At 53.5% G+C, this 115343-nt stretch carries 94 protein-coding genes, 7 tRNA genes, 3 rRNA genes and 1 pseudogene (2 of these 105 only partly in view); 86 read left to right on the top strand and 19 right to left on the bottom strand.

Features of this window, described 5'->3' with window-relative positions; translation table 11 throughout:
- From NYE24_RS12670 to NYE24_RS12455, 44 genes are all read left to right on the top strand, one after another.
- Positions 1-526, top strand: the end of a protein-coding gene (locus NYE24_RS12670; protein WP_036699001.1) for a valine--tRNA ligase. 2111 nt of this gene lie to the left of the window's left edge; 526 of the gene's 2637 nt are visible here — the last part of the coding sequence; its start codon lies off the left edge, out of view; the stop codon is at positions 524-526.
- A gap of 5 nt (positions 527-531) precedes the next feature.
- Positions 532-1908, top strand: a complete 1377-nt coding sequence (locus tag NYE24_RS12665) for a folylpolyglutamate synthase/dihydrofolate synthase family protein (protein ID WP_342478793.1) — start codon at positions 532-534, stop codon at positions 1906-1908.
- A 7-nt stretch (positions 1909-1915) separates the two neighbouring features.
- Positions 1916-3292 (top strand): UDP-N-acetylmuramate--L-alanine ligase, encoded by a 1377-nt coding sequence (gene murC, locus NYE24_RS12660; RefSeq protein WP_036698954.1) that lies wholly within the window; start codon positions 1916-1918, stop codon positions 3290-3292.
- 259 nt (positions 3293-3551) lie between these two features.
- Positions 3552-4751, top strand: coding sequence for a GGDEF domain-containing protein (locus tag NYE24_RS12655; protein WP_342478791.1), 1200 nt, complete (start codon positions 3552-3554; stop codon positions 4749-4751).
- A gap of 17 nt (positions 4752-4768) precedes the next feature.
- Positions 4769-5965: a GGDEF domain-containing protein gene (locus tag NYE24_RS12650; protein WP_036698961.1), complete on the top strand. Its 1197-nt coding sequence runs from the start codon at positions 4769-4771 to the stop codon at positions 5963-5965.
- Between the two features lie 182 nt (positions 5966-6147).
- Positions 6148-7329 carry a glycosyltransferase family 4 protein gene (locus tag NYE24_RS12645; RefSeq protein WP_342478790.1) on the top strand — a complete coding sequence of 394 codons (1182 nt, stop codon included), beginning with the start codon at positions 6148-6150 and terminating at the stop codon, positions 7327-7329.
- A 174-nt stretch (positions 7330-7503) separates the two neighbouring features.
- Complete coding sequence (locus NYE24_RS12640) at positions 7504-8691, top strand: glycosyltransferase (protein ID WP_342478789.1); 1188 nt, start codon at positions 7504-7506, stop codon at positions 8689-8691.
- A gap of 76 nt (positions 8692-8767) precedes the next feature.
- Positions 8768-10123: an SPOR domain-containing protein gene (locus tag NYE24_RS12635; protein WP_342478788.1), complete on the top strand. Its 1356-nt coding sequence runs from the start codon at positions 8768-8770 to the stop codon at positions 10121-10123.
- A 227-nt stretch (positions 10124-10350) separates the two neighbouring features.
- Positions 10351-10596: a DUF4321 domain-containing protein gene (locus NYE24_RS12630; protein WP_036698966.1), complete on the top strand. Its 246-nt coding sequence runs from the start codon at positions 10351-10353 to the stop codon at positions 10594-10596.
- A gap of 37 nt (positions 10597-10633) precedes the next feature.
- Positions 10634-11236: a Maf family protein gene (locus NYE24_RS12625; protein WP_341167254.1), complete on the top strand. Its 603-nt coding sequence runs from the start codon at positions 10634-10636 to the stop codon at positions 11234-11236.
- Between the two features lie 26 nt (positions 11237-11262).
- Positions 11263-11952 (top strand): DNA repair protein RadC, encoded by a 690-nt coding sequence (gene radC, locus NYE24_RS12620; RefSeq protein ID WP_342478787.1) that lies wholly within the window; start codon positions 11263-11265, stop codon positions 11950-11952.
- A 39-nt stretch (positions 11953-11991) separates the two neighbouring features.
- Positions 11992-13026, top strand: coding sequence for a rod shape-determining protein (locus tag NYE24_RS12615; protein ID WP_342478786.1), 1035 nt, complete (start codon positions 11992-11994; stop codon positions 13024-13026).
- Positions 13027-13093: 67 nt separating this feature from the next.
- Positions 13094-13963 carry a rod shape-determining protein MreC gene (gene mreC / locus NYE24_RS12610; RefSeq protein ID WP_342478785.1) on the top strand — a complete coding sequence of 290 codons (870 nt, stop codon included), beginning with the start codon at positions 13094-13096 and terminating at the stop codon, positions 13961-13963.
- Positions 13963-14493: a rod shape-determining protein MreD gene (gene mreD / locus NYE24_RS12605; RefSeq protein ID WP_083678233.1), complete on the top strand. Its 531-nt coding sequence runs from the start codon at positions 13963-13965 to the stop codon at positions 14491-14493. Before mreC ends, mreD begins: the two co-directional genes overlap by 1 nt.
- 81 nt (positions 14494-14574) lie before the next feature.
- Positions 14575-15234 carry a septum site-determining protein MinC gene (gene minC / locus NYE24_RS12600; RefSeq protein ID WP_342478784.1) on the top strand — a complete coding sequence of 220 codons (660 nt, stop codon included), beginning with the start codon at positions 14575-14577 and terminating at the stop codon, positions 15232-15234.
- 5 nt (positions 15235-15239) lie between these two features.
- The gene (minD, locus tag NYE24_RS12595) at positions 15240-16034 is read left to right on the top strand and encodes a septum site-determining protein MinD (protein WP_036698975.1); all 795 of its coding nucleotides are present in this window, start codon (positions 15240-15242) and stop codon (positions 16032-16034) included.
- Positions 16035-16200: 166 nt separating this feature from the next.
- Positions 16201-17067, top strand: a complete 867-nt coding sequence (locus tag NYE24_RS12590; RefSeq protein ID WP_342478783.1) for a M23 family metallopeptidase — start codon at positions 16201-16203, stop codon at positions 17065-17067.
- Positions 17060-17902 carry a M50 family metallopeptidase gene (locus NYE24_RS12585; protein ID WP_342478782.1) on the top strand — a complete coding sequence of 281 codons (843 nt, stop codon included), beginning with the start codon at positions 17060-17062 and terminating at the stop codon, positions 17900-17902. Before NYE24_RS12590 ends, NYE24_RS12585 begins: the two co-directional genes overlap by 8 nt.
- A gap of 33 nt (positions 17903-17935) precedes the next feature.
- Positions 17936-19177, top strand: a complete 1242-nt coding sequence (locus NYE24_RS12580; RefSeq protein ID WP_342478781.1) for an Rne/Rng family ribonuclease — start codon at positions 17936-17938, stop codon at positions 19175-19177.
- A gap of 205 nt (positions 19178-19382) precedes the next feature.
- Entirely contained in the window at positions 19383-19694 is a 312-nt protein-coding gene (gene rplU / locus NYE24_RS12575; protein WP_036698983.1) for a 50S ribosomal protein L21, read from the top strand.
- 12 nt (positions 19695-19706) lie between these two features.
- On the top strand, positions 19707-20042 hold the full coding sequence (locus tag NYE24_RS12570; protein WP_036698984.1) for a ribosomal-processing cysteine protease Prp: 336 nt from the start codon (positions 19707-19709) through the stop codon (positions 20040-20042).
- A gap of 17 nt (positions 20043-20059) precedes the next feature.
- Entirely contained in the window at positions 20060-20371 is a 312-nt protein-coding gene (gene rpmA, locus NYE24_RS12565) for a 50S ribosomal protein L27 (protein WP_020429282.1), read from the top strand.
- A gap of 239 nt (positions 20372-20610) precedes the next feature.
- The gene (locus tag NYE24_RS12560; protein ID WP_036698985.1) at positions 20611-21351 is read left to right on the top strand and encodes a Spo0B domain-containing protein; all 741 of its coding nucleotides are present in this window, start codon (positions 20611-20613) and stop codon (positions 21349-21351) included.
- 15 nt (positions 21352-21366) lie between these two features.
- The gene (gene obgE / locus NYE24_RS12555; protein WP_036698986.1) at positions 21367-22674 is read left to right on the top strand and encodes a GTPase ObgE; all 1308 of its coding nucleotides are present in this window, start codon (positions 21367-21369) and stop codon (positions 22672-22674) included.
- Positions 22675-22899: 225 nt separating this feature from the next.
- The gene (locus NYE24_RS12550) at positions 22900-24075 is read left to right on the top strand and encodes an SPFH domain-containing protein (protein WP_036698987.1); all 1176 of its coding nucleotides are present in this window, start codon (positions 22900-22902) and stop codon (positions 24073-24075) included.
- A 5-nt stretch (positions 24076-24080) separates the two neighbouring features.
- Positions 24081-24821 (top strand): hypothetical protein, encoded by a 741-nt coding sequence (locus NYE24_RS12545; RefSeq protein WP_342478780.1) that lies wholly within the window; start codon positions 24081-24083, stop codon positions 24819-24821.
- Between the two features lie 15 nt (positions 24822-24836).
- Complete coding sequence (locus tag NYE24_RS12540) at positions 24837-25592, top strand: hypothetical protein (protein ID WP_342478779.1); 756 nt, start codon at positions 24837-24839, stop codon at positions 25590-25592.
- A gap of 274 nt (positions 25593-25866) precedes the next feature.
- Positions 25867-26304, top strand: a complete 438-nt coding sequence (locus tag NYE24_RS12535; RefSeq protein ID WP_036698990.1) for an ACT domain-containing protein — start codon at positions 25867-25869, stop codon at positions 26302-26304.
- Between the two features lie 8 nt (positions 26305-26312).
- Positions 26313-27599, top strand: a complete 1287-nt coding sequence (locus tag NYE24_RS12530; protein ID WP_342478778.1) for a homoserine dehydrogenase — start codon at positions 26313-26315, stop codon at positions 27597-27599.
- A 64-nt stretch (positions 27600-27663) separates the two neighbouring features.
- The gene (thrB, locus tag NYE24_RS12525; RefSeq protein WP_342478777.1) at positions 27664-28644 is read left to right on the top strand and encodes a homoserine kinase; all 981 of its coding nucleotides are present in this window, start codon (positions 27664-27666) and stop codon (positions 28642-28644) included.
- Positions 28641-29528, top strand: a complete 888-nt coding sequence (gene pheA / locus NYE24_RS12520; protein WP_036698994.1) for a prephenate dehydratase — start codon at positions 28641-28643, stop codon at positions 29526-29528. Before thrB ends, pheA begins: the two co-directional genes overlap by 4 nt.
- A 4-nt stretch (positions 29529-29532) precedes the next feature.
- A complete protein-coding gene (gene ilvE, locus NYE24_RS12515) occupies positions 29533-30414 on the top strand; it encodes a branched-chain-amino-acid transaminase (RefSeq protein ID WP_036698996.1) in 882 nt (293 codons plus the stop codon).
- Positions 30415-30628: 214 nt separating this feature from the next.
- Complete coding sequence (locus NYE24_RS12510; protein WP_341026491.1) at positions 30629-32173, top strand: LysM peptidoglycan-binding domain-containing protein; 1545 nt, start codon at positions 30629-30631, stop codon at positions 32171-32173.
- A gap of 462 nt (positions 32174-32635) precedes the next feature.
- Positions 32636-34196, top strand: a 16S ribosomal RNA gene (locus NYE24_RS12505).
- A 268-nt stretch (positions 34197-34464) separates the two neighbouring features.
- Positions 34465-37391 (top strand): 23S ribosomal RNA (locus NYE24_RS12500).
- Between the two features lie 126 nt (positions 37392-37517).
- Positions 37518-37634: ribosomal RNA gene (gene rrf, locus NYE24_RS12495) — 5S ribosomal RNA — on the top strand.
- The 16S, 23S and 5S rRNA genes sit together here, the layout of an rRNA operon.
- A gap of 14 nt (positions 37635-37648) precedes the next feature.
- The gene (locus NYE24_RS12490) at positions 37649-38134 is read left to right on the top strand and encodes an AAA family ATPase (protein WP_342478776.1); all 486 of its coding nucleotides are present in this window, start codon (positions 37649-37651) and stop codon (positions 38132-38134) included.
- A 189-nt stretch (positions 38135-38323) separates the two neighbouring features.
- Positions 38324-38398, top strand: a tRNA-Glu gene (locus NYE24_RS12485).
- A 73-nt stretch (positions 38399-38471) separates the two neighbouring features.
- Positions 38472-38547: transfer RNA gene (locus NYE24_RS12480), tRNA-Val, on the top strand.
- A gap of 39 nt (positions 38548-38586) precedes the next feature.
- A tRNA-Met gene (locus NYE24_RS12475) sits at positions 38587-38660 on the top strand.
- A 5-nt stretch (positions 38661-38665) separates the two neighbouring features.
- A tRNA-Asp gene (locus tag NYE24_RS12470) sits at positions 38666-38743 on the top strand.
- Positions 38744-38775: 32 nt separating this feature from the next.
- Positions 38776-38850: transfer RNA gene (locus tag NYE24_RS12465), tRNA-Gly, on the top strand.
- 6 nt (positions 38851-38856) lie between these two features.
- A tRNA-Arg gene (locus NYE24_RS12460) sits at positions 38857-38933 on the top strand.
- Between the two features lie 65 nt (positions 38934-38998).
- Positions 38999-39077 (top strand) — tRNA-Leu (locus tag NYE24_RS12455).
- Positions 39078-39150: 73 nt separating this feature from the next.
- Here the strand turns inward: NYE24_RS12455 and NYE24_RS12450 are convergent.
- Positions 39151-40098: an NAD(P)-dependent oxidoreductase gene (locus NYE24_RS12450; protein ID WP_342478775.1), complete on the bottom strand. Its 948-nt coding sequence runs from the start codon at positions 40096-40098 to the stop codon at positions 39151-39153.
- A gap of 141 nt (positions 40099-40239) precedes the next feature.
- On the opposite strand from NYE24_RS12450, the gene NYE24_RS12445 reads away from it, so the two are divergent.
- A complete protein-coding gene (locus tag NYE24_RS12445; RefSeq protein ID WP_256708188.1) occupies positions 40240-40605 on the top strand; it encodes a LysR family transcriptional regulator in 366 nt (121 codons plus the stop codon).
- Positions 40606-40902: 297 nt separating this feature from the next.
- Here NYE24_RS12445 and NYE24_RS12440 read toward each other — a convergent pair.
- Both NYE24_RS12440 and NYE24_RS12435 read right to left on the bottom strand, forming a co-directional pair.
- Positions 40903-41076, bottom strand: a pseudogene (locus tag NYE24_RS12440) (VOC family protein); the annotation flags it as partial.
- A gap of 75 nt (positions 41077-41151) precedes the next feature.
- Positions 41152-43143 carry a beta-galactosidase trimerization domain-containing protein gene (locus NYE24_RS12435; RefSeq protein ID WP_342478774.1) on the bottom strand — a complete coding sequence of 664 codons (1992 nt, stop codon included), beginning with the start codon at positions 43141-43143 and terminating at the stop codon, positions 41152-41154.
- Positions 43144-43274: 131 nt separating this feature from the next.
- Between NYE24_RS12435 and NYE24_RS12430 the strand changes: the two genes are divergently transcribed.
- A complete protein-coding gene (locus tag NYE24_RS12430) occupies positions 43275-44186 on the top strand; it encodes an AraC family transcriptional regulator (protein WP_036690588.1) in 912 nt (303 codons plus the stop codon).
- An 18-nt stretch (positions 44187-44204) separates the two neighbouring features.
- On the opposite strand, the gene NYE24_RS12425 is transcribed toward NYE24_RS12430, so the two are convergent.
- Positions 44205-45071: an AraC family transcriptional regulator gene (locus tag NYE24_RS12425; protein WP_076162248.1), complete on the bottom strand. Its 867-nt coding sequence runs from the start codon at positions 45069-45071 to the stop codon at positions 44205-44207.
- Between the two features lie 134 nt (positions 45072-45205).
- On the opposite strand from NYE24_RS12425, the gene NYE24_RS12420 reads away from it, so the two are divergent.
- From NYE24_RS12420 to NYE24_RS12395, 6 genes are all read left to right on the top strand, one after another.
- The gene (locus tag NYE24_RS12420) at positions 45206-45952 is read left to right on the top strand and encodes an SGNH/GDSL hydrolase family protein (protein WP_076162246.1); all 747 of its coding nucleotides are present in this window, start codon (positions 45206-45208) and stop codon (positions 45950-45952) included.
- A 33-nt stretch (positions 45953-45985) separates the two neighbouring features.
- Positions 45986-48295, top strand: coding sequence for a helix-turn-helix domain-containing protein (locus tag NYE24_RS12415; protein WP_342478773.1), 2310 nt, complete (start codon positions 45986-45988; stop codon positions 48293-48295).
- 249 nt (positions 48296-48544) lie between these two features.
- A complete protein-coding gene (locus NYE24_RS12410) occupies positions 48545-49531 on the top strand; it encodes an ABC transporter permease subunit (protein ID WP_342478772.1) in 987 nt (328 codons plus the stop codon).
- Positions 49532-49546: 15 nt separating this feature from the next.
- On the top strand, positions 49547-50431 hold the full coding sequence (locus NYE24_RS12405; protein WP_036690583.1) for a carbohydrate ABC transporter permease: 885 nt from the start codon (positions 49547-49549) through the stop codon (positions 50429-50431).
- Between the two features lie 38 nt (positions 50432-50469).
- Positions 50470-52020: an ABC transporter substrate-binding protein gene (locus NYE24_RS12400; RefSeq protein WP_342478771.1), complete on the top strand. Its 1551-nt coding sequence runs from the start codon at positions 50470-50472 to the stop codon at positions 52018-52020.
- A 135-nt stretch (positions 52021-52155) separates the two neighbouring features.
- Positions 52156-55926, top strand: coding sequence for an Ig-like domain-containing protein (locus tag NYE24_RS12395; RefSeq protein ID WP_342478770.1), 3771 nt, complete (start codon positions 52156-52158; stop codon positions 55924-55926).
- 104 nt (positions 55927-56030) lie between these two features.
- Here NYE24_RS12395 and NYE24_RS12390 read toward each other — a convergent pair whose 3' ends face one another.
- The 4 genes from NYE24_RS12390 to NYE24_RS12375 form a co-directional block, all read right to left on the bottom strand.
- Positions 56031-57914, bottom strand: coding sequence for an ABC transporter permease (locus NYE24_RS12390; RefSeq protein ID WP_342478769.1), 1884 nt, complete (start codon positions 57912-57914; stop codon positions 56031-56033).
- Positions 57886-58653 carry an ABC transporter ATP-binding protein gene (locus NYE24_RS12385; RefSeq protein WP_342478768.1) on the bottom strand — a complete coding sequence of 256 codons (768 nt, stop codon included), beginning with the start codon at positions 58651-58653 and terminating at the stop codon, positions 57886-57888. Before NYE24_RS12385 ends, NYE24_RS12390 begins: the two co-directional genes overlap by 29 nt.
- A 99-nt stretch (positions 58654-58752) precedes the next feature.
- Positions 58753-59751 (bottom strand): sensor histidine kinase, encoded by a 999-nt coding sequence (locus NYE24_RS12380; protein ID WP_342478767.1) that lies wholly within the window; start codon positions 59749-59751, stop codon positions 58753-58755.
- The gene (locus NYE24_RS12375) at positions 59748-60452 is read right to left on the bottom strand and encodes a response regulator transcription factor (protein ID WP_036690574.1); all 705 of its coding nucleotides are present in this window, start codon (positions 60450-60452) and stop codon (positions 59748-59750) included. The genes NYE24_RS12380 and NYE24_RS12375 overlap by 4 nt, the downstream gene beginning before the upstream one ends.
- 291 nt (positions 60453-60743) lie before the next feature.
- On the opposite strand from NYE24_RS12375, the gene NYE24_RS12370 reads away from it, so the two are divergent.
- Complete coding sequence (locus tag NYE24_RS12370; RefSeq protein WP_342478766.1) at positions 60744-61340, top strand: methyltransferase domain-containing protein; 597 nt, start codon at positions 60744-60746, stop codon at positions 61338-61340.
- A gap of 86 nt (positions 61341-61426) precedes the next feature.
- Here NYE24_RS12370 and NYE24_RS12365 read toward each other — a convergent pair whose 3' ends face one another.
- From NYE24_RS12365 to NYE24_RS12355, 3 genes are all read right to left on the bottom strand, one after another.
- Positions 61427-62392 carry an MBL fold metallo-hydrolase gene (locus tag NYE24_RS12365; RefSeq protein WP_341026481.1) on the bottom strand — a complete coding sequence of 322 codons (966 nt, stop codon included), beginning with the start codon at positions 62390-62392 and terminating at the stop codon, positions 61427-61429.
- A 113-nt stretch (positions 62393-62505) separates the two neighbouring features.
- Positions 62506-63660 carry a glycoside hydrolase family 88 protein gene (locus NYE24_RS12360; protein WP_342479233.1) on the bottom strand — a complete coding sequence of 385 codons (1155 nt, stop codon included), beginning with the start codon at positions 63658-63660 and terminating at the stop codon, positions 62506-62508.
- Positions 63661-63767: 107 nt separating this feature from the next.
- A complete protein-coding gene (locus NYE24_RS12355; protein WP_341184318.1) occupies positions 63768-64226 on the bottom strand; it encodes a hypothetical protein in 459 nt (152 codons plus the stop codon).
- Positions 64227-64337: 111 nt separating this feature from the next.
- On the opposite strand from NYE24_RS12355, the gene NYE24_RS12350 reads away from it, so the two are divergent.
- The 3 genes from NYE24_RS12350 (at position 64338) to NYE24_RS12340 (ending at position 66931) form a co-directional block, all read left to right on the top strand.
- On the top strand, positions 64338-65273 hold the full coding sequence (locus NYE24_RS12350) for a LytTR family transcriptional regulator DNA-binding domain-containing protein (RefSeq protein ID WP_342478765.1): 936 nt from the start codon (positions 64338-64340) through the stop codon (positions 65271-65273).
- 105 nt (positions 65274-65378) lie between these two features.
- Positions 65379-66224, top strand: a complete 846-nt coding sequence (locus NYE24_RS12345) for an ABC transporter ATP-binding protein (protein ID WP_342478764.1) — start codon at positions 65379-65381, stop codon at positions 66222-66224.
- The gene (locus tag NYE24_RS12340) at positions 66221-66931 is read left to right on the top strand and encodes an ABC transporter permease (RefSeq protein WP_076162230.1); all 711 of its coding nucleotides are present in this window, start codon (positions 66221-66223) and stop codon (positions 66929-66931) included. Before NYE24_RS12345 ends, NYE24_RS12340 begins: the two co-directional genes overlap by 4 nt.
- 238 nt (positions 66932-67169) lie before the next feature.
- On the opposite strand, the gene fabV is transcribed toward NYE24_RS12340, so the two are convergent.
- Positions 67170-68360 carry an enoyl-ACP reductase FabV gene (gene fabV / locus NYE24_RS12335; RefSeq protein ID WP_036690562.1) on the bottom strand — a complete coding sequence of 397 codons (1191 nt, stop codon included), beginning with the start codon at positions 68358-68360 and terminating at the stop codon, positions 67170-67172.
- 193 nt (positions 68361-68553) lie between these two features.
- On the opposite strand from fabV, the gene NYE24_RS12330 reads away from it, so the two are divergent.
- The 9 genes from NYE24_RS12330 (at position 68554) to yajC (ending at position 78182) form a co-directional block, all read left to right on the top strand.
- Positions 68554-69798, top strand: coding sequence for a serpin family protein (locus NYE24_RS12330; protein ID WP_342478763.1), 1245 nt, complete (start codon positions 68554-68556; stop codon positions 69796-69798).
- Between the two features lie 88 nt (positions 69799-69886).
- Positions 69887-70633 (top strand): BofC C-terminal domain-containing protein, encoded by a 747-nt coding sequence (locus NYE24_RS12325; RefSeq protein ID WP_036690561.1) that lies wholly within the window; start codon positions 69887-69889, stop codon positions 70631-70633.
- Between the two features lie 630 nt (positions 70634-71263).
- The gene (ruvC, locus tag NYE24_RS12320) at positions 71264-71767 is read left to right on the top strand and encodes a crossover junction endodeoxyribonuclease RuvC (protein WP_036690559.1); all 504 of its coding nucleotides are present in this window, start codon (positions 71264-71266) and stop codon (positions 71765-71767) included.
- Entirely contained in the window at positions 71764-72387 is a 624-nt protein-coding gene (gene ruvA, locus NYE24_RS12315) for a Holliday junction branch migration protein RuvA (RefSeq protein ID WP_036690557.1), read from the top strand. The genes ruvC and ruvA overlap by 4 nt, the downstream gene beginning before the upstream one ends.
- Before the next feature lie 26 nt (positions 72388-72413).
- Complete coding sequence (gene ruvB, locus NYE24_RS12310; protein ID WP_036690556.1) at positions 72414-73421, top strand: Holliday junction branch migration DNA helicase RuvB; 1008 nt, start codon at positions 72414-72416, stop codon at positions 73419-73421.
- A 94-nt stretch (positions 73422-73515) separates the two neighbouring features.
- Complete coding sequence (locus NYE24_RS12305) at positions 73516-75618, top strand: SpoIID/LytB domain-containing protein (protein ID WP_342478762.1); 2103 nt, start codon at positions 73516-73518, stop codon at positions 75616-75618.
- 17 nt (positions 75619-75635) lie between these two features.
- A complete protein-coding gene (gene queA / locus NYE24_RS12300; RefSeq protein ID WP_036690554.1) occupies positions 75636-76664 on the top strand; it encodes a tRNA preQ1(34) S-adenosylmethionine ribosyltransferase-isomerase QueA in 1029 nt (342 codons plus the stop codon).
- Between the two features lie 21 nt (positions 76665-76685).
- Entirely contained in the window at positions 76686-77822 is a 1137-nt protein-coding gene (gene tgt / locus NYE24_RS12295) for a tRNA guanosine(34) transglycosylase Tgt (RefSeq protein WP_036690552.1), read from the top strand.
- Between the two features lie 45 nt (positions 77823-77867).
- A complete protein-coding gene (yajC, locus tag NYE24_RS12290) occupies positions 77868-78182 on the top strand; it encodes a preprotein translocase subunit YajC (RefSeq protein ID WP_036690550.1) in 315 nt (104 codons plus the stop codon).
- Positions 78183-78371: 189 nt separating this feature from the next.
- On the opposite strand, the gene NYE24_RS12285 is transcribed toward yajC, so the two are convergent.
- Together NYE24_RS12285 and NYE24_RS12280 are read right to left on the bottom strand one after the other, a co-directional pair.
- Positions 78372-79211 (bottom strand): phosphatase PAP2 family protein, encoded by an 840-nt coding sequence (locus NYE24_RS12285; RefSeq protein ID WP_235218327.1) that lies wholly within the window; start codon positions 79209-79211, stop codon positions 78372-78374.
- Positions 79212-79310: 99 nt separating this feature from the next.
- The gene (locus NYE24_RS12280; RefSeq protein ID WP_036690548.1) at positions 79311-79703 is read right to left on the bottom strand and encodes a TIGR04086 family membrane protein; all 393 of its coding nucleotides are present in this window, start codon (positions 79701-79703) and stop codon (positions 79311-79313) included.
- A 200-nt stretch (positions 79704-79903) separates the two neighbouring features.
- Between NYE24_RS12280 and NYE24_RS12275 the strand changes: the two genes are divergently transcribed.
- On the top strand, positions 79904-80713 hold the full coding sequence (locus NYE24_RS12275; RefSeq protein WP_036690546.1) for a DUF421 domain-containing protein: 810 nt from the start codon (positions 79904-79906) through the stop codon (positions 80711-80713).
- Here NYE24_RS12275 and spoVB read toward each other — a convergent pair.
- Positions 80710-82311, bottom strand: coding sequence for a stage V sporulation protein B (gene spoVB, locus NYE24_RS12270; RefSeq protein ID WP_342478761.1), 1602 nt, complete (start codon positions 82309-82311; stop codon positions 80710-80712). The genes NYE24_RS12275 and spoVB overlap by 4 nt on opposite strands.
- Before the next feature lie 214 nt (positions 82312-82525).
- On the opposite strand from spoVB, the gene NYE24_RS12265 reads away from it, so the two are divergent.
- The 6 genes from NYE24_RS12265 (at position 82526) to NYE24_RS12240 (ending at position 89269) form a co-directional block, all read left to right on the top strand.
- On the top strand, positions 82526-82777 hold the full coding sequence (locus tag NYE24_RS12265) for a post-transcriptional regulator (RefSeq protein WP_036690543.1): 252 nt from the start codon (positions 82526-82528) through the stop codon (positions 82775-82777).
- Positions 82778-83010: 233 nt separating this feature from the next.
- Positions 83011-84264 (top strand): protein translocase subunit SecD, encoded by a 1254-nt coding sequence (gene secD / locus NYE24_RS12260; RefSeq protein WP_036690541.1) that lies wholly within the window; start codon positions 83011-83013, stop codon positions 84262-84264.
- Positions 84254-85150, top strand: coding sequence for a protein translocase subunit SecF (gene secF, locus NYE24_RS12255; protein ID WP_036690539.1), 897 nt, complete (start codon positions 84254-84256; stop codon positions 85148-85150). The genes secD and secF overlap by 11 nt, the downstream gene beginning before the upstream one ends.
- A 121-nt stretch (positions 85151-85271) precedes the next feature.
- The gene (locus NYE24_RS12250; protein ID WP_036690538.1) at positions 85272-86237 is read left to right on the top strand and encodes a cation diffusion facilitator family transporter; all 966 of its coding nucleotides are present in this window, start codon (positions 85272-85274) and stop codon (positions 86235-86237) included.
- Positions 86238-86266: 29 nt separating this feature from the next.
- The gene (recJ, locus tag NYE24_RS12245; RefSeq protein ID WP_342478760.1) at positions 86267-88669 is read left to right on the top strand and encodes a single-stranded-DNA-specific exonuclease RecJ; all 2403 of its coding nucleotides are present in this window, start codon (positions 86267-86269) and stop codon (positions 88667-88669) included.
- An 81-nt stretch (positions 88670-88750) separates the two neighbouring features.
- Positions 88751-89269, top strand: a complete 519-nt coding sequence (locus NYE24_RS12240; RefSeq protein ID WP_342478759.1) for an adenine phosphoribosyltransferase — start codon at positions 88751-88753, stop codon at positions 89267-89269.
- Between the two features lie 216 nt (positions 89270-89485).
- Here NYE24_RS12240 and uraA read toward each other — a convergent pair whose 3' ends face one another.
- The gene (gene uraA / locus NYE24_RS12235; RefSeq protein ID WP_342478758.1) at positions 89486-90796 is read right to left on the bottom strand and encodes a uracil permease; all 1311 of its coding nucleotides are present in this window, start codon (positions 90794-90796) and stop codon (positions 89486-89488) included.
- Between the two features lie 313 nt (positions 90797-91109).
- On the opposite strand from uraA, the gene NYE24_RS12230 reads away from it, so the two are divergent.
- The 5 genes from NYE24_RS12230 (at position 91110) to NYE24_RS12210 (ending at position 95369) form a co-directional block, all read left to right on the top strand.
- A complete protein-coding gene (locus NYE24_RS12230; protein WP_036690535.1) occupies positions 91110-93290 on the top strand; it encodes a bifunctional (p)ppGpp synthetase/guanosine-3',5'-bis(diphosphate) 3'-pyrophosphohydrolase in 2181 nt (726 codons plus the stop codon).
- A gap of 30 nt (positions 93291-93320) precedes the next feature.
- Positions 93321-93764 (top strand): D-aminoacyl-tRNA deacylase, encoded by a 444-nt coding sequence (dtd, locus tag NYE24_RS12225; protein WP_036690534.1) that lies wholly within the window; start codon positions 93321-93323, stop codon positions 93762-93764.
- Positions 93765-93927: 163 nt separating this feature from the next.
- Positions 93928-94083, top strand: coding sequence for a hypothetical protein (locus NYE24_RS12220; RefSeq protein WP_156949513.1), 156 nt, complete (start codon positions 93928-93930; stop codon positions 94081-94083).
- A gap of 258 nt (positions 94084-94341) precedes the next feature.
- The gene (locus NYE24_RS12215; protein WP_342478757.1) at positions 94342-94848 is read left to right on the top strand and encodes a type 1 glutamine amidotransferase domain-containing protein; all 507 of its coding nucleotides are present in this window, start codon (positions 94342-94344) and stop codon (positions 94846-94848) included.
- A 59-nt stretch (positions 94849-94907) separates the two neighbouring features.
- The gene (locus NYE24_RS12210; RefSeq protein ID WP_036690532.1) at positions 94908-95369 is read left to right on the top strand and encodes a hypothetical protein; all 462 of its coding nucleotides are present in this window, start codon (positions 94908-94910) and stop codon (positions 95367-95369) included.
- 454 nt (positions 95370-95823) lie between these two features.
- Here the strand turns inward: NYE24_RS12210 and NYE24_RS12205 are convergent, their stop codons facing one another.
- Both NYE24_RS12205 and NYE24_RS12200 read right to left on the bottom strand, forming a co-directional pair.
- The gene (locus NYE24_RS12205; RefSeq protein ID WP_342479201.1) at positions 95824-96684 is read right to left on the bottom strand and encodes an IS3 family transposase; all 861 of its coding nucleotides are present in this window, start codon (positions 96682-96684) and stop codon (positions 95824-95826) included.
- Between the two features lie 11 nt (positions 96685-96695).
- Positions 96696-97013 (bottom strand): transposase, encoded by a 318-nt coding sequence (locus NYE24_RS12200; protein ID WP_342477004.1) that lies wholly within the window; start codon positions 97011-97013, stop codon positions 96696-96698.
- Between the two features lie 674 nt (positions 97014-97687).
- On the opposite strand from NYE24_RS12200, the gene hisS reads away from it, so the two are divergent.
- The 5 genes from hisS to NYE24_RS12175 all read left to right on the top strand — a co-directional run bounded on the left by hisS (position 97688) and on the right by NYE24_RS12175 (position 105524).
- Positions 97688-98947, top strand: a complete 1260-nt coding sequence (gene hisS / locus NYE24_RS12195) for a histidine--tRNA ligase (RefSeq protein WP_036690531.1) — start codon at positions 97688-97690, stop codon at positions 98945-98947.
- 50 nt (positions 98948-98997) lie between these two features.
- Positions 98998-100776 (top strand): aspartate--tRNA ligase, encoded by a 1779-nt coding sequence (gene aspS, locus NYE24_RS12190; RefSeq protein WP_036690530.1) that lies wholly within the window; start codon positions 98998-99000, stop codon positions 100774-100776.
- A gap of 76 nt (positions 100777-100852) precedes the next feature.
- A complete protein-coding gene (locus NYE24_RS12185; RefSeq protein ID WP_036690529.1) occupies positions 100853-101611 on the top strand; it encodes a tRNA threonylcarbamoyladenosine dehydratase in 759 nt (252 codons plus the stop codon).
- 192 nt (positions 101612-101803) lie between these two features.
- The gene (locus NYE24_RS12180; RefSeq protein WP_036690528.1) at positions 101804-103105 is read left to right on the top strand and encodes an NCS2 family permease; all 1302 of its coding nucleotides are present in this window, start codon (positions 101804-101806) and stop codon (positions 103103-103105) included.
- A gap of 205 nt (positions 103106-103310) precedes the next feature.
- A complete protein-coding gene (locus NYE24_RS12175; protein WP_342478756.1) occupies positions 103311-105524 on the top strand; it encodes a UvrD-helicase domain-containing protein in 2214 nt (737 codons plus the stop codon).
- 199 nt (positions 105525-105723) lie between these two features.
- On the opposite strand, the gene NYE24_RS12170 is transcribed toward NYE24_RS12175, so the two are convergent.
- On the bottom strand, positions 105724-107739 hold the full coding sequence (locus NYE24_RS12170; RefSeq protein WP_342478755.1) for a methyl-accepting chemotaxis protein: 2016 nt from the start codon (positions 107737-107739) through the stop codon (positions 105724-105726).
- Between the two features lie 613 nt (positions 107740-108352).
- Between NYE24_RS12170 and NYE24_RS12165 the strand changes: the two genes are divergently transcribed.
- The 4 genes from NYE24_RS12165 to NYE24_RS12150 form a co-directional block, all read left to right on the top strand.
- Positions 108353-108643 (top strand): CD3324 family protein, encoded by a 291-nt coding sequence (locus NYE24_RS12165; protein WP_036690524.1) that lies wholly within the window; start codon positions 108353-108355, stop codon positions 108641-108643.
- Positions 108644-108860: 217 nt separating this feature from the next.
- On the top strand, positions 108861-110165 hold the full coding sequence (locus NYE24_RS12160) for a replication-associated recombination protein A (RefSeq protein WP_036690523.1): 1305 nt from the start codon (positions 108861-108863) through the stop codon (positions 110163-110165).
- A gap of 784 nt (positions 110166-110949) precedes the next feature.
- Complete coding sequence (locus tag NYE24_RS12155; RefSeq protein WP_036690521.1) at positions 110950-113685, top strand: glycoside hydrolase family 9 protein; 2736 nt, start codon at positions 110950-110952, stop codon at positions 113683-113685.
- Positions 113686-113715: 30 nt separating this feature from the next.
- Positions 113716-115343 carry the 5' portion of a glycoside hydrolase family 48 protein gene (locus NYE24_RS12150; RefSeq protein WP_342479232.1) on the top strand. It continues 1285 nt past the right edge of the window, so only the first 1628 of its 2913 coding nucleotides appear in the window; its start codon is at positions 113716-113718; its stop codon lies beyond the right edge, outside the window.

The raw sequence follows: 115343 nt of genomic DNA, 5'->3' as shown, positions 1-115343 counted from the left end.
CACCTTGGCAGAATGGCCGAAGTACGATGCGGCGCTTGAGAATCCGCAGGCGGTATCAGAGATGAACCTGCTGATGGATATCATCCGGGCTGTTCGCGGTATCCGTGCGGAAGTGAATGCGCCAATGAGCAAGAAGGTTGAGCTGATCATCAAGGCCGGCAGCCAGGACACCCTGGACATTATTTCCCGCAATGACAATTACATCGGGCGCTTCTGCAACACCTCTTCGTTCGAAGCAGGTCTTGCGCCGCAGACGCCGGATAAAATGATGTCCGCCGTGGTTACCGGAGCGGAGCTGCTTCTGCCGCTGTCCGGTCTGATCGATATCGATCAGGAGATTATCCGTCTCGAAAAAGAAGTTCAGACCTTGAACAGCGAAGTGGAGCGTGTGGAGAAGAAGCTCAGTAATCAGGGTTTTGTGGCCAAAGCTCCGGCGAAAGTTATCGAAGAGGAACGGGCGAAGCAGGCGGATTATTCCGACAGACGCGAGAAAGTGCTGGCCCGTATTGCAGAGCTGAGAGGATAACAGACATGGAAGAGATCACCTGGAGCGGCGCTGCCGCTCCCTTAAATTCTTATACAGAAGCGGTAGACTGGATCAACAGCCTGATTCCTTTTGGAATCCGGCCGGGTCTGGAGCGGATAGAGCTTCTAATGGAGAAGCTGGGAAATCCGCACCGGAAGCTTAAGTTCATTCATGTGGCCGGGACGAACGGCAAGGGCTCAACCTGCGCCTTTTTGACCTCGGCCCTTATTCAGAGCGGATATTCGGTGGGGACCTTTACCTCTCCTTATATCACGAAGTTCACGAACCGGTTCCAGTACAACGGGACGGATATTCCTGAGGAGACGCTGCTTGCGCTTGCCAATCAGCTGCGTCCGCTGGCCCGGGAGATTGCGGGCACTGAGCTGGGCTCACCGACCATGTTCGAGGTGGCGACGGCGCTCGCGATTCTCTATTACGGCGAAGTCTGTTATCCCGATGTAGTCGTATGGGAGACGGGGCTTGGGGGAAGGCTGGATGTAACGAATATCGTCACTCCGGTTGTGTCGGTCATTACTAATGTGGGACATGACCATACCGATGTGCTGGGAGATACGCTTACGCTAATTGCCGGCGAGAAGGCCGGGATTATTAAGCCGGGCGTTCCTGTAGTCAGCTGTGTGAGCCAGCCCGAAGCTGTAGCTGTATTGAAGGCCAAGGCGGCGGCTACCCGTTCGACACTCTATTTAGCGGGAGAAGATTTCAGCTATAGCGGAGTTGAACTGAGAGACGGCTGCCAGCACTTCACCTTCAACGGGCCGTTCCGGGGGCTTGAGCTGGACATTGCCATGAAAGGCGAACACCAGCTGCAGAATGCAGCCGGAGCAATGATGGTCCTTGAGGTGCTGAGGCAGTATATGGCCTTCATGCTGGAGGACGAGGATGTGCTGGAGGGCTTCCGCGGCACATTCTGGGCCGGAAGACTGGAGGAAGTGAGCACCTCGCCCAGAATTATTCTGGACGGCGCGCACAATCCGGAAGGGGCTGAGAGCCTCGCGAAGAGCCTTCCGCAGTTCCAGCCTTACGGTAAATTAAATTTGCTCATGGGGATGCTGGCAAATAAGCATCACGAGTCGTATCTCAAGCATATACTGCCTATAGTGGATACGCTCATCCTGACCGAACCGGATTTCCGTAAGAAAATGGACGCGGAAGATCTGCAGGCGATCGCAGAAAATCTGCGGAGTAAATATGCCAAGGAAAACTTGGAAATCATAGTAGAACGTAATTGGGGCCAAGCGCTGCAGAAGCTGCAGACGATCACAGCGGACGATGACCTCGCAGTTGTGTCCGGAACGCTGTATTTGATTTCTGATGTGCGCAGTACGCTTTTACGGCAACCCGATTCTGAAAAAGGCTGGTGACGAACTGTTGGATACTACTGAACGTGTGCATTTTATAGGGATCGGCGGCTATGGTATGAGCGCGATTGCCCGGGTGATGCTGGAGATGGGATATACAGTTACAGGCTCTGACGTAGCTGCCCAGGAGTTAACGGAGAAATTGATAGCAAAAGGTGCCAAGGTCTTCATCGGGCATACGGCGGAGCAGGTAAAAGGTGCGGATCTGGTCGTCTATTCCACGGCACTTGCCGCGGATAATGTGGAATGGGTGGAAGCAGAGCGTCTGAAAATACCGGTTCTGCACCGCTCGCAGATGCTGGCCCGGCTGCTGAATGAACGCAAGGGCGTTGCGGTGGCCGGAGCGCACGGCAAGACTACCACCTCATCCATGATTGCTCTGGTTATGGAAGACTGCGGCGTGGACCCTACCTACATTATCGGCGGGGAGATTATGAATGTCGGCACGAATGCCAAAGCGGGACAAGGGGAATTCGTCGTGGCAGAGGCCGATGAGAGTGACGGCTCGTTCCTGCAATACCATCCTTGGCTGGGAATCGTTACGAACATTGAAGCCGACCATCTGGAGAACTACGGCGGCGACTTCGGCAAGCTGAAGGATGCTTATGTTCAGTTCATGAATCAGCTGCGCGAGGACGGGACAGCTATCGTATGTGCGGATGATGAGAATCTGAAATCCCTGCTGCCTAAGGTAAAAGGTAAAGTGATCAGCTACGGGATCGAATCAGAGACGGCTGATTATACAGCGACTGATATTGTCCTCGGTGACCGTCAGGTATCTTATACCATGAATCATGGAACTGAGGTATTAGGCCGTATTGAGCTCTCTATTCCGGGACAATACAATCTGTATAACTCTATGGCGGCAGTGATTTCTTGTCTGAAATCAGGCATTGCCTTTGAAGCCATTGCGGCTGCGATTGTGAAGTTCCACGGCGCCAAAAGACGCTTCCAGGTGCTGGGCGAGGTTGACGAGATTCTCGTCATTGATGATTACGCACATCATCCAACAGAGATTCAGGCTACGATCAGCGCCGCCAAGGCAACCGGCAAACGCATTATCGCCGTGTTCCAGCCGCAGCGCTACACACGTACCTTCTTCCTGCTGGATGCGTTCAGCCGCGCGTTCAGCGAAGCGGATGAAGTGATTATTACCGATATCTACTCCCCTGCGGGAGAGAAGCAGATAGAGGGAGTCACCTCCGCTAAGCTGGTAGAGCTGATTGTGCAGAACAGCAACGCCGGTGCACGGCATCTGCCGACTAAGGAAGATGTGCTGGCAGACCTGCAGAACCGTATTGCTCCCGGTGATCTGGTCATCACCATGGGTGCAGGCGATATCTGGAAGGTCGCTTATGCGCTGGCAGACAGCCTGAAGAACCGGTAATATTTCGCGAAACATCAAACGTTAAAGTAGCAGCGATTTTCCCGTTATGGGAGAATTGCTGCTTTTTGTTTAAATAGATAAGAACTTATGTGACATTATCCTTATGGTTGGTTGTTTCGTATCCCGCTTAAACAGCGGAGCGTCCACCCGAGTGCCCACGTTGATCCTGCTCAAAGTTAACAATGATATTGCCGATATAAGCTGTGAATGTTATCGTTCGGATAGAGCAGGTATATCCGCATAGTTCGGTGGTGTGTTGATGGGCTTTCAGCTTGATATTAAGTCGCTGTTATACTTGTTCATTCTGGGAAATTTATTTTCCGGCCTGATGATTACGTTTTACCGCTACCACTTCCCCAAAGACATTGCCTCCAGTCTATTCATTGCCTCCAAGTGGATTCAGGTGATCTTCTGGAGCTCCATTCTGCTGTGGGACTATATTCCCCATAGAATCGCTGTACCTCTGAGCAATGCGCTCATTCTGGCCGGCGGAGGGCTGGAGATTGCTGCGCTGATGATGATGATGGGCATGCTGGACGGCCGGGCGAAGCTCTATTATCTGGTAATCACGGCAGGGAGCATACTCAGCTTCGTTGTCGTTGCCCTGTTCTTCAACCATCCCAATATACGGGTCGCAACAACCTCGCTATGGGTCATGCTGTTTGTGCTCTACCCAGGCTGCCGCTTGACAGCGAGCCCGGAGCGTTCTCCGCTCCAGAAGATACTCGCCGCCGTATATTATGCGATTGCAGCGGTGATGCTCCTCAGGTCATTTGTTGCGCTGGCGGTGGAACCGGATATGGGCCCGCTGACGGCTAATCCGGCGCAGTATTTATATTATCTCGGGATGTTCCTGATGCTGATTGGAGGGCTTGCCGCCTTTATCCTCCTCTCCAATGAGCATTCCTACCAGAAACTGAAGCGTATCGCTACCTACGACAGCCTGACGGGGATTCTGGGCCGCAGGGCTTTCCTGTTGGAAGCCGAACTGAAGCTGGCGCTTGCCGCCAAGAAGAGTGAATATTGTACCTTACTGCTGCTGGATCTGGATCATTTCAAAAAAGTGAATGATACCTACGGGCATGACACAGGCGATACTGTACTGCAGGATTTCGCGCTCACTGCCGAGAGTACGCTTGCGGGCGGCGACTTGTTCGGACGGGTAGGCGGAGAGGAATTCGCCATTCTGCTGTACGGGCAGGACGCGCAGAGCAGCAGCCATCAGGCGGAAGCGCTGCGGGAGACACTTAAGGAGGCTTCTGTACACAGTCTGCCCAGCGGATATACGGTCAGTATCGGTATAATATCAGTGCTGCCCGAACAGCATACCAGCTTGAACACACTCTACAAGCTTTGTGATCTGGCACTCTATCAGGCGAAGCAAGAAGGCCGGGACCGTGTGGTCAGGGTCCGGGTAGACGAACCTTCGAATACATATCATACATATACATATCGCTAAACAAAGGGGTGGGCATAATGGCAGCCGGCTTGGATTTGAAGACATTGCTGGCTTGTCTTTTTTTCGGCAATCTATTTACGGTTCTGCTTATTCTGGCATACCGGCCCAGTTATCCGAAAGAGAAGACAACCCCGCTGTTCCTGACAGCCAAAATTCTGCAGCTCGCTATTCTGCAGCTGCTGTTATTAGAGGAAATTCAAGATTTTCCATTCGTGCTTCCAAGTATTATTCTCTTGAGCGTGGCTGCAGGAACTGCGGAGATTCTGGCCCTGCTGAAGAAGCTGGAAGCCGATTCCGAACAAATGAAGCAAAGGTATTACGCGCTGGCCGGAATATCGGCGATAGGTTTGCTGCTGCTTTACCTGCTGCATCCGGATGTTCCCCGGCTGATCGCAGCATCTGCGCTAACGGGTGCCATTCTGCTGCTCTATCCGGCTTATCTGTTATCCTGGAAGGTGAGAAAGACCCCGCTGCAGGAAATTACGGGTATGCTGTACGGCGTGGCTATCCTTTCTCTACTCAGTAAGGCCAGCGGCCTGTTCTATCTTTCGCCGGCCGGCTCGATTGCAGCGGCATGGCTGCAGAGCTTTTTCTATGCCGGGATCTATCTGTTGATGTTCCTTGGAACTGCGGGCTTCATGCTGCTCTCCCGGGAACAGTCCTATGCGGAGCTGGAGCGTGTGGCGACGTATGATGAACTGACGGGCGTCTTGAACCGCAGGGCGTTCGTGCTGCGTGCCCAGCCTCTGATTGCTGCCGCCGCGAAGGAGGTGGTGCCCTTCTCGTTCATGCTGCTGGATGTGGACCACTTCAAGCAGGTTAATGACACCTATGGCCATGATACGGGGGACCGGGTGCTGCAGGATTTCGCCCGCAGAATTGAGCGCGAGCTCGGCAGCGGGGACCTCTTCGGAAGATTCGGGGGCGAGGAATTCGCGGTGCTGCTGCACAGGTCGGATGAGGAAGACGGTGAGAGAATAGCAGAGCGGCTGCGCTGCTCGGTGCTTGGTGCGACTGTCGAAGGCATGCCGCTCTCCTATACAGTCAGCATCGGTCTGATTACGATTCTCTCCGGGGAACGCGTGCCGCTTAGCACCCTATACAAACTGAGCGATACCGCCCTATATGAGGCGAAGCAGCGGGGAAGGAACTGTGTAGTCAGGAATTACAGCTATCCGGGCAAGGTGCCGGAAGCCGGTATTTTGACAAAGTAGAAATGGCAGTTAGCTAGCAAGCCGAATGTCAGCGATTCTCCGTTTACCGGGGGACCGCTTTTTTTAGCTATATATGATCCTTCTATTTTTGCTGAAACGGTACAACCTGAATTTGGGTAATAGATCCTAGATGTCCCGGGCCGTCCAGGGCAATTGATCAATGGAAAGTAGGAGAACAAGCCATGAAGGAGCCGTTGCTATTCATTTCCGCAGAGAATCCATATCCGCAGGATAGCGGGGGCAAGCTGAGAACAGGCAATATTCTGAAGCTTCTGCTCGCCAAATATGAGGTGGAGCTTATCACCTATGCCAACCCCAGGAAGACAGGGACGCCGGAGGAACTTCCGTCACTTACGGTACATGAAGTAGAGCGTACGGTCAGCTACCGCAGTGCGCTTCTCCGTTCCCTGTATACCTGGCGGAATTGTTCTTATATGAGCCATGTCGATGTGGACATGAAGGCTAAGATTATAGAGCTCTGCAGCCGGAAGTCCTATGGTCATGTATTTATTTCGCACAGCCTGCTGGGCTGCTGCATCGATATTGTACAGCGCTGCCTGCCTGACACTGTGATCATTACCGATGCGCATAATTTCGAGAGCGGATTGTCTGCACAGCTGGCAGGCGGGAAAAAGGGGATCGCCAAAGTCTATTATTCCCTTAATGCTGTATGGACGCGCCAGGATGAGCTTAAGCTGATGGATAAGACTAATCTGCTGCTGACCACTTCGGAAGAGGATGCTCTGGCCTTCAAGGCACTGGCCCCCAGCCAGTCGCAGAAAGTCCATGTCATTCCCAATTTCATACGCATGGAGGATTACCCGGCCAAGACGCAGTTGTCCAAGGAAAGGTGGATTATTCTTCCGGGTAATATGAACTACTTCCCCAATATTAACGCAGCCCTCTACTTCTACCGTGAGGTATATCCTCTGGTTAAGGCAAGGGTACCGGACATCAAGTGGTATATTGTCGGACGGGATGTGCATCCTGAGGTAGCGGCGCTGGCCTTGAAGGATTCCTCTATCGTCATCACCGGGTATGTGTACAGTGTGGCAGATTATATACGCAAGGCGCAGGTGGTCATAGCTCCGCTCCTGGAAGGCAGTGGGACACGGCTGAAAATTCTGGAGGCCTGGGCGCTGAGGACCCCTGTCGTATCCAGTTCCAAAGGGGCAGAAGGGCTGCTCTATGAGCATTCACAGAATATTATGATTGCCGATGACCCGGTTTCCTTTGCCGATAGTGTGACACTGCTGCTTCAGGATCATGAAAGAGGAGTAGTGCTCGCGGACCGTGCATACGAGACTCTGCTGGAAAATTATGAGGCGGAAAGTGTCAAGGATAAGCTGCTTCGTCTGGTCTGAAGGGATATGGAAGGTAAAAAAATATTTTTCCCCATAAATCGACAACCTTCTCAGGAGGACTGCGTTACTATAGATCTACATCGAAAGTTTCACATTTCTGGGCTGGATGTCATCCGGCCTTTTTTGTTTCGTACACATTCATACACATTTACATAGAACCAAGGAGCTATAGCCATGAGAGAGAGAATGTTGTTCCTTTCCGCCCGGAGTCACACGCCGGAAGACCGGGAGGGAGACATCAGAACAAAAAATTTCCTTGATATGCTGCTGGAGCGGTTTGACATTGATCTGCTGGAGTATTGCCACCACCGCCGCGAGACGCAGATTTTGCGCAGTCCTGCCCTGACCGTGCATCAGGTGAAGCGGCCTGCGTCCACCCGCAGAAGCCTGCTGTTTCCGCTGAACAGGCTCCGCAAGGATGCCTCGGTGATCGGCAATGACAAGTCGCTGCGGGCAGTAATTACCGAGATGTGCAGCCAGCACGACTACAGCCATGTGTTTGTCTCGTATGCGATGCTCGGCAATGGGCTGGATCTGGTCGCCTCACTGCTTCCCGGGGCCGTTATCGTCACAGACGCTCGCCGTGCCGGTGGCATACGGGTGCAGAGCCGGGCGGCTGGCAAGCGGGGAATCAGCACAGGCTACCGCAAACTGAATGATGCGCTGATCCGCCGGGAAGAGCGCCGGTTAATGAACAAGACCAGCCTGCTGCTGGCTGCTTCAGAAGAAGAGGCACTGTCCTTTAAGGCGGTATCCTTTGCTGATGCAGGCAAGGTGCATGTAGTTCCGCCGTACATTGATCTGAGCGAGCCTCCTTATGCGGCTGCCGGAGATACTGTCAAGGATAACTCCATCGTTCTGCACTGGGACATGCATTCCACTGACGGTAAGAATGCAGCACTGCTGTTCTTCAAGAAGGTATATCCGCTGATTCAGGCGGCAGTGCCGGATATCCGCTGCTGCATTATCAGTAGTGAGGTGCATGCAGAGGTCGCAGCTGTCGTCCAGAAGGACTCTTCTATTCTAATCATCAGCGAAGCTATACAGACAGCTGATTATATCCGCATGGCCAGAGCTGTAGTTACCTCATGCTGCGAGGACTGCGGGAGTCAGAGCAGCATTCTGGAGGCCTGGGCCCTCCGTACTCCGGTGGTCAGCAGCCTGAAGGGCTCGGAGGAGCTGATCTGCGAGCCGGGGCGGAATATTCTGCTGGCAGGAACAACGGCTGGCACTGCCGACCATCTGATCAGGCTGCTGACGACGCCGGAGCTTGGCACCATTATTGCGGATCAGGCCCACCGGACGCTCAGCAGGCATTATGCCGCAGACGGAGTGAAGGCGAAGCTGCTTAGTCTGGTGTAAATATATTAAAATAGCATATCTCTCTCGCATCTTTCATATCTTTCAGTATAGAACTGAAGATCGCGAGGTGAGGGTATTGAATAACGGAAGAATGACTTTCCGCTTCGACGGGGACCAGGGCAGGCAGCGGACAGAGAAGGCAGAGCTCCGGGTGGTGAACGAAACCGGTGTTGTTCTTGAGGATAAGGAGACTTACAAGGTACAGCCCGGGGGTGTTAAGGCATCCTCCTATACCAAGGCCGATGAATATATTGTGGATCTGGAGAAGGTGGAGTTGTCCCGGCCAGTAGAGGCAGCTTACATGAAGCCCCCAGGCTCTGGCCGCCGGAAAATGAAAGCTCCTGAGGATAACTATGATTTGGGGCTGTATTCTGTTGTCCGTCCTGCTTCTGCAAGGAATCTATGGGAACAGAGTGAAGATTCGGAGGAGCATTCCTTCTATGGAGGGGCAGATGAAGAAGGACTGCATTCAGCAGATGACTACTACCCGCTGCATGACGATAACCGTGAATCTGCTACAGACAGTTATGATCAATCCGGCGCTCAAGGGGATAGCTACGGCGGCTCTTATCATACCCGCCGTCCCTCGTATTGGTGGAAGTTCGCACTGTCCATAGCTGGAGCACTGGGAACGGGAATTCTGCTCGGATACGCAGCCCTGTCGTTCATCATAGGAGGGACGGGAGAGAACGGTAAACCTGCCGGCAATGCGGCGGTTAAGACGGGAATCACTCAGGGGCAGAAGGCGGCAAACGGCGGTACCCCGGCAGACATAACGGGTGTGCCTGCTGAGCAGTTGGGAGAAGCGGTGATCGCACAAATTCCGGTTCAGGTTGCCCCGCAGACCTATTATCTACTGCAATATGGTGTCTTCAGTACACCGGCAGGAGCAGAACAGGCCCGTCAAGAGCTGCTGACCGCAGGCCTTGCCGCAAGTCTTGACCCGGCAGACGGCAACCGTGTGTACGCCGGATTGTCTCCTGACCGTGAGCAGGCCAAGCTGCTCAGCAATGGCCTCAAGGGTCAAGGAATCGAGCTGTACGTGAGAGAAGTGGCACTGCCAGCTGTGAACCAGGTCCGCTATACCGGAACGGCGGCGGCGGTGGACAGTTATTTCACACTCAGCAGCCAGCTGTTAAGTGAGCTGAGCAGCTTATCTGCTTCCCTGCTTGGCGGGGGGGACAGCGGGAACGCTGGCGGAGAGGTAAGTGATCTCCATATGCAGTGGACCCAGGCGGTCAAGGCGCTGGAGCCGGGCCTGACCCCGGAAGGGCAGAGAATCGCTGACGGGCTGGAGAAATCCATGAGCCAGGGAATAGCCGCCCTGAACGAATACAGCAAGAATAAGGCGGAGGGGCTGCTCTGGGAGGTGCAGGAGGCCATGATGAGCTTCCTGACCGGCCAGAAAAGCCTGTTGTCTGCTATGAGCTGACAGCTGAGGCGTAAAGCGCCGCTGACTATAGACTTAATAAATGCTCCCCCGTACCAGGCGTATGCCCGGCGGGGGATTGCTGTATTTCCAGAGGTAATCCTGTGGTGTGATAAAATCCGCAGGCTGCTTACGTGGTAAACATTCCCTGGATGGATTTTGAGTTTGTATTGCACTCCGTTTCACCGTATAATAATTAGGGTGTCAAAAAATGGCGAGGGAAGACTTGAATGAAGAAGAAAAATGTAGGAACACTGCTGTTATTTCTTATTCTGGGCTGGCTGGCCGGAGCCTGGATTGCCAAGCTGCTGGAACCTGTACAAGCTCTGTCTTTTCTTACAGCTTCGACTGTTCTCAAGTGGTCGCCGCAAGCCGATTTAGACATCATAACCTATGACATCACAATCCATTTGAAACTGTGCCTGCTCAGTCTTGCCGGGATCATTACAGCCGTATGGCTGTACCGCAGGCTGTAGCCTTAGCTGGCAGCATCAGGAAGGGACGTTAATTACAGTGGAGCATGACAATTCGCGGCATATTATTCTGGCCTCAGGTTCGCCGCGGCGGCGTGAGCTGTTAGCCTCGCTTGGCCTGCCCTTTGAGGTGCTGTCCAGCGATGCTGATGAGAGTACGCCGCCTGAATGGAGCCCTGAAGCTATTGTACGGAATCTGGCTCTGCGTAAGGCAGAAGCTGTGATTCCTGTTGCCGGAGACCGGGATGCTGTTATTATTGGCAGTGACACGATTGTTGTGCTTGACGACATGGTGCTCGGCAAGCCGGCGGACGAGCAGGACAGCGCCAGAATGCTGGGCATGCTGCAAGGCCGGACGCATCAGGTATACACCGGGGTGGCCTGCATCGGTTCCGCAGAGGGACGTACCCTGGTAGATCATAGGGTAACCTCTGTAACTATGAGAGCAATGAGCGAAGAGGAAATCTCCGCCTACATAGCGACCGGGGAGCCTGCCGACAAAGCCGGCTCTTACGCGATACAAGGACTGGGCGCCACCCTGGTGGAAGAAATTGAAGGCTGTTATTTTAACGTGGTCGGTCTGCCGCTGTCACTGCTGAGCGGTATGTTGTCCGGGTTTGGCATTTCGGTGCTGAACCGGTAAGGGTAGCCGAAGAAAGAAGGTTAGGGATGGAGTCGCAATCATTTATGCTACGTGACCTCCCCCATGAAGAACGACCACGAGAGCGCATGATGCATTATGGGGCGGAATCATTAAGTCAAGCGGAGCTTCTGGCTATTCTGCTGCGCACAGGTGCGCACCGTGAATCAGCCCTTCTTATCGCCCAGCGGCTCTTGAGCCATGCAGGCGGTCTCCGCGGACTGGCGGATCTGAGCATTGACGAATTGACAACAATCAACGGCATCGGCCCTGCCAAGGCCGTGCAACTCAAAGCAGGCATAGAGCTGGGAAGACGCATGGCGAATTCCCGGCTTACCGAACCGGTCATTATCCGCAGTCCCCAGGACGCGGCGGAGATTCTGACCGAACAGCTGCGTTATTTGCAGAAGGAGCATTTTATCTGCCTGTTCCTGAATACGAAGAATCATGTTATTGCGCAGGAAACATTGTCCATGGGTAGCCTTAATGCCTCCATTGTGCATCCCCGCGAGGTGTTCCGGGCAGCCATGAAATGCAGCAGCGCAGCAATTATATGCGCACATAATCATCCGAGCGGTGATCCTACGCCGAGCCCTGAAGACATCTCCCTGACCACAAGGCTTATGCAAGCAGGCGAGATTGTCGGCATCGATGTGCTGGATCACCTGGTGATCGGAGACAGCAGCTACGTAAGTTTGAAAGAGAAAGGCTACATGTAATACAATTGTCTAGATTCACATGGAAAAGGAGCATACAAGATGTTAGGTGGTTTTACGAAAGATTTAGGAATTGACTTGGGGACAGCGAATACGCTTGTCTACGTGCGCGGTAAAGGAATCGTTGTCAGAGAGCCTTCCGTGGTTGCCATTAATACCGATACTAAGACGATAGAAGCAGTAGGGGAATCCGCCAAAAAGATGATCGGACGCACACCGGGCAACATTCGTGCTATCCGTCCGATGAAGGATGGGGTCATTGCCGATTTCGATACTACGGCAACCATGATTAAATATTTCATCCGCCAGGCCCAGAAGCAGCGCTCGATGTTCCAGCGCCATCCGAATGTCATGGTCTGTGTACCCTCCGGGATTACGGCCGTTGAACAGCGCGCCGTTGAAGATGCCACCAAGCAGGCCGGAGCACGTGAAGCCTATATTATTGAAGAGCCTTTTGCTGCTGCCATCGGGGCAGACCTTCCGGTATGGGAGCCCACAGGAAGTATGGTTGTGGATATCGGCGGCGGGACTACCGAGGTAGCTGTTATCTCGCTCGGGGGTATTGTTACAAGCCGTTCTGTACGTGTGGCAGGGGATGATGCGGATGAGGCGATTATCCAGTACATCAAGCGCCAGTATAACCTAATGATTGGAGAACGCACTTCTGAGCAAATGAAGATGGATGTGGGTTCTGCCCTGCCGCTTGAGAAGGCCGAGACGATGGAGATCCGCGGACGCGATCTGGTAACCGGTCTGCCGAAGACGCTGACCATTACCTCCGATGAAATCTGCGAAGCTCTGTCCGATACTGTGAATGCGATTGTTGAAGCCGTGAAGGTTACGCTGGAGAAATGTCCGCCGGAGCTGGCCGCTGATATTATGGACCGCGGCATTGTGCTTACGGGCGGCGGTGCGCTTCTGCGCAACCTGGACAAGCTGCTGGCGCGCGAGACCGGAATGCCGGTGATTGTGGCCGAGAATCCGCTGGACTGTGTTGCGATCGGCACAGGCAAGGCGCTGGAGAATATCCACTTGTTCAAGAGCCGCAGCAGTTCGGGCCTCCGCTCCAAACGCTAGGAACATGCGGACTGTGAACGTCAACCCCTGAGGTTGGAGAAATACGGTTATTAGAGGGTGCTCGAGATTGTTCAAGCTGTTTAACAATAAACGACTATTTATATTGCTGATTACGCTGGTTACGTTTATCGTTCTGATGGGCTTCAGCCTGGGGCAGAGAAAGACCCTGTCCTGGCCGGAGAACTTCCTCAGAGATACGACCGGATTCGTGCAGAAATTGTTCTACAAGCCCGCTGGATACGTAGCGGGCTTCTTCCAAGATATCGGGACTCTGAATGAGCTGGCCGAAGAGAACAAGCAGCTTAAGATTCTCGCTGCACAGTACGCCCGGGATAAGGCGCAGTTAAATTTTATTAAAGCTGAGAATGAGGGCTACAAAAAGGATCTTAAATTTACGGAAGCCCAAAAAAACATGTATAAATATGAATATCTAATCGCCAATGTTGTCAGTGTAACGACAGAATCAGGCAATAATACCCTTGTCATTGATCTTGGGGAGAAGGATGGCATACGGCTGAATATGTCTGTAACTTCTGTCGAGGGCCTTGTAGGAGTCATAAGTAATGTAAGTAAATTCACCTCTACTGTGAAGCTGATGACAATGATGGATAGCAAAGACCCCAACTCACAGCCTCCTATATCGGCAACCGCTGTTAACAAGGAAGGCAAGACCTTTGGGATGATTGAGAGCTACGACCAGCAGACCGGAAGGCTGATGATGAACAAAATCCCCGTAGGCGATCCGATTGCCGAGGGTGATATGATTATTTCGTCTGGCGGCGGGGGGATGTATCCCCGTGGAATGACAATCGGCAAGGTGGAAGAAGTCAAGGAAGGACAATACGGGTTCACCTCTACAGCGATTATCAAGCCGGCGGCAGGATTCCAGGACTGGAAGGAACTCTTCGTTGTCTATACGGAGGAGCGTGTAGAATAGTGAGGATGCGCAGACCTGTCCTGGTACTTTTGTTATTCATTTTATTTATTCTGGAAGGCACAGTGCTTCCCTGGCTGATTCCTGACGGCTGGCAGATGCGGATTATTCCTAATCTCGTCTTCATCGTCATTCTGTTTGTAACGGTATACCATCACCGGCATACTGCACTTATTCTGGGCTTGTCGTTCGGTATGCTGCATGATGTGGTCTTCTATGGCCGCATACTGGGTGCTCATTCCTTCGCTATGGGTTTATCTGCGTACCTGATCGGGCTGATATTCCAGATTCCCCGCGCTCCGCTGCCGCTCATGATGACAGTGGTGCTGCTGGGCAGTCTGCTGGAGGACAGTATTCTTTTTGCCATTTATAATGTGTTTAATCTAAGCCAGGAGCCATATAATTGGGCGCTCTTGCATTATATGCTGCCTACCATGCTCATTCATTTTGCTGCAGGCCTGCTTGTCTACATTCCGCTCCGGCGACAGCTGGAGCTGCTGAAGAAAGAGACGCTTGATGAGGAAGCTGCCTAAGTGACAGCGGTATTTTCTTATCGCCCAAAGAAGGAGTTTGCCCGGCCCGGCACGAATGAATGAGGATAGGGGGACAGGCATATGACAGTTAAATCCAAGCACGTAAGGATTAAGGGCATCAAGGATGGCCTGGTATTCCTGCTAGACGACAAATGTCCCTTTGAAGATCTCTTAAGCGAGCTTCGCTACAAGCTGGAGCACAGCCATCAAAATATTCTGACCGGACCGATTGTGCATGTGGATATTAAGCTGGGCAACCGTGCTGTTACTGAAGAAGATAAAGAGGCGGTACTGGAGATCCTCAAGAGTCAGGGAAATCTGTTAATCCGTTCGGTTGAAGCTATTGAAGATCCTGAAGAGAAGGATACGGAAGCCTTGTTCATGATGAGCGGAATGCTCCGCTCGGGCCAGGTACTGCATCATGATGGCAATCTGCTGTTCCTCGGTGATGTGAATCCGGGAGGCACGATTACCTGTTCAGGAGATATCTATATTCTTGGAGCACTCAAAGGAATGGCACACGCCGGAATCAACGGTAACCAGGAGGCCATTATTGCCGCTTCTCTCCTAGCGCCTACCCAGCTCCGGATTGCTGAGATTATTAGCAGACCGCCGGATGAATGGGGAACCCGGGAGAGCAGTATGGAATTTGCCTATTTATCAGGCGGTGCTATGCAAATCGACAAAATTCATAATATAGTGAAGTTACGTCAGGATTTAAATGTGTTTAAAGGGGTGTAGCCTCCATGGGAGAAGCGATTGTCGTAACCTCGGGTAAAGGCGGAGTTGGCAAGACAACTACAACAGCCAACATTGGGACCGCACTTGCCCTGCAGGGCAAAAAAGTATGTCTGGTGGACACGGACATTGGACTGCGGAATCTGGATGTTGTCATGGGGCTGGAGAACCGGATTATCTATGATCTGGTCGATGTGGCAGAGGGCCGCTGCCGGCTGAATCAGGCGCTGGTCAAGGACAAGCGCTTCAATGAGCTGTACATGCTGCCCGCTGCCCAGACCAAGGACAAGACTGCAGTTACACCGGAGCAGGTGAAGGATATCATTCTGGAGCTCAAGAAAGAGTACGAATATATTCTGATCGATTGTCCGGCCGGCATTGAGCACGGCTTCCGCAATGCGATTGCCGGTGCCGACAAAGCAATTGTCGTCACCACTCCGGAGCATGCTGCGGTGCGGGATGCGGACCGGATTATCGGTCTTTTGGAGCAGTCATCGGTGGAATCTCCGAAGCTGGTGGTCAACCGGATTCGTCAGACCTTGATCAAGTCAGGGGACATGCTTGATATTGAAGACATTCTGCAGGTGCTTAATATCGATCTGATCGGGATTGTACCCGATGATGAACAGGTCATCCGGGCGGCGAACAACGGCGAGCCCACCGTGATGAACCCGGACTCCTTAGCTGCGATAGCCTACCGTAATATTGCCCGGCGTATTCTTGGCGATGCGGTGCCGCTGATGCAGCTTGATCAGAAGACGGGCGCCTTCAAGAAGTTTAAGAAATTTTTTGGAATGGGCTGAATCCCGGCCACGCACTTATACATGACAATCTTCTGTTAAGAGCCCGCTGCTGAGAAATCACCGGCGGGCTTATTTTTGTTGTGCAGTAACTTGGACAGGGCTTGTTCTAAAGCGGCTTCCGCCACTCATAAAATGGAAGTAAAACAAGCCCGCCGGAGGGATCAATATGAAATACCCGAGAGAGTCCAAGAACCGCCGCAAGAAACGTATACAAAACCTGCTGGAGGAGAAGCCGGCAGCCGGGGCAGCACCAGCATCAGAGCGGTTCCGTCTGCCAGGCAGTCCTCCCTCATTCAGAGAATGGGGGGCTGGCGACAGGAATGAACTTGACTCTTCCTCTGAGCCTGACCCTGAGACGATGTGGAAACAGCAGCGTAATCACTGGGAAGATGGAGATGGCAGGGGACCGGGGCAGGGATTCCGTGCTGGTCTGCTGCGGCGGACGGTGGCCAGTCTGTTGGTCTTCGGCGCTGTATGGGGCATTTTTGCCGTGCAGAAGCCGTGGGCAGTGAAGGCGCAGTACTTTATTACAGACATCCTCAGCAATGATATGGATTTTGCAGCGGCACAGGTGTGGTACGAGGAACATTTCAATGGAGCCCCGTCCTTCATTCCCATTTTCGGAGATGAACAGGTACCGGCGGAGAAGGTGACAGCCGCTCATGAGCTTAGCGCTCCGCTTACAGGAAGCATTGTACGTCCCTTTGCTACTACGCTTAATGGCATTGAAATTATACCGGCAGACGATTCAAGTGCCAGCATCACGGTGAAAAGTGTAGATACGGGCCGTATCCTGGCCGTTTCGAAGGAAGCCCGGGGAGGCATCCGTATTACGGTCCGCCACACCGGGGAGATCACGGCAGAATACGGTCATTTGAGCGGGACACGGCTCGCGGTGGATGACTGGGTACAGAGCGGAGACGAAATAGGCTGGATTCAGGGGATGGAGGATGCCCGGGTCCCGTTGCTATTTTTTGCAGTTATGAAAGACAAGACTTATATTGATCCGGCCGAAGTGGTATCGTTTGATTAGGGTCTGCGGCATTGAATTGTCACTGCATCCGCTCTTCGTGCTGATTCTCATGGTATCCGTGCTTACCGGACAGTTTCTGGAGCTGCTCACCTTGTTCCTGATCGTATTCATTCATGAGCTTGGACATGTATGTGCGGCGCTATTGGCCGGCATTACCGTCAGATCGGTGGAGCTGCTGCCCTTCGGCGGCGTTGCGGTTATAGAGGATCATGGGCGGCTTACGGCTGTCCATGAGATCGGGATTGCCCTGGCCGGTCCGCTGCAGAACGGAATTATGATTCTGATGGCGCTGGCGTTTAAGCAGGTGGAGTATGGAAATATCGCCTATCTGGATTATTTTATCGGAGCCAATGCAATGATCGCTCTGTTCAATCTGCTCCCGGTGCTTCCGCTGGACGGCGGCAAAATCCTTCAGGCAGCCCTGAGTCTGCTGCTTCCGTATTATTACACGCTGCTGTGGACCGGCAGAGTCAGCATTGCGGCCAGCCTGCTTGTGATAGGTTTCGCTCTGCTTCCGCTTGGGAACGGGGATGGTCTCCGGCTTAACCTCCTCATGATCGGAGCGTTTCTGCTCTATTCTAATTGGACGGACCAGCGCAATTTGCCGTATCGGTTTGTCGGGTTTTTGATGAACCGTGAGCGGATTTATGAGCGGTATCTAGTGGCGGAGAACATTGCCCGCCCAATAGTTGCCTCGCTCGCGAAACCTTTGGATGAGATATTGCGTCTATTTAAACGTAACCATTATCATTATATCTATGTGATGAACAACGATAGGGATATCGTAGCCGTTGTGCCGGAGCAGCGACTGATTGCTTCGTATTTCGGAAAGTAACAAGCGAGATTGATTCAAACCAGAGGTGAAGCCATGAAACAAATGATCGTTCACTGTACACAGCATATTACCCGAATGGCACTTCTGGAGAACGGGAGGCTGGTGGAATATGCGGCTGAACGCGATCAGCAGCAGGGTCTGGTCGGGAGTTATTATAAAGGCCGGGTAATGAATGTGCTGCCTGGTATGCAGGCGGCCTTTGTAGATATCGGACAGAAAAAGAATGCGTTCCTATATGTAGACGATGTATTGCATCCCCATCTGGACAAGCAGCCGGCCGTCAAGCCTTCGATTGAGACGCTGCTGCAGCCCGGTCAGGAGATTGTTGTTCAGGTGAGAAAAGAACCGCGGGGCGGCAAGGGCGCGCGGGTAACCACGCATTATACGCTGCCCGGACGCTGGATGGTGTACATGCCCTTTGCCGAATATGTCGGGGTCTCTAAGAAAATATGCCGGGAATCCGAGCGCAGCCGGCTTAAAGGCATAGGCGAGCGGCTGCGCCATGGTGAGGAAGGACTCATTATGCGCACCGTCTCCGAGGATGAGCCGGTGGAGGCCGTGGAGGGAGATCTGGCTTTTCTGCGGGCGCAGTGGGAAGTGATTACCCGGCGTTCCAAGGAAGTGGAGGCACCGGCTCTGCTGCACTGTGATCTGAGCATCGTCCAGCGGTTCATCCGGGATGCCTTCAATCCGCAGCGTGATGAGCTGTTGATTGATTCGGCTAAGGCGGTTAAGGAAGCGGAAGCTTTCCTGACGGATATGGCTCCTGAAGGGTACAAGCCTGTGGGATTCTACAGGGGACAGGAGCCCATTTTCTCTGCTTACGGGGTGACGGATCAGTTGCACAAGAGCTTCAGCCGTAAAATCATCCTCGAAGGCGGCGCTACGCTGATCTGGGACGAGACAGAAGCCTTGACTGTGATTGACGTTAACACAGCACAGTACACTGGCGGGACCAACCTTGAAGATACTGTAACACGGACTAACTTGCTGGCTGCGGAGGAGATCGGGCGGCTTGTCCGGCTCCGGGATACGGGCGGTATTATCATTGTTGATTTCATTGATATGGAGCGGGAAGAGCACCGCAGGCAGGTGACGGACAAGCTGGAGAGCATTATCAGCCGGGACCGGACCAAGACGCATATTCTCGGCTGGACCCATCTCGGTCTGCTGGAGATGACCCGTAAGAAGGCCAGACATGATTCCGCCGGATTTGCCCCGGTAATCTGCCAGTGCTGCGGCGGTACAGGCAAGGTTGGGACTTGGCTGGAGTAGGGAAGTGAAGATCGGAGCCAAAGCTCTATTTTTGTGAGGGGATATTGACTTGGGCTGATATGTATGATAATATCTTCAAGTATGTGTTTGGTTGTTCCATTCCTGCACATGCTGTAACCGCTCCGATCGGGTAGATGAAGCGTAATTCCTCCGGGGATTGCCACCTTGACTAGGCGAGTCTGAGACATGAGGAGGTGCAAGTACAATGTATGCAATTATCGAAACTGGCGGTAAACAATACAAAGTCCAAGAGGGCGATGTTTTGTTCATTGAGAAGCTGGAAGCTGAAGACGGCGCAAGCGTAACGTTTGACCGTGTCTTGGCTGTTTCTAACGAAGGTGGTTTGACTGCAGGAACTCCGCTGGTAAGCGGCGCGTCTGTAACAGCCAAAGTCGAGAAGCATGGTAAGGGACATAAGGTTGTAGTTTACAAATACAAACCTAAGAAGAACTACCACAAGAAACAAGGCCATCGTCAACCGTACACCAAAGTAACTATCGAGAAGATTCAAGCGTAAGAAGGTGCGTTAATGATTAACGTGCGGATTACACGGGCTTCTGCTCAGGGTGTCATTGTCGGTTTTGCCGTCAAGGGGCATGCGGAATACGCAAGGAATGGCAGGGATATCGTCTGCGCGGGTGTTTCGACGGTTACCGTTGGAACTGTGAATGCGATTGAGAGCCTGACCGGAGTGGTTCTGGATACTTCGATGAAGGATGGATTCTTAAGCGGAACTCTAGTTCCCGTGAATGATCCCGAAGTTTCCGCCAAGGTACAGCTCTTGCTGGAATCCATGGTGCTGATGCTCAAGGATATTGCTAAATCCTACAGGAAATATATTCAGATACAGGAAGTCATCATTTGAAGAAGGAGGTTGACAACATGTTGAAATTGGATCTTCAATTATTCGCATCGAAAAAAGGTGTTGGTTCCACAAAGAACGGACGTGATTCCCACTCTAAGCGTCTTGGCGTGAAACGGGCTGACGGTCAAGCAGTAACCGGCGGCAACATCTTGGTTCGTCAGCGCGGAACCAAAATCCACCCGGGCACGAACGTGGGCATCGGTAAAGATGACACACTGTTCGCACTTGTGGACGGCGTAGTGAAGTTCGAACGTTGGGGACGCGACCGCAAAAAAGTGAGCGTGTATCCGGTGGATGTCGCTCCGGTAGCAGCGGCACTGGAAGCGTAAGCTTACGGAACCTATGAAGATGAGAAGCCTCCGGCATCAGTGCCGGGGGCTTTTTTTGAAATTGTTTCAGGGTCCACGCAAAGTACCTGAGTAAGCATCGAAGCTTAAGCCTCACTTTGTGGGGGATTCTGGTGATTGCGGAGAAAGCCTGTGTTATACTGGGAAATGGTGAATATGAAGCAAGATAAGCAGTGCTTACATTGGAATCAATTTTGCGAACCAAGGGACGGGGAGAAAGAATGAAATCCTGGAAAAGTAAGGTCTGGGCAGTCATGTTATCCGCAGTGTTTCCTTTAGGTCTCGTGTATTGGCAAACCTCCCTTTTCACATGCCTGCTGCTCGGAGTCTGGGTAGCCGGAGTGCTTGCATTCAGCTTTGTTTACAACCGGCGTCAATATGAAGAGGAACTGCGTATACAGGAGAACACTCTGCAGCAGGCGGCAAACCGGACACTGAATCATCATCGTCATGACTGGATGAATGATCTGCAGGTGCTTTACGGATATATCCAGCTGGGCAAGCCTGATAAATCCGTACAATGTGTGGAAAGAATAAAGGAGCGTATTGCGCTCGACAGCCGTATAGCCAAGTTAGGAGTGCCTTCCTTGGTATTCTATCTGCAATCCTTCCGTACGTTCAGAAGCAGTCTGGAGCTGGACATACAGGTGGAGGAAGGGCTCCAGCTGGAGGACAAGCTGAGTCCTGAGGTAGGGGTTGAGCTGACTTCAGTAATTATGCAGACGGTCAGGGCGTACCAGTACAGCGGAATAACACAGCATGGAGACACGCGGAAGCTTGAGCTCAGCTTTTCACAGGAGGGAAGGGACATTCTGATCTCTTTCAAAGGTGAGGGAGAGCAAGATAATCCCGAACTGCTTCAGGGGCAAATTTATAATATAGTACAAGGAAAAATCATGAAGGCGGAGCAGGTTCAGCCTGCTAAGGGTTATATGGAACTGCGGTTACCGCTGGAGATGTAAGGAAGGTGAACATTTATGTTCGTAGATAAGGCTAAGATTTATGTAAAAGGCGGCGACGGCGGGGATGGTCTCGTAGCGTTTCGCCGTGAGAAGTATGTACCGGATGGCGGTCCAGCCGGTGGTGATGGAGGCCGTGGGGGAGATGTAATCTTCCGTGTAGACGAAGGCCTGCGTACCCTGATGGATTTCCGTTATCAGCGGCACTTCAAGGCCGATAAGGGAATCAAGGGCCGCAACAGGAGTCAGCATGGGGCGAACGCCGAGCATATGATCGTGCGGATTCCACCTGGAACGGTGTTGATTGATGATGATACCCAGGAGATCCTTGCCGACTTAACCCGTCATGGACAACAGGTTGTAGTGGCCCGCGGCGGCCGGGGCGGCCGGGGGAATACCCGGTTTGCGACGGCGAACAATACCGCGCCGGAGCTGGCTGAGAATGGGGAAGAGGGTCAGGAGCGTTACATCGTCATGGAGCTGAAGGTCATGGCCGACGTAGGCCTTGTAGGCTTCCCAAGCGTGGGGAAATCTACACTGCTGTCGGTCGTATCTGCTGCCCAGCCGAAGATCGGAGCGTACCACTTTACCACCATTACCCCGAATCTGGGTGTAGTGGATGTTGGAGACGGCCGCAGCTTTGTAATGGCGGATCTGCCTGGACTGATTGAAGGCGCGAGTGAAGGGGTGGGCCTGGGACATGAATTCCTGCGCCACGTTGAACGCACGCGTATCATCATTCATGTCGTGGATATGTCCGGCTCGGAAGGCCGTGATCCTTTTGAAGACTGGGTACTGATCAACGATGAGCTGAAGCAGTACAATGCGGCGCTGATTGACCGTCCGCAGATCGTGGCGGCGAACAAGATGGATATGCCTGAATCCGAGGAGAACCTGGCTTCCTTCCGTGAGCGTGTCGCGGAGCTTCGTCCGGACCTTGAGATTATGCCGATCTCTTCACTGACCCGTCAGGGCGTTCAGGAGCTGCTCTACCGTGCTACAGATATTCTTGACAGTATTCCAGTGGCTCCGGTGGTTGAAGAAGTCGCTGGCAAAGAGCGCAAGGTGTATAAGCTGGAAGCGGAAGAGGATAACTCATTCACGATTACCCGTGACAACGAGGCGTTTGTAGTCAACAGTCCGCGGATTGAGCGGATGATTAAGAGAATGCAGCTAAGCACACATGATGCCATTCTTAGGCTGGCCCGTACTTTGCGTCACATGGGTGTGGACGCCGAGCTGCGCAGACGCGGCGCTGTCGAAGGCACAATCGTGCGCATTGCTGATTTTGAATTCGAATTTGTCGAGAACAGCAGCTACTATTAATAGAGAAGCAAGTATACCGGCTGTATCTTCCGAGAGGGGGATGCGGCCTTTTTTAATGGGAGTCAGGTGGGCTTCACAGAGGGTTTAGCCATTTATACTAATAAAGTTTTCTTTATATATCTGGATTAATTTACTACAATCATTATATAAGAGATGTTAAGTTGAATCCAAAGGATGTAATCTGCGTATATCATACATACCTGTCAGGAAAGAGGGAATGGACAGATGGCAATTATTGAAGTAGTCAAATATGACGGACCTCCGGGTGTCTTCGCCTGGAAGTATCCGAATCAGGAGCTGGGGACCTGGACACAGCTGATTGTGAATGAATCCCAGGAAGCTATTCTGTTCAAGGGTGGAGAGGCGCTGGATTCCTTCACAGCCGGACGCCATACTTTAAGCACAGCGAATATTCCGATTCTGTCGAATGTGGTGAACCTGCCGTTCGGCGGCAGGTCTCCGTTCACCGCAGAGATATGGTTTGTGAACAAGCTGAACTCCATGAATGTTAAGTGGGGGACCAGTGCACCGCTTCAGCTGCAGGACCCCAAGTACAAGATCATGGTAGCGGTCCGTGCCTTCGGGCAGTTTGGCGTGCGGATCGAAGATCCCCGCAAATTCCTGCTGAAGCTGGTAGGGACGCTGCCAGTCTTTGATCAGGATACAATGATCAATTATTTCCGCGGCCTGTTGATGTCCAATATTAATGAACTTATTTCTTCTTATCTGGTGCACAAAAAAATCAGCATCCTGGAGATCAACGCCTACGTGGTTGAAATCTCCAAGCATATTCAGGGGCGTTTGTCCTCCTCGTTCCTGGATAACGGTATTGAGCTTAATAATTTTTATATTGACTCGATCAATATTCCCGATGATGATCCGGCAACCCGGCGTCTCAAGGAAGCCTTGGCCAAAAAAGCGGAGATGGACATTATCGGCTTCACCTACCAGCAGGAACGGAGCTTCGATGCTATGGAGGAGGCGGCAGGCAATCCGGGCAATGCAGGCGTGGGCATGATGAATGCGGGACTGGGGCTCGGTATGGGCTTTGGGCTGGCCGGACCTGCGGCTGAGATAGCCACCCGGATGACCAGGAGCATGTCCCTGGACGGCAGTACGGGCAGCCAGCCGGCACCTGCTGCTTCTAAATCCTGCTCGGGCTGCGGAACCCTTAATCCGGCAGACGCACGCTTCTGTACCGGCTGCGGCCGCAGTCTGCAGCCCCCGCCGGAGGCGGAGAATAAGGTATGCCATAGCTGCGGCAAGGCAGTCATCCCTGGTGCCAAATTCTGTCCGCATTGCGGAGAAGGCCTGATCCTGAAGTGCGCAGGCTGTGGGCATGAGCTGAAGTCTGGACAGAAATTCTGTCCAGAGTGCGGTACCAGAGCGGCTAACGGGTGAACGGAATGCAGAGGTCATATACAGGTCTTATCACTGGCATTTATGTTGCTATTCTGGCAGTTACTGCGGGTACCTTCTTCACATTTGGATTCATGGAATCGCTGCTGCGCTTCGTAGTGACACTGCTCGCTATATGTATGGCAGAGACTGTGGTTTACGTATATTGCATGCTATGGCTGCGCCGTGCTCCTGAAGCGGGCCGGACTTCACCGGTATTCATCAGCGGAGCTGTAATTATAGCCTTCTATCTGGCTGCGGTACTTGCTTCGGCTATTCTGCTGGACTGGATTCTGGAGCTGAGTCCGCTCTGGTATGCGGGAGAGCAGTTGCTTATCCTCATTATAGCTGCCCTCGTACTTGCAGCTACAGCCGGGTATGGCTGGAATGCGGCCTTCGGGGAGCGTATTGCTGCGGACGCTTCGCGCAGCCTGCGTAGTCACATGCAGGAGCTGCATGAGATCAGAGGGATTGCCGGCAGCTGGAAGCATCCTGAGGCAGGCAGGCTGGTGGAGCTGATTGAGGCTCTGGAGGAGAAATTCCGCTATAGTGACCCGGTATCAAGACCGGGATTGTATGCAACGGAAGACATCATTAGGCAGCAGATCTCTCTGCTGCATGACCATGTAGCTTTGCTGCTTGTCCTGAAGGAGCTGCCAGCCAGCTGGGACACGGAGACAGAGGAATTAACCGAGAGTATTGCCGGCACGCTCCAGCGGCGTAACCTGGAGCTGGCGGGGCTTAAATAGGAGGAGTAGACAGCAATGGGGATAGGGAATCAGCCGGGCGGACTACTGCCGGGCCGGGAAGGGCAGCCCTCTGATAGTCTGCCTAAGTATGAGCGGACCACTTTTGATGTTGTAACTATCGGCGCCGGGTATTTGTTTATGCCGCTCGGACTTGTGCTTGCGCTGATACGCATAATCACGACCCATTACAAAAATTACCGTAAGGCTGTTAATTATAGTCTTTTATTCCATGCATTTGTAGGAGGGTTCCTGCAAATGATGGGAATTGTCGTAATTTCCATCTTCAGTGATGACGCGATGGACACCACCACATTGATATCAGGTTTGATCTTCGTAGGTTTGGTGCTGCTCCTTCCCGCCTCTGCATTCGCTAGAAGCGCAGCCAAAGCCAGATTCCGCTTCTCGCAGCTCGCTAATCAGTATGTACATCTGATCAGGGTGGAGAGAGTCCGCTATACCGGGAATCTGGCGGACCGCACCGGGCAAAGTGAAGGGGATGTGAACAGAGACCTTCTCTATCTACAGAAGTACGGGGTCCTGGACTCCGGGCTTCTCTTCCATGAGGGAGCGGATGCAGCGCCCCAGGCCCAGGCGGGACAGGCAGCCGCATCGCCTTTCACGCCGCCTGCAGGGCAGCCGTCCTATCAGCAGCCTAGAGCGCAGCAGCTTCCGAAATCGGTACGCTGTCCCGGCTGCGGGGCACAGAATACAGTAGCTCCCGGCCAGTCCACTAGCTGTGATTACTGCGGGACGACCATTGCTTACGGCTGAACGAGCGCGGCAAATATAACATTTTTTTGATTTCTGCAAGTGAAGGCTGTTCCTCCTAGATTGTAGGGGGGACAGCCTTTTCCGAAATATAAGCATTTATATGTTTCACGCTATAAATGATCTTTCTATTTCTCGCTGAACCGGTACCGTCCTTTTAAAAGGACGGCGAAGCCGTTTCCACTTGCTTGTTTGCAGAAAGTTATTGCAATAAAAGCCTTCAATCCCGTATAATGTCCACTATGTACATACAAAAGTCTTTGGGGTGAGGACGTTCGTGAAAGAACGCTATTATTTGGTCCGGGAGGACATATTGCCCGATGCGGTGCTGAAGACCATGCAGGTCAAACAGCTGCTGGAAGCAGGAGATGCCAAAACCGTACACGAGGGCGTGGAACAGGTTGGGCTTAGCCGCAGTGCTTTTTATAAATACAAAGATGGGATACACTTAATTCATCAGCTGGAGCGCGAGCGCATTGTGACGATCTCGATTGATCTGGAGCACGAGTCGGGCATGCTGTCCAAGGTGCTCGGTTCTGTGGCTGTTCACGGGGCGAATGTGCTGACAATCCATCAGAGTATCCCGCTGCAAGGGCGGGCTAACGTGGTGATCTCTGTCGAGATCTCCCATCTGAATGAAGAGCTGGGCGACTTGCTGGACAGTCTCAAGGCAATTCCCGGTGTGAAGCGTGCGTTAATTATTGGTCAGGGGTGAGAATACGAATGAAGCCGGTTAGAGTAGGTCTGCTGGGTCTGGGTACTGTGGGTACGGGCGTTGTCCGTATTGTGGAAGGAAATCAGGAGGATTTGAGCAGCCAGGTGGGCTCGCCGATCCTTATTGAACGTATTGCCGTGAAGAATACAGAGAAGCCGCGTGATATCGAAGTGGATCCGTCCAAGATTACCGATGATCCATGGGCCGTTATCCGTGACCCGGAGATTGATGTGATTGTTGAGGTCATGGGCGGGATCGCAGGCACGAAGGAGTACATTCTGGAGGCACTGGAGCGCGGCAAGCATATCGTAACAGCCAATAAGGACCTGATGGCCCTGCACGGCTCGGAGATTCTGGCGAAGGCGCAGGAGAAGCAATGCGATGTGTTCTATGAGGCAAGTGTGGCGGGAGGTATTCCGATTATCCGCACCCTGATTGAAGGTTTTTCCTCGGATAAGATCATGAAGATTATGGGGATCGTGAACGGGACAACCAACTACATTCTCAGCAAAATGAGCCAGGAAGGTGCGTCTTACCTCGACGTACTGCAGGAAGCGCAGGAGCTGGGGTATGCCGAGTCTGATCCGACCTCCGATGTGGAGGGGCTGGATGCGGCCCGCAAGATGGCCATTCTGGGCACGCTGGGCTTCCGGACCAATGTGGAGCTGAGCGATGTCAGTGTAAGCGGAATTTCCGGCGTCAGCAAGGAGGATATAGCTTTTGCCAAACGGCTGGGGTACGAGATGAAGTTGCTCGGAATCGCTGAACGCCAAGATGAAGCATTCAGCATTAGCGTTCAGCCGACGATGATCCGTACGAACCACCCGATTGCCTCCGTGAACGGCGTGTTTAATGCGGTATATGTATATGGTGAAGCTGTAGGGGAGACGATGTTCTACGGTGCGGGGGCAGGGGCGATGCCTACGGCAACCTCGATTGTGGCGGATCTGGTGGCGGTTATCAAGAATCTGAAGCTGGGTGTTAACGGGCTTAAGCAGATTGTGCCGTACAAGCAGAAGAAGCTGAAGAGCGACGAGGATATCTATTACAAAAACTTCTTGCTGCTCCATGTCGATGACAAGGCCGGTGTGCTGGCGAAGATTACTCAAGTGTTTGCCGAATATGATGTCAGTCTGGATTCCGTAGTGCAGCAGGCCAATACTAATAATCCGGATGCAGAAATCATTATTGTAACGCACAATGCCAGCAAGGCGAGTATGAATAAAGTAATGCGGCATTTAGAGCAATTGAACGTCATTCACCGCATCAAAAGCCATTACCGTGTAGAAGGTTAAATATCGCAGGCGTCCATGGAACATTGGGCTTGCGCGCAAATATAATGAAGGAGATTTACCCGCCATGAGTATTTACGGAAGGTCTAGAGTGAAGGTCCCTGCCAGTACCGCCAATCTCGGTCCGGGCTTCGATACGCTGGGCATGGCTCTGTCGCTGTATGCCTGGATTGAAATGGAGGAAGCGGCTGAAACGGTGTTTCATCTGTATGGAGATGAGATGGCTGGTCTTCCCCGGGACAAAAGCAATCTGCTCTACAAGGTTGCGCAAATGGTCTTTGCAGAGGCCGGGGTTCAGGTTCCGGAGTTGTCCATCTCCATGTATTCGGCAGTCCCGCTGACCCGCGGGCTTGGCAGCAGTGCTTCGGCCATTATTGGCGCGCTGGCTGCGGCGAATGCTATGATAGGTTCACCGCTGAGTCAGGCGAAGCTGTTCGATATGGCTACAGCGATCGAGAAGCATCCCGATAATGTTGGAGCCTCGCTCTTCGGGGGAATTATTACGGCCGTGTGGGATGGCGAGCATGCCGATTATATCCGGATCGAGCCTCCTCGGGAGCTTGAAGTGCTTGTGGTCATCCCTGAATTCGAGCTGGAGACTGTCAAGGCAAGAGGCGTGCTGCCGGCGGAGGTTACAATGAGCGATGCTGTCCACAACATCAGCCGTACCTCACTGCTCACCGCAGCGTTAGCCGCAGGACGGCTGGACCTGATGGGTACAGCGATGCAAGACCGGCTCCATCAGCCCTACCGTGCACCGCTGGTACCGGGGATGGAGAAGCTGCTGGCTGAAGCTCCGGGCCACGGCGCGCTGGGGATTGCGCTTAGCGGTGCAGGCCCGACTCTGTTATGTATGGTGGACCGCAGCGAGCAGCGGAAGCAGGAGCTGGAGCTGTTTTTGACTGAGACCATGCAGGAGAACGGAATCTCTGCCCGTACCGTATGGCTGTCCCCATGCACCACAGGTGTCACGGCAGAGCTGCTTGAAAGAAACGGGATGCAAAACGAATCATTTTTGGATATGATAAAAGGAGAATTACAGTCATGAAATCGATAGCGTTATTGCCTCAGGGCTCCGTCTCGCATGAAGCGCTGCTGCATTTATTTGGCGGTAACCCTGTTCATCTGGAGCATCATAAGCTCATCTCCGATGTCTTTCTGTCCACGGCCGGCGGAGTCACTGATTACAGTGTCATTCCGATTGAGAACACGATAGAAGGCTCGGTCAGCCTGCATATCGACTGGCTCATTAATGAAGTGAACCTGCCAATGCAGGCGGAGTGGATTTTTCCGTCGATACAGAATCTGATCAGCTGTCCGCAGGAATTCACGAAGGAGAACGGGGACAAGGATTATACGAAGATTGTCAAAATCTTGTCCCATCCGGTGGCTATGGCGCAATGCACGCAGTTCATCCGTAAGGCTATGCCCTGGGCTGAGCTGGAGTCTGTGGGAAGCACCTCTGAAGCGGTGGAGATTGTAAAAGGCAATCCCGGCAAAGGCTGGGCTGCTATCGGTACGGCGCTCGGAGCTGCTACACACGGGCTGGAGGTTGTGGAACGCCAGATTACAGATCATAATAACAATTACACGCGGTTTGTCCTGGTGGGCCCGCAGCAACTGGAGCTTCCACAGAAGAGCAGTGGAGACAAGACGAGTATTCTTGTTACGCTGCCCGAGGATTTCCCTGGTGCACTGCATCAGGTGTTGGCTGCTTTTGCCTGGCGTAAGCTGAACTTGTCCCGTATTGAATCACGGCCGACGAAGAAGAAGCTGGGTACTTATTATTTCTATATTGATGTGCTGGAACCGATAGAATCGGTACTCCTCCCGGGTGCGATTGAAGAGATCAAAGCCTTGGGCTGTCAGGTACGGATTCTGGGGTCCTATCCCACATACACCTATGAGGAAGAGAAAGCGGAGGTGCAGTAAGTTCATGGCTGAGCAATGGATCTATCTGGATGGACAACATGTAACGAAGGACAAGGCAATGGTGTCCGTATTCGATCACGGTTTTTTATATGGAGACGGAATCTTTGAAGGTATCCGTATTTATAACGGTAACATCTTCAAGTGCAAGGAGCATCTGGACAGGCTGTATGATTCGGCGAAGTCGATTATGCTGGACATTCCGCTGGCCTATGATGAGATGCTGGAGGCTATGGCCGAGACGATCCGCCTGAACGAAATGCGGGACGGGTACATCCGGCTGATCGTATCACGCGGTCCCGGCAACCTGGGTCTTGATCCGCGCCGTTGTCCCAAAGCAAGTGTAATCATCATTGTTGAGCAGTTAGCCATCTACCCGGAGGAGGCTTATATGAACGGACTTCGTGCCGTTTCGGTCTCCCAGCGCCGCAATCTCCCGGATGCCCTGAATCCGAAGATCAAATCGTTGAACTATTTGAACAATATTCTGGTGAAGATTCAGTCGAATCTGGCGGAAGCCGATGAAGCGATCATGATGAACGCCCAGGGTTATGTAACCGAAGGCTCCGGCGATAATATCTTCATTATCAAAAGAGGGGTAGTCTATACACCGCCTTGTTACCTGGGTGCCCTGGAGGGAATCACCCGTCTGGCGATCATTGAGCTGTGTGAGAAGCTGGGATTGCCGCTTAAGGAAGAGCCGTTCACCATGCATGATGTCTATATTGCCGATGAAGTTTTCTTCACCGGAACAGCGGCTGAAGTTATTGCTGCCCGTGAGATCGACGGCAGAGTCATTGGTTCCGGTCAGGCCGGACCGATTACCCTGCAATTGCTGGAAGAATTCCGCAATGTGGTTGATAAAGACGGCTATAAGGTTTGGGAATAGTACATTAGTTTCGTAGGAGCGAACAGAGAAAAATCCTTTCATGCCAAGCATGGAAGGATTTTTTTTGCATATAGGGATGTCATTCGCCCATGGGCTGCATAAGATGTAGTAACGAAGGAGGCGGCTGTACCGCAACTACCGAATCTGGAGGGCTATCATCCCTGAACCGGGGTGCAGTGCCGATCAATAGATACTTTTAGGAGGTAAATGCTGCGTGAAAATACACATTGTTAAGCAAGGTGATTCGCTGTTTGCGTTATCACAGAAGTATGGAGTGCCGCTGCAAAAAATAATCGAGGCCAATCCGCAAATCACCAATCCAGATGTGCTTGCGGTTGGAGACAAGGTTAAGATCCCGGCTGCGCCCGTAGCTCTGCCTGTTCCGGACAACAACGATATCTACTATAAGCATACAGTCAAGCAAGGCGATACTTTATGGAAGCTCTCCAAAGCTTGGGGAGTTACACTCAAGGATATGATTGATGCCAACCCGCAGCTTAAGAACCCTAATGCACTGATGACGGGTGAAGTCGTGAAAATCCCTAAGAAAGTCAGTACTTCTCCGATCCAGGCCCAATCCATCGATCCGGTAAAAGCTAATACGACCCCGATTCAGGCTCAGTCAACCGCTCCGGCAGTGGTCGATAAAACGGCGATTGGCGGTAAAACCTACACCGGTGTTATCGAAAAGCCGGCTCCTGCGCCAGCTCCTGCACCTGCTGCAGAAGCAGTCCCTATCCCGTTGGCGGTTCCTGCACCTAACCCTGCACCTAATAAAATGCCGGAAGTCAAGCCGGTTCAGGAAGTCGTCCATGAGAAACAAAGTTTGTATGTGCAAATCTCTGTTCCCGCGCAGGAAGAGAAAACCAAAGAAGTGCATCATAATAAGACAGAGGTCCAGCCTGCCGCCTGGGATGAGGGTAAAACCTCGCCATGGGGAAAGACCGATGGCTATCCCGGCCTCAGCGAGAATCCGTATTTCATGAATTATGCACCCGTGTATCCGATATATGAGCCAATGGCCAATATGGATATGAACAATATGAACAACATGAATAACATGAATAACGCTCCGAGTTATGCTCAGCCCGCAGCGTTTATGCCGGATTGCCCGCCGTTCTATGCTCAACCGGTTAATCCTTGTCCGCCTGGACAATATCCCGAAGCATGGTATCCTAATGCAGCACCGGATTATAACAATGTGAATATGTCTGCAGTCAGCCCTTTCAGTGACAATGCTGCGTTTGCTCCGCAGTACCAGAGTGAACAGGTCAATCTTCCATGGCCATCCTGCGGATGCGGCGCAATGTCGATTCAGCCCTATCCTTATGAGCAGCCGATGTATAACGGGTATCCGGTGTATGGCATGCCGCAGATGGGGATGGTTTCTCCTTATGCCGGAGGAATGAATGCCATGCCTAACGCAGTGTCACCGATGTATGAACCGCCTATGGTATCTAACATTCCACCATATCCTGCTTATCCGGGCATGGAGAACTTCGCTCACAACCGCGTACCTGAGATTCAGATTCCTGAGCCTGTAGTAGAGGAAGCGGAGGAGTTACCGGATAAGGGGCGCACTGAAGTCACAGCAGCAAAGGATACAAAACCAGGGAAGTCGAAACCGGCAGCGGCAAAAGCGAAAACCTCCAGCCAGGGTTCTGCCGCCAAGGATAAAGCCCACGCCAAGCCGCGTTCGAACTCTAGCGGACGTTCTAGTACAGCTAAAAAGAATCAGACTCCTTGGATTCCGAATTAAGAGAAGAGTCCCTAAGAGAGAGTGGCACATGCAGGTCCTGCTAGATGAGGGCCGGCATGTGCTTTTCGGGCAATGTTATGCAGGTACAGAGGCTTGTATAGGATATCTATGAAAGGCCATAGTACTATCTCAAAAATGGTATAAAATTAAGGGTTGTTAGCAGGTACATATCATGATATATTATATATCCAGTCGCAAGGCGGGTGCCTTGCAAGAAGATTGGACATGTTGCTCTCATGAATACACATTTCGCTTCATCGAAAATAAGTGTTGCATTCAGAAGAAGGATATGTTATATTATAAAAGTTGCTGGTGACGCGGTAAGCGGCGCTGACAACGAGCTTGATCTTTGAAAACTGAACAACGAGTGAGTATCTGGAGATCGCTTCGGTGAGATCCAAATTAGAGAATGTAAATTCTCGTCAGATGTTTCAAAATGAGCAATCGCTCTTTCTAAATACCAATTTGGAGAGTTTGATCCTGGCTCAGGACGAACGCTGGCGGCGTGCCTAATACATGCAAGTCGAGCGGAGTCTGAAAGGAAGCTTGCTTCCTTTCAGACTTAGCGGCGGACGGGTGAGTAACACGTAGGCAACCTGCCCTCAAGCCTGGGATAACTACCGGAAACGGTAGCTAATACCGGATAATTTCTTTTTTCTCCTGAGGAGAGAATGAAAGGCGGAGCAATCTGCTGCTTGGGGATGGGCCTGCGGCGCATTAGCTAGTTGGTGGGGTAATGGCCCACCAAGGCGACGATGCGTAGCCGACCTGAGAGGGTGAACGGCCACACTGGGACTGAGACACGGCCCAGACTCCTACGGGAGGCAGCAGTAGGGAATCTTCCGCAATGGGCGCAAGCCTGACGGAGCAACGCCGCGTGAGTGATGAAGGTTTTCGGATCGTAAAGCTCTGTTGCCAGGGAAGAACGTCCGGTAGAGTAACTGCTACCGGAGTGACGGTACCTGAGAAGAAAGCCCCGGCTAACTACGTGCCAGCAGCCGCGGTAATACGTAGGGGGCAAGCGTTGTCCGGAATTATTGGGCGTAAAGCGCGCGCAGGCGGTTATTTAAGTCTGGTGTTTAAACCTTGGGCTCAACCTGAGGTCGCACTGGAAACTGGGTGACTTGAGTACAGAAGAGGAAAGTGGAATTCCACGTGTAGCGGTGAAATGCGTAGATATGTGGAGGAACACCAGTGGCGAAGGCGACTTTCTGGGCTGTAACTGACGCTGAGGCGCGAAAGCGTGGGGAGCAAACAGGATTAGATACCCTGGTAGTCCACGCCGTAAACGATGAGTGCTAGGTGTTAGGGGTTTCGATACCCTTGGTGCCGAAGTTAACACAGTAAGCACTCCGCCTGGGGAGTACGGTCGCAAGACTGAAACTCAAAGGAATTGACGGGGACCCGCACAAGCAGTGGAGTATGTGGTTTAATTCGAAGCAACGCGAAGAACCTTACCAGGTCTTGACATCCAACTAACGAAGCAGAGATGCATCAGGTGCCCTTCGGGGAAAGTTGAGACAGGTGGTGCATGGTTGTCGTCAGCTCGTGTCGTGAGATGTTGGGTTAAGTCCCGCAACGAGCGCAACCCTTGACTTTAGTTGCCAGCAGGTTAAGCTGGGCACTCTAGAGTGACTGCCGGTGACAAACCGGAGGAAGGTGGGGATGACGTCAAATCATCATGCCCCTTATGACCTGGGCTACACACGTACTACAATGGCCGGTACAACGGGAAGCGAAGCCGCGAGGTGGAGCCAATCCCAGCAAAGCCGGTCTCAGTTCGGATTGCAGGCTGCAACTCGCCTGCATGAAGTCGGAATTGCTAGTAATCGCGGATCAGCATGCCGCGGTGAATACGTTCCCGGGTCTTGTACACACCGCCCGTCACACCACGAGAGTTTACAACACCCGAAGTCGGTGGGGTAACCCGCAAGGGAGCCAGCCGCCGAAGGTGGGGTAGATGATTGGGGTGAAGTCGTAACAAGGTAGCCGTATCGGAAGGTGCGGCTGGATCACCTCCTTTCTATGGAGAATCGTCTTCTGCAATGAAGACATTCAAATCGGAAGCTTGCTTCCAAAAAAGAACCCTTGGGTTCGAATACTCACTCGTTGGTCAGTTTTGAGAGTTTAAGCTCTCATCTTTACCTTGATCCTTGAAAACTGGATACCGAAACGAATTTGCGTTTTAGAACATCTTTTAGCTGAAACTTGTGTAAGCAAGTTGAAATAGTTATTAGTTGCTACAAAGTGAAGGTTTTTGATTGTGCAAACAAGCAAAACACCGGAACGTTGGTTAAGCTACTAAGAGCACACGGAGGATGCCTAGGCGCCAGGAGCCGACGAAGGACGTGGCGAACAACGAAACTGCCTCGGGGAGCTGTAAGCAAGCTTTGATCCGGGGGTGTCCGAATGGGGAAACCCAGCTGTGGTAATTCGCAGTTACTCATTTCTGAATACATAGGAAATGCAGAGGCAGACCAGGGGAACTGAAACATCTAAGTACCCTGAGGAAGAGAAAACAATAGTGATTCCGTCAGTAGCGGCGAGCGAACGCGGAACAGCCTAAACCAAGAGGCTTGCCTCTTGGGGTTGTGGGACGTCTCACATGGAGTTACAAAGGAATATGGTAGGCGAAGAGGTCTGGAAAGGCCCGCGATAGAGGTAAAAGCCCTGTAGCCTAAACTGTGTTCTCTCCGAGACGGATCCCGAGTAGTGCGGGGCACGTGAAACCCCGTATGAATCCAGCAGGACCATCTGCTAAGGCTAAATACTACCTGGCGACCGATAGTGAAACAGTACCGTGAGGGAAAGGTGAAAAGCACCCCGGAAGGGGAGTGAAATAGAACCTGAAACCGTGTGCTTACAAAAAGTCAGAGCCCTTTCTATGGGTGATGGCGTGCCTTTTGTAGAATGAACCGGCGAGTTACGTTTAACATGCAAGGTTAAGGTGAGAAGCCGGAGCCGCAGCGAAAGCGAGTCTGAATAGGGCGACTGAGTATGTGGACGTAGACCCGAAACCGTGTGATCTACCCCTGTCCAGGGTGAAGGTGCGGTAACACGCACTGGAGGCCCGAACCCACGCATGTTGAAAAATGCGGGGATGAGGTGGGGGTAGCGGAGAAATTCCAATCGAACTCGGAGATAGCTGGTTCTCCCCGAAATAGCTTTAGGGCTAGCCTCGGTGAATGGAGTGGTGGAGGTAGAGCACTGATTGGGTGCGGGGCCCGCAAGGGTTACCAAGCTCAGTCAAACTCCGAATGCCATTAACTTCTTGCCGGGAGTCAGACAGTGAGTGCTAAGATCCATTGTCAAAAGGGAAACAGCCCAGACCATCAGCTAAGGTCCCCAAGTGTGTGTTAAGTGGGAAAGGATGTGGAGTTGCACAGACAACCAGGATGTTGGCTTAGAAGCAGCCACCATTGAAAGAGTGCGTAATAGCTCACTGGTCGAGTGACTCTGCGCCGAAAATGTAACGGGGCTAAACACACCACCGAAGCTATGGCTAGATGCTTTGCATCTGGGGTAGGGGAGCGTTGTATGTGGGTTGAAGGTGTACCGTAAGGAGCGCTGGACAGCATACAAGTGAGAATGCCGGTATGAGTAACGAAAAGATCAGTGAGAATCTGATCCGCCGAAAGCCCAAGGTTTCCTGAGGAAGGCTCGTCCGCTCAGGGTAAGTCGGGACCTAAGGCGAGGCCGAAAGGCGTAGTCGAAGGACAACAGTTTGAAATTACTGTACCACCGTAATCCGCTATGAGCGATGGGGTGACGCAGGAGGGTAGTGACGCGGACTGATGGATGTCCGTCTAAGCAGTGAGGCTGGTGTGTAGGCAAATCCGCACACTATTAAGGCCAGGCTGTGATGGGGAGCGAAAATTATAGTAGCGAAGGTCATGATCTCACACTGCCAAGAAAAGCCTCTAGTCAGGAGAAGGTGCCCGTACCGCAAACCGACACAGGTAGGCGAGAAGAGAATTCTAAGGCGCGCGGAAGAACTCTCGTTAAGGAACTCGGCAAAATGACCTCGTAACTTCGGGAGAAGAGGTGCCTCGGTAGGGTGAATAGCCCGAGGGGGCCGCAGTGAAAAGGCCCAAGCGACTGTTTAGCAAAAACACAGGTCTGTGCGAAGCCGTAAGGCGAAGTATACGGGCTGACGCCTGCCCGGTGCTGGAAGGTTAAGGGGAGTGGTTAGGAGCAATCCGAAGCTGTGAACCGAAGCCCCAGTAAACGGCGGCCGTAACTATAACGGTCCTAAGGTAGCGAAATTCCTTGTCAGGTAAATTCTGACCCGCACGAATGGCGTAACGACTTGGGCGCTGTCTCAACGAGAGATCCGGTGAAATTTTAATACCTGTGAAGATGCAGGTTACCCGCGACAAGACGGAAAGACCCCATGGAGCTTTACTGCAGCTTGATATTGAATTTGGGTACGATCTGTACAGGATAGGTGGGAGCCGTTGAGGCAGGAGCGCAAGCTTCTGCGGAGGCGCCGTTGGGATACCACCCTGATCGTATCTAGGTTCTAACCTAGTACCGTAACCCGGTACGGGGACCGTGTCAGGCGGGCAGTTTGACTGGGGCGGTCGCCTCCTAAAGAGTAACGGAGGCGTTCAAAGGTTCCCTCAGAATGGTTGGAAATCATTCGCAGAGTGCAAAGGCATAAGGGAGCTTGACTGCGAGACCTACAAGTCGAGCAGGGACGAAAGTCGGACTTAGTGATCCGGTGGTACCGCATGGAAGGGCCATCGCTCAACGGATAAAAGCTACCCTGGGGATAACAGGCTTATCTCCCCCAAGAGTCCACATCGACGGGGAGGTTTGGCACCTCGATGTCGGCTCATCGCATCCTGGGGCTGAAGTAGGTCCCAAGGGTTGGGCTGTTCGCCCATTAAAGCGGTACGCGAGCTGGGTTCAGAACGTCGTGAGACAGTTCGGTCCCTATCTGTCGTGGGCGCAGGAAATTTGAGAGGAGCTGTCCTTAGTACGAGAGGACCGGGATGGACGTACCGCTGGTGCATCAGTTGTTCCGCCAGGAGCATGGCTGAGTAGCTACGTACGGACGGGATAAGCGCTGAAAGCATCTAAGCGTGAAGCCCCCCTCAAGATGAGATTTCCCAGTATGTAAGACCCCTTGAAGACGACGAGGTAGATAGGTTGGAGGTGGAAGTGCAGCAATGCATGGAGCTGACCAATACTAATCGGTCGAGGGCTTATCCAAATTTCTAACACGCAGATTTGTTTCGGATTCAGTTTTCAGGAATCAATTCCTGAACGCAACGAAATTCATTCACACATTCGTGATGAACCGAATTTCTAGCGGCAGCGTCTGTTTCACAGACGCATGTTTGGTGGCGATAGCGGAGGGGTTCCACACGTACCCATCCCGAACACGACCGTTAAGCCCTCCAGCGCCGATGGTACTTGGACCGAAGGGTCCTGGGAGAGTAGGACGTTGCCAAGCACTCAAGACCACTGTTGATTATCAATGGTGGTTTTTTGTTTGTGTTTGTGTTTACCATTAAAGTCTATGATGGAGGTGCCAGCTTGATTATCTGGCTTAATGGTGCCTTTGGATCAGGGAAAACACATACAGCAAATGAACTCCAACGCAGAATTCCACATTCGTATGTATTTGATCCGGAAAATGCCCGTTTTTATATCAGGGACAATATTCCTGCCGAGATGTCAGAAGCTGATTTTCAGCACCATACGCTCTGGCGTGACTTTACCTATTCGATGCTGACATACCTGGATTCAGGCTATAGCGGAACCATTATTGTACCTATGACACTAGTGAAAGAAGAGTATTTCATAGAGATTGTGGGCAGGCTGAGAAGTGAGGGACGGGATGTCCGTCATTTTAACTTGACTGCTTCCTCTGAGACCTTACACAGGAGATTGGAGAGCCGTGGTGAAGGGCCAGGATTCCTGGGCCGCTTTACAGATGGAGACATGTCTTAGGGGCTCAAGAGTAAACTCTTCGCAAACGACGTAGATACTGAACATAAATCAGTTTCCGAGGTTGCAGAGATTATTATGGCCTTGGTGGAGAATCCAGTAAGTAATGAATAGAGCAATAATATTTCTATTGTATTATACTATTTTATTTGATATAATACTTTTTGTTGTCGAAAGATTGTTTGCTTATCTGGCTCGTTGGTCAAGGGGTTAAGACACCTCCCTTTCACGGAGGTAACATGGGTTCGAATCCCATACGAGTCACCACATTCATCTTTGAAAAATTAATGGTTGTATATCTCATGTAAATGTGTTATGATCATTAAGTTGCTTCTTCGATGGAGGCTTAGCTCAGCTGGGAGAGCATCTGCCTTACAAGCAGAGGGTCGGGGGTTCGAACCCCTCAGCCTCCACCATGCAGAGTTTGTAAGCCAGAAAAGAATATCTATTACTGACGCGGGGTGGAGCAGCCCGGTAGCTCGTCGGGCTCATAACCCGAAGGCCGCAGGTTCAAATCCTGCCCCCGCAATATTTGGAACCGTGGTGTAGTTGGCCTAACATGCCTGCCTGTCACGCAGGAGATCGCGGGTTCGAATCCCGTCGGTTCCGCCATTTTTATTGAAGCAGTTGAATACATACCGTGTGCGGACGTGGCTCAGCGGTAGAGCATCGCCTTGCCAAGGCGAGGGTCGCGGGTTCGATTCCCGTCGTCCGCTCCATATTTTGCGCCCTTAGCTCAGCTGGATAGAGCGTTTGACTACGAATCAAAAGGCCGGGAGTTCGAATCTCTCAGGGCGCGCCATTATTATTTTATTGAATGTCTTCATCTGAAATTTAATTATCCATTGTGGATATATATGATATTAAGCCGGCGTGGCGGAATGGCAGACGCGCTCGACTCAAAATCGAGTGGGAAACCGTGGAGGTTCGAGTCCTCTCGCCGGTATTAAAAAAGGTTTATGACATTGTATTTCGTACAATGTCATAAACCTTTTTTTGTATTTTTATTGCACCGAAACTTATAATAACTGATTGAGCCTGCTTTCAGGCTCTTTCCCGTTTTGTACACGGTTTATATTATCTATAAAGAAATCGTATCTTTTTTTGTGGAATTTCCGGCCGTCAGGCATTCCTGCGGTATGGGGAGTAAGGACCACATTGCCCAGAGTGCGGAGCTCACTATCTAAGGGAAGCGGTTCGGATTCATACACATCCAGGCAGGCGCCGGAAATCCCCCCTTTTTTTAATGCGTCAATCAAGTCTGTCTGATTAACAATCCCGCCGCGGGCCGTGTTGAGGAACAGAGCGCTACTCTTCATTTTTTGAAATGCCGTTTGGTTGATCAGGTGCTTGGTCTGCTCAGTCAAGGGTACATGTACACTGACGATGTCCGATGTGCTTAGAAGAGTATCGAGATCCGTCATTGTCACCAAATCGTCAGCCTGTACTACGGTCTTTCTCGCATAAGCCAGCACCTTCATATCAAAAGCGCTGCAAAACGCAGCGACTTTCTTTCCGATAGCACCCAGACCGATAATCCCAATGGTTTTGCTCTCTAGTTCACTCCCTGTGTACTCCAACTGATGTTCATCCATCCTGTTTTTCATGAAATGATCAAGAAACGGTATGTTTTTATAATAAGCCAGCATTAGTGCCATTACGTGCTCGGCCACGGCCTGTGCATTCACTCCTGCCGCATTAGCCACCCAAATGCCGAGCTCTGTACAGGCAGGGATATCGACATTATCATAGCCTGCACCTGTCTGTACCAATTTTAATTTTTTGGCACTGGCGAGCAGGCTAGGGTCCACTTGGATATGTTCAGGAATGAGGACCTGGCAATCTTCAATATGATGCAGCATATCTTGTCCGGGCGGGACAATGACAACGTTCCAGTCTTGCGGAAAATACCCGGTAATCTTTAATTGTGCAGTTTCGTTAAAATGACCAACGATGAGAATCTTCATGGCTAAACCACCTTTTCATAACGTGGGTTATTTGACCCCTTGTCTGTGTTAATGATAATTTTAGACATAAAGAATAATGTTGTAAAACGCAAATGTTTTGTGAACTATATTAATATTTTCTATATATTGAGGAGGTATTCGATGTATTTTCCTGGGATAGAGGCATTTTTAGCTATCGTAAGGACCGGGAGTATAAGTAAAGCGGCAGACATGCTGCACCTGTCACAAGCAACGGTAAGCTACCGGCTAAAGACTTTAGAGCAGGGGATGGGCGGCCTATTGGTGGAGCGAAGAAAAGGGGCAGCCAAAATCAGCCTGACCCCAAAAGGGGAGAACTTTTTTAGTATTGCGGAAAGATGGGAGGCGCTCTGGAGGGAAACTCAAATTTTAAAGGCGAATGGTTCGCAGTTAAGTCTGGCCATAAGCGCTGCCGAAAGTATAAGCCACTTCGTCTTGCCTCCGGTATATAGAATGCTTAATCAGCACACTCCGTCCATCCGATTGTAAATTCGTACGCCCCGCTGTGTCCGTCCCGTGTACATCTGGACTCAGCGGGACTCATCACTACTTTTTTGACGAATGCCAGACAATGGACGATTGTGCCTGCTTCGATTGGCGTCCATATGATGGGGATGGGAGAATTTGTTCTTCAGAAGCTGGCGCTGTCAGTGCCCCCCAGAGTAGGCTATAAGGTCACTCATAAGTTTCCAAACCAGGCGTTACACGAGCCCCTTCAGATTCTTGATAACTATCTGCGAGATACATTTGGAGTCCAATGACCTGACCTGCTGTGTTATACAATCCCATTTTGTGATAATCTCTCCAGAAGTTGTCCGTATTCAGAAAAAGAAATACCCGGCCGCCTGCCTGATTGCCGATAAAGGGCTCCTGTTCAGGCTTCGACGCCCGGGCCAGCAGAAGGGTAGCGCCTGCTGATCCGGGAGGGGAGACTACGACCCATCTTTTCTCCTGCTCGGGTGATAGAGATCTTCAACTAATGTGATTTCTAGGCAATGGTACAGCTCTTATTATTTTACTATAAATGGACCTAATCTACACCAGCTCAACCACTACCATCTGGTGATTCTCCAGATAAGGAAGGGTATAGGTAATCTCGCTATCCTGGCTGAACGTGAACGGCAGCTCTGTCATGGCCGGGGCCAGGTAGACCCGGTGGACGGGTCCGGGAGACGGGAGCCGCAGGCTGACGGTAATATCATGGAGCGGTACGAGGTCCTCAATGACTTCAATCCGGCCCTTCAGGGAAGGGGCAGCATAGAGCAGATGATTCACATAACGCTGTTCTGCCTGCTGATACTGCAGGGTCGTTATGCCGCGGGCCGGCAGATTCGTACGCAGTGACGGCTGAGGCAGCAGCCGCGACAGGGCATGCAGCACCAGCTCCTTCAGAATAAGAGAGCCCGCTTCGGCGTACTCGCTGAATACTTTCCAGGCAATATAGATTCCGCCCCTGCTCTGGGCCATCCCCGGACCATTGTTCTCCATGGCGCCAGGTGTGTGCTGGTGGGAACAGAAGGTGAAGACGTCACGGTTAAAATAAGGGTTCTCCAGATGTCCGAGCGCCTCTCCTTGTCCTTCCTGCAATTCGATTAGCTGGCCTTCGCCGTACATGACAAAAGAAGCAGGCAATAGCGCACCTGGAGTGAAATAGGGCTTGAAATACGCGGGCTGGTACGGGTTCTCTCCAAGCCAGGTGATTCCCAGGTCCAGGGCAAATGCATCCCCGGCCAGGTTCAATCCCGAGCAACCGGTAACCAGCAACTTGCCGCCGCCAGCTGTGAAGCTCACTATGGCATCGGCCAGCTCAGGCCATACAGATACCTCATCCGGGAGAATCAGCACCTTGTAGGCGCTAAAATCGCTGAATGTATCTACGATATCATACAGGTAATGCCCTTCGGTCAGCATCCGCACCGCTCCGGCGTCTGCCAGATTCCGTTCTCCTCTGCGTGCTTGCCCGCCGGGACAGGCCTCCCGTGCCGCTTCCAGCGATAAGACGGCAATGTCGGCCACAGCAGTGACCCCGCTGCACCATTCCTCCTTCGCCTCGACCTCGCTGTAGGCAGCGCCGATCAGGGTGTAAGTCGCTTCATCCATCAGGCCGGAGGGATGGAGCTGGTCACCGATGGAGCATCTGGCACCGTGGGCCAGGCTAAGCGCAGTCTCGAACCGCAGCGCGTTCGGATGCTTATAGCCGCCGAACTCCCCCCAGGAGGTATGGAATTTGCCGGTCATGCCGAGGAATTCCATGCCCAGCGTCTGGGCATAGCGTGCGGACAACGGGAAATGATCATAACCCCAGCCTCCGGTGGGCAGGGACTCCAGCTCCAGATGGCTGTTGACCTGCACGAGGTCACGGCGTCCCCGCTGCTGATGGCCGTTGTTATGATAGACAGGAAGGCCGGGCTTCACGGCATCCAGGGTCTCCCGAACACGGCGGGCATAATTCAGATAAGTCTGCTCACCGAGGGCGATGACGGCAGCTTCATCGCGGGGATCCTGGCCCGCAGCCCGCAGAGCGGTGACGCAATATTGGCAGCGGCATTTACGGCAACCAACGATATCCAGGAAGATGCCGTCGGCATCGTAGCGGGAAGCCGCCTCATGAATCTGGGCCAGCAGGATGTCCAGATAAGGCGTGTTCATACAGAATTCGTGGTAACCCGGTGTCATGAAATCCTTCACCCACCGGGTCCGGTCCTCGGCGTCGCGGATTAGCCATTCCGGGTGGCGGCGGGCCAGCTTCTCGTCCAGGCCGGCTGATAAATACACCGGTGTACGGACTCCGATCTCATGGGCAGCCTCAATCATTTCACCCAGCAAGTCGAAGGTGAGCTCGGGGTGCATCTCATTGGCTTCACTAGGATGATAGGCCCAGCCGTGATGGCATTTGGAGAACACGGTGACAGAGTCTACATGACCTGTACGCAGCATGGACTGGAACTGGGCTCTCGAGAAGTCCCGGCCAATGCCGGGAATGGCTTCAGAGGTATGGAAATCAAGATGAACCTGACGAAAACGCATGGATACTCAACCCCTTATGGAATGGAATGAAAAGAAGATTCCCAGTCACTGTACCTCTTTAATGCGGGATCTGCCAGTGTTAATATAGACTTGGAATAGCACAAAACCGACTTTGGAGGGGAGGAGGCATCATGCTATGCCTGGAGTTTCCAATTCCGCCGCTGCCGCAGTTTGTCACGGTGGGGCATGCCGTCTGGTCACCTGGCGACCGGCATTTCGCCCGCACCTTCGGTGTATATGATCTGCTGCTGGTCAAGCAGGGAACACTCTATATGATGGAAGCGGGCAAGGAATATGCGGTAGGGCCGGGGATGGTGCTGCTGCTTGAGGCTGGATTGAATCATGACGGATATCGTGCCTGTGAAGAGGATACGGAGATCTACTGGGTGCATTTCATTCATGCACCTGAACCGGCATATATCCGGCGCGGGGATATCCCTTGGTCTACACTACTGGCAAAGGGAACGGTGGAGGATGAGGAGCCTTCGGTGCAGCAGCGGCTGTATCTGCCGAAGTTCGCAGCCGTTGATCTGGAGGGGCTGGAGCCGATCCTGCAGGAGATGAACGAGCTTCATAACCGGCTTAGTGCAGAGAATGCCATGCGGCTTCATCTGCTGCTGGCCGGGCTGCTGGCGGCGCTTCAGGCGGAATGTGAGCGTACAGCTCAGCCGCCGGAGCCGGCGGTCCGGCTGGCCCGGGCGGCCGCAGCCTATCTGGCGGTGCATTGGCGGGAGCCGTTCCATCTGGCGGGGCTTGCAGAGGAGCTGCATTTCCAGGCTGATTATATTACCAGATGCATGAAGCAGCATATCGGCACCACGCCGCTGCAGTATGTGCTGCACCTGCGTCTGGAAGAAGCGAAGAAGCTGCTGGGCGGTACGGTACTGGGCATCTCGGAAGTTGCTGAACGGGTAGGCATTCAGGACCCCAATTATATGACCCGACTGTTCAGCTCCAGATTCGGAGTGACCCCCGGAGCCTACCGGCAGCGGCTGCGCCAGCGGGATGAGGCTGCTGCCGTTACCGGTCCGGGGGAGGGCTGAGCACCGCCCGGGCAGCGGTCAGGAGCCCAGCATCCGCTCGCGGTATTGGCTGGGACTACAGTTAAATACCTTGCGGAACTGGCGGGAGTAATAATTCTGGTCATGGAAGCCGCTGTCCAACGCCACCTGCGAGATGCTCAGGCCCGGGCTGCGCAGCAGGGTGCAGGAATAATCCAGCCGCTTACGGATGACATAATCCATAGGAGTGGTCTGGTAGTTACGGGTGAAGACCCGCAGGAACTGGCGGGTGGACATATAGGCGCGGTCCGCCATTGATTGCAGCGTGATCGGCTGCAGGAAGTGTTCTTCGATATAGGTAACGGTCTCCCCGATCCGCAGCGCCTTGTTATCCTCATGACTGCTGCTGTTCTGGTAATAGCGGGAGAGCATTCCTACCAAGGCTGTGAAGTAGGTACGGATCATCAGCCGGTAGCCCTCGGGCCGCCGGTCATGCTCCTCAAGAATCTGATCCAGCAGCCGGGTAGCTTCCCGGAGCTGCCCCGCTTCCAGAGAGAGCATCCCCTTGAAATACATCTCCTTCCGGTAGAACGGCTCAATATAGAATAAGGCCTGGAAGCCGGGGAGGAGCCTAAGCTCGGACTGCTGGAGCAGCTGCTCCGGCTGGAACATTACGTTCACGTATTCAATTCCGTCAACATTCTTGTAGCCATGGGAAACGTTGCTGTGGATTAGAAACACCTGTCCGGCCTTGACCGGCACCTCTCTCCCTTCAATGATGTGTATGGCGTGTCCTGACAGAATAACGACAAGCTCCGAGAAATCATGGCTGTGGACGTAGTAATCATGGGTCAGCGGGCATTTCTGGATTCTGAAGGTAAAACCCGGCTCAAGGCCGATATCCCGCGCTAGGATTTTGGTAGTCATGGCCATATTATGCTAAAGAAGGTCGGGATCGTCAAGGCGCAAAGACGCGGGCGGCGCTACCATTAGGATGGCGGGTGTACCGGCCTGGCTGTGGCCGGGCAGGGAACCCTGGGCCAAGGTCAGGAGGGCAAAAAATGCGAAATATACTTAAGGATAGAATCACACGGAATAACAGAACCCCCCGGATACTGTTCCTCGGGGACAGCATTACAGCTGACGGACAATATATCCGGTTGATCCGGGAATGGCTGAACATGCACCGGCCGGAGTGGACCGCCGAGCTGATTCCATCCGGCGTACCCAGCGAGACGGTCTCGGGTCTGAGCGAGGCGGCGCATCCCTATCCGCGCCCTTGCGTGCATGAGCGGCTGGCCAGAGAGCTGGCGGAGGCTGCTCCTGATATGGTTATAGCCTGCTATGGCATGAATGACGGAATCTATCATCCCTTCTCGGAAGAGCGGTTCGCTGCTTATCAGGCGGGTATGCTGGCACTCAGCACCCGGGTCGGTGAAGCTGGAGCCGGGATCGTTCTCATGACACCTCCGCCGTTCGATGCCCTGTCCATGACGGGGGAGCTACAGCCCGCAGACGCGGCGGACTTCAGTTATCTGGCGCCATACAAGGACTACGATCAGGTGCTGGAGCATTATGCGGACTGGTTGCTATCCGGGGGTTGCCCTGCGGACAAAGTGATCGATCTGCGTACGCCGCTGCTGGAGCTGATCCGGCATGAGCGCTCGCAGAACACCGCTTACAGATATGGAGACGGTATCCATCCGGACACCCCGGGGCACCGGGTGATCGCACGGACGCTGCTCCGGGAATTGTCCGGCGGGGAGCCGGAACTGCAGATTGACAAGTATTTTGGCGCGGGATTATAGTAAGGACACCTTAAGAGCCGGGAGAGGGATCACATGAACGTACTGCAGACGATCCGTTCGCGTAAATACTTGCAGCGGATCCTACTCAGCTTTATGCTTGTTGTTGCCATTCTGGCTGTAGCTTCGCTGCTGATGAACTCGGGTGCCCGCAGCAAGGTGCTCAGCCTCCAGAATGAAGCGGACCGCAAGCTGCTGACCCAGATCAATTACAATATCGAGAACATGAACGGGATTGTAAAAGATCTGGCGGTCTCCCTGTACAATGACGAGGAGATGCTGGCGCTGAAGTCCGGCGCTGATTACAGGCAGAGCATCCTCAAGATTGAGCGGCTGAATCATACGGTCGCAGCCTCCCCGTATCTGCATGCGGCCGTCTTTTATAATGGGGCCCAGCACCGGTTCTTCTCGTCGCTGAACCATGAGATTAACAATAGTCTTCTGTACAGCTCCTTGCAGAACTATATGGATTCCCGGGCAGATCTGCCGAAGCTCCAGCTTATTCCGCTCGACCTGGACGGCAAGGGCGGGGGGATTGATGTCTTTGCCTTCTTCCTGTATGACGGGGATACCTTGGGTTCAATCAATGACAATGTGCTGATCCTCACGGTAAAGCCGGGATGGATGCTCGATAATATGAAAGCGCTTAACCAAGTGGCGGAACGGCAGAATGATGTGTTATTCGTGACCGATACCGACGGTGAGGTGCTGATCGCAACCGGCGGGCAGGTTCCTGAAGGGCTTAACCTGAAGGGAGAGCTGCTGCCGCGGATCAGCGCTTCGGGCAGGCCGCTGGATTCCTTCAACTACAGTCATGACGGCAGGAAATATAAAGTGACTTATCTGAGCAAAGCCCTGAACAACTGGCAGATTATCAGCATGCAGGATTACGATGTGGTGCTGGGCAGCGTCCGGCAGATGAAATGGACGGAGATCGCGGTCACGCTGTCCGTCGTTCTGCTGGCCGTGCTGTTATCTGTGTTCTTCGCGGTGCGGCTGTATAAACCGGTAGGCCAGCTGCTGACTCTGGTTCCAGGGGATGTGCGGGCCGCGCCGCAGGCCAAGGATGAGCTGTCGCTCATTGCAGCCAATCTTACGGAGATGATCAGTAAGCTGAAGGGGCTGGAGCTGGAGCGGGCCTCGCAGTCCAATATTGCCAAGCTCTATCAGCTCCGCAGCCTGATCGCTTCAAGCCACAGTCTGGATGAGCAGTCCTTCCTGCAGCTTAGGGAGCAGCACGGCATCGATATTGCCTATCCGTCCCCTCTCCGGCTGGCGCTCGTGCAGATCGACAACCTGCAGGGGCTGGCGGCAGAGCCGGGGCTGCCGATGGAATCGCTGCTTTACTTCGCCATCTCCAACATCGGACAGGAATTATTGCGCCTTCAGGGCTCCTGTGAAGCTGCAGATATGAAGAGCGGGCATCTGGTCTTCATTGCCGGGAGTGCGGACGGGGAGCTGGCGAAGCTCGAGGAACGGTTCAGGGAGCTCCAGCAGACGATCGGCAACTATTATCATATTACTTTTACAGTCACGCTAAGCGAGGTCTTCACGGATTACCGCAGCATCACGGCGCATTATAATCTGGCGCAGCGCCACGCCAATTACCGGATGATCTACGGCAAAGGTGCTGTGCTTGAGCCGGAGATGCTCCGGGCGAATGAAGAGAATGAAGCGCTGCGCATTCCGCAGGAGCTGGAGCGGCAGCTGACGGAGGGACTGAAGGGCGGAGATCTGGCAGAGACCGAGCAGACGATCCGCAAGTGGAGGGCGCTGCTTGGCGGCTTCAGCTACGAGAATATGTATTCAGCGGTGCTTCATCTGGCCGTGACTCTGAGCCAGACGCTTGCCGAGATGAACAGCCGGAGTGTCAATCCGGTCTCGCTTAACCTGCAGGCGATCAACCGCCGGATTCTGGAGAAGGAGACGCTGGATGAGATGGAGACGGTCCTGCTGGAGGTGGTGCGGGAAGTTGCCGAGCAGCGCAGGAGCGGGCGCGAGGACAAGAACCGGCTGCTCGCGGACACGGTAAAGGAGATTATTGACAAGCATTACGCCGATCCTGACCTGAATGTGCAGCGGATTGCCGATATGCTCAAGATGAATCCGGTCTATCTGGGCCAGGTGTTCAAGGCGCAGGAAGGCACGAGCGTGGTGGGTCAGATCAACGCCGCCCGGCTGGCCAGTGCCAAGAAGTACCTGGAGCAAGAGGATTTCACCGTAACAGAGATTATGGAGAAGGTCGGGTTCGGGAACGAGAGTTATTTTTACCGCCTGTTCAAGCGCTGCTATGGCACCACGCCGAAGGAGTACCGCCTGAAATCAGCCATTGACCGCAGCAGATGATTCCACTTTCCCAATATGTAAGGCAGGGTCCGCTACATGAGCACTGTTCATTTGGCGGGCTTTTTGCTGTGCCGTGCAGAAGTCTGCCCCCTCTAGACAGGAATCTGGTAACAATACAGCCCGGCTTTACAGCATTCTTGCAATTGTACAGTAACGCAGCGGCCTGATTCTGCGCTATGTTAGTCGTGCAAAGCCTGGGACACAGGCAAACAGCTGCAGCTAAGGAAGGAAAGGAAGGGGCTCAAGGTTATGTTGAATAAGGTTCCGCTGGCGGAACAGCAGGCAAGTTCAGGAGCGCCGCCGGCCACGCGCAGACAATCCTGGCTCCGAAGGGAGCTGGCCCATTTCAAAAGCAACCGGGAGCTGTTCCTGCTCTCGCTGCCGGGACTGCTGTACAAATTGATTTTCGCGTATATTCCGATGATTGGTCTGATTATCGCCTTCAAGAATTACCGGTATGATCTCGGGATCTTCGGCAGTAAATGGGTCGGGCTGGATAACTTCCGTTATTTGTTCACTACGGACACGGCGTGGCGGATTACAAGGAATACGGTCCTGTATAACACCGCTTATATTCTGATAGGCACCTCAGCGGCGCTGCTGCTGGCTATTCTGATGAATGAGATTAAGGCCAAGTGGAGCAAGTTCTATCAGACGGCCTTGTTTCTGCCCCATTTCCTGTCATGGGTGCTTGTGGGTTATGTGGCTTATGCCTTCTTGAACCATTCGGACGGCTTCATCAACCGCACGCTGGAATCCTTCGGGCTAAATCCGGTGAGCTGGTACCAGAATCCCGGACCCTGGCCGGTCATTCTGATTCTGGTTCAATTGTGGAAAGTGGTGGGGTTCAACACGCTGATTTATTTTGCCGGCATTATTGGCATTAACAGTGAATATTACGAGGCGGCGCGGATCGACGGGGCAACCAAGCGGCAAATGGCCTTCAAAATCACGATCCCGCTGATGGCCCCAATCATCATTATTATGCTGATTCTGTCGATCGGCAACATGTTCCGTGGGGATTTCGGCCTGCATTATTTCATCCCGAATAACTCCGGTTTTCTCTATGGCTCTACGGATATCATTGATACTTATGTGTACCGTGCGCTGCGTGAGGTCGGCAATGTGAGTATGTCTGCGGCTACCGGGTTCTATCAGTCGGTTGTCGGTCTGGTGCTGGTGCTGACAGCTAACGGAATTGTGCGCAAGGCCGATCCCGATAATTCCCTGTGGTAAGGAGGTGCCCGAAGCGTGGGCAAAAAATTTGAATTCTCGAAGCTGTTCATTAATCTGCTGTTTATCGTGCTGTCGCTGGTGGTGATTCTGCCATTCCTGCTGGTCATCGTTGTATCGCTGACGGATGAGAAGTCATTGACCGAGAACGGGTACCAGTTCATTCCTTCATCCTTCAGTCTGGATGCCTACCGCTATCTGCTGGACGCTCCCGATATCCTGCTCCGGGCTTATGGCGTTACGTTCACGGTGACGATCATCGGCGCGCTGGCTGGACTGCTGCTGACCGCGATGACCGCCTACGTGATTTCAAGGCAGGATTACCGGTATAACCGGGCGACGACGTTCTATGTTTTTTTCACTATGCTGTTCAGTGGGGGTCTCGTTCCCTCCTACATTCTCATTACTCAGTACCTGCATCTGAAGGATAGCCTGCTGGCGCTGATTCTGCCGATTCTGCTGTCGCCGTTCAACATTATGGTCATGAAGGGCTTCATGTCCAAGATTCCGCTGGAGATCATTGAATCGGCCAAAATCGACGGGGCGCGGGAGTTCCGCATTTTCTTCCGGATTATTCTGCCGCTCTCGACGCCTGCCCTGGCTACGCTAGGTCTGCTGATATCCTTCACCTACTGGAACGAATGGTTCAACGCGATGCTGTACATTGACGATCCGAACAAGGTACCGCTGCAGCTGCTGCTGGTGCGGACACTCAACAGTATTGAGTTTCTCACGACGAACTCGGAATTTACCGGACAGCTTGGCATTGACCTGAGCAGCTTCCCAAACAGCTCCGCGCGGATGGCTATTGCCGTACTGGCCGGCGGACCGATGCTGGTCATCTTCCCGTTTTTTCAGCGGTTTTTCGTCAAAGGGCTTACGGTTGGCTCCCTAAAGGGTTAACATACAATTACATGTACTAAGTACAGGAGGTCACTCACATGAAAAAAGGGCTGGTTGGCGTATTGGCATCTGTAATGCTGGCTGCATCTGTGCTGTCAGGCTGCGGGGGCAACAATAATGGCGGCAATGGCAATGCTGCTACGGGTACGGAAGGAAGCGGAACGGGGGCTGCGCAGAGCGCGGCACCGGAATCCGGGAAGGACGGCGAGCTGAAGCCGGTCGAACTGACCTGGTATTATCCGCTGTCGCAGCTGCAGGCAGACCAGGATAAGGTGCAGGAGGCAGTGAACAAGATTACGAAGGCGAAGATCAACGCCACCGTGAAGCTGATGCCTGTAGCAATCGGGGACTATGTGCAGAAGATGAACACCGTGCTTGCGGCAGGCGAGAAGTTCGACATTCTCTGGACCGGTTATATGCTGAAGCCGGAGGAGCTGGTGCGCAAGGGAGCGATTCAGCCGATGGATAAGCTGCTTGACGAGTATGCGCCGGAGCTGAAGAAGGATGTGCCGCAGGTGATGTGGGATGGCCTCTCGGTGGACGGGGAGATCTACGGTATTCCGAACCAGCAGATCAACGGCTCCCGGTATGGCTTCATCATCCAGAAGCGCTTCGCTGACAAGTACAAACTTGATACCGCTTCCATCAAAAAAATAGCGGACATCGAGCCATTCCTGGCCCAGATTAAGCAGAACGAGAAGGATATCATTCCGTTTGGCGTATTCGGCACTTCCTTCATCAATCCGCAGTCGCATGATGACAAGTACTGGGTAGTTCCGGGTCTGGATGACCATTTCTATATTAAGACAGATGATCCCTCGTATACGCTCCAGCGGTACCCGGAAGAAGAACTGGACAATTTCCGGCTGGCCAGCAAGTGGTATAAGGATGGCTATATTTACAAGGATGCCGCTACCGAAAAAGCGAATGATTACCTCGCCAAAGGCCAGATTGCCGTCGATTTCAACGTGACGCTGAAGCCGGGCGTCGAGGCTGAGGTGAAGGCCAAAAACGGCGGCAATGACGTCATCACCGTTCCGCTCAGCGACTGGTTCTCCAACGGTTATTCGGCTACAACCAACCAATCGATCAGCCGTACGGCCCCTAATCCGGAGCGCGCGATGATGTTCCTGAATCTGGTGAATACCGACAAGGAGCTGTACAATCTGCTCTGTAACGGGATTGCCGGTGAGCATTATGATAAGGCAGACGGGGAGTACATTAAGGCCAAAGCGGATTCCCGCTACCTGCCGAATATGGACTGGGTGTTTGGTAGCGTATTCAACTCCTACCTGAAGGAAGGACAGCCGGAGAATGTGTGGGAAGAGACCAAGAAGATCAATTCCGGTTCCGAGGTAAATCCGGTCGGTGCCTTCAAGTTCAATTCCGAGCCGGTGAATACCGAAATCGCCAACCTGAATGCGGTGTGGGGGGAATATAAGCGGGGACTGGTGACCGGTACGCTTGATTTTGAAGAAACCTGGCCTGCGCTCTATGGCAAGCTGAAGGAAGCCGGCGAAGAGAAATACGTGGCGGAAGTCACCAAACAATTCGAACAATTCCTTAAGGATAAAGGTCTGAAGAAGTAAGGGTAAGGTGTAAAGACACAGAATAGATCTGCACGGCTGAGGAAAACCGGAGAAACCTGCTGCTCATGGGGGGCTTCGCCAAACTGAAGTTGGCGCAAGCCCCTACATCCTACGTTGAAAGGAAGAGGAGCCTTGGTGAAAAAAAGTTTGCTTGCTGCCCTTGCAGCCAGTCTGCTGCTGATGCCGTCTCTGCCGTTTGAAGCCCCTGCCTATGCGGAGGGGGGAACGTCCGGGACGGTTTTTTATGTGGCTACGAATGGAAGCGATTCCAACTCTGGGACGCTGAATGCCCCATTCCAGAGTCTTGAGAAGGCGCGCGATACGATCCGTACGCTGAAGGCGGAGGAGGGATTGCCGGAGGGCGGGGTTACCGTGTATCTGCGGGAAGGAAGGTATGAGCGGACCAGCAGCTTCGAGCTGCGCCAGCAGGATTCCGGCGAAGCGGATAAGCCCATCACGTACACGGCATATCCGGGGGAAGAGGTCACGCTGTCCGGTTCCCGCCAATTGGCTAAGTCGGCCTTCGTGCCAGTCACTGACCCGTCTATCCTAGGCCGTATCATCAGCCCGGAGGCGCGAACGAAGGTGCTGGCCGCCGATCTGGGAGGGCTCGGCATTACCGATTACGGCCAGCTCAGCCGCCACGGCTATTATCTGGCCAATGATCTGAGCGAGGTGCCGCCGATGGAGCTGTACGTGGCCGGGCAGGGCATGACACTGGCCCGCTGGCCGAATGAAGGCACGGTCCAGATGGATGAGATTCTGGATCCTGGCCCGACCCGGAAGGACCCGAGCGGAGAGGTGCATACACGCGGAGGCACCTTCACTTATACTTACGACCGTCCCCAATACTGGACGCAGGCCGACGACATCTGGCTGGACGGGATCTTCGGCTACAGCTGGGAATGGTCATATAACAAGATTGCTTCCATCGACACCGCGGCCCGGAGCATTACCCTCCGCTACGGCGAAATGAGCGGTATCTTCAAGAACTGGTACCCGGATTTCCACTTTGCGCAGAATCTGCTGGAGGAGATTGACATGCCCGGCGAATATTATATTGACCGCCAGGCCGGGAAGCTGTATTTTCTGCCCAATGCCGGATTTGCCGCTTCAGCGGACCCGGACATTGAAGTTACGATGCTAAAGACGCCGATGATCAACGCGCTGAACGCCTCGTACATCGACTTCTCAGAGCTGGTGCTGGAGAACGGCCGCGATTCCGCAGCGGTGTTCATGGGCGGCAAGCAAATGCGTATTCTGAACAGCGAGATCCGCAATTTCACCAACAGCGGGGTGCTGGTCAATACCCAGAGCCGGTTCTATTACAATAACTTCGAAGGGGCACCGGGAACGGATCACGCCGTTGTCAGCACGCATATTCATCATATCGGCGGCACCGCCGTCACGCTGACTGGAGGCAACAAAACCACGCTTGCGCCGGGAAACAACAGGGTGGAGAATTCGCATATTCACGATTTTGCCTACTATCACAAAGCCTATAATCCCGGGGTATTGCTATCTGGTGTGGGCAACCGCATGTCGCACAATGAGCTGCATGACGCGCCGCATCCCGGCGTGCTGATCTTCGGCAATGATCATAACGTGGAATATAACGAGATCTATGATGTGTGCACGACCTTCTCGGATCTTGGAGCGATCTACATGAACGCGGGGGAACAGCCCCATGAGCGGGGAACGGTAATCCGCCGTAATTACTTCCATAACATCGGGGAGAGCAAAGCGGGTGTAGAGGGCGTATACCCGGACAATTTCACGATGGGTCTGACTATTGACGAGAATATCTTTTACAAGATGGGTAATTCCGCTATTAAAAATAACGGCGGCGCCCATATCCTGACCCGTAACAATATCTTCATTGACAGCAAAATTCCTTATGACTATGCGGATATGTTCCTCGGCGATGAGCCGGATGATCAGGTGCCGCTGAATTACATGCCGAAGTGGCAGGCCTTGTTCGCGGCGAACAATAATTTCACCGGAACCCCTTATCTGGCCAAATATCCCGAGCTGGCGGATTTCTTCACGGAGAACCGTTATTATCCTGACACCAATACGTTTCAGGGCAATGTTATCTACAACCCGTCGGTTCCGCGCAGTGTAACGACCAATGTGTACGGGGCTTATGACAAGTTCGGCCTGGTTCAGTATGCGAATAACTGGGTCACTGCCGGCGATCCGGGCTTCACCGACCTGGCGGGCGGCGATCTGTCACTGCGGCCGGATGCGGATGTATATGATATGATTCCCGGCTTCCCGGACATTCCGTTCGGCGAGATCGGCGTTACCGGTAAAGCAGGCACGACAGCCGGTGCCGACAGCTATCCCGTGCAAGGGGTAAGTGTCTATGACAGCGAGATTACCGTAGACCGCTGGAAAACGGTGAAGCTGCGGACGGCGGTTCTCCCCTGGAATGCGGATAATCCGGCCTTGACTTTCACTTCGGCTGATCCGGCTATCGCGGCAGTGGACGGGGCAGGAACCGTAACCGGCCGGACGGTTGGGACCACGGTGATCACGGTAGCTTCAGTGGAGAATCCGTTGCTGAGTGCGACGGTTACGGTTCATGTGGAGGCCGGCGATGGCGTGATGGACTTCACGGATTTCGAGTCCGGCGCGAACGGCTGGCTGCAGGATGCGAACCGCAGCATTGAGAAGATTGGCACGAACCGCTGGTATAAGATTCTGAACGGAGCCTCCGCCCTTAGCCCCAAATCCTTCTCAGACTATGAGCTGAGCTTCAAGGTGAAGACCCCGGCGGTGATGGGCGATAACGCGACTCTGTATATCTTCGACCGCCAGTCCGGAAGCGGCTCTACCCGGATCGGCTATAAGACCCGCGCGGACGGAAGCTCCGCCTGGCTGCTGTACAATTCTGCCTGGACGGTGCTAAAGGAAGTGAAGCTGCCGGGGCATGACCTGCAGCCGGATACGGAATATGCGGTCCGCATGCTGGTGAAGGGCGGCGATATCAGCGTCTATCTGGACGGAGCGTTCCGCCTGAAGGGCAATGACCCGGGGCATAATGCGGAAGGGAAGGTTGGCTTCTATGTCAGCAATGTCAGCCAGATGCACTTCGATGACATTCAGTTCAGGGAGCTGACGACAACGCTAGCCGGGATTATTCCGGCAGAGAATAACGTGCGTCTGGCCGCAGGGGAGCAGCAGCAGCTGCAAGTCTCCTTCGATCCTGCGGATACGCCGGATACTGGGGTGACCTGGCAGTCTGCTAACCCGGCTGTAGCAACAGTGAACAGTACGGGCGTTGTGAGCGCCGTATATGAAGGACAGACCGTTATCTCGGCGGTCTCAACAGTCAATCCGCTGATTACAGCAGATATCACTGTCACTGTCTCGAATATTATGCATGAGACAGACTTCGAGAACGGAGGCAACGGCTGGCCGGTCGACCCGAATCGCAGCATTGCCGCTGATTCGGACGGCAACCGCAGATATAAGCTACTGAACGGAGCCACCGGATTGCTGGACCGCAGCTTCACTTCCTATCAGCTTGAGTTCAAGCTGAAGACGCCATCTGTGATGCCGGATAACGGTATCCTGTATATCTTCGACCGCCAGGACAGCAGCGGCTCGACCCGGATCGGGTACCGGACCCGGGCAGACGGATCTTCCTCCTGGATTCTGTATGATACAGCGTGGCAGAAGCTGACCGAGAGAGTGCTTCCGGCACATGACCTGCTGCCGGATACGGAATATGCGGTCAAGGTAACGGCGAAGAACGGGGATATCGCTGTATCCGTTAACGGCGCGCCAAGGCTCTCCGGCACCGATCCGGGCCACCGGCCATCCGGGAAGGTAGGCTTCTACACCAGCGGCTTCGCTTATCTGCTGTTCGACGACATCACGTTCTCGGTGATGCCATAAGGGGAATGGGTGCTCTCCTGCGGACCGGTGCGATTAGAGATAAATCATGGATACGGCAAGAAGCCGCTCCCTTACGGGGCGGCTTCTTTGCCTTGCGCGGCCGTCTATCCGGCCAGCGCCGACCGGATCTGCCTCGTGTAGAACAGGCGGACAATGAAGAAGTAGATCACCTGAATGAAGAAGAACAGGCCCAGCACAAGCAGGGACTCCCTGAATATGGAGTATTGGAACATATGTGACAGTGCGGTAAGGGCAACGGCTCCATGCACAAGCGCGACAACGATCGGGGCGAAGAAGAGCAGGCTGATCTGGCGGTTCAATATCCGGCCCAGCTCTTTGTCACTCAGCCCCAGCTTGGAGATGGCCTTGAACTTCTGCTTATCCTCATCCAGATCGCTGTACAGCCGGAAATAGAGAAAGCTGCCGGCAGAGACAAAAAATACGATTCCGACAAAAAAACCGATGAACATCACGGGGCCAAAGCTGTCATTGGTCTTGGAGGTTAAATACTCGAGCGCATAAAAAATATACCGCTCATCATAGGGAAGCTCATTCGTCAGCTTTGCGCCTGCCTTCTCTGCTCCCGGCTGTCCAATCGCACCGTGCCATGCATAATAACGGCTCACTTTGAGCGGCTGTCCAAGCTTGCGGGTCCACTCATCGGGGACAACGTAATAACCGCTGACTCCCCGTACGGCCCAAGATACGACAGCCTGATCCGCCTCGATGACGATTCCTGGCTGCAGCTCGACCGGCTGATTGAGCATCTCTTCCCCCTCGCGGGACAGGCCGAAATCTACAACGGCTGCTTTCCCTGCGGTAAGCCGGATGGGATTTAGCCCCAGCAGCCCGGCTACGCTGTTGTATTCGGATTGCTTCACCAGAACCAGTGTCTGGACGCTATCTGCAGCCTTATAATAGTTAAGCTTCAGACTCATTTTTTCGGCAGCAATCCCGGCTTTGCCCAGGCTTTGGTCAATTAGCTGTATATGGGACTGTGCCTTGCTGTCCCCGTCCAGGGACTGATAGGTGAACAGATAAGGGTTCTTCTGCGTAAGCGCTCCGTTTATCATCGACTGGAATCCGTACAGGGCTCCTATCGCGCTGAAGGATACGGTAGAGATGATGGCGACCAGGAAAAAGGAACGTGCGTTGTCCTTCATCCGGTAGGAAAGATCAGAGAGCAGCAGCATATTGGTTCTGCGCCAGAATAGCTGCTCACGCGCCTTCAGCTTACGGATCAGGTACACACTGAGCTGTGTGAATAGCAGATAGGTACCGATCGACACCATAATGACCACCGGCGCGAGCAACAACACCACACTCAGACCACTCGCCCGAAGGGACAGGAAGTAGCTGATTCCCAGCAGCGTTACCACCAGCAAAGACAGCAGAAGCGAGGCCTTCGGCTCCGGCTTGGGCTGACGGTTTGAATGGATGAGCGTGATCAGCTTGCCGCTGCGCAGCACCGTAGAGATGAACAGGGAGATCAGGACGAATAGTAGCAGGAAGGAGATCAGTGTCAGCACCATCGCCTTGAACGGGAAATAGAATTGCAGTGGCTCATTAAGCGCAAGCACATTCTCCCCGGCAAGCAGAATTCCTTTGGCAAAGATAAGGCCTAGTCCAATGCCGCTGACCGTCGCGCCTGACCCGACGATCATATTCTCCAGAAAGATCATCCGCCGCAGCTGCCGGACCGTCATGCCATGCATCATCATCAGCCCGAACTCCCGCTTGCGCGATTGCAGGAAGGCGCTCATGGAGTAGAGCACGAAGAAGAAGGAGAACACATAGATCACCCATTTGGAGACCGAAAGAGCAAGAGCCGCACTGGATTGAATATGTTCCCCGCTCAGTACCGGATGATAGGCGAAGATGGAGAAGGTGAAGAAGACCATTACCGTAAACATACTGCTGAGAAAATAGGCGGTGTACAGGCGTTTGTTCCGGGAGACGTTACGGAATGCGAACTGGCGGAACGTCATGGCTATACCCCCCTAACAGCGAAAGTGTATCAATAATTTTCTGGAAAAAGCTCTGGCGGTTATCCCCCTGGTGGATCTCTGTATAGAACCTGCCGTCCTTAATGAATACCACGCGGTGACAATAGCTGGCGGCTACAGCGTCATGAGTAACAAGCATCATCGTTGTGGACTGCTGCCGGTTGAGCGTTTCCAGCAGATCCATCACATCTTTGGCTGCCTTGGAATCGAGATTTCCGGTAGGCTCATCGGCCAGCAGCAGCTTCGGAGCATGAATCATGGCTCTGGCGATCGCAGTCCGCTGAGCCTGTCCGCCGGAGATCTCATAGGTGCGTTTATTCATAATGGAGCCAATCCCCAGCTTCTCGGCAATGTCCCGGGCCTTTTGCTTCATTTCACTAACCCGGGTCCCATCCAGGGTCAGCGGCAGCACTATATTCTCTTCGACAGTCAGGGTATTCAGCAGATTGAAATCCTGAAAGACAAAGCCCAGCTCGCGGCGGCGGAAGACTGCCAGCTCATTTTTGTCCAGCTTGCCCGTGTCCTTATGATTGATCCTAATGCTTCCGGTAGTCGGAACGTCCACGGTGGCAATTATATTCAGGAGCGTTGTTTTTCCGCTGCCGGAGGGTCCCATAATCCCCACGAATTCTCCGGCTGCGATGGTTAAGTCAATGTCGGTCAAGGCCCGGTAGGCCACGTTTCCTTCATAGATTTTACTGACCTTTTGAACCTCCAGCATAAGGCTGTACTCCCCCTCACTTGTTCTGTAACCAATATACCGGAGACGGCAGCGTCTCAACTATCGATTTAGATGTCACTTTTATTACACGTCTGTAAGCTAAGTATCCGCCGTCAAAATAATCCGCACCACCGTTCCTTCACCAGCCGCCGATTCCAGCTCAAGCCGGTGCCCGAGACGGTCGGCGGACTCCTTCGTCAGATACAGTCCCATTCCTGTAGACTCCCGCAGCCCGCGCCCGTTGCTGCCGGTGAAGAAGGGGTCGAATACCCGTTTGAGATCAGACGCCTCAATACCAATGCCCCGGTCCTTAACCTCAATAACTGCCTCCGGTCCTCTTATATAGCAGGATATAGTGATTTTCCGGCCGGTCTCCGTATTAGCCGCCGCTGAATATTTGATGGCATTGTTCATAATTTGCGACAGCATGAAGAACAGCCATTTCTCATCGGTCTGGGCGGTAAGGCCGTGAGTTGGGGCTTGGACCTCGGGAAAGATATGGCTGCGGATGAACAGGCGTCTGTGATCATGGACCACCTCGTTCACCAGCTTCGGCAGGACGACAGGCCTGATGTGGAAATCCTTCTCAAAAGCCCGCAGCCTGGCCATATACAGAACGGTATGCAGTCCGCTGCGCATACGCTCCAGCTCCTCGCGGATGCTGGCAAACTCCGGCTCGTCCATATTCTGCACGGTCAGCTCGATGACTGACAAAGGCGTCTTCATCTGATGGACCCATTGGTCGATGAAAGTCAGATGCTGCTCCTGCTGCTGCTTCACCGCCGTCAGCTGCTGCTGATAGTAGCCGTATTGGGCATGCAGCAGCTGCTCCAGCGCTGTGGATACAGGGTGGTTCTCCAGCTTCTGAAAGGATTCGTCCAGCGTCTCCAGAGGTCTGCTGAGGCGAAGATAATAACGGCGCCTGCTGATATATTGGTAGATGAGATAGCAACTGAGGAAGAAGAAGCCAATAAAGACCGCATAGAGCGCGGTCGGCAGATCGCGGTAGCCGTCCAGCCAGTAAATGGACAGCATAGCACCGAATTGCACGATCTGCACAGCCAATAACAACATATGCTCACGGAACAACAGCTTCATGGCTGGGCCCCTGACCAGCTGTTGTTCAGCCGGTATCCCGAACCCCTGACGGTAAGCACAGCATCCTCCATCCCCAGCTCCTGGAATTTCTTGCGGACCCGTGCGATATTCACGTTCAGCGTGTTCTCATCCACAAAAGCCTGCGGGTCCCATAGCTTCTCCAGCAGCGCTTCCCGGCTGGCAACCCTCGGGTAACGCTCCATCAGACTCTCAATGAGATCCGATTCCTTGCGGGTAAGAGGCACGACCGCCTGCCCGTACTGCAATTCAAGCCTTTCAGGATACAGAATCAGCCCTTCCTTCTCCAGCATCAGTTCCTCGCGCTTAGCCGCATATTCCCCGTAAGCGCGGCGGAGATGGCTGTGGATTTTGGCCAGTACAATCCCTGAGTGAAAGGGCTTCGTAATATAATCATCCCCGCCGTTCTCCAGCGCCATAATCTGGTCCATCTCCCCATCCCGCGCCGAAATGAACAGCACAGGACAAGTAGAGATCTTTCGGATCTGCCGGCACCAGTAATACCCGTCATAGCTGGGCAAATTCACATCCAGCAGCACCAGATCCGGCCTTACCTGTTCAAATTCTTGTAGCACCTGACGAAAGTCTTTGACCCTGCCCCCCTCATAACCATACTTCTCAATCGCTGACAGCAGCAGGTCTGCAATCTTCGGATCATCTTCCACGATCAGAATTTTGGACATCTCTAAGGCTCTCCTTATCTTGTTCAGTTAAGTACATATATAACACGGGTGAGGGTGTAAGGGAAGTTAGCGGGGAGGATGGTTGGAAGTCATAAAGAGTGGAAGTGCTATAACATTAGGCTCACTACCCGCAGCAGCAACTTTTATTTTAACCATTCTGTGCCTGGAGACAGACATAGAGGAACGTATACCATTTAGGTACCGGGAGTTAATGAGAGTATAACGGCCCGAGAGCTTTTTATGAAAGGAAACCATATGCTAAATCACCTGTTTTCACTTGCTAGACAACCTGTGCTTTGGCAACGAAGCGTTGAACCCTTTTGGAATGACGGGCATATCTCGAAGCAAATGCTGGAAGCTCATCTGAATCCGGACTGGGAAGCGGCGAGCCGCAGGCATAGCGATATTGACTGTTCAGTGAAGTGGCTTAGCCGTCTGATCCCGCCGGGAAGCCGTATTCTTGACCTTGGTTGTGGACCGGGGCTCTATACCAAGCGTCTCTTTGAACAGGGGTATAACGTAACGGGACTTGATTTCTCAAGACGTTCAATCGCCTATGTGTTCACGCAGAAGACGAATTGGAGTAAGCAGGCCAGTACCTCGTGGACGGTGCATCCAGACGGAGGTTTTTGGAATGCTGAACCGCATGTATGTCTCGAAGCGTCTTATTTCTTCGAGGGGCATACCGTGGAGGCCCGTCAGACCCTCATACTTGCCGATCATGAGCTACATCATTATTTGATCTGGAACACGGTGTTTACACAGGAGACTCTTGCGGATGAAGTGTTGCCTTGGGGATTCCAACCGGACAGTGTTTACGATGATAGTTGCGGCAGTCCGTATACGGGGGGAGCAGACACGCTATGTTTTGTACTTAGGAAAGGATAATATGCATAGGAAAAGCAAGAAAAGAAGGGATATGCTCTTCTTTTCTTGCCTCGTCTAGTTACACGATATACGCCGAATGCTCTCTGTTACTCCCCTGATGCAGTAATCAGTTCATAGAGCTTATTCAAATTTGTCCTGAAATAGGTTGTGAAGTACCAAGCCCGGTATTTTTCAGGGATTTCGATCTCTTCAATACTCTGCTGATTCTGAACGGCTTCGGTCACGATGGCGATCATTCTGCTTATGTATCCCTTCACCGCATGAAGCTGTTGCAGGGAGCAGACCTCACCATGCCCTGGTACAATCGTCTCCACGTCCAGCGATTCAACCTGCTCCAGAATATACAGCCATTCCTGAGGATTGGCATTGGCTAGAACAGGGTGGTGGTTCGAGAGTACGAGGTCCCCGATAATGACAATTTTATCTTCCGGTAGGTACACAATAGCATCGCTCTGCGTGTGTCCTCCGCCATATGTAATGAGCTGCGCGCTGCGGTTGCTGCCATGAATGGTCATATGCCGGTCAAAAGTCACGCTCGGTACTGTATGAACCAGCTGCGGCAGCATGTTCACGAACTCACGGTCCGTTGCATTCTCCCAAGCCATTTCTTGCTTCAGCTTGCTATCTGTCTCCTGCTCGCCTTGCAATTCCGCTTCCCGGATCGCCTCTAGCATCTTCTCTCTGTTGTTCTGGTACTTGGCTACCCGGTCTCTGGCGAATGTATTCATCGTCTCACGGGTGCCTGATGTTGCAATCAGCTGAGCGTCAGGCACAAACACCTGATTGCCAGTAGTATGATCGCTGTGCCAGTGTGTGTTGATTACATAGGATACAGGGTTCCCTGTGAGATGCTCAGCAGCAGCCTTCAAATCCTGTGCTGCTTCCAGCGTCGCGAATGTGTCCACCACCAAAGTGAGTCCCCCCAGGTCAATAATGGCCGCGTTTGCGAGTGAGCCTGTGCCTGGAACCGCAACCGCTGCAACGGTGCTGTCTGCAATATATTGCAGCCGGAAATGCCTGGAGCCTTCAAATGATTCAATCCTGTTCAGCATAGTAATCTCTCCCTTCCAACATGGGAATATACTATACGCTACAAGAGTCCGCTAGACAATATTTTTTTCCATAAAGTAGGATGTGTAATGCTCCACCAAGCTGGGATCAAAGGTCAGATCGTTGTATTTTGTGTAGTCTCCCGCTCATACCAATACCCCGGAATTCCCCGCGCAAGACGCAGCAGCGCCTCCAGGAAGAAGTAATCGCCCCAGATCATGAAGTCATCCGGGGAGGCGTTGCCTCTGACGGAGTAGGAGCCGTGCCGCAGGAATCCCTCTTCTGATGGGTGGCCTGCGGTGAAGTAGTGATTGATCAGCGAGTCCATGGACTTGTTCACGGCGTCACAGAAGTAGTCCCGGTCGGGATCATTCTCCGGCAGATGCTCCAGCAGCTCTAAGAGACCGCATACGGTGATGGCAGAAGCGGAGCTGTCGCGCGGGGTGCCTTCCTGCTGCGGGGCATCGAAATCCCAATAGGCTACATGGTCGGCGGGGAGATGCTCCACGAAGTAGCGGGCCATTCTTTTGGAGGCTTCGAGGTAATGAGGCTCCTGGAAGCTGCGGTAGGCGAGAGCGAAGCCGTAGACACCCCAGGCCTGTCCCCTCGTCCAGGTGGAGCCGTCCTGATACCCTTGTGCCGTACCTCCACGAAGGGCATCCCCCGTCTGCTGGTCGAAATAAAAGGTATGGTAAGAAGAGTCATCGCCCCTCACCAGGAAGCGGCGGCTTGTCTCGGCGTGGATACGGGAAGCCCTGGCATAGACCGGGTCGCCAGTCTGTTCACTGGCCCAGCAGAGGAGCGGCAGATTCATCAGGCAGTCGATGATGATCCGTCCCCCGTTGTCTTTGTCGCCTTCGGGCCCCCAAGCCTGAAAGAGCTGCGGACAAGGACGCCAGCGCTTCATCAGCTGGTCCGCTGCCTGCAGGGCGAGCAGACGCGAGGCTTCATCCTTGTCTGCAATCCAGCGGGCCTTGGCCGAAAGAGAGTACAGGAAGCCGATATCGTGATGATCCAGTGCCTGCCCGTCCAGCATGCGCTGGTGGAAGGAATCGGTCGCCTGGATGGCGGCGGCATGAATCTCCGGGTCCCGGCTGTATTCATAGCTTAGCCATAAAATCCCAGGCCAGAAGCCCTCTGTCCAGTTGGTGTGGCCGGTCAGATGATATTTGCCGTCCCCCATACTTACAATCGGAAATCTCTCCCCAAATCGCTTCACATTAAGCCGCGTAGTCGTAAGTGTCTGCTCAATCGCCTGCTCCCAGTTCATACCCGCCATAACCTCCATAATATCGCTATAGTGTGCTTAACCCTATTATAAGCCGATCAAGCTGTAGGTTTGTTGCGCAAAACTATAGTTATATTGCGGATCTGCTATCAACGGAGCTGCCCGTAGACGCTCCAGCTGTTGACTAAATGACCGGCGGCGAATAGACAGGCCGGAACAATGAACAACCAGGACTGGAGCCAAACGCCAAGCAGCAGGAAATAGAGGGCCGGGAAGACGGCCATAGGAACGGGGATGCCCAGCCAGGGCTTGAACAGCGCCGTAAAAGCTCTCCCGCTCCGGAAATAGCGCACCCAGCCGCCGTAGTAAACCAGCAGGCAGAGTGCCATCAGTACAGCGGATACTCCCAGGGTCTGAGCAGAAATCAATCGGCCGAAAAGAATGGGTAGCATGAAGCAGGTAATCTGCCCTGCCCGCTCCAGGAGCGTGAAGACCAGCGGGGCGGAGTTCAAGGAGTCAGGAACACTCCGGGGCGGGAAGAATAGGAATATAAGATTCGGCAGTAATACGAGTAAAGAGATGATAAAACCCAGAGCATGTAGTCCCATCGCAGAAATCCGCCTTCCTCTGTGCAATGATAGTGGCCATACCTGACAAATACATAGCATATCTCTATAATTGCATTATATATCCTAGAGAGCCTGGAGCGGGAGGAAGACATGCAATTTCAACCTATATATGAAGACGGAGAATTAATGATGCCGAAGCTCGAGCTTGATTTGTCTGCGAATCCTTCGGTTGGTATTATCACAGATTTGAGACGCAAGCAATTGTTAATGAAGCAACTGTCCCGGGATTCCGGCAATTATTTGTCGTGGGCCGGGCAGAACGAGTATCTGCGGTTGACGGTAGAGGAGCTAATCTCGTTTCTGATCCGGATGTCGGGACGCGAAGAGCGTGCGGCTGTGTTAACTGATTATTTTGCGCTGAAGGAGGAACGTAAGGTCAGATTGATGCAGCTCAGCTCTTCGAAAAGGGTGTATGTGACCCTGCTGCGGGCTTTTTTCGCCCATCAGTCCACGCTCGTATTGGAGGAGCCATATTTCTATCTGGAGGAGCAGGACCGCCGCCAGCTGAAGCGGATACTGGATGATCTGTCGCAGCAGAAAAGGATACTCATTCTGACCTCGAATCTGGAGGATGCGCTGATCTCCTGTGATGTCATCTACCGGCTGAGCGGGTCCGGGCTTCATCAGCTGGATATCCGCGATTCGGAAGAGGACAGGCAGGAGGCGCAGAAGCAGGATGAGGCCAACATCACCTTACAGAAGGTCTCGACCAAACGGGAGGATAAGGTGATTTTATTTGATCCGCCCGAGATTGATTTTATTGAAAGTGTAGAGGGCTCTATCCTGGTGCATGTCGGCGGTGAGCATTATGACTGTGCCCTGACCTTGACCCAGCTCGAAGCGCGGTTGCTGAATTTCGGCTTCTTCCGCTGCCACCGGTCCTACATCGTCAATTTGCAAAAGGTACGTGAGATCATTACCTGGACGAAGAACAGCTACAGTCTGCGGCTGAACACCGGCAAGGAGGCCGTGGTTCCGTTATCCCGCTCCAAATTGCAGGAACTTAAGGCGCTGCTTAAGCTGTAAAAGGTACCGTTCAGGCCGGAATGGGTACAATTCACCCGGTTTTGGTGGCTGAAAGGCTGGAATCCGGATAACGTTAAGCCATCAACAACTAAAGGATGTGGCGAGATGGCGGTTATTCAGGTAGAGCAGGTCCGCAAGACCTTCGGGGCTAGAGATGCGCTGACAGAGGTGTCCTTCAGTATTCCGAAGGGGGAGATTTTCGGGTTCCTCGGTCCGAGCGGTGCAGGCAAAACCACCTTAATTAAGATTCTGACTGCACAGCTGAAGCCGACTGACGGAGCGGCCAAAGTCTTCGATCAGCCGGCAGAGGCGATGCAGCAGTCGGTCCAGAAGATGCGTTTTGGCATTCTGACCGATAACAGCGGCCTGTACGAGCGGTTGTCCATAGAGGAGAATCTGGAGCTGTACCGGAAGCTGTACGATCTTCCCCGCTCTGCGGTGGATCAGGTGCTGCAGTTCGTTAATTTGAGCAGTGAGCGCAAGAAGAAAACAAACACGCTGTCCAAAGGGATGCGTCAGCGGGTGATGCTGGCCTGCGCCATTATCCATGAGCCGGAGCTGTTGTTCCTGGATGAGCCGACCTCGGCCCTGGACCCTGTGAATTCAGCGCATATCTATAAAGGCTTACGTTATCTGAATGAGAAGGGTACGACTATCTTCATCACCACGCATGATATGGCGGAGGCGGAGCTGCTCTGTAACCGTGTGGCGATTCTCTATCAGGGACGTATCCAGACCATCGGCTCTCCGCGGGAACTGAAGCGTCAGCACCGCGAGAATGTAATCCGGGTGGAGCTGACCAGCGGAGAGGCTCATGAGCTTCCGGTGGACGGGGACACGGCGGACCGGATCGCGGATTGGATGAAGCGGGGACTTATTGAACGGGTAGAGACGAAGGAACCGAGCCTGGGTGATATTTTTATCAAAATGACGGGAAGTGAGCTGCTATGAACATCTCCTATAAGCGGGCCAGCGCGATCTTTGTGAAGGATTACAAGGAATTCTCGCGCAATTATGCGCTGTCCATTATGCTGCTGTTTCCGATTCTGTTTGCGCTGCTGTTTAAAAGCGCAGGGACATCCTTGCCGGGAGCCGCCGGATTCCTGTTCAACAGTTCGTTTGTCCTGCTGACCTGCTTCGCTCAAGCCTGCCTGATTGCGGAAGAGAAGGAACGCAACACGCTGCGGTCCCTTATGATGACTCCGGCTACTACAATGGATGTGCTGATGGGCAAAAGCAGTCTGGTCTTTGTCATGTCAGCGGTGGTACTTACCGTTTCTACACTATTGTATGGCTATGAACCAGTAAATATAGGAGCATTTGTAGCCGCGATTGTTCTTTCCATTGTTCTCTACACGGCAGCCGGGACGATCTGTGGTCTCTATTCCAAAACCTTACTTGATGCTTCCTTATCCATCATCCCGGTAGCCTTCATCTTCATGGGCGCACCGTGGGGGGCTGTATTGGCGAAGAATTATCCAGTATTAGGATTGCTGGACTACATGCCAAGCAGCCAATTAATACATTTGCTGAACCTGAGCCCTGCCGGTTATTCTGCGGCAGAGGTGTGGCCGCCTCTTCTGATCATTGCGGCGTGGACAGCCGTGCTGACGATTGTGTCTGTGGTGCTGTACCAGAAGCGGCTCCGGGACGAATAAGCTGGTGGGACTGTGCGGATTGTGGCGCAGGCCGCGCCAAAGGCTGGATAGAACGCAAAGGAAGCCGCTCCGGGGAGGAGCGGCTTCTTGGTGTATAGGAATTGTGCTTGCACGCAGGCGTATGGCCCAAATGTATGCGGAAAACAGCATACATTGTGCTCGGGTGCTGGCGAATAGGTAATCTTATTCACCCGCAGGGTGATTTTCTTGCGCTTGCTGTACAGCAAGCATCAGGCTTTTACACCATATTAGGAATCTCTACGGCAGGGTCTGTATCAGCTTCATAGTCTACGCCTTCGGTACGGAAGCCGAACAGATGGAAGAAGTCGTCCTGATAGCCTGCCAGATCCGCCAGCTCAGGCACATTATCGGTCTCCAGCTCATTCCAGCGTCTCATGACCTCGATCTGCACATCTTCGCGCATCTCCCAGTCGTCAATGCGGATCAGGTGGCTGCCGTCCGCAGCGGCTTCGCCGCCGTTATACAGATGGTCTGCGAACAGACGGTACATCTGCTGGATGCAGTTCTCGTGCAGCTCCTTCTCCTTCATGACTCTGTACAGGGCGGAGATATACAGCGGCACTACCGGGATCGCCGAGCTGGATTGGGTCACCAGTGCCTTATTCACAGATACGAAGGCCCGGCCCCCTGTGGCGGAGAGCTGATCGTTCAAGGCAATGGCGGTCTGCTCCAGATGGTTCTTCGCCTGGCCGATAGTTCCGTCCTTGTAGATAGGATGCGTAATCTTGGGTCCGATATAAGAGTACGCTACGGTAGTTGCTCCGTCAGCAAGCACACCGGCCTCCTGCATCTGGCTGATCCACATGCCCCAGTCTTCTCCGCCCATCACGGCTATGGTCTGGCGGACTTCATCCTCTGTAGCCGGTTCAATGGTAACGGTGGAGACTTCTCCGGTGTGGAAGTTCATCGTCTTGTTCGAGTAAGCTTCGCCTACCGGCTTAATAACCGAAGAGAACACCTCTCCGGTTACCGGATGGGTGCGGCGCGGGGAGGCCACGCTGTAGACGACCAGGTCAACGGTGCCGAATTCGGCCTTGATTAGTTCGATCGTTGTGGTCTTGACGGCGTCCGAGAAGGCATCGCCGACGATGCTGAAGGATTTCAGCCCCTGCTTGGCCGCTTCACGTTCAAAGGCAGCAGAATTGTACCAGCCTGCGGAGGCGGTGCGGGTGCCTTCAGCAGCCTTGTCGAAGAAGACGCCGATGGTGTTCGCGCCCGCGCCAAAGGCAGCGGCAATTCGCGAAGCCAGTCCATAGCCTGTGGAAGCGCCGATGACCAGCACGTTCACCGGGCCGGTAAGCTTCTTTTGGGACCGTACATAATCGATCTGTTCCTGTATTTGTCCGGCACATCCCTCCGGGTGAGCTGTTGTGCAGATAAAGCCGCGTGTTTTTGGCTGAATAATCATCAAGGATATCCCCTTTGTTTTAGTTTTTAACTTTTTTCGTTAATATAGAGTATAGCAAATGATGGCATAGAAAGATAAGCCTTCAATATAATGAATAGCAATTTTGTAGGCCTGCCGCTAAGAATTCGCAACTTTTCCCAATCTGCAGCGTCAGTGGGTAGAGAGGCTACGGAGAATTTAGGGAGGGTCTGTAATGGGCAAAAGATTATCCGCACTTATACTGGCCGTGCTGCTCTTGGGCGGCTGCAGTGGAGGGGGTTCGGGCATGAATTACGCGGAGAGACAGGCTGCTGCAGCAGGGCTCGATTCGGGTCTGGCTGACAGCAGCAACCGGCTGGGCGTGAAGCTGTTCGGCCAGTTATGGAAGCAGGGGAGCGGGAACCTGACGATATCCCCGTACAGTGTCGCTACCGCTCTGGCCCTGGCTTATAACGGCAGTGCCGGAGAGACGGCAGAGGAACTCGGGAAGCTGCTGGGCTATGCGCCGGACGAACGGCAGAAGCTGAATACTGGCCATCAGTCATTAATGAAGCTCTTGAATCATGTAGGACCGGGCGTGGAGCTGAAGATCGCAAATTCGGTCTGGGGGATGAAGGGCCTGCCGCTGCGCAGGGAATATCTCAAGACCGGTGAGAACTTCTATGATGCGCAGATTAAGACTACGGACCTGGCGGCAGAGGAGTCTGTGAAGGAGATTAACGGTTGGGTGGCAGACCATACGGAGGACAAGATTCAGGAGATGCTCACGGAGCCGCCCGGACCGCTGGCTGTGGCTGTCCTTGTCAATGCGCTGTATTTCAAAGGCAACTGGACAGATGTGTTCGAGGAACAGGCTACGAAGCAGGCCGACTTTTATCCACTGGACGGACCGGCAGCGCAGGTAATGATGATGAAGCGGAGCGGTATGTTCGAGTATGCAGCTCATGAGGATTGGCAGGCGGTGAAGCTTCCCTACGGAGAGGGACAGCTGGAGATGGTAGTGGTCCTTCCGGGTGAGCAATCCTCTCTCTCGGAGCTTGTGGGTCAACTGGAGCAGGGAACTCTGCCGCTCGATGAGGATTTTTCCAGTACTCTGGGGACGCTGCTGCTGCCGAGATTCACGGCCAGCTATGGGACAGAGCTCTCCAAAGTGCTGCAGGCGCTGGGCGTGAAGCTTGCCTTTGATCCGAACCGGGGCGATTTCTCCCTTATGGCGGATCTGGACAGCCCGATTTTTGTGGAACAGGTCATCCACAAAACCTATATCGATGTGAACGAGCGGGGAACGGAGGCAGCGGCTTCCACTGTAATTGGTATGCTTGTCGGAGCAGCAGCGCCCCCTGCAGATAAGCCCTTTGAAATGAATGTCAACCGGCCGTTCCTGTTCATGATCCGGGACACGCAGAGCGGAGCTGTGCTGTTCCTTGGGGCGATTGAGAATCCGCAGTGCACGGATTGAATTCAGGCTGGGATGAATTTCAAGCATTTACGCATAAATGATCCCTTCACAGGTCACAATAGGAAAAAACCAGAATGAAGGGATTAACGTGAATGCTTTTCGCCTGAAAAAACAACTGTGGCGGCGGTGGAGACGCTGGAAAAAAGCTCCCTGGGTAGGTGCGGCATGCCTCGTACTGACGTTGCTCGCCTGGCGCGGCATGCAGGTTCCGGAAGAGATCAGCACGCTGCTTAAATCTTCGTCATTCCTGAGCGGCAGCGCAGGGCAGAATCTGGAACCCGGAAGCAGCTTACCGGCTGTAGCCGCCCTATATAACCATACAGATGATGATGCCGAAGAGGATGCCGCCGTGTTGAACAGTCAAGAGCTGCTGAAGGCTGTGGGCAAGGAAGCCATCAGCAGAACAGTGCATCTCAAGACGCTCTATGTAGCCGGTGAAGAGGTACAGACCCTGCCGGGCAAGCAGACCCCGGCCCAGCTTAACGAGCTGATTGTCCGGCATGCGGGCTGGAGCGGCTGGATTAGCCGGGAAGGGGACCTGTGGCTGGAGCAGCGGGTCAATGACCTGTCGCCGCTGACCAAAAAAGAAGCCTACTTCGGGGTGGACGAGCAAGGCAACCTGACCTTGTTCCAAGGACCGCCCGAGGCGGAGCGGGTCATGAAGACCTTTTTCCAGATGGACATGGGCTCGATCAAATCCTCTCTGCCCAAGGGCATCTGGGAGCAGCTTCATCAGGGCATCCGGGTGCAGGATCTGGAGGAGTACAACAGCGTACTCTCCACATTCAGCGACTATGCGCGGGATTCCTCTGAACAGGTGATGCATGCGGAGTGAGGGAGACTATAGTATTAGCAGCAGTAGCATGAAGACTCGCGGCGCACAAGTGGCCTGCGGGTCTTTTTGTGCGGGGAATGAAAGGGCTAAATCCCATTGGTGATGCAGAAAGTAGGCGGGATGAGTAAATGAAGGGGATAAATCCCATAGAGGTAGCGCCAAGTGCGGCTAAAGGAGCGTAGTGAAGAGCACAAGTGCACCTGAATCCCGGGAATGTTGGCTAAATGAGCAAATGAGGAGCACAAGTGCACCTGAATCCCGGGAATGTTGGCTAAATGAGCAAATGAGGAGCATTAGTGCACCTGAATCCCAGGAATGTTGGCTAAATGAGCAAATGAGGAGCATTAGTGCACCTGAATCCCGGGAATGTTGGCTAAATGAGCAAATGAGGAGCATTAGTGCACCTCTATCTCCTGAGCCCTGACATGTAGACAAACAATAGCGTTTCAAATCCCCGGGGACAAATTTTTTGTCTCCCGGGGAATTTTTTTTGCTATAATGGGTGGAAGGAATACATATGTTCGCTTTAGGGCCGGAGGGATGGATGCAGTGGGCCTGCATCCGCAGGGTTATTCTGCCTTGGCGTCTATCCGAAAGTATCCGCCCGGGCATAGAGGAGAGAGAAGGATCTTGCGCATTTTGGGGATTGATCCGGGGCTGGCGATTGTCGGCTTTGGCTTCGTAGATAAGGTTGGCAACAAATTAACACCGGTCCAATACGGCTGTATCCAGACCGAGGCACATACCCCGGAAGAAGAGCGTCTGCTGCATGTCTATGAAGGCATGGTGCAACTGATTGATAAATATAAACCGGATGCGGTAGCGGTAGAGAAGCTGTTCTTCAGCCGCAATGTGACCACGGCCTTACCGGTGGCGCAGGCACGCGGGGTGCTGATTCTGGCAGCCGTACAGCGCGGGCTTCCGGTGGCAGAATACACCCCAATGATGGTGAAGCAGGCTGTAGTCGGTTACGGCAAGGCGGAGAAGAAGCAGGTGCAGGAGATGGTCAAGCTGCTCTTGAAGCTGACGGCTGTACCGAAGCCCGATGATGTGGCGGATGCGCTGGCGGTGGCGGTATGCCATGCCCATTCCGTGAGTCTTAATTCCAAATTAAATGAGGTATTGCGAAAATGATAGATTTTCTTAGAGGGCCGGTTGCGCATCTGGAGCCGGAATATGTTGTGCTGGATGTTCAGGGCGTGGGGTACCGGGTATTCTGCCCGAACCCGTATGCTTTTGCCAAGACTGAGGGTCCGGTGACTGTGTTCATTCATTATCAGACCCGCGAGGATGCTACGCTTCTGTTCGGATTCCCGTCGCGCGAGGAGCAGCGGCTGTTCCGCAAGCTTATTGAGGTATCGGGCATCGGCCCGCGTGTCGCGCTGGGCATTCTGACTGGCGGAACGCCGGATCAGCTGATCGCGGCTATCTATCAGGAGAATATCACCTTCCTGACGAAGCTGCCGGGAATCGGCAAGAAGACGGCGCAACGGATGATTCTGGACCTGAAGGACAAGCTGGACGGCTTCGGCGGGGCAGCCTTACAGACGGGATTGTTCGCAGTAGCGGCTGAAGCGCAGAACAAGGCGGAGGCGCTCCCGTGGGAAGAAGCCAGAGATGCCCTGAAGGCGCTTGGTTACACCGATGCCGAGCTGGACCGGGTGCACTTGAAGATGAAGCAGGAAGGCACGGATACCGGACCGGTGGATGTGCTGATGAAGAAGGCGCTGGGGCTGCTGTATATCGCCAAATAGGTCCCAGAAGAACGGAGTGAGAAAGAATGGATGACCGGATTATATCGGCTAATCTGATGATGGACGAGCAGGCGGTGGAATTAAGTCTGCGCCCCCGTTATCTGGGTGAATATATCGGCCAGAACCAGGTGAAAGAGAACCTGAAAATATATATAGAAGCGGCCAAGATGCGCAGTGAAGCGCTGGATCATGTGCTGCTGTACGGGCCTCCGGGTCTCGGCAAAACGACGCTGGCCAATATTATTGCCAACGAACTTGGAGTCAATCTGCGGACCACCTCCGGCCCGGCAATTGAACGGCCCGGCGATCTGGCGGCGCTGCTGACGAACCTTCAGGAAGGCGATGTGCTGTTCATTGACGAGATTCACCGTCTGCACCGGACGGTGGAGGAGGTCATGTATCCGGCGATGGAGGATTTCGCGCTGGATATTATGATTGGCAAGGGGCCGAGCGCACGGTCGGTCCGGCTGGACCTGCCGCCCTTCACGCTAATTGGGGCAACGACACGCGCAGGACTGCTGTCTGCTCCGCTGCGTGACCGCTTCGGAGTGGTCAGCCGGCTAGAGTATTACACCATCGATGAACTGAGCTTCATTGTGGCCCGCAACGCCGAACTGCTGGGCATTGAGATTCTGGGCGATGCAGCGGAAGAGATTGCCCTGCGGGCCCGGGGGACGCCGCGGATTGCCAACCGTCTACTGAAGCGGGTACGCGATTACGCCCAGGTCCGGGGCGACGGAATCATCACCCCGGAGATTGCTGCCGAATCGCTGAAGATGCTCCAGGTGGACCCCCGGGGACTGGACAGTATCGACCATAAGATGCTGCAATCCATGATCAGCTCCTTCCGGGGCGGGCCTGTTGGGCTGGATACCATCGCCGCTACGATAGGCGAAGAGAGCCAGACCATTGAGGATGTATACGAGCCCTATCTGCTGCAGATAGGTTTCTTGCAGCGCACGCCGCGCGGTCGCATTGTTACGCCTGCGGCATATCATCATCTCGGCCTTCCGCTTCCACCGCAGCCTAACTGATTGCTGAGAATCCTGCCTATACCGCAACATCTTGCGTATGATCTAGGTACAAACTAAAGTTGATTTATCACTAATACTTTATAGGAGGCCTACAATGAAACTTGCGAAGTGGACAACAACAGGAATCGGGCTGCTGGGCCGGGGGGCAATGGCTGCATTGCTTGCAGCAGGCAGTCTGCTCATTCCGGCAGATCACGCCCGCGCCGATTCCGGCGGGCCCATCCGGGTTGCACTGTATGCCGACATTGGCAGCAAATATAAATCTACCGTACCGCTGGTAACCCTGCAGTCTGAGCAGAGCTTCAGCCTGCTTCCGGCAGCCGGCGGCAGCCCGTTATTGTCGGTTCCGGCCCAGAACAAGGTCCGTGTCAGTCTGGACGGGTTCCGGGTGAAGGTGCTGGAGACGCCAAGCTGGCAGACCGCTGCGGATGCGGCGAAGAAGCTTCAGTCTTCTTCCAATAAGCCGCAGATCTTCATGATTGCGAGAGGCGGCGCCAAGGTATATCAGCTATATACCGGAGGCTATGCCAGTGAGAGTGCAGCCAATAACGGGCTGAACGCCGTCCTCAAAGCCGGTCTGGCGATTCCTGAGGGGCAGACCCCTGCGGTGGCCGGAACCAAGCATCTGACTGCGGGCTCCTACGCTACACTCGAGGAAGCCCAGGCGGTAGTCAGCAGCCTGACCACTGCCGGCTTAGATGCTTGGCCGGTATTCATATCCGGTGATGGCGGCAGTGCGCGTACCGAGGTATGGGCAGGCGAGGCGTCAAGTGACAGCGAGCTTGCGGCGGTCTCTGCTTCGGCAGCTGCGCTGCTTCCTCAGCTTGCTCTGACGCCTGTGGCTCCGGGTGCACCCGGAGTAATGATCCGCATGGACGCAGGGCTCGATTTCAACAGCGAAATCCAGGCCTTTCATTATCTGTTATCCGGAAGTGACACGAAGTTCATCTTGTCCGGCAATGAGAAGGGAATCATGCTTACGGAAAGGTCCAAGCGGATCTACCGCGGCGATATGGAGCTTGGCAATCTGAATGGTTCATTGTCTGTCATTAACGTGGTTCCGCTGGAGCAATATCTGTATGCCGTAGTGGGAGGAGAGGTATCCTCCGGCTGGCCGGAAGAAGCGCTGAAGGCCCAGGCTGTAGCGGCACGCAGTTACGCGCTGTCCCAAGGGAACCGCTTCGATGTTGCCAATGTGGTGGATACAACGCTCAGCCAGGTCTATAACGGAATCGGTGCAGAAGCACCCACAATCATCAAGGCGGTCGATGCAACGGCAGGGGAAGTGCTGCAGAGCGGCGGCAAGGTCGTAGAGGCAGTTTTCTCCTCGAACAGCGGCGGCGTTACGGCTGACCCTTCAGAAGTATGGAACAGTGGCGGCAACTATGCCAGTGTGCCCAGCGCAGAGGATATAGCTGCGGTGGGTTCGGCCAAGAAGTGGTATTATGTACTGCTGGACAGCGGCGTCTCCGGCTATGCCCGGGAAGATAACATCAAATTAACAGGCGATAAGACAGCCGCAGGGCTCCCCATTGCCACAGCCACAACCAAGGATGTGAATATCCGGCCGCTGCCTGTTGTTGACAGCAGTGCTGCTCCAGCAGGCAAGCTGAATCCGGGCCAGAACGCCGTAGTGCTTAATCAGGTCTATGAATCCGGCAGCTACAGCTGGATCAAGGGTCCGTATTCTTCAGCTGAGCTGCTGAAGAGCCTGACCGGCAAGACCAGCGGTACTTTGCCCTCTTCCATAACCACTCTGGAGGTTACCCGGCGCGGGCCATCGGGAAGAGCGGTAGAGGTCAAGGCGAACGGCCAGATCCTGCAGGTGAAGTACCCGGATCTGTTCCGTTCCTCCTTCGGCGGATTGCCCAGCACCTTGTTTGATATTGTACCTGCCGGAAGTTATACTGTATTAGGCGCTGACGGCTCTACAGCTGCTATCGGCAGCGCAAGCTCTGCCGGAGTGCTGTCTGCCTCGGGCCAAGTAACGTCCAGCGGCAGCGGAACGGTTGTGATGGGCGCGGATCAGACCTCCAGAGTCGTGACCGGCAGTCCGGGCTTCTATTTCATCGGCTGGGGTTACGGGCACGGACTCGGCATGTCCCAATGGGGCGTGAAGGGAATGGCCGACAAAGGGTATGATTATAAGCAAATATTGCAACACTATTTCAATAACGTTACTATAATTAAGAATTAAGGAATGAAGATCCTATTATGAATGTTGAACTTTATGATTTCAATCTGCCGGAGGAGCTGATTGCCCAGACTCCGCTTGCCGACCGCAGTTCATCCAGACTGCTGCTGGTAGACAAGGAGAACGGCCAACTGGACCACGGTCATTTCACGGATATACTGGGGCAGTTCCGCCCGGGCGATACGCTTGTACTTAATGATACACGGGTTATTCCCGCCAGACTGTTCGGAGTCAAGGAAGATACCGGAGCCAAGGCGGAGGTCCTGCTGCTTAAGAATATGGAAGGGGACCGCTGGGAGGCGCTGGTGAAGCCCGGCAAGAAGCTGAAGACTGGAGCGGTCATCGTCTTCAGCGAAGAGCTTCGTGCCGTGATTGAAGATGAGGCGGATATGGGCGGGCGGACACTCCGCTTCATCTATGAGGGGATTTTTCAGGAGATTCTGGACAGGCTCGGCTCCATGCCGCTCCCTCCTTATATCAAGGAAACCCTGGATGACCGTGAGCGGTATCAGACCGTGTATGCCCGGCATGAAGGATCGGCGGCAGCGCCGACAGCCGGACTACATTTCACCACAGAGCTGCTGGAGCAGATTGCAGCTATCGGTGTGAATATCGTCTATGTCACACTTCATGTCGGTCTCGGAACCTTCCGTCCGATGTCTGTCGAGACCGTGGAAGAGCATGTCATGCATGCTGAATATTTCGAGCTGTCCCAGGCAGCGGCGGATGCACTCAATGAAGCCAGAGCAAGAGGCGGAAGAATAATAGCTGTAGGCACAACCTCCTGCCGGACTCTGGAGACCGTAGGCAGACAATGCCAGGGCGGGCCGATTGAGGCATGCAGCGGCTGGACGGATATTTTTATCTATCCGGGTTATGAATTCACTGTCGTCAATGCACTGATCACCAATTTCCATCTGCCCAAGTCAACCTTGGTTATGCTGGTAAGCGCTTTGGCTGGACGGGAACTGATTCTCGCTGCGTATGAAGAAGCGATTAAGCAGCAGTACCGGTTCTTTAGCTTTGGCGATGCAATGTTCATTTATTAAGCAAGAGGAAGGGTTAAACCAATGGCAGCAATTACTTACGAACACATTAAGACCTGTAAACAATCCGGGGCACGGCTCGGAAGAGTCCACACCCCGCACGGAATTATTGAGACACCGACCTTCATGCCGGTAGGCACCCAGGCTACTGTCAAGACGATGAGTCCTGAAGAGCTTAAGCAGATGGAAGCACAGATCATTCTGAGCAACACGTACCATCTGTTCCTTCGTCCGGGTCATGAGATTATCGGCGAAGCGGGCGGCCTGCATAAGTTCATGAACTGGGACCGCCCGATCTTGACCGACAGCGGCGGCTTCCAGGTATTCTCCCTGAGCGACATGCGTAAGATCACGGAAGAAGGGGTTCATTTCCGCTCCCATCTGAACGGGGATAAGAAGTTTCTGTCTCCCGAAGTGGCTATGGAGATTCAGAATGCGCTCGGTTCAGATATTATGATGGCCTTCGATGAATGCCCGCCTTACCCGGCAGAATATGAGTATGTGAAAAAATCGCTCGAACGCACCACCCGCTGGGCCGAGCGTTGCCTCAAAAGCCATGCCCGTCCGAATGACCAGGGACTGTTCGCCATCGTACAGGGGGGCATGCATGAGGATCTCCGCCGCCAGAGCGCGGCTGATTTGACTTCCATGGATTTCCCGGGGTATGCTATTGGGGGACTCAGCGTCGGAGAGTCCAAGCAGCTTATGTATGAAGTGCTGGATTACACGGTTCCGCTGCTGCCACAAGGGAAACCACGCTATTTGATGGGCGTAGGTTCACCGGATGCGCTGCTGGAAGGGTCAATCCGCGGAATAGACATGTTCGACTGTGTTCTGCCTACCCGTATTGCCCGTAATGGAACAACGATGACCAGTCAGGGAAGACTCGTCGTGCGCAACGCGCAGTATGCCCGTGATTTTGGGCCGCTTGATCCGGAGTGTACCTGCTACACCTGCCGGAATTATTCCCGCGCTTATCTGCGTCATCTGATTAAGGCCGACGAAACCTTCGGCTTGCGGCTGACAACGTACCATAACTTACACTTCCTGCTGGAATTGATGCGTAAAGTGCGTGAAGCCATCATGGAAGATCGGCTGCTTGATTTTCGCGATGAGTTTTTTGCACAATACGGATTATATGATAATCTAAAAGGCTTCTAGAGAGTACGGAGTGTTCATGTTTATTCTTGAAAGGGGGGAAATGATATGTCACAGTTTTATATGGCAGCAGGTTCAGGCGGCGGAGGCAGTATTCTGGGTCTTGTAGGTCCTTTTGTACTGATGTTTGTCGTGTTCTACTTCCTGCTGATTCGTCCGCAGCAGAAGAAGACCAAGGCACGTAACGGAATGCTCAAATCGCTGAAAAAGGGCGATAAGGTAGTTACCATCGGCGGTCTGCACGGAACGATCATGGAGATTTCGGATGACATCGTTATTCTGCGGGTTAATGATGTGACCCGATTGACGTTTGACCGTGGTTCGATCAGTCACTCGGTTGTGGAAGTAGAAGACAAGATGTAAGGGTCTCTACCAAATTACATAAAAATCGGCGTTTCTCCTAGGAGAAACGCCGATTTTTTTAAAATATAAGTATTTTTATGTTTTACGCTATAAATTATCCTTCTATTTCTCGCTGAAACGGTACCGTCCTTTAAAAGGACGGCAAAGCCGTTTCCACTTGTATGCTCCTCATATGCGGAAATGATTGCACTACCTTGTGTTGGTGACCCGGCCCCGCACTCTCAAACCCTGTTCCCCGCTGCGCAGTGTAAGCTTGGCAAGCGGTACGGCAATAGCCGTGGACAGCACAGCCAGCAAGGTGCCGCCAATCATGTCGGTCAGCCAGTGAATGCCGAGATAGAAGATTCCAAAAACGATAATAACGGCTGAGATTGTACTAATCACCATCCAGCGGCGGTTGCCGGAACGGTAAGCGAGCAGAGCCATGGAAACGGAGATGGCGGTATGCAGGCTCGGGAAGCAGTTATTGAGGCCGGATAGCGGCCGGTATTCCTGTTCAAACTTCGGGAAAACGTCGAGCATGATGAACCGTACCCCGGCAGGCGCATAGGACCATACCTCGTTAACCGGAAAGTACAGGTAGAACGGAATAGCGATAGCATAGGTTAAAATAATGGTGTAGCAGGTCGCATAGAGGATCACACGGTTTTTGTCCAGCAGATAGATCCCCAGTGAGGCCGCCAGCACGGCTTGCAGCATGAAGATATAGAAGAAGACAATCACCGGTGTCAGCCAGGGAGCGTAGAACAGCTCTTGAACCATCCTGACGAAATGCCCCTCCAGCCCGAAGATAAAACCTGTGTAATCTGCGGTCAGCCGCATCTTTTCTTCGATCTGCAGCTCATATTTATTCAGGGCAAGAATACTGAACATCCCTATAATAATGAGTGTGAATTTATAGGACCTCAGCAGCTCTCTTCCGATTTCAACTAAGGCCATCAGCGGATTGCGCCGTGCGCCGATCCAGATTAAGATCACAACAATGGCAACGGTATACACAACTACAAGATTCATGGACTGATACAGCAAAGCATTCGAAGCCTCCTTGATAATCGCTCATATGAAGTCAGACATAGGTAGTGTACCATATTTTCAAGGGAAGGTTTCAAATTTCGAAAATTATATTAATTAGGATTTCTGTAAATTAACCCCAAACACTCCTCCGAGTGCGCTAATGCCTGCGGCCGCCAGAACCCACAGGAAGTCCATTCCCCCCGGCGAACTGTCAAGCGCCAGAAATCCGATCAGCAGCACAGCCAGTCCGTATAACATGCCTGTGAGTGCTCCTTGGTACCAGCCTCTGCGGACGGCCCTGCTGCCTGCGGTCAAGCCTCCGAATGCGGCAGCGACGCCGTGCACAATGTAGGTGTACATAGTGAGGTCCTGTTCCTGCAGTCCGCTGCCCCAGAGCAGGAGGGAGAGGATGAACGCACCCAGCATCATCCACAGGAACGAGCGGATTAAACCCGATAATACCGGACTAGATATTTTCCATGAGAATAGACGCCTGATCAGAGACATGGTAAAACCCCCTAAAAGTTTGTTAACCGGATACTAATTATTGTATGGGGAGGCTTGCCCCAATAGTACAAGAATAGGCGGTATGACTTTTACCAGTAATTAAGCAGCAGCTTTCCGAATGTTCCCCTTACGGTCAGGTCAGAATAGGGGTACATTAATCCCCCTATATGGGGGAGTAGCGGAAGGGGAGCGAAGAGAATATGTTCCAGCATATTACGACCCATGTCTTTCTGACCGTGCTGATGTATATCTTCATTTTCCTGAGCATGCGCATCATGGGCAAACGTGAAATCGGCAAGCTGTCTGTATTTGACCTGACCATTTCCATCATGATTGCCGAGATCGGTGTCTTTGTGATTGAGGATATCGAGCGCCCCATCTATGATGGTGTTGTGCCTATGGCGACCCTGGTGCTGATTCAGGTTATCGTCGCACAGCTCAGTCTGAAGAGCCGGAAGCTGCGCTTATTGGTGGATGGCAGACCCAGCATCCTGATTTCGGACGGGAAGATTCACCGGGGCGAGATGCGCAGGCAGCGGTATAATATTGATGATCTGCTGGTGCAGCTCCGCGGGCAGAATATTGTCAGTCCGGCAGATGTAGAGTTCGCTATCCTGGAGACAAGCGGGCAGTTAACGGTGATTGAGAAGAATGCCAAAGTCACCTCATCCAATCAGTCGGGCAACAGCAGCTCCGGCGCAGAGCGGAAGGAGAAGAACGGCGGTAGCCAGAAGGACTCCGGCGATGCTGAATCATCCGGCGGTGACTCTGCTTCCGTGAAGCTCCCGAAGCATAAGATCCGTTATGAAGGACTGCCGATTCCGCTGATTATGGACGGTAAGGTGCAAGACGGCAATCTCGAGATGATCGGCAAGAACCGGTTCTGGCTTAGAACCCAGATCCGGCAGAAGGGTGTCGCTGATTTCCGGGATGTGTTCCTGTGCTCCGTGGATCATAAAGGAGAGCTCTACATTGCCCCGATCAGTCCCGATAAGGGGAAGCAGACCTAACTGCGCCAGCGTCTGAAAAAGGGCACCCGTTCCAGGTCACGCCTGGAGATCAGCCCGGATAACAGGCAGATGCTTAGATAGATGGCCATGCCACAAATAGCAGCGGCCAGAAATTGTATCCACTGCGACTGTGAGATTGGAACAGACGTATAGACATACGACATCCCGGCGGCCATGATGACCGTAGCGGCCAGGATTTTCAGCGGGTCCGACCAGCGGAGGGACATTGCGGTCAGCCTGACTACACTGTAGCCGTGCAGAAGCGTGACAAGTAAGCTGTTAACCATAATGGCGATGATGGCGCCCAGAATGCCGTATTCGGGCCGGGAGGCCAGCAGGAGGATCAGCAAGATTTTGACAATAGCTCCTATCAGCGTATTAATCAGCGCCTTGCCCGGACGGTCCATGGCCTGGAGGGCCGCCTGCAGTGGGGCCTGGACATATAGAAACACAGCGAATGGGGCCATCATCCTAAGCATAGGGGCAGTATCCGCGGCATTGCCGTACATTAATGTGCAGAGAGGTACGGCAAGAATATACATAACCGCAGCAAATGGGGCACCGGTCACCATGGCGAGCCGCAGGGCTTGGTGCATTCTTTTATGAATCGTGGGCAGATCGTTGCGGGCGGCCGCCTCGGATAAGGAAGGAACGAGGGATACGGCCAGCGAGGAGCTGAGTACGCCCGGCAGCAGCAGCAGCGGAATCACCATTCCCTGCAAGGAACCGTATTGTGCGGTTGCGGCCGCAGCCGCGATTCCGGCAAGCGCGAGGCTGCGCACGGTAATGATGGATTCCAGAAGGTAAGAGAATGAGCCGATCAGTCGACCGGCCGTTACCGGTATTGAAATGCCGATTAGACGCTTAAAGACAGGTGTAGTTGTATGATCGGGCTCGTGTCCGGCACTGCCCTGTGTATCTTGATTAGTTACATCCACGGAAGGCGGGGGTTCAGACCTGTCTTTTTTGTCGTTAAAATAATATTGCCCCAGCAGGGCCAGCATTCCGGCGATCTCCCCCACAGTCACGCCAAGCATGGCACCCGCAGCCGCAAAGGCGATGCCCTTCGGCAGCAGCATCCAGGAGAACCACAGCATGAAGAAGATCCGGATGACCGATTCCAGCACGGAGGAGAAGGCCGAGGGAATCATGTTCTGCCTGCCTTGAAAGTATCCCCGGTAGATGGATGAGACGGCGACGATGGCGATCATGGGGGTCATGCTGACGAACGTATAATAGACACGCTGGTCCGTCAGAAGAACGCTGGATACCCAGGAGGCGCTGAACAGGGCAACGAAGGTGAACACAATGCCCAGCGACAGGCTGAGGGCAAGGCCGGTTTGCAGGATTTTGCGCGACTGCTCCGGGCGGTTCTCCCCTTCGGCTTCCGCCACCAGCTTGGCAATGGCCAGCGGAATTCCTCCCGTAATTACCGTAATAAGCACAATGAAAAACGGGTATCCGAGCTGATACAGACCCACCCCCTCAGCACCGATGATCCGGGGCAGGGCAATCCGGGGAATGAAGCCAAGCATCCGGTTAATGATACCGGCGAGCAGCAGGATGATCGTTCCTTGTATAAAGGTCTGTTTCCTCACAGGGCACTCCCTCTTCCTACATATGAGATGAAACTGCAGGTGAATTACCGCCATAATCAAGCCAGGCTTGTATAAGGATATGCCAGTACAGGCCTACTCCATGACAAGCATTCCATAGACAAGTTTTTTGACTGAAAGCAGGAAAGTATGAGCGCAGGGTCGAATACGTAGCACTGAGCATACGTAATTGAGGAATCTTTGGAGGTGCCTGCACGTGGAATCGGAACAATGGAGATATGACGAGCTTAGTGAAGATATCGAAGCCATGTGCATCAGCAAAGCGGAGGAATTCCGGCTCCTCGGCTATGAATATGTGACCGGTAAGGATATTTGGGATTGTATCAGCCGCAATTATGCCAAGGAGGGAAGACCTCCCCTGCACAGGCTGGTCAATGACATCTATTCGCTCAAGTCAGGCAGTTATATGACTTATCTGACCTTGGCGGCCTACCGGGGATTGAATTAACGGGGGGATTTGTCAAAAGGAACGATTTTCTTTTGCAAACGGGTACGCGAAGCAGTAAAGTAAGTACAGAGTGTTCAGACTTGTCCTATCAAACGGAGGTATCCTCGCTGTGCAGCAGAACCTGCCGTTTCTTTGTGTGAATCAAGACACCGTCATTCCTTATGAATTGACGGTCATTTCGCACGTAGCTATAATAGGAATATTGAAGTAATGAAAGGGGAACTAGCTAGAGCATGAAGAGAATGATGAGCTTTATCATTACCGTGGTCGTTCTAACCGGCGTCATGGTATTTACTACTCCCGGGCTGCTGGACAGAGTCCGTCTGGGTCTTGACCTTAAGGGCGGATTCGAAATTCTGTACCACGCCGAGCCAATGGATACGGGAGGAACTCTGACCCGCGCTTCGCTGCAGAAGACTGCAGAGAGCCTGGAGAAGCGGGCGAATGCACTCGGAACCAGCGAGCCTGAGGTGACCACCGAAGGTACAGACCGCATCCGTCTGAAGATCGCAGGTGTTACCGACGAAGCAGAGGTCCGCAAGAAAATGAAAGAACCCGCAGTTCTCACCTTCCGCAGTGCCAAGGAAGGGGATGCTCCCGGAGTATTCAGTAAGATTGAGCTTGTAGGCAGTGACTTCGTGGAAGGTGCGGCAGAAGTTCAACGCGACAGTCTGAACCGTCCCGAAATCAGCATCTCGATCAAAGACAAGAAGAAATTCGCAGAGATTACCGAGCGTCTGCTGGGTAAGGAACTTGCTATCTATCTGGATGAGAACCTGTTATCTGCGCCTCCGACGGTACGAGCTGTGCTGACCGATGGTAAGGCTTCGATCTCCGGGGGATATACACTGGATGAAGCCCGTGAGATTGCCGATACGATCAACCTCGGTGCGTTACCGCTGAAGCTGACAGAGAAATATTCCCAGAGCGTAGGGGCTACACTGGGTAAGCAATCCCTGGATGAGACTGTCAGAGCCGGTATTGTCGGTTCTGTAATTATTTTGATCTTCATGCTGCTTATGTACCGTCTTCCGGGCGTACTGGCCAGCTTCGCGCTGATCCTGCACACCTGGCTGCTGATTCTGGTATTTGTCCTGGCGGACTTTACGCTGACCCTTCCTGGGATCGCCGCGTTCATTCTCGGTATAGGGATGGCCGTCGATGCCAATATCATTACCAATGAACGGATCAGGGAAGAGATGCGCAGCGGGAAGGGCATTATGTCTTCAGTCAAAGCAGGGAACAAGACCTCCTTCCGTACAGTTATGGATGCGAATGTAACCACTATTATCGTAGCGGCTGTCATGTTCGCCTTCGGTACTGGTGCGGTCAAAGGCTTCGCACTGATTCTGATCGTGGAAATTGTACTAAGTATCGTAACAAACCTTTATTTTGCCCACTGGATGCTGACTGTGCTGGTTAAAGCCGGCGCACTCAAGAAGCCGAAGCAATTTGGGGTAAAGGAGAGTGACATCAGTGCGCTTTAAGAAAGAGCTTGACTTCGTACATTTAAGTAAATTTTTCTATATCTTCTCGATCGCCATTACTGTAGCTGGTCTGATCTTTCTGGCGACCTTCGGCCTGAATTACAGCGTTGACTTCAAGGCTGGTTCCAATGTGGACGTGTCGCTCTCGAAGAGTGTCACGCTGGCTGAGCTTCAGCCGGCTCTAAAGGATGCAGGCATTGGGCATGAGCCGACGATTACCATCGGCGACAAGCGGGTCAACATCCGTTATGATCAAGAGCTGAGTGATACACAGAGCGAGACCCTCAAGAAGTCAATCAACAAGATTGATGAGAAGGCGTCTTTTGAGATCAACACCGTAGATACCGAAATGGCCAAGGAGCTGGCCCGGAATGCGATTTATTCTGTGCTGCTTGCCAGTATCGGGATTATCATTTATGTTAGTATCCGGTTTGAATGGCGTTTCGCGTTGGCTTCCATTGTGGCGCTGCTCCATGACGCATTCATGGTAGTGGCGATCTTCTCGATCTTCCGTCTGGAGGTTGACATTACCTTCATTGTCGCGGTGCTGACCATTATCGGTTACTCGATTAACGATACGATCGTTATCTTTGACCGGATACGCGAGAATCTGCGCTTCGGTAAACAGAAGTCGTATGAGGACCTGAAGCACCTGGTTAACAAAAGTGTAATGCAGACACTCATGCGTTCGCTTTATACAGCCTTCACCGTATTTATCGCCGCGTTCTTCTTGCTGATTATGGGCGGCGAGTCGATCCGCATGTTCTCGCTGGCCATGGTTATCGGTCTGCTCTTCGGAGCCTATTCATCGATCTTCATCGCAAGTCCGCTCTGGCTGCTCCTGAAGAAGCGCCAGAAGCCGGCTAAGACCCCGGCCAAAGTCTAACACCCGCTTGTTCTGTAAGCCGCGTCTGTAGCGACGCGGCTTTTCGGAATCTTCGGGTTAGGGCGTCTTGCTTGATTTCATCATCATGAGTTTACCTGCTAGTGGTAAGGAGGGCCTCGTTATGAATGACAAACCATTACCCCGGAAACAAACTGTTGCCTGGACCGGAATCCTTAGTGATGTTCTGCTTGCTGTAGCCAAGGGAAGTATCGGTTATCTGTCAGGCAGCAAAGCATTGTTGGGGGATGCAATTTATTCGGGAGCAGATGCCGCTGCCAGACTGGCGGGGGTGATTCCGTGGAACCTGAAGCAGAGTCACAAGACTGCAGGCGCAGCCGAACGCGGCCGCACTGTACAAGGAAGCAAGGAGCCCATGGCGGCTATTCTTTTCTCTGTGCTGATTATTATGGGCGGGCTGCAGGTTGCTTTCTCGGCTATCCGTGATTTGACAAGGGGACATCTGTCGGCACCGGAGGAGTCAGCGCTTGTTGCTGTCCTGCTGTGCATTGTGTTCAAAGAGGCGGTATTTCAATACCAGTACCGTTATTTCAAAAAAAAGGGTGACGGCAGTCATGCAGCTTATGCCGATAGCCACCGGTTCAGCCTCTATACGTCTATAACTGTATTTATCGGAATTGCCCTGGCCATAACTGGAGGATACTTGAACTGGCATCCTCTGCTCTACATGGACCCCATTGCAGCTCTGCTGACCGGATGTCTGATTCTCCGCAAAGGCTATTCATTAATTGCTTCCTCTGTGTACAGCAAGAAGATTCAGGAGCTTCCTTCCGAGGAAGCAGCCAGCTTCATCGAGACGGTTCAGCGGGTACACGGAGTCATCCGGGTGGAGCAGCTCCGGGCGCTGGAGGAAGGCGACTATGTGAATCTGCATGTAAAGATTAGTGTGAATCCGCGGATCAGCGTGATGGAAGCACAGGATATTTCGGAATGTGCAAGGAAGCTGCTTCAGCACCGGTTCGTTCATGTTGGTGAGGTTCATATGGATGTTGTGCCGTATGATCCGGGTTATCCTTATAAAAGCAATCACGAGCTCGTGGACAACGATATTCCCACGCTGCTTCAGTAGTCTGCAAGGTGAGAGAAAGGTGAGCTGTATTGCTTCATTCAAAAACAAGCTGGCAATCTCCGGCAGCCGATTCCGAGCGTATTCAGGAACTGGCCCGGAGCCTTTCTATTTCTCCGCTCCTTTCTTCACTGCTGGTGCAAAGAGGTATGGATACCGCTGACAAGGCGCGCGTATTCATGGATTCAGGAGCGGAAGATAGACATGATCCATTCCTGCTCAAAGGAATGGCTGAAGCGGTGCCACGGATACAGAAGGCACTGCAGGAGGAAGAGCATATTCTGGTGTACGGTGATTATGACGCAGACGGGGTATCCAGCACAGCGCTGATGATCTACCTGCTGCGTCATCTCGGCGCCTCCTTTGACATTTATATTCCCCATCGGTCCAATGAAGGCTATGGACTGCATAATCATGCGCTGGACTGGGCGGTCCAGCAGGGTGTATCTCTCGTCATTACGGTTGATACTGGTATCAGTGCCTATCATCAGATTGCCTATGCCTCGGAGCTGGGCATTGATGTTATTGTCACGGACCATCATGAGCCGCCGGAGCTGCTGCCGGAGGCGTATGCCCTGATTAACCCGAAGCTGCCGGACTGCCCGTATCCGTTCAAGGGTCTGGCCGGAGTGGGGGTGGCTTACAAACTGGCTGAAGCGCTCCTGGGCAGCGAAGTGCCGGAGGAATGGTGTGAGATTGCCGCCATCGGCACCGTAGCTGACCTGATGCCGCTGCTGGGCGAGAACCGCAGTCTGGTGCGCAGAGGCCTCAGCAGCATGCGGAATTCATCCTTCCCGGGCATCCGAGCGCTGCTCTCGGTGAGCGGTATTGCGATGAACACCGTCAGTGCGGTGAATATCGCCTTCGGGATGGCTCCGCGTATTAATGCCAGCGGAAGACTGGATCATGCTGGCCGGGCGGTTACACTGCTGACCACGGAAGATTCGGCAGAAGCTGAGCAATTTGCCGATGAGCTGGATCTGCTGAACAAGGAACGCCAGCTGGTTGTGGAGCGAATTGTCACTGAAGCCACCGCCAAGCTGGAGGAGAGAATCAGCCGGAGCGGACTGCCGGATATTATTGTGCTGGCGGACCAGGGCTGGAATGTCGGCGTAGTCGGCATTGTGGCCTCCAAGCTGCTGGAGCGGTATTACCGTCCGGTCATTATTCTGGACATTCATCCGGAGACCGGGATGTGCAAGGGCTCTGCCCGCTCTATTCCGGGCCTGGATATCTATGCAGCCTTATCCTCATGCGCCGGACTGATGGACCACTTCGGAGGACATCCGGCTGCGGCGGGGATGAGTCTGCCGCAGGATAAGCTGGAAGCCTTCGATGCGGCGCTGAACAGCTATGCTGCGTCTATTCTGAAACCGGAGGACTTCGTAGCTGTTACAGCTGCGGACGGCGAGGTCTCCATTGCCGATCTGACCCTCCAGGCTGCGCTGGAGCTGGAGCGGCTTGCCCCGTTTGGCATGGCCAATCCGCTGCCGAGATTCATTCTGCGCGAAGCGGTTGTGAAGGAGACCCGGAAGATGGGCCAGGAGGGCAAGCACCTGAAGCTTGTGCTCCAGCAGGACAAGCTGACGATTGAAGCTGTAGCCTTCGGCAAGGGTCCGCTGGCAGAGCTGCTTCCGGACGGAACAGTCGTGGATGTATTGGCAGAGCTGTCCGTCAATGAATGGAACGGCTCGCGCAAGCCCCAGCTGATGCTGCAGGATCTGGCGGTGCCGAAGGCGCAGCTGTTCGATCTGCGCGGCGCAGCTGATGCTGTCAAGCAGGCAGCGCATATTCAGGAGCTGCTCCGCACCTATAGCGGCAGCAATCCGGGCCGGAGTGCTGCGGTCTTCCAGAACAGCCGGACGACGCCGCTGCGTGATCTTAAGGGCATGTCCCTCTGGGTATACGATGAGTCTGCCGGGATCTCTGCTGTACATCAGCCGGAAGGCGCGCATGATGAAGAGGGACTGTCGCTGCTCTGTGTGCTGGATATGCCCGAGTCCCCGGAACAGCTGGAAGCGCTGTTCACTGCTTTTCCCCGGGCGGAGAACATTGCCCTGCTGCATTCGATCCGTGACGGGCGTGACCGGCTGCAGGTGCCGACCCGTGATCATTTCAAATCGTTATATAAATGGATCGCCGCAATCGCTGCATCTCCAACTCCTGAGCATGAAGTGCTGCTGCGGCTTAGCCGCCAGTCGGCGCTTGGTGTGCGTATGGTGAGCAGAATGCTGGATGTGTTCGATGAGCTTGACTTCATTGAGCGCAGCGGCGGCACAATCACCTTTGTCCCGCAGCCTGCCGCCAAGAGTCTGAGCTCATCAGAGCATTTCGTCAGACTGGGCAAGACGGCGGAGATGGAGCAGTATTTCATGGAAGGCAGCCGCAGTGAATTGCAGGAATTCATGCTGTCAAGGCGTTTAGGGGCCTCATAACAGCTACACATGATGTCACAGTCATTAGTTCGAGTAACTTCAGCGGGGATGATCCCCGCTTACTTTTAGGAGATGATGATGTTGGATTTCAAAAACAATATTCGCGTAATTCCGGATTTCCCCCAGGCTGGAATCAGCTTCAAAGATATTACTACACTGCTCAAGGACGGTGCTGCGTACCGTGCAGCCATCGATGAGCTTAAGGCGCTGGTGGCCCACCTGGAGATCGATGTCATTGCCGGACCGGAGGCGCGCGGCTTTGTAGTGGGCGCTCCGCTGGCTTACGCGCTGGGGGTAGGCTTCGTGCCGATCCGCAAGAGCGGCAAGCTTCCTTACGAGACAATCGAAGTAGGCTATGATCTGGAATACGGCAAGGATACCCTCGCTGTGCATACCGATGCGATCAAGCCCGGCCAGAAGGTGCTGATTGCGGATGATCTGCTGGCTACAGGCGGTACAATTGCTACTTCTGTTAACCTAGTAGAGCAGCTTGGCGGCCAGGTGGTCGGCGCTGCATTCCTGATCGAATTGACAGCCCTGTCCGGACGGGACAAGCTGACGGATATTGAAGTTGTTACCTTGTTGACTTACGAGGATTAATCCTTGTACCCGGCAACTTTTCCCGGGAAATATAAAGCGGACTGCTGTCGAATGAAGACAGCAGTCCGCTTTTTTGAAATATAAGCATTTATATGTTGCACACGATAAATTATCCTTCTATTTCTCGCTGAAACGGTATCGTCCATTAAAAGGACGGCAAGGCCGTTTCCACTTGTTATAGGTTGAATTGGGTGGACAATAACAGTTGAGAGGTACTTAATGTGCCGATTTGTCAGCTTCCTGTTCATTGGACAGGCCCAGTACCTCGATCAGCTTGAAGAGCAGGGCAAGGACCATACCGACGATAGTCGCCAGTGCCATCCCTTTCAGCTCTACACCGCCGAGCTTCAGCGAGATGCCGCTGATGCCGACAACCAGGACGAGCGTAGCAAGAATCATGTTGGTGGCTTTGGAGAAATCGACTTTCTGTTCCACGAAGATACGCAGGCCTGACGCCGCAATAACCCCGAACAGCAGCAGGGATACACCGCCCATGACCGGCAGCGGAATGTTGGCAATAACCGAGGAGAACGTTCCGGAGAACGACAACACAATGGCGATTACAGCAGCTCCCGCGATAACATATACCGAGTACACCTTGGTCAGAGCCATTACGCCGATATTCTCACCATAAGTGGTATTAGGCGTAGATCCCAGGAACCCGGAGAGAACAGTTGATATCCCGTTACCCATCAATGAGCGGTCCAGTCCCGGGTCCTTGGTGAGGTCCTTGCCGACAATATTGCTGGTAACCAGCAAATGGCCGATATGCTCTACAATGACCACAAGTGATACAGGAATAATAGTCAGAATGACCTGCCAATTGAAGGATGGGGTGATGATCGTGGGATGCGAGAGGAAGCTTGCTTGAGAGATGGCACCGGTATTCACCTCACCCAAGATATAAGCGAGTACATAACCGGTAACAATACCGATGAGGATATGAATGATTTTGGGGAAGCCGCGGAACAGCACGGAGCCGAGCACGGTAACACCAAGCGTGACGAGCGACAGGGTAATCGCTTTGCCGTCAGGCGTCCAGTCGGCGGTGGCCACACCATCAGGAGCAATCAGTCCGGCCATCCGTGCGGCTACAGGCACAAGCTCCAGTCCGATCGTGGCAACTATCGCTCCCATGACTGCAGGAGGGAATACAATATCAATCCAGCCGGTACCAGCATAACGTACAATTAAGGCCACAAGAATGAATATAACACCAGTCACGATAAAAGCGCCCAGTGCAAGCGAATATCCGCGCTCATGATCGCCGGCATGCTCTTTCAGCACAAGCAGTACCGGAGAGATGAAGGCAAAGCTTGAACCCAAATAGGCGGGGATTTTGCCGCGGCAGATCAGAATGTATAGCAAGGTGCCGATACCGTTCATCAGCAGGATCATGCCGGGATCTACCCCGAACAGGTTGGGAACAAGCACGGTGCTGCCGAACATGGCGAACAGATGCTGAAGACTCAGGAGGAAGCCCGGGCCCCAAGGGAGTCTTTCGTTAATTTGAATTTCGCGTTGCAATGGAGTTCACTTCTCTTTCTGATCTAATTTGATTTGACAATTCTTATCTTTATAAAAAACCGCCTTTACTAGATTAAATAGAACAGCGGTTTTTTACAACAACATTTTTACCCGTGCCACAAAATTGTCTTTTCTTGACCCTTTCCCTGACAAGAATACCACGCTATGGCAAGTGTTGACGGAATCCCTCGTAAGCGTCATAATTATAGACAACTTTAACCTGAGCGTAATGCAGCCGGGAACGTATGGAACCTGCAAATTCTGCATGCTTGCAGGTTCATTTTATTATAGAAGGGAAACGGATACGACGAGAATGGGCATAGAGCAATTAACCGAAAAGGCTGGCGCCTATATAAAAGAAAAAGATCTTCTCCGCATCCGTGAAGCTTATGAATTCGCTGATCAGGCTCATCACGGGCAGGTCCGGAAGTCGGGGGAGCCATACATTCTGCATCCGCTAGCGGTCGCAGATATTGTCGTAAATATGCAAATGGATGTCATATCCATTATTGCTGCGCTGCTGCATGATGTTGTGGAAGATACGACGGTGTCCCTGGAGCAGATCCGCACGAAATTTGGCGATACCTGCGCAATGCTGGTGGACGGCCTGACCAAGCTGGAACGCATCCGCTTCCGCTCCAAGGAGGAGCAGCAGAACGAGAACTACCGCAAGATGTTCATCGCTATGGCCCAGGATATCCGTGTGATCGTGATTAAGCTGGCGGACCGTCTGCATAATATGCGTACGCTCAAATACCAGTCCGAAGAGAGTCAGCGCCGGATTTCTTATGAGACGCTGGAGATCTTTTGTCCCATTGCGGACCGGCTGGGGATCTCTGCGATCAAGTGGGAGATGGAGGATATTGCGCTCCGTTACCTGAATCCGCAGCAGTATTACCGGATTGCGAATCTTGTACACAAGAAACGGGCAGAACGCGAGCAGTTCATTGACAGTGTCATCGGCCGCATCCGTGCCAAGCTGGATGAAATGGGCATCGAAGGCGATCTCTCGGGACGCCCGAAGCATATCTACAGTGTCTATAACAAGATGAACACGAAGAACAAGCAGTTCAACGAAATCTATGATCTGCTGGCTATCCGCATTATCGTCGACAATATTAAGGATTGTTATGCCACTTTGGGTATTATTCATACGCTTTGGAAGCCGATGCCTGGCCGTTTCAAGGACTATATTGCTATGCCCAAGGCGAACATGTATCAGTCTTTGCATACAACCGTAGTTGGTCCGGGAGGAGAGCCGACGGAGGTCCAGATCCGCACCTGGGAGATGCACCGCACGGCCGAATTCGGGATCGCTGCCCACTGGGCGTATAAGGAAGGCAGCAGCAACAACGTCAATCCGGAGAACCGGATGCCGTTCTTCCGCGAGATTCTGGAGCTGCAGCATGAAGCCAAGGATGCCGAAGAGTTCGTGGAATCGCTCAAAATGGACTTTTTCTCCGATCTGGTCTTCGTATTCACGCCTAAGGGTGAGGTAGTAGAGCTGCCTGCCGGCTCGGTGCCGCTGGATTTCGCGTTCCGCATCCATACCGAGGTGGGGAACCGGACGATCGGCTCCAAGGTGAACGGGCGTATTGTTCCGCTTGACCATAAGCTGAAGACCGGAGATATCGTGGAGATTCTGACCTCGAAGAATTCATACGGTCCGAGCCGCGATTGGCTGAAGATTGCACAGTCCTCGCATGCGCGGAGCAAGATCAAGCAGTGGTTCAAGAAGGAGAAGCGCGAAGAGAACGTGGAGAAGGGCCGGGAGGCCATTGAACGTGAGCTGAAGCGCCTGAACGTGGAGGTCTCTGACTGGCTGACAGAGGACAAATTGTCGGAGGCTGCGAAGAAGTTCGCCTTCAATGATGTGGAGGATATGCTGTCGGCGGTCGGCTTTGGCGGGATTACCGCCGCTCAGATCGCTTCCAAGCTGACCGAGAAGCTGCGTAAGGACCAGGAGGAGGCCGCAGGCCATCTGGAGCTTACCTCCGAGATGAAGGCGATCAAATCCAGCGGAGAGAAGCGCAACCAGCCGACCAACGGGGTACGTGTCAAGGGGATTGATAATCTGCTTGTGCGCTTCGCGCGATGTTGTAATCCTGTGCCGGGCGACGATATTATCGGATACGTGACCCGTGGACGGGGCGTATCGGTACACCGTGAGGATTGTCCGAACATTCCGAACGAGATGGACGGGGAGGAAGCAGCCCGCGTGATCGAAGTAGAGTGGGAAGGCAGTATGGAGGCTAATTACAGCGTTGATATTGAGATTACCGGCCACGACCGCAACGGGCTGCTGAATGAAGTGCTGCAGGCAGTATCGGAGAGCAAAACCAATATTTCAGCGGTCACCGGGCGCTCCGACAAGAACAAAATGGCGATGATCCATATGACGATTCTGATCCGCAATACCGATCACCTGCAGTCTGTGGTCGACAAAGTGAAGCGGGTCAAGGATGTCTATACCGTTAACCGCATTATGCAATAGAGGTAGTAAGGCAAGGAGCTGAAGAATGAGATGAGAGTAGTTGTGCAGCGCTGCAAGAACTCCAGTGTGACGGTGGACGGAGCAGTGACCGGAGCGATTGGAGAGGGCTTGCTGCTGCTGGTCGGCGTTACCCATGAGGATACGGAGAAGGATGCCAAGTATTTGGCGGACAAGGTTGCCGGACTGCGGATTTTTGAGGATGCGGCCGGTAAAATGAACCATAGTGTGACGGAGGCCGGCGGGGCCATTCTGTCCGTCTCCCAGTTCACGCTGTACGGGGACTGCCGCAAGGGCAGACGCCCCAACTTCATGGCGGCAGCGGCTCCGGCTGAGGCAGAGCGCCTCTACGACTACTTCAATCAGGAGCTGCGTGCCGGAGGGCTGCAGGTAGAGACCGGCGTGTTCGGAGCGATGATGGATGTCGCCCTGACCAACTGGGGACCGGTTACGCTGCTGTTGGACAGCAAGGGTTAGGAATGGAGGCGGCAGACGCCGCCTTAACTGTATAAGATATATCACGGGACTCCACATGGTGGGGTCTTTTTGCTTCGAGTTAACCAGGGCCGGATAGCAGCAGCTCTGACTGGATAGACTATGAATGATGCATCATTATTCACAAGTGCGGGGAGCAAGCAGAATGAGACAAGCACCAAAAGCATGGATGTGGAACACGATTCAGGCCCATGTGGCCGGGTCGATGGCCGAAGCTTCAGCGACAGCCAAGGAAGCCGGAGACCCGAAGGAGCCGCAGGGGCTTCAGCGCAGAGGCCGCGGTCTTTTGCCGCGTACCTGACCGCAGAGAAGGCAGGCGCGGAGTGGTATTTTTTGAAAATATAAGAATGTATATGTTTCACGCTATAAATTATCCTTCTTTTTTCTCGCTGAAACGGCACCGTCCTTTTAAAGGACGGCAAAGCCGTTTCCACTTGGCGCGGTGGCAGTAGGTACGGAACAGAATTTACGGGAACTGCTTAGGCTTCGTTATAAAGCGTGGGAATGAGGGTAATAGATTGACGAGACGACAGCAGCTTAGAGAGGAGATATGGATCTCATGAGTAAAGTAGCTTTTCTGCTCGCCAATGACTTTGAAGATTCTGAAATGAAGGTTCCTTACGAAGAAGTTTTACAGGCAGGACATCTGGCAGAAATCATCGGTCTGAAGAAAAATGAGACCCTGCTCGGCAAACAAGGAAGCGCATCCTATGCCTCCGATAAAGCGGTCAGCGAGGTCACAGCCGAAGAGTATGATGCGATAGTCATTCCAGGCGGATCTTCGCCGGAGAATCTTCGTCTTGACCCGGATATTCTGCAATTCGTGAAGGATGCTGACCGTGCAGGCAAGCCGATTGCCGCCATCTGCCACGGCCCGCAGATTCTGATCAGCGCTGAACTGCTGCAAGGCCGCACCCTTACTTCCTACCCGCCGCTGAAGGATGATCTGATCAATGCCGGCGCGGAGTTCAAGGATGAAGAGGTCGTCATAGACGGCAATTACATTACTTCACGCACACCCAAGGATGAGCCCGCTTTTGTGCGTGAGCTGCTTAAGGTGTTGTAATACATGAAATACATGCATAACCCGTTTGGCATAATACAACTTTATGGGAGGGATTTACAATGACTAGAAGAATCCAGGCCTATTTCAGTACAGAAGATGCAGCGGAAGGTGCTAAGACTTCTTTGATTCCTTATGGTGTAGAGGGGATTGAGGTATCGGCTTTAACCGACCCTTTGGATAATGGAGTAAATAACCGGCGTAACATTCTTATCCCGCTGGGGTCTACCAATACTGCTTCAACAGGTGCCGGGGGCGTGTACGCTGCCGGAGGTGCAACGGGTATGGGGTCCGGTGCGGCCATTGTCCCGGCAGTTGTGACCGATGATGATCTGAAACGTACGGATGAAGTTCGCGCTGATGAAGTACGCAGTGAGGGCGAAGTTCACAGAGGCGATGAGCTGACAAGCAGTGACCTGGAGCACCTGCATTATGTCATGGATCTCAAGGTAGCCGAGAATCATTACAATGAGGTTGTAGAGGTTCTGCGCGGCAAGCAGGCCTATGTGGAGATTTTTGATTAAGAAGATTATGTTCAAGTTCAATCTATATCGTTTCTATTTCAGCTCCAGCCCTCCGTTATAGAGAGGCTGGAGCTGTTTTATATGCAGCATAAAAGGGAGGACGGCGGGATAGATGTAGACAGGAGCAGTGGGATGGTGTAACCTATGGATTAGCATGACAGCGGGGATTTAGACGGTTTGGTGAAACGCTTTCTTTTCTGTAATGCAACTGTAACACTACATTCATGATTCCTTAATATAGTGTGTTTATAATAGAAGCATGACCCCCTTTTTTATAATATATGATGATGGACCTGCAGCAATCGGCTGCAGGTCACTTTTTTGTTTTAAGGGTTGGAGCAAGTGTGAGTGCCAGCAGAATGAAGCGGACTGAGAAGCGCCTATTTGTCCAAAAACCGCTAATTTGAGGCAGACGCGGACTGACTGCTCTTCTGTCAATAAAGTGGACGCCCAATTAAACGACTGTCTGGTAGTAAAGTTGCTCAAAACGCACTGGCGACATGTATCCCAGAGTACTGTTGGAACGCTTACGGTTGTAAAACAACTCCAAATACCAGTATAGCTTTTGGTATGCCTCTTCCATGGTTTTAAACTTTGGATGACTGTAAATCAACTCGCGCTTCAGAATGCTGTGGAACGCTTCTATACAAGCATTATCGTAGCAGTTGCCCCTGCGGCTCATACTCGCTTTCATACGATAGGTTTGGAGCTGTTTCCGGTAATCCTTGGAGGCATACTGAGATCCTCGGTCGGAGTGGTGTATCAGGTCCTTCCCAGGCTTTTTCGCCTTGTAGGCCTGCTTGAGGGCGTCTAGAACCAGATCTGTGGTCATCCGGTCACTGAGCTTCCACCCCACAATCTGTTTCGTATACAGGTCCAGAATACTCGCCAAATAGAGTTTGCCTTGGCGACATGGAATGTACGTAATATCGGCCACCCATTTTTCATTTGGCCTTGTGGCCGAAAAGTCTTGCTTCAGTTCATTGGGCGCGATCGGCAGATTGTGATTCGAATCCGTGGTCGTGACCCGATATTTACGGGCCATACACGAACGTATCCCTTGCTCGCGCATGAACAGGCCGACGGTACGCTCGGAGACCTTCCAGCCCTCCTTTTGGAGTTCCCGATGAATCCTTGGGCTGCCGTAGGTGCCCCCTGAATCCTGGTGATACCACCGAATACGCTGAATCAGCTTCTCTTTTCGCTCGAGGCGTACCGGCTGCTCTGCCGCACGCCATTTGTAGTACCCGCTTCGGGATACCTTTAGGACCTTGCACATCTTCTCCAATCGAAAATCCGAGCGGTGATCTTCGATAAACTGGAACCTTAGTTCTTTTCTTTGCTGAAGATGTGCAGCGCCTTTTTTAGAATGGCCAGTTCTTCTTTCAGGTCCTCGATTTCACGTTCTTTGCGGTGATTCTCCGCTTCGGCATCCTTAAGCGTCTGTTCAATCTGACGCATTTTCTCCGGATGGTGAATGGCCTCCTGCTCGAATTGGCGGTACTGAGAGATCCATTGGTGAATTGTACTCTTGGGGATATTCAGCTCCTCACAGATATCCCCTATACTCTTGGTCTGCTCCTGCACATATTTCACCGTCTGCTTCTTAAATTCTTCATTGTATCGTTGCCGTCGTTCCCCCACATTGGACACCTTCCTTCGTTAAGCCTATTATCCAGTGTCTCTTAACGTGGCGTCCACTTTTTATTCTAATTGCAGACATTCCGTTATTAAGTTGATTTGAGCAGATAACAAGGCCTATGTAGGCGCATAACGGAATCTGAGTCCGTTTAAGCCGGGAATTATGAGTTTTTGCCCCAATAGCGGAATCTCAGTCCACTTAGCGGAAGGAAAGCTGGTGGCAGCTTATTTTATTCAATCCTTGACTTTAGCGCAGTGGTTCAGTAGAATCTAACAGTATAGGTAAGTTTATATTGTTTTGATGACGGGACCAAGTAATCCGTAACCCACAACCCCAGAGAGGAATCCCGCAGATCATGGCTGTCGTCCAGGTAAGGAGGACCGCGCGCTGATCCGCACGGCTGTAAGGATTCTGTTGATGAACGGATGAATGACCTCCCCGAGAACGCACGGCGAACGCAGGCAGCAGGATTGCCTACAGTCAGTAGCCGATTGCGCGTAGGCGGGCGTTAACCGCTTAGAGCGGAGCTTATGCAGAGCAAGTTGCATTGAGCCCGGAATGTGGGTGGTACCACGGGTGAATTATTGGTTATGATAATCCCTCGTCCCTGTTGTAATTGAACAGGGATGAGGGATTTTTTGCTGTTTTTAGGGGTTATTTTCAGGAGGGATAGACTGTGGCTAAAGAAAGATTCGAGAAACCTACAGGTACGCAGGATGTACTTCCGGGTGCAGTAGAGAAATGGCAGGTAGTGGAGGCCAAGGCAAGAGAGCTGTGCCGCCGCTTCAATTACCGGGAGATTCGTACCCCGCTGTTCGAGCACACCGGGCTGTTCGAGCGCGGAGTCGGTGAAACAACGGATATTGTAGAAGGTGAGATGTATACCTTCAAGGACAAGGGCGACCGCGATCTGGCGCTTCGTCCCGAAGGGACAGCAGGCGTGGTACGCGCGTATGTTCAGAACAAGCTATACGGGGAGCCGGATGTCAGCAAGCTGTATTACATCGGACCGATGTTCCGTTATGAACGTCCGCAGGCCGGCAGATACCGCCAGTTCCATCAGTTCGGCATCGAAGCCTTCGGCGCGGTGGACCCGGCGATTGATGCTGAAGTCATCTCGCTCGGGTACCAGTTCTACATTGATCTGGGGCTGAAGGATGTGCGGGTAGAGCTGAATTCGGTCGGCAACGCGCCGAGCCGTGCGGCTTACCGCGAGAAGCTGCTGGATTTCCTGAGACCTATGAGAGAGAGCCTGTGCAGCGACTGCCAGCGACGGATGGAGCGCAACCCGCTGCGTGTGCTGGACTGCAAGGTCGATCAGGACAAGTTCGGCGGAGCGCCTTCCATTCTGGACAGTCTGGATGAAGAGTGTACAGAGCATTTTGCGAAGGTGAAGGGGCACCTGGATGTGATGGGTGTGGAGTACAGCATCAACCCCCGCCTGGTGCGCGGCCTTGATTATTACACGCATACGGCGTTTGAGTATAAAGCGGCAGGCATTGGCTCCATCGATACGGTGGGCGGCGGCGGCCGGTACAACGGTCTGGTTGAGGAGATCGGCGGACCGGATCAGCCGGGTATCGGGTTCGGTATTGGCCTGGAGCGGATTCTGCTGATCCTGGAGAATCAGGGTGTCGAGCTGGAAGCGGCGAAGCCGCTGGATGTGTACTTCGTTGCACTTGGCGAAGCAGCAGATCTGGAGATCACGAAGCAGTTGTTCCGTCTGCGCAGCCTTGGATTCTCTGCGGAGCGCGATTACCTGGGACGCAAGATGAAGGCGCAGATGAAGTCGGCGGACCGCATGTCGGCCCGGTATACGGCGATTCTCGGTGAGGACGAGCTGAATAGCGGCGTCATCGCACTGAAGTCGATGGAGACCGGCGAGCAACGGACGGTGAAGCTGGACGAGCTGGCAGAGGCGCTGATTCAGAATTAGGCCAAAAGGCAAGCATATGTAATTTTAATCATGAAGGGGTAGGATAAAAGATGACCAGAAGCCATAACTGTGGACAATTAACGACAGCGAGCATCGGTGAGACAGTAACATTGAACGGTTGGGTGCAGACCCGCCGTGACCTTGGAGGCGTGTTGTTCATTGACCTGCGCGACCGCACAGGGATTGTACAGATTGTATTCAACCCTGACTATTCCGGAGAAGCGCTGCAGATTGCCGATAAGGTCCGCAGTGAATACGTGCTGTCCGTGACAGGTACTGTGGTTAAGCGCGATGAGGAGACTATTAACCGCAACTTGCCGACCGGTGAGATTGAAGTGCAGATTACAGACATCGAAGTGTTGAATGCAGCTAAGACACCTCCATTCTTCATCGAAGACGGAGTGGAAGTAGACGAATCCCTGCGTATGAAATACCGTTACCTGGATCTGCGCCGTCCGGAGATGCATAAGACGCTGCTGCTCCGTTCCAAAGCGGCGAAGATCTTCCGCGATTTCCTGGACAGCGAAGGCTTCATCGATGTAGAAACACCGATCCTGACCAAAAGCTCTCCGGAAGGCGCACGTGACTATCTCGTGCCAAGCCGTGTGCATGAAGGGGAATTCTTCGCGCTTCCGCAGTCGCCGCAGATCTACAAGCAGCTGCTGATGGTAGGTGGCATCGAGCGCTATTACCAGATGGCCCGCTGCTTCCGCGATGAGGACCTGCGCGCTGACCGCCAGCCGGAATTCACGCAGTTCGATATTGAGACCTCATTCATGCCGCAGGATGAGCTGCTGTCGATGATGGAGAAGCTCATGCAGCGTCTGCTGAAGGAGACGATCGGGGTTGAGGTATCCGCACCATTCCAGCGGTTGACGTATGCCGAAGCGATTGGCAAATATGGCTCTGACAAGCCGGACCTGCGGTTTGGCCTGGAGCTGGTAGAGATGAACGATATCGTTGCTGAGAGCGGTGTGAAGGTATTCGCTTCCGTAATTGAGAAGGGCGGAGAAGTGAAATGTCTGAACGCCAAGGGCTGCGGCACATGGACCCGCAAGGAGATTGACGATCTTGGACCCTACGCTGCCCGTTACGGCGCCAAGGGTCTGGCCTGGATTCAGGTCAAAGACGGCGAGTTCAAGGGACCGATTGTGAAGTTCTTCTCCGAGGAAGAAATCGCTGCCGTGAAGGAGCGCACAGGTGCCGAGGATGGCGACTTGCTGCTCTTCTCCGCTGATACCAAGAAGGTGGTAGCGGATGTACTTGGCGCCCTGCGTCTGAAGATCGGCCGTCAGCTTGGCCTGATCGATGACAGTGTGTTCAAATTCGCTTGGGTAACAGAATTCCCGCTGCTCGGCTACGATGAGGACCAGAAGCGTTATGTGGCTGAGCATCATCCGTTCACACGCCCGATGGATGAAGACTTGCATCTCTTCGATACCGATCCTGGCGCGATCCGTGCGCAGGCCTATGATATCGTACTTAACGGCTACGAGGTAGGCGGCGGTTCCCAGCGTATCTACAAGCGTGACGTTCAGGAGAAAATGTTCAATGCACTAGGCTTCTCGCAGGAGCTGGCTTATGAGAAATTCGGCTATCTGATGGATGCCTTTGAATACGGCACGCCTCCGCATGGCGGCATCGCGTTTGGCTTCGACCGTCTGATTATGCTGCTGGCAGGCCGCACGAATCTGCGTGAGACCATTGCCTTCCCTAAGACGGCAAGTGCAACGGACCTGCTGATGGATGCCCCATCCCCGGTGGATGCGGGACAACTGGAGCAGCTGCACATCAAGCTGGCACCGAAACCGGAGAAAGAAAAGAAATAAATCAACTATGGACTGACGGGGCGCACCAGGAGAGCAGAGTGACGTCCCGGAAGCCTTGCCCAAGGAGGCTGACATCATGCTGAATCAGTTCTCGCGTACGGAGCTGGCGATCGGGCCGGAGGGCCTGGAGATTATGAAGAACAGCACAGTGGCTGTGCTGGGGATCGGCGGAGTCGGCGCCATGGCGGCGGAAGCGCTGGCCCGGACCGGAATCGGCCGGATTATCCTGATTGACAAGGATTCGGTGGATATTACCAACATCAACCGCCAGCTTCATGCGCTGACCACGACCATCGGCCAGAACAAAACCGATCTGATGGTGGACCGTATCAAGCTGATCAACCCGGAATGCGAAGCAATTGCGCTGAATATGTTCTACACCGAAGAGACGTATGAGGAGCTGTTCAAATACAAGCTGGACTATGTGATTGACGCTTCGGATACGATTATCTATAAGATTCACCTGATCAAGGAATGTCTGGCCCGGAAGATCCCGCTGATCTCCAGCATGGGCGCGGCCAACAAGATGGACCCGACCCGCTTCCAGGTCGCCGACATCTCCAAGACCACCATGGACCCGATTGCCCGGGTAATCCGTACCAGACTGCGCAAGGAAGGCATCAAGAAGGGCGTGAAGGTAGTCTTCTCCACCGAGAAGCCTATGAAGCCACGCGCGGATGTGACGGAGCAGATTGTGCCTGCGAATGCGCCGGACCGGCGCAAGGCGAAGCAGCCTCCGGCCAGTACTTCTTTTGTACCCCCTGTAGTCGGCCTGATTATGGTCAGTGTAACGGTACGGGATTTGCTCGAAACGGGCGGCATTACATTTGAATGAATTCTATCAGTTAAAAGGGTGTGTAGCTGGTTTTCGGCTATATGCCCTTTTATTACGGTATGTATTGGGGCCCCCGCAAAGTACCTGAATAGGCTTCGGAGCTAAAGCCGCACTTTGTGGGGTTATTTTACGGTATGTTTTGTTGGGAGATACTTGACATCCTATGAGATGAACTTAAGTGGAGGTTGTTACATGAAATCGAATATTTGGCGGAATAGCGTGGGAATGGAGCCGGGCGATAACTGGAAGCAGGAATGGGCGGCCGGCATTCTGTCGTATTTCGCTTCGGTATATATTGTGATGGTTAACGCAGCGATCCTGGCAGATGCAGGCATGCCGCTGCGGGCCGGGATGGTCGCCACGCTGCTGACAGCGGTGACAGGCTGCCTGCTGATGGCTTTTGGCGGCAAAACGCCGATTATCGTCGTCCCGGGCATGGGGATCAATGCCTTTTTTACCTATACGCTCGTGCATTCCATGAAGCTGGACTGGCGCGAGGCGCTGGCGGTGGTGGTGGTGACCGGGGTGCTGTTTGCCATTGTGGCCTTCACCTCGCTCTACCGCATTCTCAGCGATGCGATTCCCCATAATCTGCAGCATGCGATCACCGTCGGCATCGGGCTGTTCCTGACCTTCATCGGCCTGCAAAAAAGCGGGATTGTCATTGCCCACGCCACCACCTTCGTCGCCATCGGGCATTTCAGCGATCCTGCGGTCATTACCTCGGTGGTGACGCTGCTGCTGGCGCTGGTGCTGTTCATCCGCGGCACGCGCGGCGGGCTGCTGATCAGTATGCTCGCGGGCACAGGGCTTGCCTATCTGCTGGGAGCCGCCCATGCGCCGAAGAATACCGAGCCGGGACATGTGTTCAGCGGTTACGGCAGCGTGTTCGCCAGTATGGACTGGAGCGGATTCGTCAGCCTTGTCTTCTGGATTGCCGTTTTCCTGCTGCTGCTGATTGTGGTGTTTGAGAATATCGGCCTGATCTCTTCCCAGACGCTGATGGCAGGACGTCCGGAACGCTTCAAAAGCAGTCTGCGGGCGCTCTCGCTCGCCAACATCGCGGCAGGTCTGTTCGGCAGCAGCCCGGTGGTCGCCGCTGCCGAATCCACCGCCGGGATTGCGGCAGGGGGCCGCTCCGGCTTAACTTCACTCGTCACCGGCCTGCTGTTCGGAGCGACCTTCCTGTTCATCCCGCTGCTGGCTTATGTGCCGGACAGCGCGATTGCGCCGATTCTGATCGTAATCGGCGGGCTGATGGTGCAGAGTGTGCGCGAGATGGATCTCGGCGACATGACGGAGCTGTTCCCTGCGTTCCTGGTCATGGTGATGATTCCCTTCACCTACAGCATCGTGGACGGCATGGCGTTCGGCTTCATCACCTATCCGCTGGTGAAGCTGGCTACCGGCAAGGGCAAGGAGGTTCCTCCTGCCTTGTACGGCATTGCCGGACTGTTCATTGCGAACTTCGTGCTGCATGCGCTGATGGGCTAACGGCAAAGGTGGAAGGGGGGGAGCACTGCTTCCCCATTTCCGCTTATCCGCAGCCCCGGCAGCGGCTAGAAATATATGGCTTTCCCTATCTTGTTGTGATAAGATGGACTGCTCACATCACTTAAGGTGCATGCTTCCGAAGCGAGTTATGCTCGTAGTGATTCAGGAAGTGAATGCCCGCAAAACTTTTAGGAGGTAACTGAAATTGGAAGACAACTTTCAAAGTGCCTATCAAGAGGAAGAAGACAGGCTGAACCACGCGCTGACAGAGATTGACTCTACCCTTGAACGATTGCGCGGAACTCCGGTATACACAGGACACGATTATACGGAGCAAGTGCTGGAGGATTCAAGGGAGCAGAGGCGCAAAGATCTTGCCAAGCTTAGGCAGGAGCCTTATTTCGGACGGCTTGATTTTCAGGGCAATGATGAAGAGGAACGCAAGGCACTCTATATCGGCAAAATCGGCGTAGACCGCGAGCAGGTAAGCGACCGTCCGCTTGTCATTGATTGGCGGGCACCGGTGGCAAGCCTGTTTTATTCTTTTACCGGAGGAACGGAAGCCGCCTCATATGAAGCGCCGGAGGGGCTGATTGAAGGGCTGGTCTATCTCAAGCGCAACGTAGTGATCCGCAAGCAGATCCTGGAGCGGGTGGCGGATACGTATAACCGTGACAGCGACGCGCCGGCGGTATCGGATGAATTCCTGGTCTACCGGCTGGGGGAGAACAAGGATAACCGGCTGCGGGACATCGTCTCCACGATCCAGGAGGAGCAGGACAAGATTATCCGGGCGGCCAAGAACACGGCGCTGATCATCCAGGGGGTCGCGGGAAGCGGCAAGACCACCGTTGCGCTGCACCGGCTGGCGTTCTTATTGTATCAATACAAGGAGCAGGTCTCGGCGGAGAAAATGATTATTTTCGCCCCGAACCGCATGTTCCTGGACTATATTTCAGATGTGCTGCCGGAGCTGGGCGTCGGCAATATTGCCCAGAGCACGTTCCCGGACTGGGCGGCCGAGGTGCTGGGCGTGGACTTGCCGGAGCAGGATGCTTCGGAGGTCATGAGCCGCTGGTTCGAGACGGCGGGAGCAATGCCGGTCATCACGGAGGAGACCCCCGGGCGCTTCAAGGGCTCAACGGTGCTGATGGGCGTCATTGAATCCAGCGTCAAGCTGCTGGAGACCAGCGCTGTGCCGGAGGGGGATTTCAGCCCTTGGGACGGGGCAGTGCTGAGCCGCCAGGTGATTCTGCGCTGGCACAATGAGGAATACGCACCGTATCCTCCGGCGAAGCGCAAGGAGCGGGTGATGGCAAGGCTTCACCGCTGGATTGAGATGGAGCTGAAGAAGAGCCCTTCAGTGGCTGCGCTGAAGGAACGCAAGAAGAAGGGCACGGCACGTGAGAAGGCTTACAGCGCCAAATGGCCGAAATACGAGCCGCTCGCCATCTACAAGCAGATCTTCCGGGCGGCGAAAGCACCGGAGGACTGGCCGGCGGGAGCGCCGGAAGAGATTCCGCCTGCCGTGCTGAAGGAGACCGTCAAGGAGCTGAAAAAGGGGATTCTGCGCGAAGAGGATCTTCCTCCGCTGTTGTATATCCATTATCTTCTGAACGGGAACGAGGGTACGGAGCGCTTTGACCATATCGTGATCGATGAAGCGCAGGATTTCTCCCCGTTCCAGATTGCTGTGTTGGATCTGTATGTGAAGGGACATTCCTTCACGATTCTGGGTGACCTGTCGCAGGGCATCCACGCCTACAAGGGAGTGCATGCGTGGAGAGAGATGCAGACGCTGTTCGCTGAACAACACACGGCATACCATGCACTTACCCGAAGCTACCGCTCAACGATGGAAATTATTGAGTTCGCTAACGGCATTCTGTCTGCGGGCGTGGGCAGTGAGCTGCTGGCCGTTCCGGTTTTCCGCAGCGGGAATCCTGTGCGGCTGATCTCCTATGAGGAGGATGTGCTGCCGGGAACGGCTGCGGCTGCACCGGCAGACCAGCGGCTCAGCGCGGTCAAGAGCGCCCTGGCGCAGCTCTCCGGGCGTGAATACCGCACGGTGGCGGTATTGACCCGCAGCCTGCGGGAAGCCTCTGAGCTGTACGCTGAGCTCGCTGGTCAATTCGAGGATCTTCATCTGATTGACGGCAGCATCACGGAATACCGGGGCGGCTTGTCGATCCTGCCCGTCTACTTGTCCAAGGGGCTGGAGTTCGATGCCGTCATTCTGGCGGACGCCGACAGTGACCATTATGGAGCGGCGGCCTGGGATGCGAAGCTGATGTATGTGGGCTGTACGCGTGCCCTGCATGAGCTGTGGCTGCTGAGGGGCGGCGAATTACCGCCTTACGTTCAATTGAACGCAGAGGAGACCGTCTCCGGCTGGCCGGCGCTTGATGAGAGTAATTAAGATATTCAGTCTGCAAGAGGGATAATAGCACGGAGAAAGAGGGGTGTCCCCCAATGCCAGATTAATGGCATTGGGGGACACCCCTTGTTTGTCTGTTATGGATAAGTTAAATGTATGCGAAAAATCGAATACAATCGATGAAAGGGTATTGGCTACTCCTGGTTAACGCTGTCTGTCGAACCGTACAGCTAAGTCTTATTTATGCCTTATTCTTCGCATCGAACTGGAACCGTTCCACCTGTCCCTGCATATCCGCAGCCATACCGGAGAGTGCCGCAGAGGAGGAAGTGATCTCCTCCATCGAAGCAAGCTGCTCCTCGGTAGCTGCGGTTACGCTCTGGAAGGAATCGAGCGCGGCCCGGGCAATTGTGGCCATCTCCTGGACGGAGGCGGCTACTTCGGAGCTGCTGGCCGACATTTGCTCCGTAATAGCCGAGACCTCATGGATCTGCTCGCCGACCTGCCGGGTGGACTGTTCGATCTGCTGGAAGGCCTCGCTCGCTTCCAGGGTAAGCGCCATGCCCTGCTCCACATCCTCTGCCACCTTATGCTTCATCACATCATACGCGCTGGCGATCAGGCTTACCATCTCGGAGATGGTCTCCTGAATCTGTCCGGCGCTGCTATTCGTGGCCTCCGATAGCTTGCGCACTTCACCGGCCACGACGGCGAAGCCCCGCCCGTGTTCTCCGGCCCGGGCCGCCTCGATGCCGGCATTCAGCGACAGGAGATTGGTCTGCTTGGCAATGGCGGAGATCGCCGTGCTGGTCTCAGCGACTCTGGCGCTTAAGCCGTTAAGCTCAGCGATCAGGATGCCGGACTGCTGCACCGATTCTCGTATAGTTCTCATCTGTTCGCCGACCTGCTGCATTCTGGAGCTGCCGGTAGAGACATCCGTTTCCGTAAGTATAGCGGCACTCACAATTGCCTCTGAAGCGGAAGCGATTTTCTGAATGCCAGTGGACATCTCCTCCATCGTTGTAGCGACTTCGGCGGAAGCATAGGCCTGGGTCTCCACGCCCCGGGTGGATTCCTCCACCAGCTCCGTCACATACTCGACCGCCTTGCTGTTCTCAGCCGTGCTGGCTGTGAGCTGTTCACTGGCAGCGGCGAGCTGGCCGGAGGTCTCGGCAACCTCCTGCACCATGGTGCGCAGTGAAGAGACCATTTCATTATAATTGCCGGCAAGCTGACCGATCTCATCCCTGCGGCTGGTCTGGACGAATTCATCCAGATATCCTTCGCTTACCCGCTTGGCCGAACGGTTCAGGCGTTCTACGGGCCCGGTAATGCGGCGGATAATCAGGAAGGTAATCACTGCAGCAAGCAGCAGCGCAACCACGAGAACGATAGCAGCCTTGTACAGAATCGGGTAGACCGCCTTCGTGTATTCACTCTCTGGAAGCACTCCGGCCAGGGTGAAGCCGGTCAGCTCATTGGTAATGTAGTATCCGTCCATTCGCGTATCGGCTGCAGTATCCTTATAGGAGATTTTGCCCGCCGGACCTTGCTTGGTTCCTGCTGTCATTGCGTCTGTGGCTTCCGAAGCAACCTCCATGGCAGGGTGGTAGATCACCTTGTTATTTCCATCCAGGATGAAGACATATCCGCTATCGCCCAGACTGACATTCTTCGCCAGCTCCATAAGCTCCTTCATGCTGATGCTGATTGTAACAGCACCCTTACCGTCCGGAAATGCCTTGGAGATCGGCAGAATATAGCTATTCGTTACTTTGGAGAAAATGGGATTGATCACCGATGTTGTCTCTGGGGTCTTAAGTGCATCTATGTACCAGTCGCGTATCCGGGGATCATAATTGTCCAGCTTGGAATCCGGCGCGAACATGTATTTCCCGTCCTCGTTGCCTATCGCCACGATCTCTACCTCAGGATGCTCCAGCTTGAAGTTGTCGATCAGCTTGCGCAGCTGTGGAGAATTGTTCGTCAGCCCGGCGCTGCTCATCTCGTACGCCACCTCATTCACTGCGGCACTCTCCAGCAGGATCAGCTGCGACAGTGTTTTATCCAGGAGGTGGATGCTGGAGCGTGTGGTGTCTTCCATTTTGGAGCGCAGGGCCGATTCTGAGGTTTGTGTGGATATGGCTATCAGAGCCAGTGAGGGCAGCACAATAGCTGTAATGATAAGCAGCATCAGTTCAGTTCTGAGCTTCGTGATACGGAATAGGCGCTTTCGGTTTTTTTTCGGTGTTGGCATGGAAGTTCCTCCTGAATTTCTGAATGGATGGCGGTTAAAATTTATTTCCATATCTCGAAGTAACTAGATATTTTAATATATATTTCGACAGCGATCGACCAAATAATTAGTATTTCGTCAAAAAATTAACTCAAATTCTTCTCAATCTGTTCCTCATTCCAGGTAGTACGCGCGCCAGCTTTTCAGGTGGAGAACGATTATAACTATTCTTGAACTTGTAACCCCGGGCGGCCTGTGGCTTAATAATAAGTGTCCGGCCGGGCAAGATTACTTCTGGAAGGAGGCTGAAGATATGTTTTCAGAATACGAGGTGGTTTCCGTCTAAGACGGAGACCTGTTTAGGGGGAGGCCGCGAGGCCTCCTTATGTATAACGAGCGAACACGAGCAGATATGTAATTCCGGTTCCTACAATATATAGAATGACACTGACCAACCACTGACAGATTGCTGCTGATTCATAATGAATGTAGACGATAACCGTAGGGTTTAATATAATGAATTTAGGTGATTTACCAAATTTGAGGAGAAGAAAGGAGGCAGGTGGAATGATTATTCAGAACAGCACCGTGATCGGACTGAACGGAACACACCTGTTGAAGGAGGAAATTGAACGTGAGTTACGTCAATGGAAAGGATGTGCTCCCCCCGGGGCTGCTCGAAGAGCTGCAGGGTTACATACAGGGTGAGCTGTTATACATCCCGAAGAAAGCGGAAGAACGGGTAAGATGGGGCGAGAACAGCGGCTCCCGGCAAGAGATTGCTGCCCGCAACGAAGAGATCTTCTGTAGTCACAGCAGCGGCTGCTCGGTGAACGAGCTGCAGAAGAGATATCACTTATCCGAAGAAAGCATCCGCAAGATCATTTCAAAAATGCGGCAAACGCGGCTGGCGATGAACCGCTAGTCTGGAACGCATATGAGTTCTAATTATAGAACAAAGAGCATGGCTCGCGCCGGTGGCGGCGGGGTCATGCTCTTTTTAAGTCTATTTCTCGCTGAAACGGTACCGTCCTTGTAACAACGGCAAAGCCGTTTCCACTTGCGTTCGGGACAGGTATGGTATGATAGGAGAAGTGTATGTATTCTATCGAAATCTTAGATGATAGCAAGGAAGTGTAGGGATGGATTTATTCTCGCAGGGTGAAGACAACGGGAGCGGACGGCTGCTTGCAGACCGGATGCGGCCCGGTAATCTGGATGAATATATCGGACAGGAGCATATTGTAGGCAAGGGCAAGCTGCTGCGCAGAGCGATTGAAGCGGACCAGGTCTCTTCTATCCTGCTGTACGGGCCTCCAGGCTGCGGCAAAACCACTCTGGCCCATATCATATCGCATCACACCCAAGGTGAATTCGTGCGGCTGAATGCGGTGGAGGCTTCGGTGAAGGATGTGCGGGAGGTCATTGAACGCGCACAGAGCAATAAGGCGCTGTACGGCTCGAAGACGATTCTGTTCCTGGACGAGGTACACCGCTTCAACAGCTCCCGCCAGGATGCGCTGCTGCCGGCCGTGGAGAAGGGGACGATTACCTTCATTGGTGCGACAACAGAGAATCCGTTCCATTATGTGAACGGGGCCTTGATGAGCCGCTCGACGCTGTTTCAACTGGAGTCCCTGACCAGCGAGCACAGCCTGATCGCGATGAAGCGGGCGCTTGCTGACGATCAGCGGGGGCTCGGCTTCATGGATCTGAAGGCTGACGAAGACGCGCTGCTGCATATCGCCGCCATGGCGAATGGCGATATCCGCCGCGCTTTGAATGCTCTGGAGCTGGCGGCGATGACTACGGCGCCGGAGCGTGACGGCAGCGTGCATATTACGCTTGCAGTGGCGGAGGAGTCGATCCGCCGCCCGATTGTCAAAGCGGACGAATCGACGCAGTACGATGTGCTGTCCGCTTTTCACAAAAGCATCCGCGGCTCCAGTGACGCCGCCCTGTTCTGGTTCCTCTACGCGGTGGAGAAGCTCGGCATGGACCCGATGACCTTCATCCGCCGCCTGATCGCGGCCAGCAGTGAGGATATCGGCCTGGCGAACCCGCAGGCGATGGTGCAGGCGGTTAGTGCGCTGGATGCCTACCGCAATAACGGCTGGCCGGAGGCCAAGCTGAATATCGCGCAGGCGATTCTGTTCGCTGTAGAGAGTCCCAAATCTGACGGGGTAGTGACCGCTATCGCGAACGTCATGAACAGTCTGGAGGATCTGAAATCGGCTGAGGTGCCGCTGCATTTGCGGGATACGCACTATAAAGGCGCGTCCCAGCTGGGCCATGAGGGCTACCAGTACCCGCATAATTTTCCTGGCCACTATGTGAAGCAGGATTATCTGCCGAAGGCAATTTCCAATAAGGTCTTCTATCAGGCCACTGAGCAGGGCAACGAGGCCAAGATCCGCCATAACCAGCAGCTGCGGCGCGGGCAATAGGGCTTCGAGGAAAGCCCGCTCCGTCTGTTCCAGCCAACTGTACATTTTACAAACCGAGAGCAGCCATTCTCCCTAACCGGAGGAGGCTGCTCTTTTGACGTTGTAGGCTCCTTAGTAAATGGCGGGTTCGCTCGTTTGGGCTGCGTTTGCTGAATATTCAGGCTTCGCTGGATGATTTACCTTGCCGAATGTCGGCTGGAAGGTGGAGGTCAAAAATGAAAGGGATAAATCCCTCTGAATCGGCTGGAAGTGGGCTGTATGAGCAAATGAAAGGGATAAATCCCTCTGAATCAGCTGAAAGTGGGCTGTATGAGTAAATGAAAGGGATAAATCCCTCTGGTCCAGCCGAAGGTGGCTAGCTGAGCAATGAGGAGCACTAGTGCCCTGAATTCTCCGAACTGGAGCTAAACGAGCGAATGAGGAGCACTAATGCCCCTCACTCCTGGTGGCCCTATATGTAGTCGAATGGAGAATCCGTTAGGCGGCGTCAACCTGTGCATTCTACCACCAATAGCTGACGCTGGAACGGTAAATATGATAGAAATGGAAATTTATTGACAAAAAAACCGGTATACTTAGAAAAATGTAATGTAAATATATAGAATTAATTTACTGTATGTGGTATATGTGTAGGTAGGGGTATTTTACCTTAATTTGTAATATGGAGGTGGTAAATGGAACGTACCTAAATACTATGTCTAATAATGGACACTGGGGAGGTATTTGTGCGTGCCTGAGTCTGGACGGACTGAAAAAGCAAGAAATCGAAGGGAGATGAGTAAGGATGAGTCAAAGTAAACGGAAGACCGGCTGTATCGCTTCACTAAGCCTGATGTTAGCCTGCACCATTGTATCAGGGACGGCTGTTCGCCCGTCTGTCACCGAAGCCGCCACCGCCGGAGTCAATTATGCAGAGGCACTGCAGAAATCGATCTATTTCTACGAGGCCCAGCGCTCAGGTGAGCTGCCGGCGGACAACCGCGTGGAATGGAGAGGCGACTCGGGGCTGCAGGATGGTGCCGATGTCGGCCATGATCTGACGGGAGGCTGGTATGACGCAGGGGATCATGTCAAATTCGGCTTTCCGATGGCGTATACTGCTACCATGCTGGCATGGTCAGTCTATGAATACAAGGATGGTTACGTGCAGTCCGGGCAGCTTGATGAGATTCTGGACAATATCCGCTGGGCCACAGACTATTTTGTGAAAGCGCATACTGCGCCGAATGAGCTGTGGGGACAGGTAGGTAACGGCACGGCGGACCATAACTGGTGGGGACCGGCGGAGGTCATGCCTATGGCGCGCCCGGCCTACAAGATTGATGCTGCACATCCCGGCTCGGATCTGGCTGGTGAGACTGCCGCCGCCCTTGCCTCAGCTTCCATTATTTTCAGGGATTCAGATCCCGCTTATGCGGACAAGCTCCTGCTGCATGCCAAGCAATTATACAATTTTGCCGATACGTACCGGGGGGCTTACTCCGATACCATCACTGACGCCAAGCAGTATTACAATTCGTGGAGCAGCTATGCCGATGAATTAAGCTGGGGCGGTGTCTGGCTATACCTGGCGACAGGTGAGCAGACCTATCTGGACAAGGCGATTGCCGCCAGTGATCTGTGGGGCACCAACCAGGCCGGTGACTGGGGTTACCAATGGACCCAATCCTGGGATGACAAGCATTACGGGGCACAGCTCCTGCTGTCCCGCATCACCGAGGACCCTAAGTTCATTCAGTCCACGGAACGCAATATGCAGTTCTGGACGACCGGGGTGAACGGCACCTCTGACCGGGTAACGTATACTCCAGGCGGGCTGGCCCATTTGGATCAATGGGGGGCGCTGCGGTATGCAGCCAACCATGCTTTCCTTGCTTTTGTCTATGCAGACTGGGTTACTGATCCGGTGAAAAAGAATACCGCCCAGGCCTTCGCAGAGCGCCAGATTAACTATATGCTGGGCGACAATCCGCGTAATAGCAGTTATGTCATCGGCTTCGGCGCGAATGCACCTGAGCATCCTCATCACCGCACCTCACACGGCTCCTGGAGCGATAGCCAGACCACTCCGGCGGACCACCGGCATGTGCTCTACGGCGCACTTGTTGGCGGCCCCTCCAAGACCGATGCTTACACCGATGCGATTAGCGATTATGTCTCGAATGAAGTTGCAACCGATTACAATTCGGCCTTTACCGGCTCTCTGGCCCGGATGATGATGCTTCACGGCCAAGGGCAGAGTCCGCTGGCGAACTTCCCGCCGGCCGAAACGCGTGAGGATGAGATGTTCACGGAGACTTCTGTGAATGCCAGCGGCAGCAATTTTGTGGAGATCCGCGCGGTCCTCAATAACCGTTCCGCATGGCCTGCCCGCTCCAGCAGCCAGCTGTCCTTCAACTACTATCTGGACATCAGCGAGGCTGTTGCTGCGGGATATGGTCCCGGCGATATCACGGTTAAGGCCGGAGGCTATAACCAGGGAGCCACCGTCTCACAGCTGCTGCCTTACGATGAAGCGAACCATATCTACTACACCAAAGTAGATTTCTCCGGCACCCCGATCTATCCGGGAGGACAGTCTGCTTACCGCAAGGAGGTTCAGTTCCGCATTGCCGGACCGCTGAACACCACCTTCTGGGATAACAGCAATGACTTCTCCTTCAAGGGAGTGGCCGCGAATGCTTCAGCGGCAACGAAGAACCCTTATATCCCAGTATACGATGCAGGTGTCAAAGTGTACGGGGAGCTGCCTTCCGGCGGCGGAACGCCAGGTGAACCGCAGGTTCCTGGACGTCCGTCCGGCCTCCAGGCTGAGCCCGGCAATGCCAGCGTAGCCTTGAGCTGGAATGCAGTCAGCGGTGCAACGTCGTATACCGTCAAGCGCTCTTTGGTGAGCGGCGGACCGTACACTACAGTGGGTACAGCTACTTCAGTAGTCTACAGCGACAGCGGACTAACGAACGGAGTGGACTATTATTATGTGGTAACCGCTTCGAACAGCGTAGGGGAGAGTACAGCGTCTGTACAGGTGACCGCCAAGCCGCACGAGATTACAGTGCCTGCCGGCGCTCTGCGTGTGCAGTACCGCACCAATGATACCAGTCCCGGGGATTCACAGATCCGCAGCCAGTTCCGGATTATCAATACAGGAACCGAGGCCATTCCGCTCAGCGGTCTGAAGCTGCGTTACTATTACACTGTTGACGGGGACAAGCCGCAGGAATTCCACTGTGACTATGCAGCTGTCGGCAGCGGGAACCTGAACGGAAGCTTCGGGAAGCTTAGTGCACCTGTTACCCTGGCCGACTCTTATCTGGAGATTTCTTTTGCGGCAGGAGCAGGAAGCCTGGCGCCAGGGGCAGACAGCGGGGAGATTCAAGTGCGCTTCAACAAGTCCGATTGGACGGCCTACAATGAGAGCAATGACTATTCCTATGGAGGTACCCAGCAGACCTTCGCAGATTGGAATAAAGTCACCTTGTACCGTGCAGGAACACTTGTCTGGGGCCTCGAACCCTAAACCATACCAGAGAGGAAGTATGCCGAAATGATGAAGATGAAGCTAAGTTCATTCAAGAAACCGGCCTCTATAGTCATGTCTGCCGTTCTGACCCTTTCCCTCACCAGCGGAATCTTAAGCTTCAGTCCGGGAACCGCCAAGGCGGCATCGGTGGAGAAGACCAGATTCCTGCAACTGTATGACCAGCTGAAGGACCCGGCCAGCGGGTATTTCTCGGCTGAAGGCATCCCGTATCATGCGGTAGAGACCCTGCTCAGCGAGGCGCCTAACTATGGGCATATGACTACCTCCGAGGCCTATAGCTACTGGATGTGGCTTGAAGTGCTGTATGGCCATAACACCGGGGACTGGAGCAAGCTCGAATCAGCCTGGGACAATATGGAGAAATATATCATTCCGATTAATGAAGGCGATGGTGTGCAGGAGCAGCCGACCATGAGCAGCTATAACCCGAACAGCCCGGCCACTTACGCCTCGGAGCTTCCTCAGCCGGATCAGTATCCAAGCGCACTGAACGGCAAGTACACTCCGGGTAAGGACCCGCTCGATGCAGAGCTGAAGGCCACCTACGGCAATAACCAGACCTATCTGATGCACTGGCTGGTGGATGTGGACAACTGGTATGGCTTCGGCAACTTGTTGAATCCTAAGCATACCGCCAGCTATGTGAACACCTTCCAGCGCGGCGTGCAGGAATCGGTGTGGGAGGCGGTCTCCCATCCTTCACAGGATAACAAGACCTTCGGCAAGCCGAATGAAGGCTTCATGAGCCTGTTCACCAAGGAAAATAGTGCGCCTTCCGCGCAGTGGCGTTACACGAACGCTACGGACGCCGATGCACGCGCTGTGCAGGCCATGTACTGGGCCAAGGATCTTGGCTATACCAATACGGTCTATCTGAACAAAGCCAAGAAAATGGGCGATTTCCTCCGTTACGGCATGTACGATAAGTACTTCCAGAAGGTCGGCAGTGCGGCTAATGGTTCGCCTCAGCCGGGAACCGGCAAGGATTCCAACCAGTACCTGATGGCCTGGTATACCTCCTGGGGCGGCGGTCTGGGCAGCGGCGGAGACTGGGCCTGGAGAATCGGCGCGAGCCATGCGCACCAAGGGTACCAGAATGTGGTTGCAGCCTATGCGCTGTCCACTGCAACCGCAGGGCTGGTTCCGTCCTCTGCCACAGCCGGAACGGATTGGAGCAAATCGCTGACCCGCCAATTGGAATTCTACAACTGGCTGCAATCCTCTGAAGGAGCGATTGCAGGCGGTGCCACTAATAGCTACGGCGGTTCTTACAGCGCTTATCCTGCCGGGGCCAGCACATTCTACGGCATGCTCTACGACGAGGCACCTGTCTATCAGGACCCGCCATCCAACAACTGGTTCGGGATGCAGTCCTGGAGTATGGAGCGCGTAGCAGAGCTGTATTACATCCTGGCTTCCAGCGGGGATACCACCTCGGATAATTTCAAAATGGCCAAACGGGTCATCGAGAACTGGATTGACTGGTCTTCAGATTATGCTTTTGTTGGCAGCCGTCCCGTATCGGATGCCGCCGGCTATTATCTGGATCAGCAGGGCAACCGGATTCTGGGCGGAGCCAACCCGCAGGTGGCTACCGTGTCTGCACCCGGCGAATTCTGGATTCCGGGCAATGT

Origin of the sequence: Paenibacillus sp. FSL H7-0350 (genome assembly GCF_038593195.1) — a bacterium.
Taxonomy (GTDB): domain Bacteria; phylum Bacillota; class Bacilli; order Paenibacillales; family Paenibacillaceae; genus Paenibacillus_AQ.
This window is presented reverse-complemented; position numbering and strand designations above follow the sequence as displayed.

Bases quoted from the DNA above. Each gene is read 5' to 3' on its own strand.
- NYE24_RS12580 (WP_342478781.1), top strand. From the start codon at position 17,936: ATGAAACAAATGATCGTTCACTGTACACAGCATATTACCCGAATGGCA.
- NYE24_RS12545 (WP_342478780.1), top strand. From the start codon at position 24,081: ATGCAGAGGTCATATACAGGTCTTATCACTGGCATTTATGTTGCTATT.
- thrB (WP_342478777.1), top strand. From the start codon at position 27,664: ATGAGTATTTACGGAAGGTCTAGAGTGAAGGTCCCTGCCAGTACCGCC.
- NYE24_RS12330 (WP_342478763.1), top strand. From the start codon at position 68,554: ATGGGCAAAAGATTATCCGCACTTATACTGGCCGTGCTGCTCTTGGGC.
- NYE24_RS12345 (WP_342478764.1), top strand. From the start codon at position 65,379: ATGGCGGTTATTCAGGTAGAGCAGGTCCGCAAGACCTTCGGGGCTAGA.
- NYE24_RS12250 (WP_036690538.1), top strand. From the start codon at position 85,272: ATGAATGACAAACCATTACCCCGGAAACAAACTGTTGCCTGGACCGGA.
- NYE24_RS12210 (WP_036690532.1), top strand. From the start codon at position 94,908: ATGACTAGAAGAATCCAGGCCTATTTCAGTACAGAAGATGCAGCGGAA.
- NYE24_RS12170 (WP_342478755.1), bottom strand. From the start codon at position 107,739: ATGCCAACACCGAAAAAAAACCGAAAGCGCCTATTCCGTATCACGAAG.
- NYE24_RS12305 (WP_342478762.1), top strand. From the start codon at position 73,516: ATGAAACTTGCGAAGTGGACAACAACAGGAATCGGGCTGCTGGGCCGG.
- NYE24_RS12640 (WP_342478789.1), top strand. From the start codon at position 7,504: ATGAGAGAGAGAATGTTGTTCCTTTCCGCCCGGAGTCACACGCCGGAA.
- NYE24_RS12390 (WP_342478769.1), bottom strand. From the start codon at position 57,914: ATGACGTTCCGCCAGTTCGCATTCCGTAACGTCTCCCGGAACAAACGC.
- NYE24_RS12540 (WP_342478779.1), top strand. From the start codon at position 24,837: ATGGGGATAGGGAATCAGCCGGGCGGACTACTGCCGGGCCGGGAAGGG.
- NYE24_RS12155 (WP_036690521.1), top strand. From the start codon at position 110,950: ATGAGTCAAAGTAAACGGAAGACCGGCTGTATCGCTTCACTAAGCCTG.
- NYE24_RS12385 (WP_342478768.1), bottom strand. From the start codon at position 58,653: ATGCTGGAGGTTCAAAAGGTCAGTAAAATCTATGAAGGAAACGTGGCC.
- secD (WP_036690541.1), top strand. From the start codon at position 83,011: ATGAAGAGAATGATGAGCTTTATCATTACCGTGGTCGTTCTAACCGGC.
- NYE24_RS12400 (WP_342478771.1), top strand. From the start codon at position 50,470: ATGAAAAAAGGGCTGGTTGGCGTATTGGCATCTGTAATGCTGGCTGCA.
- tgt (WP_036690552.1), top strand. From the start codon at position 76,686: ATGGCAGCAATTACTTACGAACACATTAAGACCTGTAAACAATCCGGG.
- NYE24_RS12430 (WP_036690588.1), top strand. From the start codon at position 43,275: ATGCTATGCCTGGAGTTTCCAATTCCGCCGCTGCCGCAGTTTGTCACG.
- NYE24_RS12445 (WP_256708188.1), top strand. From the start codon at position 40,240: ATGTATTTTCCTGGGATAGAGGCATTTTTAGCTATCGTAAGGACCGGG.
- NYE24_RS12415 (WP_342478773.1), top strand. From the start codon at position 45,986: ATGAACGTACTGCAGACGATCCGTTCGCGTAAATACTTGCAGCGGATC.
- minD (WP_036698975.1), top strand. From the start codon at position 15,240: ATGGGAGAAGCGATTGTCGTAACCTCGGGTAAAGGCGGAGTTGGCAAG.
- minC (WP_342478784.1), top strand. From the start codon at position 14,575: ATGACAGTTAAATCCAAGCACGTAAGGATTAAGGGCATCAAGGATGGC.
- NYE24_RS12185 (WP_036690529.1), top strand. From the start codon at position 100,853: ATGCTGAATCAGTTCTCGCGTACGGAGCTGGCGATCGGGCCGGAGGGC.
- NYE24_RS12380 (WP_342478767.1), bottom strand. From the start codon at position 59,751: ATGAAGCTGTTGTTCCGTGAGCATATGTTGTTATTGGCTGTGCAGATC.
- NYE24_RS12180 (WP_036690528.1), top strand. From the start codon at position 101,804: ATGAAATCGAATATTTGGCGGAATAGCGTGGGAATGGAGCCGGGCGAT.
- NYE24_RS12665 (WP_342478793.1), top strand. From the start codon at position 532: ATGGAAGAGATCACCTGGAGCGGCGCTGCCGCTCCCTTAAATTCTTAT.
- pheA (WP_036698994.1), top strand. From the start codon at position 28,641: ATGAAATCGATAGCGTTATTGCCTCAGGGCTCCGTCTCGCATGAAGCG.
- NYE24_RS12615 (WP_342478786.1), top strand. From the start codon at position 11,992: ATGTTAGGTGGTTTTACGAAAGATTTAGGAATTGACTTGGGGACAGCG.
- NYE24_RS12340 (WP_076162230.1), top strand. From the start codon at position 66,221: ATGAACATCTCCTATAAGCGGGCCAGCGCGATCTTTGTGAAGGATTAC.
- dtd (WP_036690534.1), top strand. From the start codon at position 93,321: ATGAGAGTAGTTGTGCAGCGCTGCAAGAACTCCAGTGTGACGGTGGAC.
- NYE24_RS12645 (WP_342478790.1), top strand. From the start codon at position 6,148: ATGAAGGAGCCGTTGCTATTCATTTCCGCAGAGAATCCATATCCGCAG.
- NYE24_RS12280 (WP_036690548.1), bottom strand. From the start codon at position 79,703: ATGTCTCTGATCAGGCGTCTATTCTCATGGAAAATATCTAGTCCGGTA.
- NYE24_RS12630 (WP_036698966.1), top strand. From the start codon at position 10,351: ATGAAGAAGAAAAATGTAGGAACACTGCTGTTATTTCTTATTCTGGGC.
- NYE24_RS12360 (WP_342479233.1), bottom strand. From the start codon at position 63,660: ATGAACTGGGAGCAGGCGATTGAGCAGACACTTACGACTACGCGGCTT.
- NYE24_RS12220 (WP_156949513.1), top strand. From the start codon at position 93,928: ATGAGACAAGCACCAAAAGCATGGATGTGGAACACGATTCAGGCCCAT.
- ruvB (WP_036690556.1), top strand. From the start codon at position 72,414: ATGGATGACCGGATTATATCGGCTAATCTGATGATGGACGAGCAGGCG.
- NYE24_RS12375 (WP_036690574.1), bottom strand. From the start codon at position 60,452: ATGTCCAAAATTCTGATCGTGGAAGATGATCCGAAGATTGCAGACCTG.
- NYE24_RS12230 (WP_036690535.1), top strand. From the start codon at position 91,110: ATGGGCATAGAGCAATTAACCGAAAAGGCTGGCGCCTATATAAAAGAA.
- rpmA (WP_020429282.1), top strand. From the start codon at position 20,060: ATGTTGAAATTGGATCTTCAATTATTCGCATCGAAAAAAGGTGTTGGT.
- NYE24_RS12365 (WP_341026481.1), bottom strand. From the start codon at position 62,392: ATGCTGAACAGGATTGAATCATTTGAAGGCTCCAGGCATTTCCGGCTG.
- NYE24_RS12425 (WP_076162248.1), bottom strand. From the start codon at position 45,071: ATGACTACCAAAATCCTAGCGCGGGATATCGGCCTTGAGCCGGGTTTT.
- yajC (WP_036690550.1), top strand. From the start codon at position 77,868: ATGTCACAGTTTTATATGGCAGCAGGTTCAGGCGGCGGAGGCAGTATT.
- NYE24_RS12550 (WP_036698987.1), top strand. From the start codon at position 22,900: ATGGCAATTATTGAAGTAGTCAAATATGACGGACCTCCGGGTGTCTTC.
- fabV (WP_036690562.1), bottom strand. From the start codon at position 68,360: ATGATTATTCAGCCAAAAACACGCGGCTTTATCTGCACAACAGCTCAC.
- NYE24_RS12570 (WP_036698984.1), top strand. From the start codon at position 19,707: ATGATTAACGTGCGGATTACACGGGCTTCTGCTCAGGGTGTCATTGTC.
- NYE24_RS12355 (WP_341184318.1), bottom strand. From the start codon at position 64,226: ATGGGACTACATGCTCTGGGTTTTATCATCTCTTTACTCGTATTACTG.
- aspS (WP_036690530.1), top strand. From the start codon at position 98,998: ATGACCAGAAGCCATAACTGTGGACAATTAACGACAGCGAGCATCGGT.
- NYE24_RS12215 (WP_342478757.1), top strand. From the start codon at position 94,342: ATGAGTAAAGTAGCTTTTCTGCTCGCCAATGACTTTGAAGATTCTGAA.
- NYE24_RS12530 (WP_342478778.1), top strand. From the start codon at position 26,313: ATGAAGCCGGTTAGAGTAGGTCTGCTGGGTCTGGGTACTGTGGGTACG.
- NYE24_RS12590 (WP_342478783.1), top strand. From the start codon at position 16,201: ATGAAATACCCGAGAGAGTCCAAGAACCGCCGCAAGAAACGTATACAA.
- obgE (WP_036698986.1), top strand. From the start codon at position 21,367: ATGTTCGTAGATAAGGCTAAGATTTATGTAAAAGGCGGCGACGGCGGG.
- NYE24_RS12420 (WP_076162246.1), top strand. From the start codon at position 45,206: ATGCGAAATATACTTAAGGATAGAATCACACGGAATAACAGAACCCCC.
- ruvA (WP_036690557.1), top strand. From the start codon at position 71,764: ATGATAGATTTTCTTAGAGGGCCGGTTGCGCATCTGGAGCCGGAATAT.
- rplU (WP_036698983.1), top strand. From the start codon at position 19,383: ATGTATGCAATTATCGAAACTGGCGGTAAACAATACAAAGTCCAAGAG.
- NYE24_RS12160 (WP_036690523.1), top strand. From the start codon at position 108,861: ATGGATTTATTCTCGCAGGGTGAAGACAACGGGAGCGGACGGCTGCTT.
- queA (WP_036690554.1), top strand. From the start codon at position 75,636: ATGAATGTTGAACTTTATGATTTCAATCTGCCGGAGGAGCTGATTGCC.
- NYE24_RS12435 (WP_342478774.1), bottom strand. From the start codon at position 43,143: ATGCGTTTTCGTCAGGTTCATCTTGATTTCCATACCTCTGAAGCCATT.
- NYE24_RS12275 (WP_036690546.1), top strand. From the start codon at position 79,904: ATGTTCCAGCATATTACGACCCATGTCTTTCTGACCGTGCTGATGTAT.
- NYE24_RS12450 (WP_342478775.1), bottom strand. From the start codon at position 40,098: ATGAAGATTCTCATCGTTGGTCATTTTAACGAAACTGCACAATTAAAG.
- NYE24_RS12410 (WP_342478772.1), top strand. From the start codon at position 48,545: ATGTTGAATAAGGTTCCGCTGGCGGAACAGCAGGCAAGTTCAGGAGCG.
- ilvE (WP_036698996.1), top strand. From the start codon at position 29,533: ATGGCTGAGCAATGGATCTATCTGGATGGACAACATGTAACGAAGGAC.
- NYE24_RS12350 (WP_342478765.1), top strand. From the start codon at position 64,338: ATGCAATTTCAACCTATATATGAAGACGGAGAATTAATGATGCCGAAG.
- NYE24_RS12560 (WP_036698985.1), top strand. From the start codon at position 20,611: ATGAAATCCTGGAAAAGTAAGGTCTGGGCAGTCATGTTATCCGCAGTG.
- NYE24_RS12655 (WP_342478791.1), top strand. From the start codon at position 3,552: ATGGGCTTTCAGCTTGATATTAAGTCGCTGTTATACTTGTTCATTCTG.
- NYE24_RS12650 (WP_036698961.1), top strand. From the start codon at position 4,769: ATGGCAGCCGGCTTGGATTTGAAGACATTGCTGGCTTGTCTTTTTTTC.
- radC (WP_342478787.1), top strand. From the start codon at position 11,263: ATGGAGTCGCAATCATTTATGCTACGTGACCTCCCCCATGAAGAACGA.